A 103,300-nucleotide genomic window follows, 5' to 3' on the forward strand; every position below is an offset into this window, starting at 1 on the left:
TGTTCCATAATGGCAGAGTGAGGGAAGCCTACGTAACGGTAATGCCAAGGCTCATCCGCGATCCCCGTAAGGACAGACTTACTTTTCTGATATCTGCGGATAAACCCGAAATCGGCCGCCTTCTTCTTGAATAGTCCGCTGATGCCGGTATCCGGAAAACCCGGAGCGATATAATCTTTCTTTCCGCGGCGCAGCCCCACATCCACAGCCAGCCCGGTTTGATGTTCGCTTGCTCCAGGCAATGCAACGTACTTGGCTGTGTACTCAGCGCCTCGTTTGACCAATGTATCCTCGTACAGCAGCTGCTGCGTTTCTTTGGAGCGGAAGCCGCTGACGATTTCGATCTCGTCAACAGCCTCACATTCCTCTAACAATGCGTGCAGTTGTGACATGCAAGTTTTGCTTAGCAGCAGCTGTTTTTCCTCAGACCGGCTTGATTGATGAAGCGGGGATGGAAGAGTAATCAAGTGTTCCGCTTCCGTTTGAACAGGATGCTCCTGATTGACTAGAATCAGCTGGCCCTTGTGTACATCCTGCGGTGACAATAGAATAAAGTCTTCGTACCGGTTTACCGGCGCATTGCCGAAAATGACAGGAGATCCTTTCATAATTATCGCCCCCTCACCATAGCTGTCTTTACTAGCAGGTCAAGCAGTTCCGGAAATTCTATACCGGCAGCGCGCATCATATTGGGATAACGGCTGGTTGCAGTAAATCCGGGAATCGTGTTCACTTCATTGAAATAAAAGTCTCCCTCCGGGCTTAGGAACAAGTCGACTCTGGAGAGACCGCTGCATCCTAACAGCCTGTAAATGCGGATTGCAATGTCCTTCGCTTGCGCGGCCTGAGCCGCATCCAGTCTGGCGGGAAGATGGATGGCTGCGGTAGCCAGGGAGTATTTCTCCGTATGATCGAAAAATTCGCCGGCTAACGCTACCTCATCAATTTCCCCTGTAACCAATTCGGAGTTGCCCATCACCGCACATCCGATTTCCACGCCTTCCACATGCGATTCGATAATGATCCTGCTGTCATGGTTCCAAGCTTCCCGAATGCCCGAAAGCAGATCATCCCGGTTGTAAACCTTGCTTATGCCGATAGAGGACCCGGACCTGGCGGGTTTTACATAGAGCGGATAGCCAAGTGCTTCAGCAGATGCTGTAAGTTCCTCTATAGAAGTTCCTTGAACTGCCATAAGGAAGGGGGGCACTTTGAAACCGGCGGACGCAGCCAGTGTTTTTGCAATAGGCTTGTCCATTCCGACTGCCGATGACAGCATATCGCAGCCGACAAAGGGGATACCGGACATTTCAAGCAATCCCTGTAAAGTCCCGTCTTCTCCAAACTGTCCATGCAACACCGGAAACACGACATCAAGCGGGGTGTAGCGGTATTCCGTGCCGGTGAGCTCCAACAGTCCCGGATATTCTCTATTAGGCGATAATAGGACGGGGATATTGCCTGATTCCGAGACCCAGCTCCCGCTGCGGATTCCTTCCGTGTTCCCGTCATATCTATACCAGAACCCTTCGCGGGTAATTCCAATTTGAACAACGTCATATTTATTGCGATCCAGATGGTCAAGGACGGCGGAAGCAGAAGAGAGGGAGACCTCATGTTCTGTCGAACGGCCGCCGAACAAGACCCCAACGGTAAGTTTTTTCATAAGTATCATCTCCAGTTGTGTTAATTGAACTGCTCCTTCAGTTATAACACCGCCCCCGTGAACTACCTATCGATTGGCATTTCAGTTTTATGACAAGGTTGTAAGGTATCTTTCGCGGGACAGTTCAAAATCAGAGAAGAAAAGAACAAAAATGGAGATGTGAATGCGTTTGCAGACCAACTACAATGAAACCTGTAAGCGTAATCAATTAATGAATCACGGGGGGCAATCGGGAATGACAAAAAAACTAAGCTCATTGGCTTTGGCCGCAATATTCTTGTTCTCTATTCTGCTGGCAGGCTGCGGTAATTCTGACAACAGCAACGGAGGCAACGCTGAGGCTAACGGGGACGGCACAAAAACCGAAGAAACATCGAAGGGCGAAAAAGTGACGCTGAAAATGGCGATGTGGGACGTGAACGCTTCCTTTATCGACTTTTTGACAGCCAAAGTAAAAGAGTACTCGCAAGTGGACCCTAACGTAACGGTGGAAGTGGAAGCGTTCAAGAACGACGGCGACTACCTGAACGCGATGAAGGTACGCTTGTCTGCGAATGAAATGCCGGACGTGTTCGAGCTGAAGCCGAACCATTTGAACGATTTCAAGTCTGAGCTAATGCCGATCGATGACCTAAGCGTTACCGCGAAGAACAAATTCGCCAAGACGTATGCGGTTGACGGGAAAGTGCTGGCACTGCCTTTCGTTTCCTTCCCTGAAATGGTGTACTACCACCCGAGCCAGTTCAAGGAACTGGGTTTGAACGTACCGACAACTTGGCCCCAATTCATCGATGTGATGCAAAAAATCAAAGACAACGGCAAATACATCCCATACGCGATGGGCGGTAAAGACGGCTGGCCGGACTACCCGTTCAACGAATTTATGCACCACCTGACTTCTGCTGATACCAATTACCTGAGCACGATTGCGACACAAGAGAAGCCTTTTTCCGAGGGCACGCCATTCTATAAGGCTTACAGCAAAATCGAAGCTCTGTACAATGCGCAGCTTATGGGTCCGGATCCGCTCGGCATCAGCTGGGATCAAGCAACCGGCCTGTTCGAATCCAAACAAGCGGCGATCGTAGCGGCGGGGCTGTGGTACCTGGATACGTACTTGTCCAAAGGCGGAGATGCCAACGACCTGTCCGCATTCCCATTGCCGATCCGCGACACCGAATCCGAACCGCTCAAAGTCATGACATTTACCGACCACTTCTATGGCATCAACAAAAACACGAAGCATGCTGACGCGGCGCGGAAGTTCATGGAGTGGCTGTACAGCCCTGAAGTGCACCAACAGTATGTAGATAAAGTGAAATTGGGTTCCACGATGGAAGGCGTGACGGCAAACGTACCTTTCCTAGCGGACTACTACAAAAACAATAAGTTCGAAGAATTCCTGTATGTACCGGGCGATGCGGCTTACAGCCAGCTGATTAACGACACCCAATTGGATTGGAAAAAGATCGGCCAAGACATGATGTCAGGCAAAAAGCTGAGCGATATTTCCAAAGAGTTGAACGACAAGTGGTCTAAAGCTGTAGCGAAGTGAATTGGAAGTAAGTAAAGAGAGGGGGAGAACGGCTGGGCATATGCCGGTCGTTTTCTCCTTATATAGGAGCGGAGGCGCCATGAGTTACAAACTTCAGAGAAAAATGTTAGTTTTCTCCTTCCTGATCGTCCCGATCGGATTGCTGCTGCTGTTCCTCGTGTATCCTACACTAAAGCTGGTTCAGCTGAGCTTTACGGATTGGACCGGGATCGGCAAAAACCTCAATTATGTCGGCGTAGACAACTACACGAAGTTGTGGAGTCTACCGGATTTATGGAAGTCGCTGTATAACAACGCTTTGTATTTTATTGTACATTTGCTGTTTATCCCGTTGGAAATTGTGGTTGCGGTCATGTTGAGCTCCAAAATCCGGGCGAGCGGGTTTTTCCGATCTATTGTGTTTTTGCCGTATGTGATTAACGGGGTGGCCGTGGCTTATATTTTCAGCTACCTGTACAATCCGTTGAACGGGCCGATTAACCTGGCATTGAACGGGCTCGGGCTGGAGTCCTGGATTCAGCGCTGGCTGAGCGATCCGGCGGTCGTGAACTACTCGCTGATTGCAGTATCGCTTTGGCGTTATTGCGGTTTGCATGTGATTTTGTTTCTGGCGGGACTGCAGTCCGTTCCGCAGGACCTGTACGAAGCGGCGCGTATGGACGGTGCGAGCCCGCTGCAGCAGCTGCTCCACATTACGATCCCGGGCATCCGGCGGGTTGTGGAAATTGTGCTGTTCCTAAACATCCGGGGAGCCCTTCAGGTGTTCGATATCCCGTTCCTGATGACGCAGGGCGGCCCGGGAAGCTCTAGCAGCACGTTCACATTATTCACGATTGATACCGCGTTTAAGTTCAACAACTACGGCCTCGCTTCGGCGATGGCGATTCTGCTGATGGTCATGATCGTAGTATTCAGTTATGTTCAGAAGCAATTTTTCAAGGAAAGAGGGGTGTAAGACAGCTATGACTTCAAGCAAAATGCAGCCCCTGTATTACGTCATTTTCGCAGTCATTACATTTATCGTCCTGATTCCGATTGTGCTCGTTGTTTTCGCTGCGTTCAAACCGCCCGCGGAACTGGCGGCTTCCTCGCCGCTGTCGCTGCCGAGCAGCTTTTACACCGGCAACCTCATGGCCGCCTTCACCAAAGGGAACATGGTGACCGGCTTCCTCAACACCGGTGTGCTCATCATCGTAAGCGTTCTGATGAACGCGGTGCTGGGCTCGATGACGGCGTATGTGCTGAACCGGTTCGATTTCCGGCTCAAGAAAGTCATTTTCGGCCTGTTCATCGTCGCCATGGTCGTACCGTTCTACACCGCGGAAGTAGCCCGGTTTCAGATCATTAAGGCGCTTGGCTTATACAACACGCTCGCCGCGCCTACGTTGATCTACATCGGCACCGACCTGCTGCAGATTTTCATCTTCCTGCAGTTTATCGAGAAGATCTCGGTGCAGCTGGATGAAAGTGCAATGCTGGATGGCGCCTCCTACTTGCGAATCTTCACTTCGATCATCTTCCCGCTGATGCTCCCGGCGACCGCTACGCTGGCCATCATCAAAACGGTAGAGATCATGAACGACATGTACATTCCGTACTTGTACATGCCGGACAAGGACTTGCATACCTTGTCCACGTCGTTGATGACGTTCGTCGGGGAGCGGGCCTCGTACTGGAACGAGCTGTCCGCCGCCATCCTGATCGTCATGCTGCCGACGGTGCTGCTGTATCTGTTCTTCCAGCGTTATATTTTTGCGGGCTTGATGGATGGAGCGGTGAAGGGGTAGAGGTAAGCGGTAAGTGGTAACCCGTACACCTAGTATGGTAACGGTTTTCCTTATTCTGCTGTCTAGTTACTCTAATTTGCTCATTTTGCGCCGGCTTGGTACTTTTCCGACAGTGATTTTCCTTAATGCGCACATGTGACTACCGATTAAGGAAATTCATTGTCGATACTAGCGGCCATAGGTGCAATTCTGGCAAAATAGCGAAATACGCTGACCGAAGAGCGAAATTCATTACCATAAGGGCGGCAAAAGCTGCTTCGACCAAACATAGTCCCAATGGAGCCGCATGAGACGGGAACCCATAAAAGCTCCAAATAGCCTGCTAAGTCGTTAGAGATTCCGAACATCGCCTATAGCCTTCTAAGTTTCGTTACGATTCGTTAGAATATTCCCCGAACCTATAAACACACAAAAGGACAGAGCATCAGATAAATCTGATCGCTCTGTCCTTCTTTATCTACCTAGAAAAATCTCAACAACTCCGCCTTAATCTCCTCGTTGCTGCCGCCGACAACCTTCTGGAACTGCGGCTTGTTGAACAATGCCTCGATCTGCGCCGGATACGTCTGGCGGATGCCCCGCAACCGGATCGACTCGTCGAACTTCGCCGGATGCGCCGTGGACAACGCCACGGTTACTTCGCCTGCCGCCGCCAGATGGGCCGCTGCCGTCACACCGCATGCCGTGTGGGGATCGAGCAAGTAGCCTTGATGCTTATGCGTTCCCTCGATCGCATCCAGACAGGCCTCATTCTCCACGCTGTACGCTGCGAAATCGGCCTGCACCCGCGCGAGAGCCTCGCCTTCTATAGCAATCCGGCCATCCGCCTTAAACTGTGCCATCAGCGCCGCTACTTTCGCCGCATCCTCTCCGTACAGATAGAACAGGTAGCGCTCAAAGTTGCTCGCCACCTGAATATCCATGGATGGGCTGTGCGTCCCGCGGAACTCGCCCGGCTGATACACACCTTCGTTCACGAAGCGCGCCAGAATATTGTTTTCATTTGTAGCCAGAATCAGCTTGTTCACCGGCAAGCCCATCTTCTGCGCCAGGTACCCGGCGAAGATATCGCCAAAATTACCCGTAGGCACGCTAAAGTTAATCTTATCCCCCGCAACGCCCTGGTCGACCAACCGGAAATAGGCGTAGAAGTAATACACCGTTTGTGCCAAAATCCGCGCAATGTTAATGGAATTGATGGCACGCAAGTGATACTGGTGCTTGAATTCCACATCCGCGAACAGCTCCTTGATGATGCGCTGGCAATCATCGAACGTGCCTTCCACAGCCAGATTCAGCACATTGGCGCTATCTACCGTGGTCATTTGCAGCTCCTGCACTTTGCTCACCTTTCCATGAGGGTGCAGAATACAAATGCGAATGCCTTCCTTACCGCGTACCCCTTCGATCGCGGATGCGCCGGTATCCCCGGAGGTCGCGCCGAGAATATGGATAATGGAGTTGTTGCGGCGTGAAATATAAGAATAGAGGTTACCCAGGAACTGCAGAGCAACGTCTTTGAATGCAAAAGTAGGCCCATGGAACAGCTCCAACACGTACAGACCGTCATGAATCCGGCGAACAGGCGTGACGTCTTCTTCGCGGAAGGTGCCGTAGCTGTCATCTACAAGCTTCTTCAGATCTTCCCGGGGAATATCGGCTTTCATGAATAAGGAGAATACTTCAAGCGCAAGCTCCGTATAAGAAAGCTTCTGCCATTGCTGCAGCGTATCTTGGGATAATTGCGGGAGGCGTTCCGGCACAAGCAAGCCGCCGTCGTCGGCGAGTCCCATCAGAACCGCATCGATAAAGCCAATCGGGGCTACTTGTCCCCGCGTGCTGATGTATTTCATAACAGTCTCCTTGTACAATACAAATTTATCTATTATTGTAGCTTAAGGGAGCCTTGCGGTCGACCCGAAAACATGGTTTTGCCGGAAAAAATGTGATAGGATGTACACCTATATTGAATGAGGAAGTGAACCGCCGTGATTCTGATTACGATACCGACACCGACTGTTACGATTCACAAGCAAGAAAATCCCCAGTTGAGCCACATTAACGGGTTTACCGACTTCCACCTGATCACGAGAGAAGAAGGCGGAATCTATATGTTCTATAACGCCAAGGACGAACTGTTATTCGTGGGGAAAGCCCGGAAGCTGAGACCGCGGATTAAGAAACATTTTGAAGACACCGTCTCTCCAATCAGAAACCACCGGGATGAGGTCACGAAGATTGAGGTGTGTATCGTACCGGACGCCGTGGAACGGGAAATCTATGAAACGTACATCATCAACAAGCTGCAAGCCAAGTACAACGTGGACAAGGTATTATACAAGTAGCCCAGAGCAAGCAAGCCATAAGCGCAGTCCGAAACGGATGGGTTTGTGGCTTTTTTAGTGGAAGCATACCTGTTTCCCGGGAGCCATGAACATGAACAGCCAACAACGCAAATGGTATAATAGTGATACAAATAAATTTAATACCACAAAATGGGAACGCCGGAAGGATAACATATAAATCATGAGTGACATTACTTTCAAAAGCTACCACCTATCCGATGACATTCTGCGCGCATTGGAGGATTTAGGTTATCTTCAACCGACCGAAGTGCAGAGCAAGGTCATCCCCGCGGCTCTCAGCGGCAAAGACCTGGTTGTGAAATCCCAAACGGGGAGCGGAAAGACGGCCTCCTTCGGCATACCGCTATGCGAAGGCGTGGACTGGAACGAGAATAAACCGCAGGCGCTGGTGCTGACCCCCACACGGGAGCTTGCTGTGCAAGTGAAGGAAGATATCACCAACATCGGACGGTTCAAGCGCATTAAAGCGACCGCGGTGTTCGGCAAGCAGCCGTTCCACATTCAGACGTTGGAGCTGAAGCAGAAGTCTCACGTTGTCGTAGGGACACCGGGACGGGTGCTGGATCATATCCAGCGCGGCACGCTAAACCTGCGACGCTTGAAGTATCTGGTCATCGACGAAGCCGACGAGATGCTGAACATGGGCTTTATCGACCAAGTCGAGGCGATCATCAACGAGCTGCCGAAGGACCGCATCACGATGTTGTTCTCCGCAACGCTGCCCGAGGACGTGGACAATCTTAGCCGGAAGTACATGAACGATCCGGCGTATATTGAAATTCAAGCCAGCGGCCTTACCACGGCTACCATCGAACACGGCATGATCGAAGTCGCGGAATCGGACAAGCCCTCCTTGCTGGAAAAGGTGACGATAACCGAGAACCCGGACAGCTGTATGATCTTTTGCAAAACGCAGGAGGGGGTCAATCAGGTGTTCAGGCAATTGGCGGATGCGGATTATCCGGCGGACCGGATTCACGGGGGCATGATGCAGGAGGACCGTCTGGAAGTGATGCAAGCTTACCGCAGAGGGCAGTTCAGGTACCTGGTCGCTACGGATGTTGCCGCCAGAGGCATTGATATCGACAATATCAGTCTGGTCATTAACTACGATACGCCGCTGGACAAGGAAAGCTATGTGCACCGGACGGGGCGGACAGGGCGCGCGGGCAGCAGCGGGAAAGCCCTGACGTTCGTGACGCCGCAAGACGGCAGAAGATTAGCTGAGATTGAAGAGTATATCGGGTTCAAAATTCCGGAGCTCGCAACCCCGACCCCAGCCGAGATTTCCGCGAAGACGCCGGCGTTTCAACAGAAGCTGAACATCAAGCCCCGCCTGAAGCAAGAGAAGAATGCGGTTCTCAATCAGGAGATTATGAAGCTGTATTTTAACGGAGGCAAAAAGAAGAAGCTGCGCGCGGTCGATTTCGTCGGAACCTTAGCTAGAATCGAAGGCGTAACAGCCGAGGATATCGGCATTATCACGATTCAGGACAATGTGACTTATGTGGATATTTTGAACGGAAAAGGTCCGCATGTCATTCAGGCTATGAAAACTACAACCATCAAAGGAAAACAACTCAAGGTGCACAAAGCGAATAAATAGGGTGGGAATCCGAAGAGAAGAGGTGGGGAACATTGTCTTTTGTTACGCGGTTGCAATGGTTTTTTAAAGAAAGATGGGGGTATTACGCGCTGGCCATCACCTTGATGGCGGGTGTAAGCTTGCTTACGATCGTTCCGCCCAAGCTCATCGGAAATACGGTGGACCGGATTCGGGAACAGGATTTAACCTCCGCGGGACTTACCCAAACGGTGCTCCTGCTGATTGGAATATCCTTGTTGCTGTATATCATGACTTACGTGTGGATCACAACTTTGTTCGGGAACTCGGCATTGATTGAGAAGCTGCTCCGGGGGCGTTTTTTGGCGCATATGACCCGCATGACACCGGCGTTCTTCCAACGCAACAGCACCGGTCAGCTAATGGCGCTCGCCACGAATGATATTTTGGCCATCGGCCAAACCTCGGGGTACGGGGTCATGACGCTGGTGAACACGCTGGTAGGCGCATCGGTGGTCATTATTACAATGATTTCTCTTGTGAGCTTCAAGCTGATGCTTGCGGCGCTTATTCCGTTACCTTTGCTGGCTTTCGTCATCGGTAAACTAGGCAAGCAGGTCCGGACCCGGTTTCTGGCGGCTCAGGCTTCCTTCGGACGCATGAATGACCACGCGCTGGAATCGATTTCCGGCATTCGGGTCATTCGTTCCTACGTGCAGGAGAATGATGATGTCAACGCCTTTGACAAGGTGACCTCCGATGTGATGGACAAGAACAAGAAGGTTTCCTTCCTCAACGCGATGTTTCAACCTCTCATCTCGTTAATTGTCGGAGTTAGTTATTCCATAGGCATCGGGTATGGCTCCTACTTGGTGCTGGAAGGCGAAATTACGCTGGGTCAGCTGATCTCTTTTAATATTTATTTGGGTATGTTAATTTGGCCGATGATCTCGTTTGGCGAGTTTATTAATGTGATTCAACGCGGCAGCGCCTCGGCGGATCGTCTGGATAATGCGCTGACGCAGAAGCCGGACTTGCTGGATGCGGAAAGACCTGTGGCGGTTGAGGTGCCGACCTCCATTGAGATGCGGAATTTGACCTTCACTTACCCCACAGCGAGTCAACCGAGCCTCAGGGAAGTGTCCTTCAGGCTCGAACGCGGACAAACCCTGGGGATTGTCGGGAAGACGGGCAGCGGGAAGAGCACGCTGCTGAAGCAGCTGCTGCGGCAATATCCGGTGGAGCCGGAACAGCTCTTCATCGCGGGGCATCCGGTCGAGCGGATTGCAATCGACCAGGTGAAGCGATGGGTCGCATACGTGCCGCAGGAGCATCTGCTCCTGTCGAAATCGATCCGCGACAACATCGCGCTCGGCAAGCCGGATGCGACGCCGGAGGAGATCGCCCGCGCCGTGGAAATGGCCTCCTTCACGGAGGACATCGCGCATATGCCGGAAGGGCTGCAGACGATCGTGGGCGAGAACGGCGTCATGCTCTCCGGCGGCCAGAAGCAGCGGCTGGCGATTGCCCGGGCGCTTCTCATCGACTCCGACATCCTGCTGCTGGATGATGCGTTATCGGCGGTGGACGCCCGGACAGAGGCTCGCATTCTGCATCACATCCGATTGGAGCGCACGGGCAAGACAACCCTGATCTCCACGCACCGTTTGTCCGCTGTAAGCCACGCCAATTGGATCCTTGTCCTGAACGACGGGCGGGTCGTGGAAGAAGGGACTCATGAAGAGCTGATGCTGTTCGGAGGCTGGTATAAAGAGCAGTGGGAACGTCAACAGATGGAAGCAAGTTTGGAAGAATAGATGGAGAATCCTTTCCACAGGCAGGAGGCCATTATGAAGAATCCATCACAGCAGTCCACTGCGAGAAGGCTGATCGGATACGCGCTGGATTATAAATTCAAAATTATCGGCGCATTGCTCATCCTATGTGTTGCCGTCGGCGCTGAACTGGGCGGACCGTATATTACGAAGACGATTATCGATAAGCATCTTTCACCTGCAGGCGGGGGAGATCTCGGCGCGGTGCTGGGCTTACTTGCGCTGTACATGGGTCTGTTGCTGCTCGCCAGTGTAGGCAACTTTACACAATCCTATATTCTGCAATCCACCGCGCTGCAGATTATCAAGAATATGCGCATGGATTTGATGCGGCATATTCAACGCATACCGCTGCGGTATTTTGACAATACTCCGATTGGCCAGATTGTGTCGCGGATCGCAAATGATACCGAAGCGGTACGGGATCTGTTCATGAGCTTCATGGCTACGTTTGTCGTGAGCTTCGTGCAGCTGACGGGGATTTTCATCGCGCTGTTCATTCTGGATGTGCGTCTGGCGCTGTTCTGCTTGCTGCTGCCGCCGCTGTTCGCGGTCATTATGGTTGTTCATCTGAAGTATTCCAAAGTGTTCATTACGATCATGCGGGCCCGGCTCAGCGATATGAATGCGATGATTAACGAGTCCATCACGGTGATGCCCATTATTCAGGCTTTTCGGCGGGAGAACGTAACCCAGGATGAGTTTGAAGTGCTGAATAAGGACCGTTATGTAAATCAAATTAAGCAGTTTCGGGTGTTTTCCCTCTCCTCGCGGAACATCGTGGGAACGATTGGCAGTCTGGTTACAGCGGCGGTGATCTGGTATTTTGGCCGGGAGTCGTTGGTGTCGGTCATCTCTTTCGGTGTGTTCTACGCTTTCATTGATTATCTGGGCCGGATTTTTCAACCGATTATCGGGATTTTCGATCAACTGACGAATGCGCAGAGAGCCTTTGTATCCGCGGAAAAAGTGTTCACGATCATGGACATGGAAGGCGCCGAGGTGGAGAAAAAGGGCAGTGTGGAGCGCCCGCAAGGGAATGTGAAGTTCGATAACGTCACGTTTGGCTACAAAGAAGGGGAGCCGGTGCTGAAAGGCATTTCATTCGAGGCCCGCAAAGGCGAAACTATTGCGCTGGTAGGTCATACCGGTTCGGGCAAAAGCTCGATCATCAACTTACTGCTTGGTTTCTATGAGCCGGGCAGCGGGGAAATATCCATTGATGGCCGGGATATTACGACCTATTCCAAGCAAGCGCTCCGCAAGCATATGGGCATTGTGCTGCAAGATCCATATTTGTTCGCGGGCGATATTAAGTTTAATGTCAGTCTGTATAACGACGAAATCACGCTGGATCAAGTGAAGGCGGCGCTCCGGGATGTCGGCGCAGCTCCGTTCGTGGAACAATTGCCTCAAGGCTACGATGAGCCGGTGGTGGAGAGGGGCAGTACGCTGTCTTCCGGTCAGCGGCAGCTCATCTCGTTCGCGCGGGCGCTTGCGTTTGACCCGTCCATCCTCATTCTCGATGAGGCGACGGCCAGTATCGACAGTGAGACCGAGGGGCTGATTCAGCAGGCGTTAAACGTCGTCAGTGCCGGACGCACCACGCTGATTATCGCCCACCGCCTGTCCACGATCCGCGAGGCGGATCAGATTCTCGTGCTCCATCGCGGCGAGATTGTGGAGCGGGGCAACCACGAGGCGTTGATGGCGCTGCAAGGACGCTATTTTAAGATGTATCAGCTGCAAAAAGGCGAATCGGCATCGGCCTAACAGGAAAAAAACAAATGGACAGTTAGAAAAGCCCTCCGTATGGGGGCTTTTCCTCGTTTAAGCTTTAGTGCACCCGTTCTTTAAACGTGTGGCAACAAGTATCCTTTACACCCGCTGCATGGTCGGTATGATGCGAATCATATTGCTCGTCCGGTGTGCCTTCCGGTAATTCCGCATGGGCATGGGCGTTGATCTCGATCATAATCGTTTCAGCAACACAATTGTTGCCTTCTTCCCAGTAGGAACAGTTGTCTACGCTGCATTTCACTTTTGGATTTTCCATCATCAGTCACCTCGTCGGAGTATTTTTAATTCATGTGCTTATTTCATACCACCCTGAACTTATTTATAAACAATACCTCTGACTTAGCGCTTCTCGGAACTTTTTCGGTGTGTATTCGTCTTAGGTATAGAGATGATGATTGCCGGCCAGCCTCTTGAGGCTGGCTTTTTGTTTTGTAGAGGATGAATTGATACAATGTTGATGAAGGACGTTGAAAGGAATGCTATAATCCGGTTTGTTTGATTCATACAATGGCTGAACCATAGTGAATCTATGTAAATTCGAAAGGATGGGGTACATGAGCGCAGCAAAACAGGAATATATCGTTATCTCGGGCGCGCGGGAGAACAATCTTAAGAATGTGAATGTAAGCATCCCTAAGCGGCAAATTACGATCTTTACCGGGGTCTCTGGTTCCGGCAAATCCTCGATTGTCTTCGATACGATTGCAGCTGAATCCCAGCGTCTGCTGAACGAGAACTTTAGTATGTTCGTCCGCAACTTTTTACCGCGGATCCCTCAGCCGGATGCAGATGCGATCAATAACCTGAGCATGGCTGTCATTGTTGACCAAAAGCGACTCGGCGGCGGTTCTCATTCCACGATGGGCACGATTACCGATATTTCTCCCCTATTCCGTCTGCTCTTTTCCCGGGTAGGTCAGCCTTACGTTGGTCAAGCAAACATGTTTTCCTTTAACGATCCGCAAGGCATGTGTCCCGAGTGCAACGGATTGGGCCGCAGGCTGGGCGTCGATATGGGCAAAGTATTGGATATGTCCAAGTCACTGAATGAGGGGGCCATTCTGCTTCCTGATTATTCGGTGAACAGCTGGGAGTGGAATATGCTCATGCAATCGGGGGATTTCGATCTCGACAAGAAGCTGAGCGATTATTCGGATGAGGAACTGGAGCAGCTGCTCTACGCCAAGGCCAGGAAGGTAAAGGTGGCTTTCGGCGGTAAGGACATGAATATTACGGTGGAAGGCGTCATTGAGAAATTCACCAACAAATACATAAAGCAGGATGTAAAGGCAAAGTCCGAGCGAACGCAAAAAGCGGTCATGCCTTTCATTTCCGAAGGTCCCTGCTCCAGCTGCCGCGGCGCTAGACTCAGTCAGGCTGCACTTAACTGCAGGATCAACGGATTGAACATTGCGGACATGTCCTCGATGGAGGTCGGACAGCTCATCCGTGCCGTCCGGGAGATCGAGGGTCCGGCGGCCGCGCCGATGGTGAAGGCCATTGCAGAACGGCTGCAGCATCTGGTGGATATCGGACTGGACTATTTAACCCTGGACCGGGAGACAGATACGTTATCCGGAGGTGAATCCCAGCGGGTCAAAATGGTGAAGCACCTGAGCGGAAGTCTGGTGGATGTCACGTACATTTTTGATGAGCCCAGCGTCGGCCTGCATCCCCGGGATGTTCACCGGTTGAATGAATTGCTTCAAAAGCTGCGCGACAAGGGTAATACCGTCATTGTCGTCGAGCACGATCCTGATGTGATCAAAATAGCGGATCATATTGTCGATGTCGGGCCTCGTGCCGGCAGCCGCGGCGGAACCGTCGTCTATGAAGGAGACTTCCAAGGCCTGCTGGATTCAGGAACACTGACTGGCACTTATATGAAGCGGCCATTGGAGCTCAAGCAAGAGGTCAGGCAGCCTTCCGGCAAGCTGTCGATTAAAGACGCCTCTCTGCATAATCTGCGTAACGTAAGCGTGAATATTCCGACAGGAGTGCTGACGGTAGTGACAGGTGTCGCAGGCTCGGGCAAAAGCACACTCATCAATGAAGTATTCCTCAGCCGGCATGAGGAGGCGATCGTCATCGACCAATCGGCGGTGGGCGTATCGACACGGTCCAATCCCGCGACTTACACGGGAATCATGGACGATGTGCGCAAAGCGTTCGCTTCCGCGAATAAGGTCAACCAGGGTTTGTTCAGTTTTAACTCCAAAGGAGCCTGCGATAACTGCCAGGGATTAGGCGTGGTTTATGCCGATGTGGCATTCCTTGACAGTGTAAAGTTGCCTTGCGAAGTGTGCGGAGGAAAACGGTTCAAGGAAGAGGTGCTCGAGTATAAGCTGAACGGCAAGTCTATTGCAGATGTGCTCGAGATGACGGTGGAGCAGGCATTGGAATTTTTTGAGCTGAAAGAGGTTGGGCGAAAGCTTCAGGCGATGAGTGACGTGGGGCTGAACTACATTACCCTCGGCCAGCCGCTCAGCACGCTGTCAGGCGGGGAATGCCAGCGCATTAAGCTGGCCAGCGAGCTGCATAAGAAGGGCAGCATCTACGTCATGGATGAGCCGACGACGGGCCTGCATATGTCGGATATCGGCCATCTTTTGCAAATCATGAACCGCCTGGTAGATGCCGGAAATACGGTCATTGTCATAGAACATAACCTTGAAGTGATCAGCCAGGCAGACTGGATCATTGATATGGGACCGGACGGTGGCAGCAAAGGCGGCCAGGTAGTGTTCGAGGGCACGCCGGAGCAGATTCTTCATGCCGGGCAGTCGATTACGGGGCAATATTTACATGTGAAATAAAAAGGTAGAACAGATCACTTCGCGGTGTTTCATGCCGATAAGTGATCTGTTTTTTGCATGTATGGAACAATTTCAGACGAATTTCGTTTCAGCATTTTGTACAAGGGCTTGCTTCTGTTCAATCATTGTCATAAGTTGATGGACCCTTCCGGGCGGAGGGTCTTATTTTTTTGCTGTACCCATACCGTTTTCATAGTTTTCGTCAAATCTTTACCCTTTCTTAAACTTGAGCTGCATCGGATTTTACAATAGGTGTATATACTTCAAGAGCAACTAGAATAGAAGAGGAGTGAAGTAGAATGAAGAAAAAAAGAGTTTTGGCCTTATCGATTGCTGCACTTACGTTACTGTCTTCCCAGTCTGTTTTTGCTAAACCGTCGGATCAAGCTGACAAGACATTTGATCTTCAGGCGCACCGCGGTGGAATGGGGCTGACAGTTGAGTCGACGCTGGCATCGTTTTCCCATGCACTTGAATTAGGCGTAACCACATTGGAGCTCGATGTTCAAATTACCGAAGACCACCAAGCCGTAGTTACACATGACCGCAAAATTTCAGGAAGAAACTGCAAGGATACCTCTCCTGCATTTGGGGGCGACCCTGAATTTCCTTATGTGGGCAAATACATAAAAGACCTTACGCTCGTCCAAATTCGTACGTTGGACTGCGGTTCGACTACCAAGCCGGAATACCCGGAACAACAGCCGAGCCCGGGGGCGAAAATGCCTTTGCTGAGCGAGGTTATTGATCTTGTGAAACAATATAAAGCCAAGAAAGTATGGCTGAACATTGAGACAAAGGTTGAGGCGGGTGCGCCATGGGAAACAGCTCCCCGTGAAGAGTTCGTGCAAATCGTTGCCCGCCAGGTCCGGGAAGCGGACATGCTGGACCGCGTAACTATCCAGAGCTTTGATTGGGGCGCCCTGATGCGGATGAAAGAGGTGGAGCCTCGCTTGCCGATCGTTGCCCTCACCAATGGAGACCAGTTCCTGCAGCCAGGCCAACCCGGAGCTTCCCCATGGCTGGGCGGCATCGACATTGACGATTTCGGAGGTGACCTCGTGGCGGCGGCCAAATCGTTTGGAGCGGATGCCATCTCCCCGGTTCACGGCAACCCGCAAAACGGCACCGTCACTGACGGTAACTACGTGCCTTATGTGACGAAGGAATTAGTAGAGAAAGCACACAAGGCCGGCATGAAAGTGATCCCGTGGACAGTGGACGACAAGCCAACCATGGAGAAGCTAATCAACGATGGAGTGGACGGGATCATCACCAACTACCCGGACCGCCTGCGTGAGGTCATGAAGGAGCATGGGTTTAAGCTGCCGAAGAGTTATAAGTTATAGAATCGTGCGAGATCCTTCCTATCGAAGGGTCTTTTTTTATATGAATTTTGAAACCATTTTCCGTTCTGTGTGTCATTATAGTGGAAAGAGGGTGAGACGGTTGCAGAGCGACGACTTGATCCAGCAATGGATTGAGCTATATTACGATAGGCTTACTTATATAGCTTACACTTACTTGCACGACAGAAGCGCGGCGGAGGATTCGGTTCAGGAGGCTTTAGTGAAGGCATACGTATCCCAACGGGATCTAAATGATCCAAGTCGCCCTTATCCATGGCTGGTAAGAATTGTAATCCATGAGTGTTTGAACAGGCTGAGAAAACAACGGAGAGAACTCCCGTCCGAGATACTTCCGGAGCAAGGAGGAGCAAGCACCGAAGACGTTTACATGACACGTTCAAGAAACCGGGAAGTTTATAGTGCGGTGATGTCTCTGCAGGAAAAGTTTCGTACCCCGGTGTTACTGTACTATTTTGAAGAGTTGTCTGTAAAAGAAATTGCCTTTGCGCTAAACATGGGGCAGGGTGCGGTCAAAACAAGGCTGCTGCGGGGAAGAGCTCAATTAAGGGAAAAACTTGAGGAGGGTGAACATAGAGATGAACTTGGAGAACCTTATTCGGGAGGCAAAACCGGATTATATCCGCGGTGATAAGGAGCAGGCGGCTTTGTCGGTATTAGCCCGGATCCCGCAGCAGTCCACAAGGCACATCCGTCGAAGCAAAGTAAGGCTAGTTGCTGTTATCATTGCTTCCGCACTGATGATAGGCGTGGGTGTACTTACTTCCGGATATGTGTCACCCACCATGGCTACTGCGTTGAACCGCCTTCCATTTGTGGGCAACTTGTTTGAACAATCGGGGGATAACGGGTTGAGAAATGCTAGTAAACAAGGTCTCATCTCCAGTGTCAATGCAAGCCAAACGAAAAAGGGGATTACATTTAGCATTTCTGAGGTCATGTACGATACGACGCGGATCTCCATGGTTCTCACCAGAGGAACATCGGATGGTAAAGTAGTACCCATAGATAAATGGCTTGGCCCCACAACCGAGGAAACGATTCAACGTTGGAAACAGGACCAGATAGACTATAATCATCTGGAGTTTTGGGTTAATGGGGAGAGGCTTCATGTCAATACGGGCATGTTTTCCGATATTTCGCAACATAACGCTACAATTATGACGATTCGGCCGGATCCGACTCAAGGAGAAAATACATTCTCAAGTTTGCCTGATGAATTTCAACTGCAATTGAGAATCCGGGATGCTACGATCGATGCTGACTTTGTTCTGGATTTTCCGGTAAAAAAGACGGTGCACGTTCAGTTGGATATTCGCCCTTCAGAAGTGAAGCGGTATGAGGACATGAGAATGGAAGTTACTCACCTGGTCATGACAAATGCTAGTATGCTGCTGGATGTAACGTTAACAGGTTCACCCGAACGAATTGAAGAATTAGGCAATACGCTGAAATACGATATAACAAATGAAAAAGGGGAGGAGTCATTGCTGAGGGGGGCCAGCAGCAGCTGGGGGCTAGGCAACAACACGTATAAGAACGTTGTAGAGATGACTCCTTTTGCGGCATTACCTAAACTTGTTGTAATTAAGCCATATGTAGTTAAAGAAGGAATGGAAAAAGTTTATATACCGGAGTTGGAGTTTGTTCTTGAGGTGCCCGGTAAAGGGGAGTAGCGGACATCATGTCCGCTTATTTCTTTTGTACTCATATAAATAAAGGCCGTTTCGTTTTAAACGAATTCCGTCTTGTATTTTCTCGAAATCATCGATGTGAACCCCGAAACCAAACATCTGTTCATAAGGAGCCAGCGTTGATTGCCAGATCTCAATAGGCTCTCCCTTTTGACTGGCGAGTTGATAGTCGGTAAGGTAGGCAGAATCGCTGATCCTCCCATCTGTCCGGTATTCATTCATGTCAAGAAACTCACCGCCTGAACGGTTCATGCGAGGTTTAAGCTTAAACAGAAACTCTAGGGAATCTTAATGGTTAGTAATGCTTTCCAAATAGATAGAAGTGTTATGTACGTTGTGAATAGGGATGTGAATTTCCAAAGTTCCTTTCACTCCCTTTGCGCGTGCAATATACAACGGATCAATGGTAACCTCCACTGACTCAGCATTCTTTTTCACGGTCAAACTATATTTTTTTTGCTCTAACACTCTCTCCAGTATACCGCTGTCGGAGTAGTAGTTTTTGTAGATGACGTAACCCGCCAATGATACGAAAAGCAACAACAAGCAGCCCAGCAAGCTCAAAGCGATCCATCTTCTCTTATCCATATTCCCGGAATACCTCCATAAATTTACAAGTAACCTCTCTAAGTGTAAAGGCTGGGAGTCCTTCTAACAATCCTACTCAGCGCCTAATGTACCTTGGAGAAGAAATGCTGCCCTTTGTTCCACACTGACCCACCCTAATTTCCCCCCACCTAACCCACTAAGTTCACACATTGTTCAAAACGGCGAAGTAAACCATAATGAGAGCATGCAAGACACACATTGAACCGAAAAAGGGGAAAAGAACAATGGTGAAACGCAATAAGATTGTAACATCGGTACTTGCCGGGGTGCTTGCGCTTAGCTTGGCGGCGTGCGGCAACGGTAACAATGGCGGTAACAACGCGTCGGACAACAAAGGGGCGAACAGCGGCGGCAACACCAACGCGGCTTCGGGTAATTCCGGCGGTGCATCCGGCGAGAAAATCACAATCACATTCCAGAACATCTACCCGGATCCGAACACGCCGTCCGCGAAGACGCTGAACAAGATCGTGGGCGATTATGAAGCGGCGCATCCGAACATCAAGATCGAGCTTGATTCCCTAAACACAGACCAGCAAAAGATCAAGCTGAAAACCCAAGCTGCTTCTCAAGAAGTGCCTGACATCACAATCGTGAACCCGAAAGCACAAATGCAGCCGTACGTAGAAGCGGGACTGCTGGCTCCGCTGAACGACATGGTGGAACAGAACGGCCTGAAAGACACGTTCCAACAAGGTATCCTTGACTTCTACAGCTTCGATAACAACCTTTACGCTCTGCCGGACGGGAACAACGTAGCTGTCGTGTACTACAACAAAGAACTGTTCGACCAAGCCGGAGCAAAAATCCCGACTACGTTCGAAGAGTTGATCGAAACTACGAAACTTCTGAAATCCAAAGGCATCCAGCCTTTCGTTATCGGTGAAAAAGACACTTGGACCGGTTCCTTCCTGTTCATGAACGTGCTTCTTCGCACAAACAACGGACCTGGCTTCCTGCAAGATGTAATGGATAAAAAGAAAACGTTTGAAGATCCTGCTTTCGTAGAAGCGGTTGATTCATTCCAAAACCTGGTGCAGGCGGGCGCATTCCAAGAAGGCGCAACTTCGATGGATTACAATGCCGGCGAGAACCTGTTCAAAACAGGCAAAGCAGCGATGTACTTCATGGGCTCCTGGGCAACTGGCTCGATCGACGATTCTTCCGTTAAAGGCAAAATCGGCGTATTCAAGTTCCCTACAGTAAACGGCAAAGGCGATCCTGACCAATTCATGCTGGCACCTGGTTCCGCTTTCGCGATCTCTGCTAAGAGCAAACACCTGCAAGAAACGAAGGACTTCTTAAACTATTTCATGCTGAACTACCCGAAAGTGAAATTTGAGAACAAAGACGCTGTAGGCGTAGCGCAAAAAGTAGACAGCGACTTGAAAGCAGCAGGCTATTCCGATCTGGCTGTTGAAATCAACGGCATGTTCAAAGGCGTAAAAGGCGGCGACCTGGCGTTCGACAACACGATGAACCCGGCTACGGCGCAGGAGCATTTGACGGCGATCCAGAACCTGTTTGTACAAAAAACAGACTCCAAAGAAGTAGCTAAACAGCATCAGACAGCTTTTGAAGCCAACAACAAATAGAACAAAATAACCGTGAGGCTTACGCGAGAGGGGACTTCGGTTCCCTCTTGCTATTCTTTCAGGATAGGAGGCGGACTCCATGAACAACGTATTAAAAGTTTCCAAAACCACGATCGCAGTCTTTGTACTGCCGTGTTTGCTGCTCTATGTCTGCCTGGTTTTTGTTCCGATTCTCGTGTCCATGTACAGCAGCACGCTGGAATGGAACGGAATTGGCACATCCAAATTTGTCGGGTTAGATAACTTTGTAACGATTTTTACAGCGGATAACGTATTCTGGCCGGCGGTCAGGCATACATTGCTGTTCGCGGTGTTCTCCATGCTGGAGATTCCGTTCGCGCTGATGCTTGCCATCCTGTTGAACCGTTATGTGAAACGACCGAATTTCCTTGTATCGAGTTATTTTATGCCTGTTATTCTCTCGGTCGTCATCATCGGCCAACTGTGGAAAACCATCTATAACCCGGCCTCCATGGGAGGCATGCTGAACGGTGTGCTGCTTAGCCTTGGACTGGATTCCTGGACCCATTCGTGGCTGACGGAACCAAAAGTGGCGATGTACGCCTTGTATTTTGTAGCTTTGTGGCAGTACCTGGGGTATCACTTGCTGATTCAATTTACCGGGATTCAGAACATTCCTGCTGAAATCTATGAAGCGGCCAAAATCGACGGGGCGGACGGCTTTAAAGCAGACCGCTATATCACGTTCCCGATGGTAGTGCCGATTTTTAAAATATCGATCGTTCTCGCCTTTATCGGCTCTCTTCAATCGTTCGACATGATTATGGTGATGACCGGCGGCGGCCCTGCGCATGCCACGGATGTCATTGCGACCCATATGTATAACAGTACGTTCCTCTCCCAAAAATACGGCTACGGTTCCGCACTCGCGACTGTGCTGGTCGTGCTGTGCCTCGGAGCTACCGTGCTGATTAACTCGGCTTTCCGCCGCCTGGAGAACAAGCTATCTTAACGAAAAAGGAGCGATCGGTTATGAACCCAACTGCTGACATTGTATTAAACCGGCCGAAGGCGGCTCGCCGCCGCAAACCTTTTTCGATTGGGAAAGGGGCGGCCCTGATCCTGTTCGGGATCCTGTTCGTCACACAGTTATACCCTTTGGTATGGCTGGTGCTGTATTCTCTGAAAAATAACGAGGAGATTTTGTCGGGGAACTTTTTTGCTCTGCCGGCCAAGTTTCTATGGAACAATTACGCCGACGCGATCAGCGGCGGGAACTACTGGCAGTACCTGCTGAACAGCGTGAAAGTGACGTCCATCACAATGGCGGCCGTGATCGTGCTGAGCTCCATGGTAGCCTATGCCATCTCGCGTTTCCGGTTCCGGTATGCGAATGCGGTAATGCTGGTGTTTTTGCTCGGGATGATGATTCCTATGCAGTCTACGCTGCTGCCGCTGATGGTTATTTTTAAGAAAATGGATATTTTGAACACCCATATGGCCATCATTCTTCCTTATATTGCGTTTCAGCTGCCAATTGCGATCTTTATTCTGAGCGGGTTTATGAAAACTATTCCCCATGAGATTGAAGAATCGGCGCTGATGGACGGGGCGAATATTTACCGGACGTTTTGGAGTATCATCCTGCCGATTTCGGTGCCCCCGATGATGACCGTGTGTATTCTGACGTTTATCCAGATTTGGAATGAGTATATTTTGGCGGCGACCTTTATATCCTCTGCAAGCTTAAAGACTCTGCCTTTCGGGGTATACAGTTTTGTAAGCCAGTACTCCGCCAACTATGGTGCGATCGGTGCTTATCTTGTACTCGGCGCGGCTCCGGTCATCCTGATCTATTTCCTGCTGTCGGAGCGGATCACCCAAGGAATGGTAGCGGGAGCCGTCAAAGGGTAATGGCATGAATTGCAAGGAAGTAGGCGGCTTGAACCTGTGATAAAATGGAGGCAAGAACGCGCGGAAGGGAGAACATATTGCTATGATCCGCCGGTTTCACCATACCATTCACAACCGCCTGTTTCTCTTGTTTCTTGTGGGCATGCTTGGGCTGCTGCTGATTGTCAGCGCGGTGTATTACAAAAATACGACCGACCAGTTCCAGAACAAGATCGGGGACATTTCAAGCAAAAGCATTTCCCAAACCGTCGGCCTGTTCGACCTCCTTCTGGAAGGCTATGACGGCTTAAGCAAGTCGATTACGGGGAACCTGGATTTGCAGAGGCTTCTCCGCGACAACGGGGAGACGAATCCTGCTGTTGCGTTCATTAACGAACGGACGATTACGAACATGCTGGGAGCGATTTATTTTTCCCGGGATGATCTGGTGGGAATTCACGTCATTACGTCCAAAGACAAAATCTACAGTTATCAACGTTATATGAATGTGATTGATCCCGATTACCGGACTGCGGATTGGCTGCAGGAAGTGAGGAAGTCCGGAGGGGAGATGGTCTGGCTGGGCGTGCAAAAGCAGTCGCTGCTGGACCGCACGGAGAAGCGGTCTGTGTTTTCCTTCGGACGGCCGATTTACGATGTGTATAATAACCGCGCCGTTGGAATCGTGCTGATTGAGGTACTGCCAGAGCCGATTCTTTCGGCACTTTCGAACTTGAGTTTGAGCCCGAACAGCAAAACGTACGTGATCGCGGAAAGCGGCCGGATGATGGCTTCCAATACAGGCGAGACGGACTATCCGGAAGCGCTTCAACGCTTCTCCCACAACGGGTACGGGCGAAGTCCGGTCGTGGAGAAGGGACCCGAGGAATTTACGGTGGCTTCTCGGCCTGCCATGGCGGACTGGACGGTTGTCAGCGTCACGCCCAACAAGGATTTGAACGTAGAGCTGAACGAGACGAAGAAGTATTTTCTGATCGTGCTGTCTGTGCTCGTATTGTTGGCAGTGGCGCTGGCTACATTCGTATCGAGAACAATTTCCAACCCTCTCAAAAAACTCATCCGGCAGATGAGGCAGGTAGAGCAGGGGAATTTTCACGGCACTTTGAATGTGAACTCTTATGAGGAAATCAACAGTGTGGCCAACTCGTTCAACCACATGGTGCACCGGATGGATCAGCTTATCGAGCGGGTAAAGCTGTCGTCCATGAGTGAAAAGAGCGCGCAGCTTCAGGCTTTACAATCTCAAGTGAATCCGCATTTTCTCTATAACACACTGGATATGATCTACTGGATGCTGGATGAACAAGAGGATGAACGGCTTGGAAACGTTGTGCTTTCGCTCTCGCGGATGTTCCAGTACAGCTCCCGGTGGGAGGAAGGCGCTCGTGTAACACTGCGTGAGGAGATTGAGCAGATCCAGCATTATCTGACGATCATCGGATACCGGTTGGAAGGCAGGCTTGACACCCAAATCGACGTGGACCCAGTATGGCTGGACGTGTGCCTGCCCAAAATGACGCTGCAGCCCATCATTGAAAATGCGGTGAAGTATGGACTGGAGCCTGTGAACCGGCGCGGGTTGATCCGCGTGAGCGCCAAGGTCAACGGGCCGCGTCTGGAAATCGTGATAGAAGACGACGGAGCGGGGATGGAGTTATCGACGCTGGAGCGGCTTCGGAGTTCGCTGCAGCCTATGGATGCTGACCTTTCCTTGAGCGAAGAGCCGGAAGGGCAATCCCTTGCGCCAGTTCGGCGGGGCATCGGGCTGCAAAACCTGCACCGGCGGCTGGAGCTCATGTTCGGCGAAGGGTACGGCCTGAGCGTAGACAGCAAGCTAGGCGAGGGGACGGTCGTTACGGTGACGATGCCTCTTCCGCCGTTAGGAGGGAAAGCTCTTGCAGATTTTAATCGTGGATGACGAATCGATCATAAGGGAGGGCATCCGGAGAACGATCCGGAGCCGGTTTCCCGAAATAGGCATACACTTGGCCTCTTCTCCGGAAGAGGCCGTCGGCGTGCTTCGGAGCGAGCATATCGATGTGGTGCTGACGGACATTCTTATGCCGGGCATGACCGGGCTGGAATTGATGAGTATCAGCCGGAAACGGCACCCGCACGTGAAGTGGGTCGTGATTTCGGCCCATTCCGAGTTCAGCTATGCGCAGGATGCGGTCCGTCTTGGCGCTAAGGATTATTTATTGAAGCCGATCGGCAAGGAGAAGCTGGCCGAGCTGATCGAAACGCTTGGAGAGGAGCTCAAGCGCGAGAATGAGTTGAATAAGGAAGCCGGTTTGCTGCGCTCCAACTTGAAGCTGCTGCGTGAGGCCGTGCTTCAGCGATGGGCGGCAGGCCTGGATATGGGGACGCTGGATTTGCATGCATTTATGGAAAGTTATCCTCGCTTTCATCTGGTCATGGTGAAGATGGAAAGCGGCGAGCGGGTTCATTTGGAACATTTTATTATCGAAAATGTCTTGTCCGAGCTGATCGATCTGCATGGCAGCGGCTTCGTGGCAAGTTACGATAACCAGAGCCTGATCGGCTTGGTGACGATGCGGGACGGAACTGCTGTGGAGGAACTGTTAAGCGGACTGCGGCAGCACTTGAAGAAGTACCTGAAAGTACCGTTCCAGGTAATGTCTACGGGCTTGATCGAGGATTATAAATCCGTGCCGGGAGAGGTACAGCGGCTCCGGCAGGCTTCCGCTACCCAGGTGTACGACCACGCAGTGCAGGGCAGTGAAAAGGCCATCGAGATTGCGCTTCAGTACATCCGCTCGCATTTTCATGCAGATTTGTCGCTGGAGAAGGTGGCAGCCATCGTGTTCCTGAACCCGGTTTACTTCAGCCAGCTGTTCAAGCAGAAGACCGGCCAGGGCTACAAGGAGTACGTCATCCACCTGCGGCTGGAGCAGGCTAAACTGCTTCTGGCCAACCCGGACCTGAAGGTCGCCGACGTCGCCGAGCGCATCGGCTACCAGGACATCCGCCACTTCACGCAGGTGTTCCGCAAGAAGTTCGGGGCTACGCCTACGGAGTACCGGCAGCAGGCCCGGGAGTTGGCGGGACGGTGAGGAAGTTGGCGGTACTGTCAGGAGCTGGGGCACGGTGAGGCGATAACGATAAGTCGTGTGTTAGCTTAGTTGATGTAATTAGGGTTAGTTGAGTAAGTACTGTAAGGTAGAAGAGTTCGTAACGATACGGGGGCTGTCAACCTGTACACCAGGCGATTAAGGTAACTAATTTCGTTATTGAGCAGTGAGATTACCCTAATTTCAGTCTTTTAGGGGATCTGGCTCAAAGTTGGACCCCAAATTACCTTGTCATGAGCATACTCATGCACCATAAGGAAAAACGTGGTCGATATTCTTTAGGTCCCCATCTACAATACCAAATTTGGGAAATCGCACAGCAGCACAAGGTAACTCATTACCCTTTCAACTAAATGTGAAGAAGCTGCGAGTGGCATCTGGGCGGATGAAAGCTTCAGCTTGCCGGTAGACGGCTAAAGTTGCCCTTGTACAGTGGAAAATACCATTCACCAGCATTCCTTATATAGGTAACGATTTATAATTGTACACCCATTGTATAACGTTTGTATTAACACTTTCTAATGATTCAATAAGACGCCGGCTTGGTTAGGTAATAAGTGTACCGAACTATAGAGGAGGCGTTGAGAATGGCTGAATATAACCATGCAGTTGATAAAGATGGAGATCTTCAAACAGACAAAGTCACCGAAGTAGTAGAGCGGATGGGCTCAAAGGACAAGGACCGGATCCTGGCCGATTTTGAGGAGTTCCGCAGCTACCTGGCGAAGCGCGTCAAAATGGGCGAGGCGATCGGCCTAAGCGAAGAGCAGCTGGCTGTGACCGCTCAGAAAGTAGCGGATTACCTGGCCGAGCATGAGGAACCGCGCAACTCCGAGGAGCAGCTGCTGCAGGAGCTGTGGAGAGTCGGCAACGAGGAGCAGCGTCATATGCTGGCCCACATGCTGGTGCGTTTGGCACAGAATAAAGTTCAGTAAATTAGAAAAACGCTGGCACATAATGTGTCGGCGTTTTTTATGCTATGCATGCTCTGCCAGCAATCGCCCCCTATTCAAGAACAAGGGCAATTTTAGTTGGTCTAAAAACATCACTCGGTGATTCTAACGAATCGAGGACACCTTATTTGGTCTAAAATCAGCAGTTTGTGATTCTAACGAATCGAGGACACCTTATTTCGGCAAAATACTTGGATTTTTCGTCGGTTTGGGCCAAATAAGGTTTGTAGGGTTCGTTAGAACAAAACGCCACCTGTTTTTTCGGAAAAAACGTTTCTTAGATTCGTTACAGCGGTCCCGGGGGCGGAATTGGCGAAACAGCAGTGGAGAACGAGAAAGAAGAGCTGACGTTAGAGCGCCAGCTCTTCTTGTGTGATGTTTACCAGCCCCGTGTATACTGACGCGGCGCTTCGATCTCGACGCCCAGTTCCTTGGCTGCGGTACGCGGCCAGTATGGGTTGCGCAGCAGTTCGCGGGCCAGGAATACCAGATCGGCGCGGCCGTTGCTCAGAATCTCTTCCGCGTGTAAACCGGAGGTGATCATGCCCACAGCGCCTGTGGCAATGCCGGCTTCGCGGCGAATTTCATCAGCCAAAGGCACCTGGTAGCCGGGATACGCGCGAATTCCCGCATGGACTACACCGCCGGAGCTGCAGTCGATCAAATCTACGCCCTGTTCCTTCATCCGCTTGGCATAGTATATGAAATCGGCCATATCATTCCCCTTCGGATGATATTCATTAGCGGAGATACGTACGAATAGAGGACCGTTCCAGACTTTTTTAACAGAATCAATAATTTCCTCAAGGAATCGGTACCGGTTTTCGCGGCTGCCGCCGTATTCATCTTCCCGAGTATTGGTAAGAGGCGACAAGAATTCGTTAATTAAGTACCCGTGGGCTCCGTGAAGCTCAATGCAGTCGAAACCGGCTTCCGCGGCCCGGCGCGCGCCTTCTGCAAAGGCAGCAACCGTTTTCCGGATTTCGGCAGTCGTCAGAGCTTCCGGCGTTTTGTATTTATCATCAAAAGGGATGGCCGAAGGGGCTACGATCGGTCCCTCTACCGTAGATTTCCGGCCGGCATGCGCGATTTGGATTCCGATTTTTGCATCGTGTTCATGTACCAGGCCAACCAGTTCACGCAGGCCGGCGATGTGCTCGTCGCTCCAAATGCCAAGGTCCTGCTCGCTGATCCGGCCCTGAGGCGTGACGGCAGTGGCTTCCAAAATCAGCAGGCCGACTTGGCCGACAGCCCTGGACGTATAATGGACTTTGTGCCAATTCATGACCTTTCCGTCCTTGTCCGTACAGGAATACATGCACATTGGGGCCATGACAACCCGGTTCTTCAGCGTCATGCCTTGAATGGTATAAGGTTCAAAAAGCAAGCTCATGCAGCACACTCCCATCTCTGTTTTCTATTAGCATTCCATATTTATCATATCGGATTCAGATGGGTTATGCAAAATAAGTTACTTTATTTTCTTCTTGGCAGCAGGATCCTGACGGTCCCCCGAACAAGCCAAATACCGAGACTTGCAATGCTCAGCAGAAGCGTGGGCAGCGGAGCTCTCCGGAAATATCGCCTTAGTGCGCCAGCAGCGTTGTGCAAAACATCCATTGTATTACCTAGCGTGATTTTTAATGGCAGGTTGAGCCAGCTTTCCTTACCCACTTTATATTTATAGGCAAAAAATTGCTGTAACAGCTCCAGGCGCCCCGTGTCGTCCGTCCTCTCCATTTCCGCCGAAAGTTCCATATATGCCTGCTCCAGTTTCGGGTCGACATACCGGATCTCTTCCTCAATAATGGTCCGGAACCGGGCGATTCTGGTTCGAAGCAGGTAAGCGTCCCATTCGGCTAACGCTTGAGCAATTTCCGAAGGTGGGGTATCCATGGCAGCATGTTCCGCTTCCAACTTGGCCCGTTGAGAACGATTCATGTAGTTAAACAAAATATCGGCCGTATCCAGCCGACCCCACAACATGTCGTTCGCGCGCCATTTGCGCGACAGGAATCCGGCGAAGGCCTGCAAATCTTCGCCGACCAGCTTGTCGCTGCCGGAGAGGCCGAGCGACGAGGCGTCCCCGGCACTGATGCGCACGACGTCAATCCGGTTCAACTCGCCTACCTCCTGGTAGGTGAGGGGATAGAGGAAGACGTCGACCGCGAGGAAGCCGCACAGCGAGTTCTGGAGCTGGGCGATGAAGTCGGCCGGGGCGGCGGAAGCTTGCCCGGCGGAGCCAGGGGCTGCTGGGACGGAGGGATCCGCACCGCCGGAGCCGGGCGTGATTGCATCCAGGATATGACCGGGATGCTCCAGGTTCAGCAGGCAGTAATGCACGGAGTGCTGCAGGAAGTGCATGATCTGCTCTGCGGCGTGCCGGGGGTTATCGCCCCGGTACAAACGCTCCAGCGCCTCGGCCAGCGGGCGGTGGCGGGCTTGTTCCGCCGCCAGCAGCTCCGCTTCGGTGCGCACCTTCGCCGCAAAGGCGCCGTCCGGCGGGGCCTGGTCGAGCCACTGCCGCTTGGCGGCGAGCTCGGCATCCAGGTTCCACCACAGCCATTGCTGCCGGCGGAGGCTGTCGACGGCGCCCCAGAGCGCCGTTTTGCGCTGCAGCAGCAGCTCTCGGTCGGCCGTGCTGAGGCTGTTCCGTTCCAGCTTACGGTTCAATTGCTTAATATGGTAAAGAAAGAAACGGCAGAAGAACTCTATATCGGGCAATGAAAGTTCTGCGACGTGCCGGCCGATTTCTTTTTGCATATCGCCCAGTACGGCACGCAGTTGTTCCAGGGGAGGGAACGACCGGTCGAGGTCTTCCTTAAAATCTCCTTTTCCGCCGAAATAGCCGCTGACCTGTCCCAGGAGGCTATGGCAGAACTGGTCGTACCTGAGCTTGCAATAAGGCGCATAGGCCGGAAGCCGGGTCAAAAGCTCGCAAGCTTCGGCCGCCCGGACCCTGCCGTTGTCATCCTCCAGCAAGTCGAGTACCCCCGTCAGCGTGTCAACTTTCTCCTGATACTGTTCGATGGATCGCAGCTGTTCGTAGATGGACTGGTACCGGGGTACGCCAAAATAGCTCAGCGCCGACTCCATCACATTAGGCTTCGTCCGGTAGGCGTCAGCGGTCATGGCCAAATGGGTGTCGACCGGAGTGGGGTCCACGTACAGCAGCCAGCGGTCGACCTCGCGGTCGGAGGGGCGCCGAAAAATCTTCTCCAACACCGGCCGGAACGGCCGGTTGTCCGTCAGGAGTCCGTCATGAAGGTAGACCGTATCCCGTTGATCGAATGTGTTCCGGGCTCCGTAAACCTCTTCCATGGCAAAAGGCTGCCCGGGGAAAGCGGCAGGCATCGCCGAAGTGGCCCTGGACATACGGGCCAGCAGCTCATCGTTGGCTGCGCCGTCGAAATCGTTCTGCGTGTACCCGCGCTCCCTCGCTGTGCCACCGCCGCCCGACACCGTGCGGTACTTGCGCTGAAGCACAACACCATGGCGCAGGCCCTCGATCTGCTGTCCCTTAGCATCCGTCCAGCTCCAGCGCCGTCCTCGGACATCGCTGGCCGACACGAACAGATCAAGCATGCCGATACGCTCCTGCCGCTCGCGTGCCAGCTCGGGCTCCGCCTCCGTTTGCCGGCTCATCGACGCAAAAGATTCCATCAGCTGCTCATACATGTAGCTGCCGCTTAAGAGAGCGTCGGTCTCGCCTTTCCGGAGGGCGAGCAGGTCCCGCAAATCCGCCGCATCCCGCCACAGCGATTTGATTTCCGCCAGGTCCGTCCCGGCTGCCAGCGCCTTGGACAGCAGCACCCCGTTGATGCCGCCCGCCGAATTGCCGGCGACAATATCGATCACCACTTCGCTCTCCAGCCGGTCGAGCAGTGCTCCATATCCGCCGCCGGCCGCGTCCGCCACCCGGTCGGCAAAGGCACCCCGCCTCGCCCTCACCAGGGCGAGCAGCTCCTGCACCACGCCGTTCATGTAGACGGCGAGGGAGACGCCGCCGTAGAGTACGAGGGCGATACGGATCTCTTTGGGCGGAAGGCCGGATGCAGCCGAGGCATGATGCTTTTTGCCGGTTTCCTCAGTTACCTTCATATTACGTCTGCCTTCAGTCGGTTTCATTGTTCAATCAGTCCTCCGTCTTCGCGCCTTTCCTGTTTCTGTATATTTCGTCATAAACTTCTGTTTACCCTCTGCTCTCAAAGGTTAAATAACGCTGTCCCAACCTTCTATTCCACAACCTGATTGGAGGAGATGCAAGGTGAGCAATATTTTAATAGTGTATTACAGTGCCTATGGGCATGTGTTCGAAATGGCGCAGGCTGCGGCGGACGGGGCCAGGGAGGTTCCAGGTGCCGAGGTGCGGATCGTGAAGGTGCCGGAGTTTAAAGAAGTGTATGACAGCATGTCCGGACAGGACTATTATGTAAAAGCCCAAAAAGCGCAAAAAGACATTCCCGAAGTCACTAACGAAGATCTTGAATGGGCGGACGGCATTCTGTGGGGCGTTCCTACCCGTTACGGGATTATGCCTGCGCAAATGAAACAGGTGTTGGACTCCGCCGGAAGCGTCTGGTCTCAAGGGAAGCTGGAAGGCAAGGCGGCGGGCGTATTTACCAGCACCGGTTCGATCCACGGAGGGCAGGAGACTACGGCTCTGACGACATTCGTGGCGCTGATGCACTTCGGCATGATCTATGTTGGTCTGCCATACGGCGAGAACCCGGAACAAATGACGACGGACGGCATCGGGGGTTCCCCGTATGCGGCATCGACCGTAGCCGGACCTAAGGGGGAACGTCAGCCTTCCCAGCCTGAGCTGACGATGGCGGGCCGATTGGGCGCAAGAGTGGCGAAGGTGGCCGCCGCATTGAAAGCGGCCCGCTCTTAAGGGGTCGCAGGGCATCTTCAATGCCAGGGTATTTTGTCTCATTATCAAGAGTCTCCTGAAGCACCGCCGTCGGCTGAGTGCGACGGCGGGACTCTTTTTGCTGCTGGCAGGTGTTATCGATGTCTAACCGTATCTTTTTATGGTATATGTAGTAGTAGAATCTAGTGATCCACCCATTCAACCTAGGAGGGACTGAAATATGGCGCAGCGGATTTTGGTACTCGGCGGGACACGTTTTTTTGGAAGAAGGCTGGTTCATCGGCTTCTTGAGCAGGGTGCAAGCGTGACGGTGGCAACCCGGGGTAACCTGGCGGATGATTTTGGGGACCGGGTGCAAAGGCTGCTGATAGACAGGGAACAGCCGTCCCAGCTGGCGGAAGCGGCTTTGGGGCATAACTGGGATGTAATTTACGATAATATATGCTATTCGCCCCAAGCGGCGGAAAAGGCTTGCGAGCTGTTTGACGGCAAAGTGAAGCGATATATCTTCACTTCAACGCTGTCGGTCTACCCTTACGGGGGAAGGGACATGAAGGAAGACGAGTTCGACCCTTACGGTTATGATGCGGGTGGGCACGGGGAAGCCGGCCTGAGCTATGCCGAGGGCAAGCGTGCGGCGGAAGCGGTCTTGTTCTCGAAAGCGCCGTTTCCGGTAGTGGCTGTCCGCTTCCCCATCGTGCTGGGCACGGATGATTACACCCTTAGAATGCAGTTTCATATGGACCGGATCCGGCAGGGCATTGCCATCGGCATTCCAAATCCGGAGGCCAAAATGGGCTTTATCAGTGCGGCGGAAGCGGCCGATTTTCTGGTATGGCTGAAGGAGAGCGACGTAACAGGGCCTGTGAATGCCTGCTCTTCGGGCACGTTATCTATCCGGGACATCATCTCGATGATGGAAAGTGAAATCGGCAAGCCGGCGCTGATCGAGAAGGAAACGGCCGTGGAGAACCAATCCCCGTTCGGCGTTCCGGATGATTGGTACATGAGTGCAGCAAAGGCGGAGCAGGCGGGATATAGGTTCCGTCAGCTGAGGGATTGGTTCATGCCGTTAATTAAGGAGCTTAATCATTCATAGTATGAGTGGTACAAGGAAAAAGGGGACTAGTTTATGCAGCTGCTTGAAGTAAGCATCCGCAAGGCCGGATACGAAGAACAGTACAGTGTGATCCATGATATCGGGTTTAGGCTTCAAGAAGGAGAGCTGATCGGCCTGATCGGTCCGAACGGAGCGGGGAAAAGCACCACGATCAAAAGCATTCTAGGGTTAACCAAACATATGGATGGCGCCATCCATTTTACCGGTCCTACCGGGAATTATGCTTATATTCCGGAACAGCCGATTTTGTACGATTCCATGACATTGTGGGAGCACATGGAGCTGGCAGCGTCTGCTTACGGTTTGGAACGGGAATCGTTCCTTTCCAGAGCCGAGGAGCTGCTGATCCAATTTAGGCTGAGTGAAGTGCGCCACCATCTGCCTTCCTCGTTTTCCAAGGGGATGCAGCAAAAAATCATGCTCATTCTCGGCTTCCTGATCCGCCCGGATGTGTATATTGTCGATGAGCCGTTTGTGGGATTAGATCCAAAGGCGACGAAGGATTTTTTGGACCTACTTCTTTTGGAGCGGAAGCGGGGGGCCGGGGTGTTGATGAGCACGCATGTACTCGATACCGCAGAGCGGATCTGCGATTCCTTCGTGCTGATCAGCGACGGGCGGATCGTGGCGCAGGGGACGCTGGACGAGGTGCGGGCACAATGCGGTCTGCATGATGCTCCTTTGTTTGAGTGCTTTCACAGCTTAACGTAGGAGGGGGATGGATAAAATGATGACCCCTTCAAGGCTGCTGCGGAGGAGATTGCGTGAAAATGCAGCGTTCCAGTACCGGAGCCTGCGGATAGCAGTCGATTGGACAGTTGCTTTATATCTAGTGGTGCCGCTGCTGTTTTTTGCCGTCAAAATCTATCTGGACTGGTGGAAAGAAATACCCGTTTGGATCGAAAAACTTCCTTTAACCTTCATTGCGGCTCTTGTGTTTCAGCCGGTCTGGATGGGAACGCTCCGGTTGTTTGTCGAGCCCGCCGACCAGCTGCTTTTGATGCGGAATAAAGTGTGGCTTCCTCATTTGAGGCGCGGCGGGCTTATGTATTCTTTTACCCTGCAGATGGTGGCTTCGCTGTTTATGGCCGGGGTTTTGGCCCCTTTTTTGATTGGACATTATGGTTATGACGGAGCCGGAGTGGTGCTGTTTGGCCTGTTTACGGCTTCCATAACGTTTGTGCTGGCGTTAATCAGGAACCGGCTTCGGTATAGGATGGCTTTTTGGCCGAAATTGGGGGCATCGGTTTTAATTTATGCCGCGGCCGGGTGCGTGTATAGTTTCATCGTATCGTGGCTGTTGGTTCATCAACCTTTATGGTGCTTTCCGTTGCTGTTAGCGGTGATAGCAGCAGGCTTGCGTTTAGCGGGTTTGCGGATCAGGCAGGAGGGCACGTTTTTGGAGGATGTGCAGGCGGAAGGAGAGATCCGTATGCGGCTGGCGGCGCTGCTGCTCGCGCAATTCACGGACCGGAAGGTGAGGCGTCCCCGCCGGAAACCGCTGTTATTCCGCCATTCCCAAATGCTGTTCCGGCATCGTACACCCGTAAACGGCCTGGCGGAGATGGGCATCAAGTCGTTCCTGCGCAGCCGGACGCATGTGCAGATGTACGCTCAGCTCACATTTATAGGATTGTTCGTCTTGTGGGTGCTGCCCCGAATGATCGTGTGGATCGTTTGGCCGTTGCTGGGTTTGTCGATGGCGTTTTGGCTGTCCTTGTTTTGGCGGGACTTGGCTGGTTCGGCTTTTATGAAGCTGTTCCGCTGGAAAGAGGCGGACCTGACTGAGGCATCCAAGAAAATGGTGTTTTGGCTCATGCTCCCCGGCTTTCTGCTGCTTAGTATTGCGGCGGGGTTCTCAGCTCTGACCGTATCCGGCATGCTGTTGACCGTCGCCGCAGGCGTGCTGCTTCAATATGTCATCGTGGCAGTCATCATGCTCTTCAGCTCGTTGAGCGGGAAGCGCGGGTAGGGCGGCGCCGGGCGGGCAAGCTGACATAGCGGACAACATGTCCAGTGCGGTGCGATACTTACTGAAGAAAAGAGGTTCGAAAGATGAAACCTGATCTGCATATTACGAACGGAGATTCCGTTGCGGACAAGCTGAAGCGGATGCTGCAAGGGGAGAACGCCATCGTGATGGCATGGCGTGAAATGCTCACCGACGGTCCGATACAGGCCGATTTGGACGAAGAGGCCTTCACGGACCGTCGGGCCGCCTGGTTCGAGGCGGCCATGGGCGTGCCCGCGGACGAATTCAAGTCCGCCCTGCGGGAACAGCAGGCGCTGCTTGGCAGCGGCGAGGCGTACAGCCGCATCGTGCTCTGGTTCGAACATGACTTGTTCGACCAGGCACTGCTGCTGTACCTGCTCGACCGGCTGCGGCGTCTGCGCGTGCCCGCGGGGAAGCTGCAGCTGCTGCAGATCGGCAGCTTCCCCGGGATCGAGCCGTTTTACGGCTTGGGCCAGCTGTCGGAAGCGCAGCTGAAAGGCCTGCTCGGGTCACCGCAGCCGGTGACCGCGGAGCAGCTCGGGCTTGGCGCGGAGGGGTGGCGGGCCTATGCCTCCGCCGACCCCGAGGCAGTCCCCGCTTTGCTAAGGCGGGACCTCACGGCGCTGCCGTTCCTCAGCGAGGCGCTCAAGCTTCACTTGGAGCGCTTCCCCGATCCCTCAACCGGGCTCGGGCGGGTGGAACGGCAGACGCTGGCGCTGCTGGCGGCGGAAGGTCCGCTTACGCTGGCCCCGCTCTTCCAAGCAGTCAGCCGGCTCAACACGAGCTATGGCCTGGGCGACTTGCAGTGCTGGTGCTACCTCGACCGGATGAGATCCGGTTCCCGCCCGCTGATCGCAGTGGAAGGGCCGGCGAAGCTGCCACGATACGGTCCTGCCCCCAAACTGGATGCCTATCAGGTTTCTATCACAGAAAGCGGCCTGCAAGCCATGCGGGGGGAAGCGAATGCAGCGGATTTGAACGGCATCGACCGGTGGCTGGGCGGCATCCATCTTATGAAGAATCCAAAAGGCTAGTCTGCTGCCAAAGTTTCTTCCTCCCTTCCTTGTGGTAAATAATTGGATAACCTGAAGGACAACCTATAACCATAAACCGGGTACGCCGCGACGCCAAAAGAAATCGTCACTGACGGGTTACCCGAAATGGAAGGGATGATGGATCGCATGCACAACGCCATTTTGTTTGAATTTGCGGACGAATTGTCCGCACATAAAGCCTATGATACATTAACGGAGCTTGATTATTCCGCCGTACTTCATGATGATGCGGAACGACCGTCGCTTCATTTGCATCTGCATAATGACGATCTGCCTTCCGCATTGCAAATCGCCCAGTCTTATGGGGCGAGATTGATCGAGGAGCCTCACGGCCTGAGCGACGCTGCTGTTCATAACTCCGCTTACGGCATGGATTCCTTGTTGATTCCGGCGCATGTAGTCAACGAGGACTGGGTGGATGACGAGCAGTACGCGCGTGCGGATGAGAGTGAAGTTCAGCAGAGGGACAAGGAGCTTGACCCGACAGACGACAGCATGAATTTTATGTCGGGTGACGTTCACGCCTAATCAGCAATTAATACCGCCATCGGTGAATGTCCTTAACGCTCTGGCGACATCCAAAAACATGGAAAAACGATACCAAGATTTACTCGGTGAAGACAACTCTTCCCGTTTGTCCAAAGAATTAGAAGAAACCAGCAATCAGCTAGGCGATCCTAGAGTATATATGAAATAAAACCCCTCGAATGTGAGGGGTTTTATTTTCATCTGATTTCAATACGCATTGACCCCGATTTTATTCAAGGTCTCTTCAATAAAAGCCGGCTCGTCCTTCGGCGAACGCGAGGTCACCAGGTTGCGGTCCACCACCACTTCCTGATCAACAAAGCTGCCTCCGGCCTGGCGGATCTCATCTTGAATGCCGGAATACCCGGTCAATGTCCGGTCTCGCAGCAAGCCGGCGGATGCCAGCACTTGCGGGCCATGGCAGATCGCTGAAATCGGTGTACCGGCCCGGTCAGCCTCTTTTACAAAATTCTGTATAGCCGTATCGCCCCGCAGCTTCTCGGGCGAAGACCCTCCGGGTATGATGACGGCTGCATAATCGCTCGCTTTGGCCTGACTGGCGCTTAGATGGGAGGTGTAGGTCACAGTTCCCTTTTTTCCTTTCAGCTCCGCATCCCGTTCCAGACTGATGATGACCGCCTCGTGGCCTGCCTTCGTCATCGCCTCGTAGGGGTTCTGCATTTCGGAATCCTCAAACCCGTCCGCCACCAAAAACGCTACTTTTTTCACATTTTGCTGTACATCCGCATCCATCTCAGTCGCCTCCATTTAGGTAAGTTACATAGCTTTACCCCAAAAAGAGCCCGTCCAAGCAGACGCCGCGCATTGAAATCAGCGCTCAAAGCCACCATCAACCCGTTTTCAGCCCCAGTTAGTCATATGCCATACCACTAACCAACCGAAGAAGACTAGTTAGTCATATGTGGTATCACTAACAGCCTGCAAATGGCCGAAATCAGCACTCAAAGCCATCATTAGCCTTATTAATTCGGTCCCATTTACCCGCGAGCCCAAGCCGCTGTTTCCGCCGCGCTTTTGCCTGCATTGTAGCCTGTAGTAAAAGCCGCCGTGATGTTGTAGCCGCCCGTATAGCCGTGGATGTCGAGCACCTCGCCGCAAAAAAACAAGCCTGGCATCAGCTTCGATTCCATCGTCTTGGGATCGACCTCTTTCAAGTATACGCCTCCGCCGGTGACGAAAGCTTCCTCAATCGACAGCGTGCCTTTGGCCTCGATCGGGAACGCCTTTATCAGCTCCGCCAGCTCCGCCCACGGCTGCTTCGGGATGTTAGCGAACGTCACATCCTCGGCCAGCCCCGCCTTGCGGAGCAGCACCGGAATCATGCGCTCGGGCAGCAGCCCTTTGAGCACATTCTTGACCGCCTTCTTCGGCTCGGCCTCCGCAAGCCGAAGCGTCTCCACCCGGACGTCCTCCACAGACTTGTCCGGGAACAAATCCACGGTCAGGCGCACCGTACCGCCGCTGCCCGCAGCCTTAAGCGCCTTGACCACGAACTGGCTGCAGCGCAGCGCCGCGGGTCCCGACACACCAAAATGCGTGAAGATCATGTCGCCCTCATGCTCCACGATCCGCTTCCCTTTCGGGTTCCACACCGAAAGGGTAATGTCCCGCAGCGAGAGCCCTTGCAGCTCCCGCGAGCGCACAAAGTCATCCCCCGACGTGATCGGAACCTCAGTCGGGTACAGCTCCGTCACCGTGTGCCCCGCTTCCTCCGCCCAGGCATAGCCGTCGCCGGTCGAGCCCGTATGGGGCACCGACTTGCCTCCGGTAGCGATCACCACGCACCGGCTTTCCAGCACCGCGCCGGACTTGAGCTTTACGCCGCTCACATGGCCGCCGTCGTACAGCACGCGGGCCACCGGCGCGTTCGTTTTGAACTCCACGCCGAGCGCCCGTACCTTGCCGACCAGCGCGTCGACTACCGTCTTTGCACGGTCGGAAACCGGGAACATGCGTCCCCGGTCTTCCTCTTTGAGCTTGATCCCGAGCCCCTCGAAAAACGCGATAATATCCCGGTTGCTGAACGTGTTGAACGCGCTGTAAAGAAAACGCCCGTTACCGGGGATATGTTTTACGAGCTCATCCAGCTCTTTATTGTTCGTTACATTACACCGGCCGCCGCCGCTGATGCCAAGCTTGCGCCCCAGTTTGTCGCCTTTATCCACAAGCAGCACACTCGCGCCTTGCTCCGCCGCCGCTATGCAGGCCATCAGTCCGGACGGACCGCCGCCGATTACAATTACGTCATATGCCATACTATACTCCTTATGCGATCTCAATGAGATAAACGTCTATAAGACAATCCTTCCCATAACATCGTCATTGTAGCAGAGTAAGATGTAGATGGAAAGCGCAGGGACTCTGGCAGATCAGGCGGCAGGAGTGCTTGGTTTTGCCGCTGGACGGGACTGCCTTTTATCCAGAGTTACCTTCAGTAAAATCAGTGCAAGGGAGGCGGCGAGGAACAGGATGCCGCTCCATGCAATTTGATGCGTACCCCATCTTGTAATAAACCAGCCTCCGGCTGCGGTTCCTAGAGAAATCCCTAAATTAGAAAAAGATACGAACAGGCTGGTTCCAAACTCCGGAGCCTCCGTCGTTTCCATAGTCAACCATGCTTGGCTGATAATGAATCCTCCTGTATGCACGACTCCCCAAAGGACTATTAGAAGTACCATAGGAAGGACAGACTCCCCTGACACATATAGAAGAAGATAAATGAAAGCAAGGGCCAGCGGAAACGCAGCTGCGGTCCAGACTCTGTTTTTACTTAGCAATCTGCCTGCCTGCAAGTTTCCGATGACGCCGCTGGCTCCGAACACAATCAGCATAATACTGATCCATTGGCTGTTCATCTTGGTTACGGCGGTCATATATTCCGAAAAATAACTAAACACCGAGAACATGGCCGCAAGCGTCAAAATAATGGTAGCAATATGAAGCCATAAGCGTGGTTTAGCCAACACTTTTAACTGTGACCCGTAGGATGCCTGTTGACCCGCCGGCATATTGGGAATCCAGAGAAGAAACCCGATGAGCGCAATGATATTTACTAGCGCAGAAAAGAGAAACGCCGCTCCGAGCGAATAGTGATCCGCCAGAAAAGAGGTAATTGGAACGCCGATAACGATTCCGACCGTCCCTCCGGTAAATACTTTGGCTGCAGATTTCATAGCTTGATCGCTTGCATAGAAGCTTGCTGCCGAAACAAATGCTAAAGAGAAGTAAACCGGGTGAAAGAAAGCGGGAATGATACGGAACAGAAGTAAGGCAGAAAAAGTAGGGGCAAAAGCGGATGCCAAATTGGCGGCAGCAAACACCCCTAGAACAACCGACATCATATATTTCCGGTTGTACTTGGAAAGGACCAGAGTTACAAACGGGCCAAACACCGCTATCGTCAGTGCGAACAAGCTGACAAGCATCCCCGCCTGGGAAACGCTGATATTGTATTTCTCCGTAATATGCGGAAATGTACCGATAACACCGAATTCGGTGTTGATCACACTGAAAAGTCCCAAGGCTATTATAAATACGAACCATGATGGTTTTCTTGTATTCATGTCTCTCTCCTTCTAAAACTGTAGTTGTAGAAGAGAAGTATGATCGATATACTTCATTAATGGAAGTACCCACTTTTTTGTTATATAGGTACCAAAAAGTGATAATTGTTATCATACTGTTTTTAAGAGCATCTATACAGATAACGTAAGAGTAGTTACAATAGACGGAAACGTTTTGACTTGGAGAGGTGAAATATGAAAATTTATCATTGCGACCTGGAAATCACTCTGGACATTATCGGGGGCAAATGGAAATCCTTGATTTTATATTATCTGCTCAAAGGGCCGAAACGTACGAGCGAGTTGAAACGGCTGATCCCTTCCATCACTCAAAAAATGCTGGTGCAAACATTGAGGGACCTCGAGACCGACGGCGTGATTAACCGGAAATCCTACAATCAGGTTCCGCCTAAAGTCGAATACTCGACGACTGAATTGGGGCGGTCGCTTGAGCCGATTATGAGGCAGCTTTGCAAATGGGGAGGGGCGTACGCCGAACAAAATTTCGCTGAAGGTGAATTTCAAATTTTGAACGCGGAATAAGCAGTGCCCTGATTGTGCATAATCCTAACGCAGCCGTATCACGCGGGTGCGTTTTTTTTCTGTTCTGGAGCCCAATTGTAACTAAAAGGTGACTATATCACAAAAAAGTACGTACTATTCTTTTTGTATTTAAGGGGTCATAATAGCACTTGTGCAGGACAGCATACCAAAACCACAGGGAAGGGAGATGAGATCATGGCTACTACAGATCAAATCGTCATTGTAGCAAGATTTACTTTAAAACCGAATATGAAAGAGAAGTTCATGCAAATATTGGTGCCTCTTTTCGATAGAATGTCTCAGGAAAGCACGTTTGTGAACGCCATCGTTCATGAAGATATCGACAATCCGGATGAAGTTGTTTTTTATGAAATCTGGAATTGCTCCAGAGAAACATGGCTTGCGGAAGAAGCAACTAAGCCTTACCGTGAAACGCCTAATCAGCAAGCTGCTGAAATTATGGTAGGCAGAACGATGAATTGGCTTGTCCCGACAGGTGAATGGGGAAGTAATCTAACAGCCGGTAAACGGCACTAAAAGGAGGCATTACAATTATGGGATTATTTGAAGGAAAAGTGGCGGTAGTTACAGGCGGAACGAGCGGAATCGGCCTAGGAGCGGCGATGATGTATGCTCGGGAAGGCGCTCATGTGTTTATCACAGGGCGGAGACAAAGCGAGCTTGATGCGGCTGTAAAACTGATCGGAGCTAACGTAACCGGGGTGCAGGGTGACGTGTCCAATCTGGAGGATCTCGACAAACTGTTCGAAACCGTGAAGCGCGAGAAGGGCCATCTGGATTTTCTTTTTGCTAACGCAGGGCTGGGAAGTTTTGCTCCATTGGGTGAGATTAGCGAAGACCATTACGATAAGACGTTTGATGTGAATGTGAAGGGAACGATTTTTACGGTGCAAAAAGCGCTGCCGCTGTTCCCTGGCAAGGTTGGTTCCATTATAATTACCGGTTCTCTGACAGCAACCCAAGGGGATCCTGCATTCAGCGTTTACGGCGCTACGAAAGCGGCGATCCGCCAGCTGGTGCGCAGCTGGATTCTGGATCTGAAAGAAACGCAAATCCGCGTAAATGTTGTGCATCCGGGGTATATTAACACGCCTGCTTACGAGTCGTTGTTCGGCAAAGAAGCTTTGCCTGGTGTGCTGGAATTCATGAAAACTAAGACTACATTAGGCAGAATAGGAACGCCTGAAGATATTGCAAATGCAGTTAAGTTCCTGTCTTCCGATGACAGCAGCTACATTACGGGCATCGAACTTTCGGTGGACGGCGGAGCGGGACAATATTAACAGCTGAATGAGTACAGTAACGGCCCTTCCGGTTGGTCCCGGGAGGGTTGTTTTTTCGCTTTGTATGCGTTGTTGGCGGTTGTGGAGCGGAAGTGCTAAAATGGTGGCAAACTGTAGTTGAATTCATTTCAGGAGGCAGCCATGGCCCAGCGATACAAAATCACCAGATCTTTTCAAGATAGCAGCACACGTCCGAGCACCATTTCATTGGAAGAATGCAAAGCCTATTTTGCGTCGCAGCCGGATTTCACTTACACCACGGTGTTCACTGTAAAAGGCGAAACCACGATGTCCATCGAGGGGGATTTCTTTATGTGGAGCCTGGAGGGCGCACAAATCCCGTTCCGGCATTACCAAGGAGACCTGTATGTGTCCGGCACGAATGAAGCGGTCATTCCCAAAATCGCGGAAGTCGCAAGCGCATTGAGCGCAGATGTGACGGAAGGCTGATATTTTAAACTAACTATTAAGTAGCCGCTTGACAAAAGTAAGTGAAAGAAGCATAATATAAGTATTCCGTTATATGAAAGGATGAGTGACAATGGGAGCAACAGCGTTAACGAAAGATACGTTTAAAGATACAATCGCTTCTGGCACAACTTTGGTCGATTTCTGGGCGCCATGGTGCGGTCCTTGCAAAATTCAGCTGCCTATCGTAGAAGAACTCGCGGAAGAGCTGAAAGGCCAAGCGAATATTACAAAAGTAAATGTCGACGACCAGCCTGAACTGGCTTCCGAATACGGCATTATGAGCATTCCTACCCTGCTGATCTTCAAAGACGGCGAGCTTCAAAACAAGCTGGTAGGCCTGCAAAGCAAAGAGTCTTTAGCCGCTAAACTGGCTTAATCCGGCAACTCGCATGTAAACACAGTCAACACACGGAATTATCCCCCCCCACACCCGAAGGAGCATATCTCCTTCGGGTTTTTTGGCGTTCACGGGGAATCCGTATTCATTTCTCCCTAAATAGACATACTACGGTACGGAAGGAATACCAGACCAACGATAAAGGAGACTTCATCAGCCATGGCTAACAAAAATGATTCTAAAGCGCAGCAGGAGCAAGCCCGCGAAAACTCCAAAAAAGTGACGCAAACCGTCCAACCGGGCGATGCGGGTTATGACAAAAAACTCGACGGGGAAAACCGCCCGTCCGTATAAGCGAACCATCGAAGGAGGTTCCGGGGAATGGATAACTTCAAGAATCGCAACGATTTGGATCCGTATGAGATCAACTTTTTGCCTGAATTTCATGGGAAGCTCGGTCCCCGGAACCCTTTCATCAACTCACACGGGGTGCTGATCGGTGATCATGATTATGCGTCTCCTGATTCACCGCTGGAGCAGTGGAGCACGGAGACGGATCCGGCCGTCATGGCGGGCGATGAATGGGTGCATCCCTACAAAGATGTAGGCTATCATACTTCTGAAAACCGGGATTATTTTGAGCGGGGCATTGCGCCGCAGGCGGGGATTTACATGCACCCGGATAAGGATGCCGCTTATCAGGCATATAATCTGGAACCGCATGAAAAGGAAGAGGAACGAGGGTAAGTTTCCGCTGCAGATAGGGTTTACCTGCTTTGCTTTCACTTCCCGGGGATGTATAATAGGAAGTAAGCTGCAATGCTTTCTATAGTTAATTTCCATAGAGGAGTGAAGGTACATGAATATGTCTTTTGAACGATATATGCTTGATATGGTTCAGCCGATGCGCGACGACCTGACGAGAATCGGGATTACGGAACTGCGCACCCCGGAACAAGTAGAGGAATCTATTCCGAACGCGGATGGTACCACGCTGCTGGTCATCAACTCCGTATGCGGATGCGCTGCGGGCCAATGCCGTCCAGGCGTGGCGCGTGCCCTGCAGAACTCCAAAGTGCCGAACAACCTGTACACCGTGTTTGCGGGCCAGGACAAAGAGGCTACGGCGAAAGCAAGAGAATATCTTGCTCCATACCCGCCGTCTTCTCCTTCCATCGCAGTGTTCAAGAACGGCGAGCTGGTGCATTTCATCGAACGCCATCAGATCGAGAACCGTTCCGCCGACGAGATCGCGGCTGACCTGTCGCAAGCTTTCGATAAGTACGTAGACTAACACAAATATCTCCCGCCTTCGTTGAAGGGGGAGGTATTTTTTTAAGTGCACGCTTGTAAGGTTTGCAAGCTCTGCAAGCTTTGCGAACTCTGCATGCTTTGTAAGTTCTGTCAGTTCTGTCAGTTCTGCCCGTTTTTCCAGTTCTTGCAGTTCTTCCAGTTCTTGCAGTTCTTGCAGTTCTTCCAGTTCTTCCAGTTCTTCCAGTTCTTTAGTTTTTCGCTGCATCCGGTTTGCTGCTTTGGTACCGATTTTCCTTATTTTGCTGCTCCATTACCATAAATGATGCCTTTTGGCAGCCGGCCTGGATATATTGGGCTATGATTTTCCTTATTCTGTATATCCGACTACCGATTAAGGAAAATCAGTGTCGTTTACCCAAGCATAAGTGTGAAAAAACGTCAAAATAGCGTAATTTGGCGACCGAATAGCGAATTTCATTACCATAATGGTGGAGGGGGAGCCTCCCTCAGCTTATTGGAGCAGCTAAATTGTCTAAGCGAAGCTAACCTGGCTCAAACAACGAACCGGCTGCCCTACAACTCGCTCCATATGAAGTTCATCCGCTCCATAATGGCCTCCGCCTGCTTTGCTCCGCCTCTTTGGCGGACACGCGCGAAGCCTTCCGAGAGGTTCGGTTTGCGGATCAGGTTATGGGCATCAGTGGCGAGAGTGTGTACATAATTCCCGTCGATCATCCAATAAGCGAACTCTTCCGCTTCCTTGCTGTTTTTGCCGATCAGGCTGTCGGCGGAAACCTGGGTCCAGGCTCCGGCTTCGAGGCAGTCAAGCAGAAGCTGCGGCTCCGTGCGGAAGAAGATATGACGCTCCGGGTGTGGGATGATGGGCTGAACGCCTTGGTCCGCAAACCAGCGGATAACCTCCGGCGTAGAGTCAGTATACTCTGCCCAGCGCTGTTCCAGCAGCACGAAGTTACCGTTGCGGCCGAGGTAACAGAACGACTGGTGCCTGACCTGTTCCTTCACAAAGTCGAAGCTTTCCAGCCGGAGCTCATTTCCCGGGTAAACCTTCAGAGGAATGCCGGCAAGCTCAAGCGCGTCCTGCACATCGGCAGTCAGCCGCAGCACGGTTTCACGTTTGACACGCAGTGAATCGGTAAAGTGCGGGGTGGCGATGATCGCGCGAACCCCGTCTTCATAGGCCAGTCTAGCCATGCCGACGGATTCTTCCAGCGTTTTGGCGCCGTCATCGACTCCGGGCAGAATGTGGCAGTGAATATCGATCATAGCTGCTACCTCCTATGTATTGACTGTAAAAGGAAACCATTGTCTCGTTATCGTAACAAAGGATCAGGGTAAAATCTACTTGAAGTCTCGGTCCGCTGAATTATACTAAGAGAATACTAGAGAAAGAGGTGTTTTCGATGAGCCTGCAGCAGGAGATCATTGCGAAACTCGGAGTGAAGCCGGTTATTGATGTGGATGAGGAAATCCGCAAGAGAGTCGATTTCTTGAAAGACTATGTGAAGAAGTCCCGTACCAGCGGCTTGCTGATCGCGATCAGCGGGGGGATCGACAGCGCGGTGGCAACAGGGCTGTGCAAAATGGCTACCGACGAGCTCAAAGCCGAAACCGGCCAGGATTACATGACCTTGGGTGTGTTTCAGCCATATGGGGAGCAAACGGATATCGCGCACAGCTACGAAACGGCCAAAGCATTTAACCTTGAGCATACGGTAGAAACCAACATTGAGGAACCGGTGGACGAAGTGGCTCTGGAAGTAGAGCACGGATACAAAAGACTGGGCATCCACCGCCACATAAGCAAAGAGGCGAAGGGCAATATCAAAGCCCGCATGCGGATGGTCACTCAGTATGCGCTTGCGTTTGACTTGAACCTGCTGGTGGTAGGCACTGACCATGCGTCTGAGGCGATCACCGGTTTCTTCACCAAGTATGGCGACGGTGCTGTGGATATTACCCCGTTGAGCTCGCTGAACAAGCGCCAGGTCCGGCAGCTGGCTGCCAAGCTGGGCGTGCCTAAGAGCGTGCTCGAGAAAGCTCCGACAGCCGGCCTTTGGGAAGGCCAGACGGATGAGAAGGAGCTTGGCATCACTTACGATGACAACAGCGACTACCTGGAAGGCAAAGACGTGCCTGCCGAAGCACGGGAAAAGCTTGAGAAACAATACCTGAGAACAGAGCACAAGCGCGTGCCGATACCGGGTATTTAAAGCAGAATGAACTAAGGTTGTTTCCTTTGCGAAGGGAACAGCCTTTTTCTGTCATTTCTCTGCATGCTTCATCGGTCCCAATGCCCAATTTTTGCCTATTTCGTTTTAAATCCCGGCCGAATCGTGTAGACTTGAGGGTAGCGCCAAATTTTAAGCAAATGAGGGACGCCAACAGCCATGATTATCGGAATCGGACATGATGTAATAGAAATCAGAAGAATCGATAAAGCGCTCCGGCAGCGGTACAGCGATATGTTTATGCGCAGAGTGCTGACGGAAGCGGAATATGAATATGCCAAAGAAAAAGCGAGCGGACGCTTGACCGAGTTTGTCGCCGGCCGTTTTTCCGCCAAGGAAGCGATCGTCAAGGCACTGGGCTGCGGCATCGGCCGCAAGGCCGGTTTCCACGATGTGGAGATTTTGCCGGACGATGCGGGCAAACCTGTCTGCAAGTTGAGTGAAGCTGCGCTGCAAAGGCTGGGGTTGTCGGGCGAACCGCTGCGGATTCATATCAGCATTACCCACAGCGAGTTCCTTGCTTCCTCGTTTGCTGTAGCCGAACAAGAGTAATAGAGCGTGCCATGCACTGCTTAGCGAAAAGAAGAAACCGGGCCTCCGGTTTCTTCTGTTTTTGTTTCAGGGGGACTGTGCTACAATCCTGCCATACGCTGTACTACAAGAGACTTTTTGTGCAAAAGGGGATACATCAAGCATGGACGCCGCCATACAACAATCATCCGACACATCCGCAAACCGGCAGAGAAACAAGGGGATGCGTCCGCTGCGCCGGTTGAATTCGTTTGCTATTTTATTGTTATCCAGCATTCTGCTCACGTTCGGGAATAAAATTTACGAGCTGGTTCTGCCGCTCCTCATGTACGAACTGACGCATTCCTCCGTGGCCATGGCTCAAATGCGCACGGCGGAGCTGCTTCCGAACTTTTTCTTCGCCGTGTTTATCGGAGTGATCGTGGACCGTGTCAACAAAAAAACCTGGGTCATCTCCATGGTGGGTGCCCAAGCCGTGCTGCTGATTGCGTTAGTGCTGCTGGTCCGGTCCGGTTCGCCTTATTTTTTCTTATACTACCTGATCGGGTTTCTGTTGATGACGTTTAATTACGGGTATTTTAATGCCCAGATGAGTCTGACCAAGCTTGCTGTTCCGGGCCAGCAACTGACTCAGGCGAATGCGAAGTTTTCCTTGGTTGATACGTTTTTCGGGGTGATGGGACCGGCCCTTTCCGGGTTGATTCTTATGCTGGCTCATTTATACGACGGGCTGCTCATGACGGCGGCGGCTTATTTAATCTGTGTTTTGCTGCTGTTTCAGCTCAGGCTCAACCAAGGGCAGGACGCCAGGGTGACGCACGGTACGATGTGGGAAGATCTGCGGGAAGGCTGGAAAGCGTTCCGGGCCAACCGGTTGATGGGAACGATGACGCTCTTCATTATGGGGCTGAATTGTACGATGACGGTGGTGGGGACGACGCTGATCTTTTACGCTAAAGACGATCTTCATTTATCGGATTCCCTGCTCGCGCTGGTGCTGTCTGTCAGCGGGGTCGGGGGCTTGGCAGCAAGCCTGTTCGTCGGCAGGCTGCGCACAAAGTTCGGCATAGGGGTGCTGTTCGGTTGTTCGGCTTTGGTAAACGGCCTGTCCTACCTGGGGATGTTTGCATCGTCAAATGTATACATGCTCCTTCCTGCCTTGCTGGCCAATGGGTTTGCCATGACCGTTTATGCCGTATGTGCGAACACCTTCCGCCATGAACAGACCCCGGTCCATTTGATCGGCCGCATCAGCGGCATCACAGGGATGTTATACCGGGTCGGCATGCCCGTTGCGATGATGATCTCCGGCTATATGATTCAGGACCTGGGCGCCTCTTCCGTCTTTATCGCCTCCGCCGCATTCAACCTGGTTTTGTTTGCTCTGCTGCTTCGCACCGCTTTATGGCGGACGCGGTAGAGCGTTACCTGTCTCCAAGCCACCGTATACCAAAGGGTCGATCTCATAAGATCGGCCTTTTTTCGTATTCCGCGTATCCAATTGCAAGCTGCTGAACATAGTATAAAAGCCCAAAAAGTATTTTATTTATAAAAGTACCTTGACTGACATAGTAGTGTGTTGTATTATACAGATGCGGGGTGATGAAATGAGCGAAAACAAACTAACTTCAGACCTGCTGCGCGGGCATACCGATACGATGATTTTACGGCTTCTATCCGAAGCGGACCGATACGGGTACGAAATCGTCAAGTTGATTGCGGAGCGTTCAGGCGGGGAATATGAACTAAAAGAAGCGACCATGTACTCCAGCGTCAGGCGCCTAGAGGCAGAAGGCGACATCGAGTGGTATTGGGGAGACGAATCCCAAGGCGGCCGGCGGAAATATTTCAGGATCACGAACAAGGGCAGAGAATCTTACGAACGCAACAAGAACAATTGGGAGTACGCCAAGCGCGTCCTCGAAAACTTACTATGAGGAGAGTGGATGTTTTGAATCAGAAACTGACCAGCTATGTAAACGGAGTCTTCGCACCATACGATGGGGTGAAGAGTGTAGATGAATTGAAGTCGGATCTGCACGCCGATCTGCAGCAGCGGTTCCGTGAGCTTGTAGAAGAGGGCAAAGACGAAAATACAGCTTTTGAGATGACCATCGACAGCATTGGTGATATCGAACAGACGGTGCAGGAGGTTGCCAATCTTTCCCGTTCGCTGCAGCGTCAAGTGGTGACGAACTTCAGCGCGAGTAATTTGCATGGAAGCGATTTTGCCGGCGTGACCGTGCATAAAGGGAAATTCTCAGGGAGCGCGCTGCGGGGATCGGATTTTTCAAACGCAGACTTGACGGGCAGCACGTTTGCCGGCAGCGATGTGCGGGAAGCGAAGTTTGACGGCGCAAACCTCACTGACTGTAACTTTTCGGCGCTGGACCTTTCGGACGCGAGTTTTAACAAATCTATTCTGGTGCGCACCAACTTCACTGCCTCCGGCCTGGACCGGGTTCAATTTGCCAACGCCAGATTAACCGATGTGAAGCTCAATACGACGGACCTGAAGAAAACCGTGTTTGCTAATTGTGTGTTCGAAGGTGTGGAATTTAAAATGTCCGATCTCACGGGCCAAAACTTCGACGGGCAAACGTTTATCGGCGTCAAGTTCGAGAAGTCGGCTCTGACGGACGCATCGTTCAAAGGAGCGGTCTTAAAGGATGTTTCTTTTCAAGCGGGCTTTACCTTATCCAAAAAGTTTTATCGTGCGCTCAAAACAATCAATTTTGACGGCGCAGTGATGGATAAGTTGACCTATGCATCGCTCAAAGGAATGGAAGTCGACCTGTCCAACGTGATTGTCAGATAACAGAGGAAGAGGAGGGAAGAGGATGAACAAGTCCATTCAAGTGAAAGGCTTGCACAAGTCTTACAAAGAGCTCCAAGTCCTGAAAGGTGTAGATTTCGAGGTGGAGAAGGGCAGCATCTTTGCCTTGCTGGGCTCCAATGGCGCGGGCAAGACGACCGTTGTCAAAATTCTCACCACACTGCTGAAGCAAGACAGCGGGAGCGCCACCGTCAACGGGTTCGATGTGGCGTCCAAACCGGACCATGTTCGGCAGTCAATCAGTTTGACAGGGCAGTATGCGGCCGTGGATGAATTGCTGACCGGGCGGGAGAACCTGATTATGATCGCCAAACTGCGATACCTCAAGCAGCCTCGTCAGGTTGCGGATGATTTGCTGAAGCGGTTCGGTTTGACGGAAGCCGCCGACCGGAGGGCGTCCACCTACTCGGGAGGTATGCGCAGAAGGCTCGACATCGCTTTGAGCCTTGTCGGAAGCCCGCAAATTATTTTTCTCGACGAGCCGACCACAGGGCTGGACCCGGAGGCGCGCATCGAGGTATGGAAAATCGTAAAGGAGCTTGCAGACAGCGGGACTACGGTGTTCCTGACCACACAGTATCTAGAGGAAGCGGAACAGCTTGCTGATAAGATCGCTATTTTGCATCAAGGTAAAATTATTGCCAACGGCACACTTTCAGACTTAAAGAAGCTGTTCCCGTCGGCCAAAGTGGAATATGTGGAGAAACAGCCGTCTTTGGAAGAGATTTTCCTATCCATCATCGGCAAGAAGGAGGGAGCGTAAATGGAAACGGTAAAGAAACATTTTGTTAACGATGTGGGGGTTATGCTGGGACGTTCCATGCGTCACATTACCCGCAGTATGGACACCATTGTCACGGTCACGGTAATGCCCATCATGTTTATGCTGCTGTTCGTTTACGTCTTCGGCGGAGCCATTCAAACCGGAACGGATAACTATGTGAATTACCTGCTGCCCGGCATCCTGCTGATTGCCATTGCTACAGGGATTTCCTATACGTCTTACCGTCTGTTCATGGATGTGCAAAAAGGGATTTTTGAACGATTTCACTCCATGCCGATTTCCCGTTCTACCCTACTGTGGGGCCATGTGCTGACCTCTCTAGTGTCCAACGCCATCTCGGTTGTCGTAATCATTCTTGTAGCGTTGTTATTGGGCTTCCGTTCCTCGGCCGGCATTCTGGAATGGTTTGCGGTAGCCGGCATCCTCATGCTGTTCACACTGGCTTTAACCTGGGTTGCTGTCATTGCAGGCCTGTCGGCCAAATCGGTGGATGGCGCCAGCGCCTTCTCCTATCCGATTATCTTTCTTCCGTTTATCAGTTCGGCCTTCGTGCCGACCGAGTCCATGACTAAGGTCGTTCGTGCCTTTGCCGAAAATCAGCCGGTAACCTCCATCGTCGAAGCCATCCGCGCTTTGTTATCAGGCCAGCCGGTGGGCAGCGATGTGTGGACCGCTCTTGCTTGGTGCGCGGCAATTTTAGTGGTAGCTTACTATTTTGCTATGAGGGTTTATAAGAAGAGGTTTTGATTCTATGTGGAAGTTGAAAAAAAACACTAAAATAGAAAAGCCCAGTCTGACACTACGTTGAGTGTTGAGACTGGGCTTTTCAATGTTTATCCAGTATTTGCAGGTTCCCATCTCCGAAGCTTTCCTTGTTGCAAGTAAGCAAAACGTCATTTGTTTTTATTTTTTAACTACAGGGACCCAAAATTCGCCGTAGAATGTGCCGTCTCCGTTATCTTTTCGATAAGTCGCATTTGGACCGCCGATGTAAGCATAGTCAGTGATTTGGGACAAGACTTCACCAAAAGCACGGTAAGTCAGTTGATCAAACAAAGTTTCCTTATCGCCGGTTCCTGCGACCACGATGTACTCGCTCTCTGGAAACTCGATGAGACGCGTTGCGTCTGCCACTGATTTGCCAGCTAGTACCCCAAAATAATTCCAAGGTTTACCTTGATAAACTTCGTTAACTGACCATTCGCGATCGTCCTTTGCGGCTTTTTTGAGTTTATCAAAACGCCCGTCAGCTTTGAGCCCGCCCCAAAACTCCGCTTTTTCCTTTTGCAAAGCCTGCATGTCTTGAAAATTCGATTGGATTGAAAAACCATAAGCGGTCAATGTGAATGATTTTTTGTGTTCCAGTGAGTAATTTACCATGGGGGTTCTCCTTATATTCAGAAATTAGCCTTCGACTTTTTTTACACGAAGCCACATTTCGCCGTAGAATTCACCGTTTTCAGCTGCTTTCACAAATGTTGAATTACCAGGACCAACATATTTGTAGTCCGTGATTCCTTGCAGCATGCCGCCGAAAACATTGCCGGTAATTTCGTCAGCTAAGCGGTCTTTGTCAGCGCCTGTTCCAGGCACGACGAGGTAGTCGCCAGCGAGAAAATCAAGGACTTCCGCGCCTTCCACGTCGAATTCGCCCATCACGCCGAAGCCGCGCCAAGCCTTGCCTGCGATGACGTAATTAATTTGATATTCTTGCCCGTCTGCGAGTGCGAGAAGTTCTGCAAGCTTGTTGTTTTCCGTGATTTCAGCTTTTTTCGCTGCCGTTTTTGCTGCATTGCCTGCCCAGTCGTTGTAGTCTTCAAGTGTAACACCGAAAGCAGTCATTTTGTATTTTTCCGAGATGGTTTTGATAGAATAGGTAGTCATGTGATTCTCTCCTTTGCGGGTTGGTTTTACAAGATTGATTCTACTTTCGGAATGTATCAAAAAATGATACGTTTTATTTTCATCTTCGTGTTTTCGGCTGCTTTTTTGGTACAATACAATCATGAACAAAACAGAACGAGTAAACCTGATCATGCGCTACATCAATAACCGCTCGCATTTTACGATTGCCGAGATTCAGCGGGAGTTCAAGATTTCCCGGGCAACGGCAATACGCGATATTAACGAGATTCAGGCAATGGGATTTCCGCTGACGACCGAGCGCGGGCGAGGCGGCGGATATGATGTCCTGCAAAATCAGTATTTGCCCTCCGTCCGATTCACGTCAGAAGAGCTGAAAGCGATATTTATCAGCTTTATCGCATCGAAAAATTCGCAGCTGCCTTATCTGCATAATCGCCGCTCCATCACTGAAAAACTCATAGGCATTGCATCGCAAGCCCAGCAAGACGAGCTGATCGAGCTGAATAATATCTTGCTTTTTGAAAACACAAATCCTTCCAATCCGAATCTGTTGGAGCTTGATGATGCAGCGCCTGAGGAGCTGAACCAGCTGATTTCGCTTGCCGTTCGGGATAAACACCTGCGCTTGACTTATGAGCTGAGTCCTGGCTGGCCGCAATTGATGGACGTTTATTTGCTGCATATATTCAACTCGAACGCTCAGTGGCTGGCCGAGGTTTATGATCTTGATACGGATGAGTTTCGTTATTTGCCTGTTGTCATGCTGCGGGATTCGGCAATTTCTGAACGGGAGTTGAAGTGGTCAGAGCAAGAGATTTTAAGCAAGAAACTGCTTTTTGCACGTGAGTCCAATCTTGTTGTGAAGCTTGATGCGACTGGGATTCAGCGTTTTAAACGCATGCACCCACCGGGAATTATGTTATCGTTTACCGGGATGTTTCAGTCCAGCGGAATCTTCAATATGCAACTGGATGTGACCGATGTTGATTCGCTGGCGTACTATGCGGATTGGCTTTTATTTCTGGGGAAAGGGGTCCAGTTCGAACGGATTCCCGATGAGCTGCGCGTGATTTTGGAAGAACGTTTAGGGGTGCCGCCAACATGTTAACAACAATATACGCTGAGCCCCCACTAATAAACAAAGAAGTAGCTGAAGCGGCGAAACCGCCGGCAGCCAAGTATGTGTTGTGACTCTCCCTTTTTATACTGAAGCACTGACCTGTCGCTAGACTGAGAAATCGGCTATAATGGGGTTCGTAAACTACAGGGGAGAGGGCTTGACGGGCATGGCAAAGAGTGTCGCTAATCCGTACAAGCATGAAAATAGACAATGAATGCAGTGGAGAATCAGCAATTTTTTAGCCGGAGTTTGTTGGAATGGTATTTGGTTCATCGCAGGGACCTGCCGTGGCGCAGGCACAGAAATCCTTACTACATCTGGGTTTCCGAGATCATGCTGCAGCAAACTAGAGTGGAGACGGTCAAGCCTTATTTTCAGCGGTTCATAGAGAAGTTTCCGACGATTGAAGCGCTGGCGGATGCGCCGGAGGACGAAGTGTTGAAGGCTTGGGAGGGGCTGGGTTACTATTCCAGGGCTAGAAACCTCCAGTCCGCTGTGCGCGAGGTAAAAGAAAGCTACGGAGGCGTGGTGCCGGATACGAAGGAGGAGGTGTCGGCGCTCAAAGGAGTGGGGCCGTACACCACCGGCGCGATCCTTAGTATTGCTTACAATAAACCGGTGCCTGCGGTGGACGGAAATGTAATGCGTGTGCTGTCCCGATACTTCCTAATCGAAGAGGATATTATGAAGGTCAGCACCCGCGTCCGCATGGAGAACCTGGTCAGCGAGCTGTTCCCGGAGGGGCATGCGGGGGATTTCACGCAGGCGCTGATGGAACTGGGCGCGCTGGTCTGTACGCCGAAATCGCCGCACTGCCTCACCTGCCCGGTGATGGAGCATTGCGCGGGCCGGCTCGAGGGCAAGGAAGAGTCGCTGCCCATCAAGAAGAAAGCCAAGCCCCCGCGCCCGGAAGCGCGGCTTGCGGCTTTGATCCGCGGCTCGGGCGAGCGCGCCGGGCAGTTCCTCATCCGCCAGCGCCCGGAGACCGGGCTGCTGGCGCGGATGTGGGAACTGCCGCACGTGCTGTCCCCTGAGCCAGCGTATGCTGTCAGCGGCGGCGGAGCGGGCGCTGACGCGCTCGAAGCCGCTCTGGCCGCGGAGGCCGGGCTGCGCCTTCAGCCGCTGCACTGGCTGATGGAGGCCGAGCACACGTTCAGCCATATTCATTGGAATATGGGCGTGTACGTGTGCGAGCTGGCCCCGGGCCTGCCCGGCGCGGCCGGCGCGGCTTCCCGTTCCGCGGAACGGAGCCTCCCGGCCGATTACGTATGGGTCGATGCCCATACGTGGCGGGAGTACGCGTTCCCGAACGTGTTCCTGCGCATCATCTCTCGATATCTCGAGGACTCGGGCGCATAGCTTCACACCACAGCACCGGCAGGTTATTTGCCCTTATGGGGGCTTAACCTGCCGGTGTTTTATAGTATTTTGGCCCCAATCTAGCAAGACAAAGCCTCTCTAGCCTAATCCCAATCTTCGCATCCGTCTCTTTCCGCTGAACGGTTCAGCTAACGAACTCCAGACACGCTATTTCACCCAAAACTGACGTTTCAAAACTCTAACGAACTCCAGCCATCTTATTTGCTTGTTATTGAGCTTATAACCCCTGTAACAGGGTAAATAACGATACCAAAGTTCGTTAGAATCAAAAGTTACTCAAAAACCACCAAATAAGGTGTCTCAGATTCGTTAGCCGGCAAGGGGTGGACTTAAGTACCTTTATTGCCGCCTTAGAACCATTCAATCACACTAGTTACCATCCACGCTTATGTAGCAAGCCGATCACCAACAAATCACTCACCCACGGACGGTGCCTTGGCGCAATGACACCTAGTCACGGAGCTGTGCAAAGCAACCGCCTAATCATCACCTACTTATCAGCCCATGCAAAGAACCAGCAGTTCTACCTAGCCGCTCACCTAAACAACCAACCAGTTCCACAGCCTCCGCCTGCAGCCAGAACCCGCCGCCCAAGGATGGAACCCAACTACCCAACCCAACACAAAAACCCCGGCCAAAGGCCGGGGTCCGCAAATCAATATTACTTCTTAGCCGCAGCGTAACGCTGAGCTACTGCATCCCAGTTAATTACGTTGAAGAAAGCGTTCATGTAATCAGGGCGCTTGTTCTGGTACTTCAGGTAGTAAGCGTGCTCCCAAACGTCCATACCAAGGATCGGTGTCTTGCCTTCCATGATCGGGCTGTCTTGGTTAGGCGTGCTGGAAACTTCCAGTTTGCCGTCTTTCGTTACGCTAAGCCATGCCCAGCCGCTTCCGAAGCGGGTTGCGCCTGCTTTTGTGAAATCTTCTTTGAACTTCGCGAATCCGCCAAGCTCGCTGTTGATGGCATCAGCCAGTGCGCCAGTCGGCTCGCCGCCGCCGTTAGGTCCGATTACTTCCCAGAACAGGGAGTGGTTCGCGTGGCCGCCGCCGTTGTTGCGGACAGCGCCGCGGATGTTCTCCGGAACAGCGTCCAGGTTCGCGATCAGATCTTCGATCGATTTATTCTGAAGGTCGGCATGACCTTCCAAAGCTGCGTTCAGGTTAGTCACGTAAGTGTTGTGGTGACGGTCGTGGTGGATTTCCATTGTCTGAGCGTCGATGTGAGGCTCAAGAGCATTGTTAGCATAAGGTAATGCCGGTAATTCGAATGCCATGGTTAACTACCTCCCGGATATGTATTGGCTGCCATCGTTACGATGCAGCAGATTCAATCTCATTATCACTCAATTAAGATATAAAATCAACATTTATGTTTCGAAAGTCACTGCACGCCTCCGCGGTTTACAATTTCTTTAATGATATCGCTGTGCAGCGAAGTTCCTTGCGCGTTCAGCCAAGGGGAGTAATCGCTCATCATCCGGTGATGATGTTCCAGCTCGTGCTGTTCCCACTGCTCAAACCGGACATCCATCAATTCGGGAAAACTTCTGCCTTCGTATCCTTGGTCCATCTATCTTTTACACCTCCTTGCAAGCTTTGAAACACCAAGAATAGGATGCTTTTTTTGCAGGAAAAATATTCTTTTTTTTCATCGTAAACCCCATTTTTGTTCAAAAACAACCGAAATAAGCCTGTTTACGTCATTTTAAAGCGTTTTCACGCCTCTATTAACCTCTCGTTAACATTCTCTTGACTTTTTCGCTGTTTTTTTTACAATTAAAAAGAGTTTTGTCGTTTCTGTTACAGCGATTCGTGACAGGAGAACTAATTTTCCAAAGTGGGAGAGACTTAGGATGCTACTACGTACGTTTCAATTATCAGACTACGCTCCGGTAACGGAATTGCTGGCTGAAGTATTGACGGAAAGCTGCTACGACGAAACGATAGGGGCCCTTGCAAGACAGCTGAAATGGGACAGCGACCTGGTGACTGTAGCCGAAGCTGACGAGCAAATCGTCGGGATCATTATCGGAACGATCGATAACAACAAAGGTTACTATTACCGTATCGCGGTCGGACAAGCCTATCAGCGCAGAGGCATTGGCAAAGCCCTGGTGGAGAATTTAAAACAGAAATTTGTGCAGCGCAAAGTCAGCCGCATTCTGGTGACGGCCGACCCGCACAATGAACCCATCCTGCCTTTGTATGAGTCTCTTGGTTACAGAGCGACCGATTTCCTAAGATCGTTTTCCAAGCTCAGCATTATGAACGGATAATTCCTGCTTCAACTTGCTTTGATATTGTGATGATTAAGCAGATTCTAAGGCCCTGCGGGGCGGCGGAGTGTGCTTTTTTTGTTTGGTAAGGTAACCGATTTCGCTATTTTGCGGCGCAATTGCGTTACTTATTGGATTCATCTACCTTCTGCTGAAAGAAGGTACCTGAATTTCCTTATCGCGCCTTGAGGTGAACCGAATAAAGAAAAACGCTGTCGATCTCCTTACACAAACTCAAAAATGAGCCCATTTAGCGTAAACCCGCAACAGCACAAGGAAAAAAGTTACTTTAAGTTCTTCCGCCACCTCACTAGCAACCTACTGCCAGCACCAACTACGTCAGCAACCTCGCGGCACCACCCGCAACACAGCGCCAACACCAGCAACCAAGCCGGAAAATTACCTGCAACCATTGCCGTGTCCGGAATCAACGCCAACCTACGCAACCAAGCGAAACGCCTCCGCCAAAAACCTACCTCTAACGCTTGCACAGCAGGCGCTTAGCACCCTTTTTGTCCGCAAATTGTGGTATAATAGTCGTAATTTATAGAGATAGAGGGCTTATGATGGGAATATACACTTCTTCAGTGATCAAAAGTTTCAAACATGACGGGCATCTGCACCGTATGTGGCTGGAGAACTGGATGCTGCCGGAAGCGCTGCTCCACCCGGACCATGCCGCGGAATCCATGATGGTGCTCATCAACAGCCAGACGAAGATACAGGAGGCCGACGGCAAGCAGTGGATCAGCCGGATTCCGGCGGTGTCTTTTTTTATACCGGGTCAATGGTTTAACGTGGTTGCTCTGCTTGAGGAGCATGGGGTCCGCTATTATTGCAATGTGGCATCGCCCCCCTATAGGAACGGGAATGTCATTACTTATATCGACTATGATCTAGACGTGATCCTGCTGCCATCCGGGGAAATTCACGTGGTCGACCAGGACGAATACGATACGCACAAAATCAACTATCATTACTCCGGCGTAGTGGTGCAAAAGGTCGAGGAAGGCCTCGCCATACTGCTGGACCGGGTCCGCAGGAAGCTGCCTCCTTTTCAGGACAGTCTCGTTCAAGAATACTATCAGCATTGGAAAATGAGCGGAGGGGAAGCTTAATGGACGTGAAAGCTTCGGAGGCCGGAAGTGCCGGAAACCAGGACCAAGACGGCGAGGAAACGGGGCTGACGCTGAAAGAAGCGGCCGATTGGGCGAAATCCATCGCAGCAGCGCTTGTGGTGGTCATTTTTCTGCATTTATTCGTGTTTAACCTGTCAACGGTGCTGGGCCATTCTATGGAACCTACGCTCAAGGAGAAAGAATGGCTTTTCGTGAACAAAATGGTGTATCTGTGGGACGGCCCGGACCGGGGAGACGTGGTCATATTGACAGACCCGGCACCGACGGACCCGGACAAAAAGTACCTTGTCAAACGGGTCATCGGCGTACCGGGGGACCGAGTTGAAATCACGAAGCATCGGGTGCTGGTTAACGGAAAGCCGCTGGCCGAAGGATACACCGATACGAAAGTGGAAGGCGACGACGTAGAAGCGGTTGTGGTGCCTGAGGGAGCATATTATGTAATGGGTGACAACCGACATTTGTATTCGAGCAAGGACAGCCGGTTTTTCGGGCCTGTGCCGCAGAAGCTGATTAAGGGCAGGGCGGATTTCATCCTGTGGCCGTTCGGCAAGATGGGCAGTTTATGAGTCTGCGGTCCGGGCGAACCGGGCTGCGGCATGATGGAGGACGGAATGAGAGAAGTAACGATCTATACGGACGGAGCCTGCTCCGGCAATCCCGGCCCGGGCGGCTGGGGCGCGATTTTGATGGCGGGAGACAAGCGCAAGGAAATCTCCGGCGGCGAAAAGCATACGACGAACAACCGGATGGAGCTGCAGGCGGTGATTGAAGCGCTCAACCGGTTGAAACAGCCTTGTGCCGTTAAGGTATACAGCGACTCGGCTTATCTCGTGAACTGTTTTCAACAGAACTGGATCAGCGGCTGGATCCGCAAAGGCTGGAAGAACAGCAAAGGGCAGCTTGTAGAGAATCAGGATTTGTGGAAAGCGCTGCTCGACCTGATGAACATCCACAAAGTGGAGTACATCAAAGTGAAGGGCCACAGTGACAATGAATTCAACAATCGCTGCGATGAACTGGCAAGGGCCGCGATCAAGGCCATGTTGGCGGCGAAGTAAAATGGATCGGCATGACGCGGCAGTACAATATTCTGCATGGAGGTGAGGACATGGATAGGAAGGAACCCGGCGCAGGCGCCGCATTTTGGCAGCAGCTCAAAGAAGACATCAAGCAGGCCGCAGCATCTCTTGGCATCGACAAGATCGGGTTCACGACCGCCGATCCATTCCTCGACATGAAGGAGATTCTGCTGCGGCACCGCGAGCAGGGCTTTGAATCCGGCTTCGAGGAGCCGGATATCGAGAAGCGCGTCAACCCCGCGCTTCTCTTCACGGAACCGCGATCGATTCTGTCGATCGCGGTTGCTTATCCTTCGGCAATGAAGAACCCGCCGAAGTCGGAGCCCGGCGCCTACCGCGGGATCATTTCGCGGTCGTCTTGGGGCCAAGACTACCACCAGGTGCTGCGCGACCGCCTTTCGAAGCTGGAGGGCTTTATCCGGGACCGCGTCCCGGAAGCCCGCCTCGAAAGCATGGTCGATACCGGCGCCCTGGTGGACCGTGCGGTGGCCGAGCGGGCCGGCGTAGGCTGGAGCGGCAAGAATTGCGCCATCATCACTCCGGAATTCGGGTCGTGGGTTTACTTGGGGGAGATGATCACGAATCTCCCCTTCCCGCCCGACACCCCGATTACGGAGGATTGCGGCGATTGCACGCTCTGTATCGACGCCTGCCCTACCGGCGCACTGGTGGCGCCCGGCTCGCTGAACGCCGGGCGCTGCGTCTCGTTCGTCACCCAGTCCAAAGGCTGGATTGACGACGAGATGAAAGAGAAGATCGGCAACCGGCTTTACGGCTGCGATACGTGCCAGATCGTCTGCCCGAAGAACCGCAAGAAGAACTGGACGCACCATGAAGATCTGCAGCCCGATCCGGAGCTGGTGAAGCCGCTGCTGAAACCGCTCCTGACGTTGACCAACCGTGAATTCAAGGAGAAGTACGGGGCGATTTCCGCTTCCTGGCGAGGCAAAAAGCCGATCCAACGCAATGCGGTTATCGCTTTGGGCAACTTTAAGGATGCTTCCGCGGTTCCTTTGCTTCGTGACATGCTGCTGAAGGACGAGCGCCCTGATATGAGAGGGACTTGTGCATGGGCATTGGGCAAAATCGGGACAACGGAGGCTGTGGAGGCGCTGGAAACGGCCGATACGAGAGAGCAGGACCCGCAAGTGCTGGAAGCGCTAAGGAACGCGCTGGAACGGGCCCGGAAGAAGCAGGTAATGAACTAGCGGGTTCCAGGTCCTATTTTGCCGATAAAGGTAAGGAGAGTGCTTAATGAGATACATTTCTGTGGAAACGGTAGAGCCGGGAGACCTGCTCGGCAAAACCATCTATTCCAGCAACGGCACCGTCCTGCTTTCGGAGGGCGTACAATTAACTGTGTTTATGATTAATACGCTAAAGCGAATCGGTGTTACGATGGTATATATTAAAGATGAGCACTTTGAGGATATCGAAATTGAGGATATTTTGTCCGAAGAAACCAAAAGAGCCGTGATGAAGCAGATGTCGGACACGATGGATGCGCTGCGTTCGGGTAAAGATTTCAGTACGAAGGCGGTAAGCCAAAGCGTCGATTCCCTTCTGGACGATATCATGAAGAACCGGGACCTGCTGGTGCACCTGTCCGATATTCGAACACAGGATAACGAGATGTATGTCCATGCGTTGAACGTATGTATGATGTCCGTGCTGATGGGCCTCCACCGGAACTTGAACGTCATTCAGCTGAAAGAGCTGGCGATCGGGGCGCTGCTGCATGATGTAGGAAAAGTGGGCGCTTATGACGATGAATCGGAGGAAATGCGCAAACACCATACCTGGCGAGGTTTTGAGATTCTGAAGAATAAACGGGAGTATAATCTCCTGATCGCCCACGTAGCGTTCCAGCATCACGAAACCGAAGACGGACTTGGCGTTCCGCGTCAGGTAGGGGCCGATTCCATTCATGTATATGCCAAAATTGTAGCCGTGGCCAACACGTACGACAATTTGCTTTTTAACGAGAAGTTAGCCGGACGGAGACTTTTGCCTCACGAAGCTTGCGAGCATATGATGGCCATGGCGGGAACGAAGCTGGACCGGGAGATTGTGATTGATTTTTTGCGTACGGTTTCTGTGTATCCGACAGGCACTTCGGTGAAGCTGACGACCAGAGAAACAGGGGTAGTCGTAGGGCAGCACAGAGGGCTTCCAGGGCGGCCGGTCGTGCGGGTGGTACGTGGAACGGAAGATGATTTTGAAGTAAAAGAGATCGACCTGGCCAGGCAGACGACGGTGTTCATTGACAGCGTCATAGCCTAAGGAATCCGAAGGCTGGTGCGCAATTGTGTCCGGCGGATGGACATGCTATGATAACATTGATTCTTTAACTAACTATTATTGGAGTGAACGAGCCGTGGAATGGTACAACATCGTAATTCCGATTGTTACCCTTATTGTGGGACTGGTCGGGGGATTCTTGATCGGTGTCTGGTATCTTCGCAAGCAAATGGAGAAGATGCAGAACGATCCTGCCATGATTCAGCAGATGGCGAAGCAAATGGGATATAACCTGAATAAACAGCAGATGAATAAAATGCAGAACATGATGAAAAACCAGAACTTTAACAAGAAATTCAAATAAAGTGCGCAAGGGACGCCGGTTACCGGCAGGTCCGGCGGTGTCAGGAGGCAGGAAGCTATGGCGGGTATGAAGGATTATGTGAATCACCGGGTGGAAGAGAACCGGGAAGCGATCGAAGGGCATGTTCGTGAAATTCTCCGCTTGATCGGGGAAGATGTGGACCGTGAAGGGCTGCTTGAGACGCCTGCGCGTGTTACACGGATGTATGAGGAGATTTTCGCCGGCTATCAGGTGGATCCCCGTGAAGTGCTCGGCGTCACCTTCGATGAGAAGCATGAAGAGCTGGTCATCGTTAAGGATATCGTTTATTACAGCCAGTGCGAGCATCATATGGCGCCGTTCTTCGGCAAAGCCCATATCGGATACATTCCCAGCGGCAAAATTGCCGGGTTGAGCAAGCTGGCCCGTCTGGTAGAGGCGGTTACACGCCGTCTTCAGGTGCAGGAACGCATCACTTCCGAAATCGCGGACATTATGGACGAAGTGCTGAAGCCGCATGGAGTTATGGTTGTGGTGGAAGGCGAGCATTTGTGCATGTGCTCCCGCGGCGTGAAGAAGCCGGGCAGCCATACGATGACCTCTGCCGTACGCGGATTGTTCCGTACGGATGCGGCATCGCGTTCGGAGTTTTTGTCGTTAATTAAAGGGTAAGAGCTGGAAAACCCCCGCTGATCATTGGATCGGCGGGGGTTTTTTGCTTTTCGGCTGTACTTATTTCATAGAGGCCAGTTCTATGTTCCCCGAAGACTGCTCCGGGTTGTTTGAGTTAGTTCCCGCTTCCGTTCCATCGCCTTTATCTGCCAGCTGCACATCGCCCGGATCGGAGATGCCGCGCAGGAAGGAGAAGGTTCTCTTGAGATACTGGTCGCTGTGCATCCGGAAAATCAATTCATGCATGGAGTCTTCAACCAGCCAGAAATTGGAGTCATGCTCTTTCTTTTGATTCTTAGCGATAGCCTGTGCCAGCTCATATGGCGCTTTCTCATCTTGTGTGCTGTGGATCATGAAGATCGGAATCGGGTATTGCGTTGCTTTTACCTGCTGTATCGGAATCTGCTTCAAGCTGGGCCCGTTCAGCATAGGGAAAGACCACCGGACAAGCGCCAGAGAAGGATATTTAGGAACGTTAATATAATTTTTTAAGTTATGGTACAAGGTATCGGGATCGAGGATAAACGTACTGTCCAAAATCATACCGGAAATGTCCTTGGTTTGCAGAGCAGCCTGGAGTGCCGTACCCGCGCCCATAGAGAAGCCCCATATGTAGATATGCTCCGCACCGCGCTCCTTCGCCAGCTTCACCGCTCCCAGCAGCTCCTGGGATTCCTGCTTGCCGCCGGTCACCACTTGGCGTTTGACGGTTGAGGCAAAGCCGTAATCGAACATAACGACATTATAGTTCTGCAGATGCAGTTTCTCGGCTAAGTCATACATCGGAACCCAATATTCTTCCCTGTTGGCGCCATAGCCATGGCTGAAAATGACGGTTTGTGTCGACTTCTCGGCAGGGATATACCAGCCGTTTACCATCGTTTTGCCGTTTACACTGGAGAAGCTGACATCTTCATAGGCCAAGTTCTTGGCCTTCAGCGGATTGGAGTACAGCGGGTCCACAAAAGGGTGTAAGAGCCGATAGGCAATGAAAGCGTGAAACGCCAAAGTGAGGGAGCCCAGTAACAGCAGCAGGCACATGCCTGCAAGCACAAAGGGCTGTTTCCGCATACGGGAGGCGGTTTCAAAAAAGTCTTGGATTGGAGTTAAATCCGGAGAAATGATAACGGATTTCATGGCGGGATCCCCCTGTCTCTGGCTTGATCGGCTTTCTTGCGGGTAGGAAGGGATATTTTTCTGGAATGAAGCGAACTGTCCGTCTTAATGGATGATGCCAGCCAGTTCATCTTGGAAGAAAAATAAGCGTGCTGCGTATGTTTGAAAGCGCTTTAATATTTTGTATTATTTATTATATTAGGCCTTAACTACCTCTAGGTCAATGGTCTCATGTAAATGTAATCTAACTGTAATATGGCTGTAATTTTTCGTCGTTTTTCTTTGCTTTGGCAGGTAGTTTGGTTTATACTTATGATACATTGTTTCATATAGTGAAACTCCGGGAGGGGTGACTTGGTATGGATGATTCCAAATTGACGGTTCGCGCAGTAGAGCGGGCCTTGGATATTTTATTGTGTTTTACGGATGAGACGGACTTGGGGTTAACTGAAATTGCCGCGAGGGTTGAGCTTCATAAAAGTACAGTTCACCGTTTGCTGGCTTCTTTAGAGGGAAAAGGGTTTGTGCAGCGGGATGAGGCGACGGAGAAGTACAGGCTGGGCCTGCGCATTCTGGAGCTGTACGCGAATATGTCGCATGCGGACGATCCGGCGGTGCTGCTGCTGCCGGAGATGGAAGCGCTCCGCGACCGTCTGGATGAGACGGTCAGCTTGTATGTGCGGGACGGCGATGAGCGCGTCCGCATTCAGGCGGTGCAGAGCAACCAGGCGATCCGCCGGGTTGCTCCCGTGGGTGCGCGGATGCCGCTGTATGTCGGCGCATCCAGCAAGATTTTGCTGGCCTTCGCCGACGTAGCGGCACAGGCCGCCATCCTGGACGCGCCCGGCTGGCCGGAGCATATCGCCAAAGGCGATTTTCTCGAGCAGCTGGCGGAGATCAAGCGGCTCGGCTATGCCACCAGCGTCGCCGAGCGGGAGCTGGGGGCCGCGGCGGTGGCGGCCCCGATCTTGGCCCGCACCGGCCGTCTGGCGGCCGTGCTGGCGGTGTCCGGGCCGTCCAGCCGTATGACGCCCGAAGTGATGAAGCAGCAGGCTCCGGTCATCATGGAGGCGGCTGCACGTATGGGCAAGCTAATGAAGCCTTAGGCTGAAGTGAAATGGGAACCTATAGAAATAAGAGACCGGTCCTTCCTTGAGAGGGACCGGATTTTTATGTTGTTAGAACGTACAGCCCAATAATTTCAGCTGGGAGAAGCTTTCCGCAAAAATCATAGTAGAGCCTCTTCGCCAACTATGAGATACTGTTCATATCCTTATTATGAAAACGCTTTTATCATGGGGGTTTCGTCATGCGCATGCTGAAGGCTTATAAGTCCAAGAAGTATCTTCTCCGAATTTTATTGTCCTTAACGCTGCTGATGTTCGCAGTGCAGTTTTTCTCATCTCTGGCGCTGCAATACAATGCGGAACGAAGCGCAGTGACCATGCAGCAGGAAGCAAACCGCAAAGTCATGAACCAGATCAATTACAACATCTCTTACATGACCGGCATTATAAGCAATTTTGCCGTAAATCTGTTTACGGAAAAGAGGATCGTAGCGCTGATGACGATGCGGGAGCCGGATCCCATGACAGTAATCCAATCGGTAAATGATCTTCATCAGAATTACTCCCTATCCTCCTTTCTTCATTCCATCGTCGTATATAACGGATATGCGGACCAGACCTATGCGGTCGGGGAACTTGGTCTTTCCAAGCCGGATCAATCGATGACCGCCGAGCTGGTGAGCTTGCTGAAGCGAAAGAACAAGCTTCCGAGAATGGAACTTCTCCCTATGAATCTAAGCGGACATGAACGGTCTGTGGATTTCTTCTCCCTCGTCATTTACGAAACTTATTACTCCGAGAATACCGGCCGGGAGAGTGCGCTTGTCTTAAACATCAAGCCGGAATGGCTCATGGAAAATATGCGCGCGGTCAACGATTTTGCCAATCCTGACCAATCCGGCATCTTTATCATCGATCAATCGGGTAATGTGATCTTATCCGGCCAAGGCCAAAGTCTGCTGTCCAATCTGGATGAATTAAGAGCTGCAGTTCATGAGCGCAGTGCGATGAACCCGGAAAGGTTTGGTTCTTTCCGAAATAGCCTTGGCGGCGAGGGCGATTATTTAATCACGTTTATGAACACCGAGGTTTCCTCCTGGAAAGTAGTTTCCGTTCAACCGTATGATGCCGTGATCGGTCCTGTACAGAGAATGAAAACGACCTCCCATCTGGTAAGTGCGGCCTTATTGCTGTTTTCCCTAATCCTCTCTGTGATCATGGCGCACAAGCTTTACCAACCGATCGACCGGATGATTGCCCAAATCGGCACGTCTCCTTCCGGGGAGCGGGAAGAAAGAAACGGCAATCGGGATGAACTGTCGCATGTCGCCAGTATGTACAGCCAAATGGCGCAGAAGCTGTATCTGGTGTCAAATGAGCAGGATAAGCAGAAGAATATCGTAAAAAACTATCATCTCCGCACCATCATCTCCGGCAGCATGGCTTTCAACGCAGGGCAATTTGCCGAAAGTATCGCGCACAACGAATTACATATTGAGCCGGAAGGCCCTTATCGGCTCGTCATGATGAAATTGGACGATTACTTAAGCTTCATGCAGAATGTGAGCTACAATCAGCGGCTGCTGTACTATTTTGCCATTCAAAATATTGCAGAAGAGATTATGCGTCCCAGTCCGTTCCGCTGTGAAATCGCGGATATGCGCAGCGATCATCTAGTGATGCTTGTGAGCTCTGACCGCAGTAAACGGTTGGAGTTGGAGCAGCTGGTCCATCTTCTGTTGAAAATACAGGAGGTCATCAACGGTTATTACAAGCTGTCCTTGTCCATGACGGTCAGTGACCTGATCCTGGAGCATACGGCCATTTCAGAGGGGTATGCCGCCGTGACCCAATATTCGATGTATAAACTGCTGTACGGCAAGAACGCCATTCTGACACCGGATAAAGTGCGGCCGAACATGGAGCATTTCGAATATGCCTTCCCTGACGATCTCGAGAGAAAGTTGTCGGAGAGCATCAGAACGAACGATCAGGACGGCATGATCACCACTATTCATCAGATCTTGAAAAAGCTCTCCGTCTACCATTTCGACCATATTATTCACGGTATTCTGCATGTAGTTGACATCCTGAAGGGGACGGTCCGCGAGATGAACAAGAATCGGGTCGTATCGCTGTATGTGGATCTTAGCTCATTAAGCAGGCAGGTGCTGGAGAAGGAAACCATTGAGGAGATAGAGGAGCTGTTCGTGCAGGCCTGTACGGAAATCCACGATAAGCTCCGCCAGCTCGATCACGACAAGAACACGGCTCTGATGGATGCGATTAAAGAAATCATAGAAGTAAATTATAGGGACAATAATTTAAACCTGCAGGGGATTTCATCCATACTTCATATGACGCCTGCTTATGTAGGATTGAAGTTTAAGCAAAGCGAATTTATGTCGGTAGGAGAGTACCTTAACGAAGTCCGGCTTAGGCATGCGCAGGAGTATTTGGAGACCAAAAGCTTCAGCATTAAAGAAATTATGGAGCTGGTCGGGTTTCTTAATGAAAGCACCTTCTTTAAATTGTTCAAAAAGAAATACGGGGTAACCCCCCGGGAATACAGGCTTAAGAAAAGCCTGGGATGACGGATACCTGAAGAAACGGGAAAAGGCTTCGCCGAATCACCGGCGAAGCCTTTTCTATGTTATTTAAGGCCTTTCTCTTTCAGGAATGCTTCCCATTGTGCAGTGGTCTCTTTATCGATTTTGTCCTGTCCGGAAGCTTTCAGTTTGTCAATAAATTTCGGCAGTAAATCCTTCGGTTCTACGGCGCCGGTTTCCAGTGCCAATTGAAACTCTTCTTTGGTTGCCTGAACGTTGGCAATCTCGGATTTGATGCTTTCTTGATTGACGGAAAATCCGTAAGAAGCAGCCACAAGTGCGCTGTCATTCAATGTTACGGTTCGTTCCCACACATCCTGGGATTGGCCCGGTTTGAGGTAGGCGTTAAACTGGTTGCCGAACACCCAATCGACATTCGGAGCATATCCCGAATCCTTGATCGGTTCAATATAGAGATCGTCCTTCTTGGTGTAATGCTTGCCTTCTATGCCGCTGCAGATCAGATTGTAAAGATATTTATCCGTATTGAGCAGATTGATCAGCATGAGCGTGCGTTCCGGATTTTTGGAAGTTTTACTGATGACATGCATCGCACTGGAAATGCCCGTGAAATAGCTGTCCGAGATCGGAACGTAAACGACTTCATTGCCTCCGTTGACATTCTTCTCTTCCACTTCGCCGCCCGGCTTTGAGGTGAATTCAATGCCGACAGCAACATTGCCCTTCGCTTTCAGATCGTTGATGTTCTTCAGCACCGGCGCGTCCTTATTAATGTAACCGGCTTTGTACCATGCTCTCATGGTGTCATAGTATTCCTTCTTATCCTCAAGCATCTGAATTTCTGTCAAGTTTTTGTACGTTGTGTCGTCCTTCTGATAAGTAACGGCAAGACCGTCCGCTCCGACCCGATTCCGGTCTACATAAATACCCCAAGAATTTTGAGCCATACCAAACGGGATCACATCTTTCTCATTCTCCTTCAAGGTTTTCAGGAAAGGCTCAAGATCTTTATACGATTGGATGGTGGAGACATCCAGCTTGTATTTATCAATATATTTCTTCTGGATCACCAAGCTTTTCGTCTTAGCAGCAACCTGGTAGATGGGGAATCCATACACTTTGCCGTCTACCGCTTTCATATCCGGCCAGAACTTATCAGGAATGTTCTTGCGCGCCTCGGGAGCATATTTATTAATCATATCGTCCGTGAGTTCCAGGAAGGCGCCTTTGTCCACGTTGCCCTGATAAGGAAGCAGCCAGTAGCGGGAAGACCATGCAAGATCAAAGGCTTCTCCTGCGGCCATCATTGCGTTTAATTTGGTATCGTATTCATCGAACGATAGCGGTTTTAATTCTACAGTTGCGTTCATTTTCTCCTTGAGGTATTTATTGATCTCATCCTGTACAAGCTTTTGGTCGGCTCCGGGCGGATTGCTCGGATAGTAGAAGATGAGCTTCGCTTCCGGGAGTGCGGGGGTTTCTGCTGGCTCTTCTTCTTTTGGGGCCGTGTTATTGGCGGTACCGTTCGGTTTTTCCTCAGCTTTGGGCGCATTGTTGTTTGTTTTGCTGCCGGCGTTGTTAGAGCAAGCGGCGAATAGCGCCAAGCACATAAGGATAACACAAAATTTCATGACGTTAACTCTTCTCGTTTTCATGGATCAACCCTCCGATATGATATTGAACTAAACATGTATCCGCTTGCAAAAAGGCAGCCCCACCTCCTTAAAGAAATCCGAAAGGATAGATCATGGTTACATTCTCATCCTTTCAGTGATCCAACCGTAATCCCTTTGACAAAATACTTTTGAAAGAAAGGAAAGATGACTAGCATGGGTCCGCCGGCAAGAATCGCCATCGCCATCCTAACGGAAAGGGTAGGGAAGTTAGCATATTGTAAGCGGCTCGCGGCCTCGGCCATCGGTGAGTTTGCAAGAAACTCAATTTGCGAGAGGATCCGAACAAGAAGCAGCTGCAGCGGAATGTATTTATCGTTATCGATAAACAGAAGCGCATAAAACCATTCGTTCCAGTAGCCAAAAGAGATGAAGAGGCCAAGGGTGGCAAGCGCCGGTGTGGAAAGCGGCAGAATAATCCGGAAGAAGATCCGGAATTCGCCGGAGCCGTCAACCTTTGCGGACTCTATAATCTCTTTCGAGATTTTATCCAGAAAGCCCTTCATGATCAAGATATTGAAGGGGCTGAGAACGGTCGGGATAATGAGCGCGGCAAGGGTATTCTTCAGATGCAGATACTGCGTCATCAGAATATAGAACGGGATCATTCCCCCGTTAAATAGAATGGTAAAAAAGATATAGAACGTGATCGGCCGGTTATACCGGAAATCGCTGCGCGAAATCGGGTAGGCGGTCATAGCCGTAAGCAGCAGGGAAATCAGGGTTCCGGCCGCCGTAATTAGAATGGTGACGCCGTAGCCTTTAAGCAGACTCCCTGGCTTGCTCAGCACAATACGGTACGCCTCCAGGCTGAATTCATCTGGGATGAACTGATATCCATTTTGCACAAGGCTGTTCTCCGAAGTAACCGATACGATGATTAACAGAATAAACGGCATCGCTATGAACAGGCAGACGACTGTAAAGAAGCCGTTGATCAACAAGCTGGCAAGCCTGTCGGAGCCGGTAGCTGACATATAAGAGCATCTCCTTTGTTTAGAATAGGGCGTTGTCTTTATCTACTCTCCGCACGATGTAGTTGGCGGATACCACGGTGATTAATCCTAGTACGGATTGCAGGAAACCGACAGCCGCACCGGAATTGATATCGCCGAGTTTGGTCAAGGCCCGGTAAATGTAAGTATCGATCACGTCCGTTGTTTCGAAGTTCATGCCGACGTTATTCGGAACAAAATAATGCAGCCCGAAATCGCCTCTGAAGATGTTTCCAAGGCCAAGGATAAACAGGATGATGACTAAGGGCTTGAGCAGAGGAAGCGTAATACGAAGCATCATTTGGATACGGGTGGCCCCGTCGAGCTTAGCTGCTTCGTAATAGTCGCTGTTAATGCCGGTTATGCCCGCATAGTAAACAAGGGTTGAGAATCCTACGCCTTTCCAGATGGAAACCAGCGGCAGGATGAATAACCAGGGTGCTGTTTCGAAATACCAGTTGTGGGGCTCCATGCCGATTTTTTGAAGTAAACTGTTCAAGAATCCGTTCTCGTGGTCTAAAAAAGAGTTAGCGATATAACCGACAAGCACGAAAGAAATAAAGAAGGGCAGGAACATCGTAGTTTGATAAATCTTGATCATTCTTCCTGTCAGCTCGTTCAGCAGTAAGGCGAACACCAGGGCCGTGATCGTTCCGAGAATGATGTACGCAAAATTGTAAGCCAACGTATTGCGAATGACCCGGATGGCATCTTGTGATTTAAATAAAAATTCGAAATTGCTGAAGCCGACCCATTTACTTCCGAAGATGCCTTGATCGTACCTGTAGAATTTAAAGGCCAGGATCAGCCCGACCATCGGAATGTAAGCAATCACGAATTTGAACAGGATGCCGGGCAGTGCAAGCAGCAACAGCTCACGGTTCTTTCGCAAATGCCTTATTTCTCTTCCAATCCAGGAGACGGGGGCGGGTCTTGATGCCTTAGCTGGTGTGTCTCCGGTTTTCCGCGATATCGCGGAGTCTGTCTTGCTCATATCCATCTCCTCCATCTTTTCCTCAAGCTTACAGGATCATCATGGCACATCCGCTTTTATGTGCATACAGCGGGAATAAGGGATTCCTGTTGACGGGATTATGATTTTTATGGATTCATGTTCCAGTGCAGCTTTCCGAAAGAGGAGGCAGTCTTTGTTAGGGTTTATGCAGGTAAACGAAGATTTCACAGTTGCACCATGATCCATTAACATTATCAGCAGTAGCGCGGCAAGCCTCTTTTTGACACGATAGAACCAGCAAATCAAAGGGGGCGAATCCATGGAAGGAACTAAAGAAAAGAATGGTATCCAGTTTTACGTTAGTGTTCATGATGGGGACGATGCGGGTACCGGCAGCTCACGAAATCCCTTCCGTACGATACAAGCTGCGCAGGCAGCGGTGCGGGAAGTCATCCTGAGCGGGTACACGGGCGAGATAACAGTTTATCTCCGGGGAGGCAGCTATGAACTGATGGAGCCTTTGCGGTTCGGAACAGGTGATGCAGGGGGGGAACAGTGCCGGGTTACTTATCGAAACGCAAGCGGGGAAAGGCCGGTATTGCTGGGAGGCATCGTACTTAAGCAGTGGGAGCCATGGCAGGAAGGAATCTGGCGGACGCCCGTGCCCTCTTCGGTACGGTTCCAGACGTTGTACGCGAACGGGGAGCGGGTTGTGAAAGCAAGACTGCCTGCTCACGGTTATTTCACTTCGAATGCTGCGGAGGGAAAAGAGGATCTTGAGGGCATGGGCTTCCGGAAAGAGGATGTTCCGGATCATGTTGACCCCGCAGGCCTTCAGGTCTTCGTATGGCCGGGGAGAGGGGAATGGAATTGGTTCTCCGAAACCATTCCCGTTCGCAAGCTGGATTATGTTAGGCGGTATATAGAGTTTGAGCGTCCGGCCACCTGGGAGATCGGCGAGGGTTCCCGATACTATTTGCAGGGGTCACTGGCATTTCTGCGGGAACCCGGCCAATTCTATTTGAATGAAGCTGAGGGCATGTTGCACTACCGGCCTATGAGTGGAACACCGGATGAGCAGACAGTCGTTGCCCCTGTTATAACGCGTTTGATTGACATTCAGGGAGATTCTGTGGATCGGCGGGTGGCCGGACTTGCGTTTCGCGGACTCACTTTAGCCTGTACGGATTTCTATGAGGATCATAGGATGATGCGCAGTGAGCCGGGAATGGATAATGCCGAACCGGGTGAAAACCGCCATGGCTTGATCTACATCCGTAATGCCTCGGATATTGATATCAGTTCCTGCACCATTCGGGAGTCCGGAACCTGCGGCATCTTTTTAGACCGCTGCGCCGAGCGAATCACCATTGTAAATAATCATATAGAAAGAATCGGCTATACGGGAGTGTACGCATCGGGTTACGCTCCGGGGGAGGGAGATTTCAAGGGAACGGATTCCCCTTATGTTAATAAAGGGCATTTGATTACAAACAACGTAATTGAACACGGAGGAGAACTTGTCGGTCATGGCAGCGGAATCGTGCTGTATCAATGCGGGGAATGCGACATCTCCCATAATCGCATTGCGCATATGCCCCGTTACGGCATTTCCTTGAAAGGCTTAAGGTACCGGGTGATGCCCGATCAAATGTGGGGTGTGCCCGTAACGTGGGAGAATCACTGGGACTTTCTGTTCACGAGACAGAACCGCATCCGGCATAACGACATCTCGGACGTAATGACTGACAGCCAAGACGGAGGAATGATCGAATCTTGGGGAATCGGCCGCGGAAACCGGATTATAGGCAACCGCCTGCACCATAGCGGGATCCACTTCTCCTTCGGGTTTGGCATTTACCTCGACGACGCCTCGGATGACGTTGAAGTGACGCATAATGTACTCGACCATTTATACAGCACAAATAACGGGAAGTTATGGATGGCGATTTTCTCCAAGGGGATCGGTAACCGTATTGTGAATAACCTGATGGTCGATAACCCGGACGCCGTTTGTGCCATGGGCTCACAGGAGATGGCCGGGGAGGCTGCCCGTGATATTGTGGTGGAGAGGAACATCGTCTCGAATTCCGGGCACCTGTATTGCTTTGTCAACTGGAGTCCTGACCGGTTCTTGCAGGCCGATCACAACTTGTTCTGGCGCAGCGGGGAACCCTGCAGGGTGGCAGGAAAGCTGCCGGCGGAGCCCGCGGGGCTCAATGCGGTCTGGGGTAACGAATACGAATGGCAAACCTGGCGAGCTCTGCTCGACGGCAAGTATGACGCTCATACCTTGTTTGCTCCGCCAGGCTTTGTGAATAGCCAAGTCGGCGATTATCGGCTTCTGCCCGATTCGCCCGCCTGCCGTTTGGGCTGGGTACCTATTGATTTCTCTTTATTCGGTCCTCAGATCAGCGTATGAAATCAGGTCCCAAAACAGAGGAAAGCCCCGTGAGGCGCGATACCATCGCTCCCCACGGGGCTTTTGTTATGATTTAATTTTATACCGACTGCTTGCTTTCAGCGATGATCTGGCGCAGGACGGTCTGCAGGATACCGCCGTTGCGGTAGTAGTCTACATCCACCATGCTGTCCAGACGGACAATCGCGTCAAAGTCGAATGTGCTGCCGTCTTGGCGGGTTGCCGTCACTTTGACGTTTTGGCCCGGTTGAACGGAGTTATCCAGTCCTTTGATTTCGAAGGTTTCGGTACCTGTAATCCCCAGCGTCTTCCATCCCATACCTTCATGGAATTGAAGAGGAAGGACACCCATACCTACCAGGTTGCTGCGGTGAATCCGCTCGAAGCTCTCAGCGATAACCGCTTTGACGCCCAGAAGGAACGTACCTTTTGCCGCCCAGTCACGGGAGCTTCCCGTACCGTATTCTTTACCGGCGATGACAACCAGGTTCGTGCCTTGATCCTGATACTTCATGGAAGCATCGTAGATCGACATCACTTCGCCTGTAGGCAAGTAAGTCGTTACGCCGCCCTCAGTGCCTGGAGCCACTTGGTTACGGATACGGATGTTAGCGAACGTACCGCGCATCATGACTTCATGGTTACCGCGGCGGGAGCCGTAGGAGTTGAAGTCTTCTTTCTTCACGCCATGCTCGATCAGGTAACGGCCGGCAGGGCTGTCAGCCTTGATGTTACCGGCAGGAGAGATGTGGTCTGTCGTTACGGAATCGCCCATCATAGCCAATGCCTTCGCAGCTGCCACGTCTTTAATGTCGTCCAGCTCAGGAGCCAGGTCAGCGAAGAACGGAGGCTCTTGGATGTAAGTGGACAGTTTATCCCACTCGTACAGCTCGCCTTCCGGTACAGGGATCGCGTTCCAACGCTCGTTAGCGTTGAAGACGTTGCTGTACTTCGCACGGAACGATTCAGGGCTCATACCGATAGAAATCGCTTCTTTAATTTCCTCGGAAGTCGGCCAGATGTCTTTCAGGTACACAGGCTGGTTGCTTTGATCGTAACCGATCGGATCGTTCGCCAGGTCGATGTTCACCGTACCGGCAAGCGCATAAGCAACAACCAGCGGAGGAGATGCCAGGTAGTTCGCTTTGACCTGAGCGTGAACGCGGCCTTCGAAGTTACGGTTACCGCTCAATACAGCGGCAACAGTCATATCGTTGTCAGCGATCGCTTGGCTTACTTCATCCGGAAGCGGACCGGAGTTACCGATACATGTCGCACAGCCGTAACCCGCTACATAGAAGCCCAGCTCTTCCAAAGGTCTCATCAGGTCCGTCTTGTCTAGGTAATCCGCAACAATCAGGGAGCCTGGAGTCAAGCTTGTTTTTACGTAACCAGGAACTTTCAGGCCGCGCTCAACCGCCTTCTTCGCTACAAGGCCTGCACCCAGCATAACGGAAGGGTTGGAAGTGTTCGTACAGGAAGTGATGGCCGCAATCACGACTGCGCCTGTTCCCATCTTGGATACGTCGCCGCGAGGGTGCTTCACTTGTACCTTTTCTTCGATCTTCTCATCGGACAAGCCGTAGCCGCCTTTGTCGATCGGAGTACGGATAATGGAGTCCCAAGCTTCTTTCATATTCGTCAATTCTACACGGTCTTGAGGACGCTTCGGACCTGCAAGGCTCGGTACAATCGTGGAAAGGTCAAGTTCAAGCGAATCGGAATAAACCGGTTCAGGGGAGTTCTCATCACGGAACATGCCTTGAGCTTTGTAGTAAGCTTCCACCAGTGCCACTTGCTCGTCGGAACGGCCGGTTTGCTTCAGGTATTCCAGCGTTTCGCCGTCTACCGGGAAAATACCGATCGTAGCGCCGTACTCAGGAGCCATGTTGGCAACCGTAGCGCGGTCCGCCAGGCTCAGGCAATCAAGTCCCGGTCCATAGAATTCTACGAATTTGCCTACAACGCCCTTCTTACGAAGGATTTGAGTTACTGTCAATGCCAAGTCAGTCGCCGTAGCGCCTTCGCTTAGCTGGCCTTTAAATTTAAAACCGATGACCTCAGGGGTTACAAAATAAAGCGGCTGCCCCAGCATCCCGGCTTCCGCCTCGATACCGCCGACGCCCCAGCCTACGATTCCCAAACCGTTGATCATGGTAGTGTGGGAGTCCGTACCTACCAGAGAGTCCGGATATACTTCGGTTTCGCCTTCCACTGTCTTCGTGGCTGCAACGGAAGCTAGGTATTCCAAGTTTACTTGGTGAACGATACCTGTAGCCGGAGGAACAGCGCGGAAGTTATCGAACGCCGTTTGCGCCCAGCGAAGGAAGCGGTAACGTTCATTGTTCCGTTCGAATTCTACGTTCATGTTGTATTCAAGGGATTGCGGGGTACCGAACGCGTCTACCATTACGGAGTGGTCGATAACCAGGTCAACCGGAACAAGCGGGTTGATCCGTTTCGGGTCTCCGCCAGCGCGCTTCATGGTGTCGCGCATAGCAGCCAAGTCAACAACTACCGGTACGCCGGTGAAATCCTGAAGCACGATACGTGCAGGGATGAAAGGGATCTCCTTGTTGTGGTCGCGGCCTTCAGCCCAGTTCGCAAGCAGCTTTACATGGTCGTTCGTAATCGCTCTGCCGTCGAATTGGCGCACAGCGGCTTCAAGCAGCACTTTGATGGAGAACGGAAGCTTGGACACTTGGCCCAGGCCCTTTTCTTCCAATCCTTGCAGGCGGAAGTACTGGTATTGCTTACCCCCTACCTCAAGGGATGTCCGTACAGAAAAATGATCTTTTCTTGGCATCAATAACGGCCTCCTGTTTTTTAAAATGGATCCATCGGTTTCATTCTGTGAAACGCGATTTCAAAATAACATCTACCTTAAGTATACCTTCATCCTCTGCCTTAGTAAAGTCCATATTTAACTCATTTTTGCCCATTCCGTTTCATATATTTGAAAGCAGTTATCGGCACGGCGCGGAAAGGTTAACCTCGTTAATTATAACAGAAACTTAGGGGAGGGGCCTCATGAAGGAAGATTGGAAGAAAGCGCTGTTTTCCTATGTTCAAAGACAAAACCGTTCAGAGCTGGAGTACTCGGTGCTTCCGCTGCTTCCGCTTGTTCGTGACGGGTCTGTGGTTAAGCGCGGATCGGAACGGCTTAAGGAGCTGTCGCGTTATCACCGGGACAGGAGAATCCGGATTCAACGCAAGGAAACCCGGGCGTCGATCGAATCCATGTCTGCTTCGGGAAAAGAGCTTCGGGTAGACCTAAAGCTTCAGAGAAAAATTGTTTATATGCATCGAAACAAGGAACGCACCGAGCAGCGGATTGAGCGGGAGAGAATCTTTCTTAGCAAGTCAGACGGCAGGTACGAAGTGACGCTTATAGAGACCGCCGCCGGAGAGAGGGAAGCTGCTGCGGCCGGCCAGCCCCTGCACGGGAAAGATGACGCTGCCGCAAGCACAGCTCGGCCTGCCGCTTCCTTGCCGTACCTAAACTATGCCGCTTTGGAGCGGGATAAACCGGAGAGGGCGCCAATTCCGTATGACAGGGAAGCAGCCGCCCTGTATGCAGATACGCATTGGGAGAATGCGAGTCCTAATTTTTTAAAATTCGAGGTCGATTGTACCAATTTCGTCTCCCAGTGTCTCTTTGCAGGCGGGGCGCCTATGAATTATACTGGTACAAGAGGTTCGGGCTGGTGGTATAAAGGACGCATGAACGGACAGGAGTTATGGAGTTACAGTTGGGCGGTGGCGCACAGCCTCCAGCTGTTTTTAGGCAATGGCGGAAAGAGCGGAGGGCTGGCAGGCACCCGTGTGGAGTCGCCTGCAGAGCTGCAGATCGGCGACGTAATTTTCTACGACTGGGAAGGCGACGGCCGGTTTTCGCACAGCACGTTCGTAGCGGCTCTGGATGCGGACGGCATGCCCCTTGTGAATGCCCATACCGTTGAGAGCAAGCACCGTTACTGGGATTACCGCGACTCTTATGCCTGGACGGAGAACACTCAATATCGTTTTTTTCATATTCATGATTTCTTTTAACAGTGAAGCGTTTAATGGGATGAAGAGAAGCAGGATGCAAGAACTTCGCCTTTCTTATTGGCGAGTAAACCTACATCTTAACTCGGTCGCTCAGCTTCGAAATGCCTCGATAGAGGTTTATCTCATTCATTCAGATGGAGGTTCCAATGGGGAGAAAATTGAAGGTCGGATTAATTTACGGCGGAAAGTCCGGAGAACACGAGGTTTCACTGCAAACGGCACTGGCCGTCATCAAAGCGTTTGACCTTTCCAAATACGACATCGTTCCGTTCTATATAACTAAACAAGGCGAGTGGAGAACGGGACCGCAGCTGACAGCGCCTGCGGAGAATGCGGCCCAGCTCCAGTTTGACACGGCAGCCCCGCAGGGAAGCACGCTTCCTATCCCGTCGCTGTTCCGCGACAGCTCTCCAGCGGTTGGAGGAGGCGCTGCGGCACCTTCCGTGGACGTGGTATTCCCGCTGCTGCACGGCACGTTTGGGGAAGACGGTACGATTCAAGGCCTTTTCGAAATGACGAACATTCCTTATGTCGGCGCAGGTGTACTCGCTTCTGCGGTGGGCATGGACAAAGTCATGATGAAGAAAGTGTTTGCCCAGGAACAGCTGCCCCAGGTGGTGTTCCGCCACTTTACAAGGAAGCAGTGGGAAAAGGACCGTCCGTTCTTCCTGATGGAGATCGAAGTGTCCGTCGGTTACCCATGCTTCGTGAAGCCTGCTAATCTTGGTTCGAGCGTTGGGATTTCCAAAGCGCGCAACCGGGATGAGTTCATCGAGGCGGTAGAATACGCGTTCCGGTATGACCGCAAAGTCATTGTGGAAGAGAATGTAGAGGCAAGGGAAATCGAAGTGAGCGTGCTTGGCAATGACGAGCCCCGGGCTTCGGTGCCGGGCGAGATCGTCCCGTCAAGTGAGTTTTACGATTATAAGGCTAAATATGTAGACGGCAAGTCCGCAATGATTATTCCGGCCGAAATTTCAGAAGAACTTTCTCTGAAACTGCAGGAGATGGCGCTCCGCGCTTACCAGGCCATCGATGGATCCGGCTTAACCCGTGTGGATTTCTTCGTACGCAAGTCCGATCAGCAGATATTTATTAACGAAGTGAACACGATGCCCGGCTTCACGCCGTTCAGCATGTATCCGCTCCTATGGAAAGAAACCGGAGTATCCTATCAGCAGCTTCTTGATACGCTGATCGACCTGGCGGTGCAAAGGCACGCGGAGAAACAAAAGATTAATTACGGAAACGAATAAGTTGCCATTATAAAAGAAAGCCGTCTGCCCGGTTCGGGTGAGACGGCTTTCTGGTTATTCTTTGGCATAAGGATAAAGGTGTTCGAGAACTCTGCGCTGGGTCTCATTTAATTGTACACCCGGCCGGATGCGCTTCACTTCCTTCTCAGCCTCGTCAAGGGAAGAGAACAATCCAAGTTCCAGCAGCGAACCTACAGCCACTGCGCCTGTACTGCCATATCCGGCCGCGCAGTGGAAGGCTACTTTTTTCTCATCTATATAGGCCGCCGTTACTTTTTGAATAGCTTCGGCGTAAGCTTCTTCCTGCCCGTTTTCAGGGGAATCGTTTTGCAGTGGAACATGGATGCGCTCGATTGGGCGTTCTGTTTCATCGGGCAGAGGTGCCCGAACCTCGGCTCGAAGATATCCAGTACCACATCGCAATGTTCGCTTTTCAGCATATCGGCAATATCCTCTGCACTGCCAATATAGATCCGGTCCTTTATAAGCGGTTGATATGACTTAGGATTGTTCGGCATGTAACCCTCCCGTGATCATGACTTGTCAAATCTCATAATGATCTTTGTTCCGCGGCTGCGGCGACAGCTGTTCAGGCTGCAAAACCCGGTCCAGGATTGCTTTTTCGTAATGAGAGAAACCGCTGTCCTTTTCTCTGGGGCGACTGAGCTGCACAGGAAGATCCAGTGCGACTGAGCCTTCCTCGATCAGAATAACACGATCAGCAAGAGCCACCGCTTCACTTACGTCATGGGTAACCAGAAGGGCCGTGAACCCCTGTTGGGTCCAAAGGCGCTCAATGAACCGCTGCATTTCAATCCGGGTCAGGGCATCGAGCGCTCCAAGCGGCTCATCCAGCAGCAGCAGCTTCGGCCGGCCAACCAGCGCTCTGGCTAAGGAGACACGCTGCCTTTGTCCGCCGGATAAGACGGAGGGCCATTCATGGGCCCGGTCCTCCAGGCCGACAAGTTTCAGCGCCTCCAGAGCTTGCTCATGAGCTTCCCGTTTCGAGTCTGCAGTAACCCCGATCTTCACGTTATCCAGCACTGATTTCCAAGGAAGCAGCCGGGCGTCTTGAAACATGACCCGTGCCAGAGGATGGATTCCCCGTACCGGTCTGCCGTCCAGCGCGAGCGTCCCTGCGGCCGCTTCCTCAAGTCCCGCAAGAAGGCGGAGCAAAGTGCTTTTTCCGCAGCCGCTCCGTCCGACGATGGCGACGAACTCTCCGCTTTGGACAGTAAGATTCAGGCCGTGCAGAACTTGTTTGGACCCGAAAGTTTTCGAGACGCCCTCCACATGGATGGCTGTACCGCGATCCGCACCATGCGCAGCCTGATGAGGTGCCGTCCGCACCGCCTCAACGGGCACGACTTGTGCCTCGCTGCCTAAATGGCCCTCGAGCTGCGGCTTTGTTTTCCGAAGTGGGGATGCCATTGCAGCCACCTCCTTTCGAGCAATTTAGCGGCAAGATCCGATAGTTTGCCCAATACGGCATAGACGAGTATGCTGAAGACTACTACATCCAATTGAAAAAATTCCCGTGCATTCATCGCCATATAGCCGATTCCTGCATCAGCGGAAATCGTTTCCGCTACAATTAGAGTGAGCCACATGATGCCAAGCGCGAACCGGAAACCGACGAGAATCGAAGGCAGGGCGCCGGGCAAAATGACTTTCCGGTACAACTCCAGCGGGCTCAGCCCATATACTTTGGCCATTTCGATAAGACCCGGATCTACCGAGCGGATGCCATGCAGTGTGTTCAGGTAGATGGGGAAAGCGACTCCCAGCGCTACTAGAAACAGCTTAGCCGGTTCTTCTATTCCAAACCATGCGATAACTAACGGGATCAAGGCCAGATGCGGAACGTTGCGGATCATCTGGATCGAGGAATCCGTCAGCTTTTCGGCAGCGGGGATCACTCCATTCAGCAAGCCGAGGACGAAGCCGATAGACCCGCCGATCAGGAACCCGACAAAAGCTCTGCCGGTACTGATTCCGATGGCATGTGCAAGCTCGCCGCTCAGAGTCAATTTCCAGCCTGCCTCAAATACGGCAACCGGAGTAGGAAGGACGCGTTCCGATATCCAGCCTGCTGCTCCAAGAGACTGCCATGCGAACAGAACGAAGACAGGGATCAGCCATGGAAGAGAGCCTTCCTTGAACGTGGACAGCCTTTTGCCTGACGATCTCATTGCCGCGCCTCCTTGGTCAGTGTACGGAAGCCTTAGGAGCAGGCCTCACATTATTTGCAATCAATTCGCCGAAGGGGCTGATGGAAGTCGGTCCATTGTGGGTTCGATGCTTCAGAGGCAGATGAGGAAACAGCAATTCGGCCACCCTGTAGGCTTCCTCCAGATGCGGGTATCCTGAGAAAATGAACGTTTCAATGCCCAAAGCTTCATATTCCTTCATCCGTGCCGCTACAGTAACGGGGTCACCGACCAAAGCGGTCCCCGCTCCCCCGCGCACCAGGCCGATGCCGGCCCACAGATTCGGGCTGATCTCCAATGTGGACCGGTCCCCGCGGTGCAGGCTAGACATCCGTTGTTGGCCGACGGAATCGAACCGGGCGAAAATCTTTTGCGCCTCTTCAATCGTGCGGTCATCCAGGTGTTGGATCAAGCGCTCGGCTGCTTCCCAAGCTTCCTCTTCCGTCTCCCGAACTATAATGTGCAGACGGATGCCGAAGCGGACGCTGCGTCCCTGTTTGTCAGCTTCCCGGCGGACAGCGGCAATCTTTTTCGCCACCTCCTGAGGAGGCTCGCCCCAGGTAAGGTAGACGTCCGTATGCTTCGCTGCCACGTCTATTGCTGCCGGAGAGGAGCCTCCAAACCATAGCGGAGGATAGGGCGACTGAATCGGCGGGTAGAGCACGCGGCCATCCTCAATCCGGATGTGGTCTCCCTCGAAGGTCACGGTTTCGCCCGCAAGTTCCTTGCGCCATACGTGAAGGAATTCATCGGTAAGCTCATATCGTTCATCATGCTCCAAAAATAGCCCGTCAGCAGCCAACTCCACCGGGTCCCCGCCGACAACTACGTTAATCAGCAGCCTCCCGCCCGAAAGGCGGTCGAAAGTAGAGGCCATTCTGGCCGCCAGTGTCGGAGACATCAGGCCAGGCCGGACCGCAACAAGAAACTTGAGATTCTTCGTGGAATGAATCAGCGAGGAGGCCGCGATCCAAGGATCTTCGCAAGAACTTCCCGTTGGGATCAGTACACCCTCAAAGCCCAGCTGATCGGCGGCTTGTGCAATTTGCTGCATATAATTGGCATCCACGGCCCGGGCCCCGCTGCTGGTTCCGAGGTATCTTCCGTCTCCGTGTGTTGGAATAAACCAGAATAAGTTCATATCGATCACTCCTTGGTCAAAATGGCTTCCTTAATGTTTACATCTTTCGGAATCAGTTCAAGCTTGCGGAACGTATCGGCAATTTGCTGTTGTGCCGCAATCAGTTTCTCATCGATCGGCTGGACGCCGTATTGTCTGCGCCCGGCAGCCAGTTCCAAGGAGGCTGTGTCAATACCGAGCTGCGGGGAAAGCTTCTCAGCCAGCTCTTTCGGATGATCCTTCGCCCATGCGTCGATCTTATCCGCCTCTTCCAGCAGGATCGCAGTCACTTCGGGATGTTTCTCTGCAAAAGAACGCTCAGCCAAGTAAAATTCGTGATTATCCACCACGTCTTTGCCGTCGGCGAGGAGCCGGGCGCCTGTGGCGGTTTGTGCCGCTGCAAGGAAAGGATCCCAGATGACCCATGCATCTACGCTGCCTTTTTCAAACGCTGCCCGCGCGTCGGCAGGAGCAAGAAACTTAGTTTCAATGTCGGAGTAGTTCACTCCGGCTTGTTCCAGAAGCTTGACCAGAAGGTAATGAACGTTCGAACCCTTGTTTAAAGCAACCTTCTTGCCTTTTAAGTCCGCCACGGATTGGATCGGCGAATTTTTAGGAACAAGAATGCCTTCGCTTGCAGGGCTCGCGGGTTCATGGGCCAAATACACTAACGGGGCCCCGGCAGCCTGCGCAAAAATGGGCGGAGCCTCACCCGTATGGCCGATATCGATACTGCCGACATTCAATGCTTCCAACAGTTGAGGACCGCCCGGAAATTCAGTCCATTCCACCTTGATGCCTTCCTTCGAGAGCCTTTTATCCAGTGCGCCGTCCGCTTTCAAAATATTAATGGTGCCGTATTTCTGATAACCGATGCGGACGGTGATATCCTTCTGCTCACCATTCGCTTCTGCTGCAGCATTGGCAGTGTTAGCGGGAGAGGCATTAGCCGGTTCTGTGTTGCCGCTGTCATTCCCTCCTCCGCAGCCGGATACCACCGCCAAAACCAAGGTAAGTGCAATTGCCGATAAGCGTTTCTTCATCCTTTTTCCCCCATTCTCCTAATTGGTTCCTCCGCCAGACAGTCATATAACCAAAGCAAAAGGCCCCCTTAACCCGCATAAAACGGGAAAAGGAGACCTCCGGTGGTCCGGTCGCGCCTTCTTATATGACTAATCCGATGGATTAAATAAGAATTATTTTCCATGATCTTAGCATTGAGACAAAAACATTGTCAAGAGTAAAAAATCTGCCGAAGGGCAAATTATGGATATCCTGGCGAAGTGACGGAGGAAATCAGAATGATCGTACGTTTCGGCTACGTAGCCATGTCCGCTGTTGTGAAGAACGCCTCACCCTCAAAAACAATGACCGCTACCGTGTTCAGCAGCATTACCGACCGGGAGGCGGCGGTCCGGAAACTGGAGCGGCTTGCAGGAGAGAACCTTCATAATTCGCTGCGCCTGCTGCGCCATAACCGGGCACATGATATTAAGCTGTACCGCTTTTCATCCAAGCTGGTGCCGCTCCTGGGCCATGAAATGCTCGAGGAGTGGGACCCGATTCCCGCGCTTACTCCTGCTTTTGCTGAGACCGGCGGTTATGCCAAAGAACATGGGATGCGGGTGTCGTTTCATCCCGATCATTTTACCGTGTTAAGCACGCCCAAAAAAGATATCCTGCGCAAGTCCCTGGCCGACCTGGATCGTCATGTAAGGATGCTGGAAGCGATGGGTTTGGACGAGTCCGCTATGTGCAACATTCATGTGGGCGGCTCCTACGGGAATAAAGAAGAGGCGGCCAAACGGTTTATCCGGAATTTTCAAACGATGGATGAACGGCTGGCCAGACGGATTACGCTTGAGAATGACGACAAAACATTCAACGCCCTGGAAACGCTGGCGATCTGCGAAGAGGTTCAGGTGCCGATGGTTTTGGACATTCACCACCATGCCGTAAACCATGAAGAAGATGCAGGGTACGGATTCTGGACACGTGTGCTGGACACATGGCGGAACAACAGGGCAGGGATCCCGATGGAGGACCTGCCTCCCAAAATTCACGTTTCCAGTCCCAAAAGTGAAAAAGATCCCCGCGGCCACGCCGACTATGTGGACAAGGAACAGCTTCTGGGTTTTTTGAGGGCGATCGCTCCGGAGACCGCCAAGCTGGATGTGATGATTGAAGCAAAGATGAAAGACGCCGCATTGTTCCGCTTGATGGAGGATTTGCGAGATACCGAGGGAATTCGACAGATAAACCAAGCATCCGTGGAAGTTTTCGCTTGAATTTGAGGCTCAAATGGGTTACGGTGGACAAGAAGAAACTGCAGGCAGACCTGTCTATTTTTCCGTATTGAAAGGAGCTTCCTTAGATGAGCCAATTGTTAGAAGGCAAGAATATTCTAGTTATGGGCGTTGCCAACGATCGCAGTATCGCTTGGGCGATTGCTCAATCCCTCGCTGCGCAAGGCGCGCGCCTGGTATTTACATACGAGAACGAACGCGTACAAGAACGCGTGAACAAACTGGCGGCAACGATCCCGGGATCCGAAGTGCTGCAGTGTAACGTTACGGTAGATGAGGAAATCGATGCGCTGGCGTCGCAGCTGAAGGAGCGCCTCGGCGTACTTCACGGCCTTGTGCACAGCATTGCCTTCGCGAAAGGCGAAGAGCTTGAGGGCATGTTCGTGGACACGTCCCGGGCAGGCTTTGCTCTTGCTCACGACATCAGCGCTTATTCCCTTGTTGCTGTAGCACAGCGCATGTATCCGCTGATGACCGAAGGCGGCAGCATCATGACGATGACCTACCTCGGTGCCGAGCGCGCGCTTCGCAACTACAACGTCATGGGCGTTGCCAAAGCGGCGTTGGAATCTTCCGTACGCTACCTTGCAGCTGACCTGGGACAATACAATGTACGTGTGAACGCCATTTCCGCAGGCCCGATTCGGACGCTTGCAGCTAAAGGCATTAAAGATTTCAATGCGATTTTGCGTGAAGTGGAACAGAAAGCTCCGCTTCGCCGCACAACCGAGACCGCCGAAGTAGGCGACACGGCTATGTTCCTGATGAGCCACTTGTCCCGCGGCATCACCGGCGAAGTGATCTATGTAGACGGCGGCTATAACATCGTCGGCATCTAATCCTTCGGCCGGATTGTAAATAACGCATGACTACCGTGCTGGGCGTGGGGTCATGCGTTTTTTGCCGTATCCAAGGCACAATAACATTACACTAATTAAGAACAAGGCGGAGTTCGCATGAAAGAATCGATATTGGTGACCGGCGCGGCCGGATTTATAGGAATGCATGTCAGCAAACTGCTGCTGGAACAAGGATACCAAGTAACCGGAATCGATAACATGAACGATTATTACGATCCCGGACTGAAAGAGGCGAGACTTCAACAGCTGGAGGGATATTCAGGTTTTGCCTTCCATGTCCTCTCTATGGAGCAGGAGTACGACATGATACAACTGTTCCGAAAGAACCATTTTGACTATGTTGTGCATTTGGCGGCACAGGCGGGCGTAAGATACAGTCTAGAGGAGCCTAGAGCTTATGTTCAAAGCAACGTGTCAGGGTTTCTAAATATGCTGGAAGCCTGCCGGCATTATCCTGTGAAGCACCTGGTCTACGCTTCTTCGAGCTCCGTTTATGGGGCGAACGAGCGGATGCCTTTTTCGGTGCATGACGGAGCTGACCATCCGCTTAGCTTATATGCCGCAACTAAGCTCGCAAATGAGGCGATGGCGCACTCCTACAGTCATTTGTACGGAATTTCGACTACGGGGCTCAGGTTCTTTACGGTTTACGGACCTTGGGGCCGCCCTGACATGGCTGCCTTCAAATTTGTGCGCAGTATTTTGGAGGGGAAACCGATTGAAGTCTACAATGAAGGACGGATGAAGCGTGACTTCACCTATATTGACGACATTGCCGACGGCGTGGTGCGCGTGCTGTTCCAGCCAGCTGAGGGCAACCCGGCCTGGAACGGATTGCAGCCCGATCCCGCAACCTCGCGCGCGCCTTACCGCCTGTATAATATCGGAAACCATGAACCGGTCTCGCTTCTTCGTTTCATAGAGTATATTGAGCAGGCATTGGGAATAACGGCGGAAAAGAAGTATATGCCTCTACAGGACGGCGATGTTATAGAAACGTATGCCGACATGGAGGATTTACGGCGTGATGCCGGGTTTACGGCGAGCACCCCGGTGGAGGAAGGCGTTCGTCGATTCGTAGATTGGTACAAAACCTTTTATGATGTAAAGTAATCATCATTTTTTAAGTGAAAGAAGGCTTCCTAGTGCTGACAATCGTAATTCTGCTGCTGATCGGTTTGGTTTCGGCCACGTTCGGCAGTATTGTAGGGCTGGGGGGAGGGATCATCACGGTGCCGGCCCTGATGTACTTAGGCCCTGTACTGATGGGTAGGGAGTATTCTGCAACAGAAGCTGTAGGAACTTCCTTAACCGTCTTGATCATTACCGCGTTATCCTCCTCTTTAACGTACATGAAGCAAAAGAAGATTGACTACAAAGGGGGATGGCTCTATTTTGCGGCAAGCGGCCCGGCTTCCATGCTGGGAGCTGCTTTGACCGGAGTGCTTAACCCCGACCGCTTTCAGCTCATCTTCGGTTTTTTCATGCTGGCGATGGCAGGACTGCTGATTGCAAGGGATTACATTAAACCTTTTCAAATCGATTGGAGTATCAAAAGGTCTTTTACAGACGCTCAAGGCCAGACTTATCATTACGGCTATACGATCTTGTCGGCTTTACTCCTCGGATTTCTGGTCGGACTCGTGTCCGGACTGTTCGGGATTGGCGGAGGTTCTCTATTTGTGCCGGTTATGGTCATTTTATTCGGGTATCCCGCCCATATTGCTACGGCTACTTCCATGTTCGTCATCTTTTTCTCGGCTATTTTAGGAAGCTCGGTACATATGTGGAACGGCGATGTGGATTGGATGAGTGTGGCCGCGCTTGCTCCGGGTGCCTGGATCGGGGGGAAGGCGGGTGCCTGGATCGCGGGAAAGTTGAGCGGAAAAGGGCTGCTTTGGCTGCTGAGAATCACGATGTTCGGGGTAGCAGTGAAAACGATCGCCGAAGGTTGGACGTAGACAAGCGGGGATTTCATAGAGAATAACGAAACGTTTAGCGTGAAATGACGTATATTTGTAGAGAGTTCAATCATAAAGGGGAGAGCGAGATGCCGGTAGAGAATACAGCTGAACAGCCTTATGTGGTAGGAAGCAAGAGCTTTACTGCCGTTGCCGTCAACTGTGCCGCGAAAGCGGGGGAATGGATCAAGATCAAGCTGGGCACGCACACCAGTTTAAATACAAAATATTCGCGTCAGGACCTGGTAACCGAGATGGACAAAGGAGCCGAAGCGCTCATCCGGAAGCTCGTACATACACACTTTCCGGACCATGCATTTCTAGGGGAAGAAGGCGTGGAGCCCGGCCCGGAAGCGTCGGCCCAAGCCCTTCGGAACGTTCAGGACGCGGAATACCTATGGATCGTGGATCCGATCGACGGGACAACGAATTATGTGCATCAGTTTCCTTTTTATTCGGTATCCATTGCTTTGGCGTATAAAGGGGAAGTGATTGTCGGCGTCGTCTATGATCCTTCCAGAGATGAGTTATTCGTTGCTGAAAAAGGAAAAGGAGCTTACTTGCGGAACCGTAAGCTATCCGTAGCGGAAGAAGAGGTGCTCAGCGACAGTCTGGTAGCCACGGGCTTTCCCGCGGATCCCATCGTTGCCTACCCGGCTAACATGGCGCAGCTTCAGGCGGTAGCTCCCAAAGTCCGCAACATCCGGGCAGGCGGCTCCGCAGCCCTTCATTTGGCTTATATCGCTGCTGGCCGGCTGAGCGGATTCTGGGAAATGAACTTGAGTTCCTGGGACTTGGCTGCAGGCTCGCTGTTGATTCAAGAGGCGGGCGGCAGGCTGTCGGATATTAACGGTGAGCCGTATCATTTGGGCGTCCGTAACATTTTGGCAACCAACGGAAAGATTCATGAAGAGCTTAAGGACACGTTGTTGTCTGCCGGGGGCGTCTGATTTCTCTCCATAATCTAGTTTACCTATGCAATGCAAATAGGCTATCCTGATACGGGGGCCTATTTTTTTGCGCCCTATTACATTTGCATCTGGAGTTGAATGGCATCATGAATAAGACTGATTTGTCTGCATCACGATCGGCGCCGAAGCCGCTTCTGATCGTGTTGATTCTGGTCATAGGGATTGTGGCGATTTCATTTTCTTCCATTTTCATCAAATGGACGGCCGCTCCTGTGGCGATTGCAGCTATGTGGCGGCTCTGGATCACGAATGCGCTGCTGTTTCCTTTTGCGTGGCGTTCCCGCCGGGAACTGAAAGGACTGACTGGCCGTGATTGGACCATGCTTTTTGGATCGGGTGCGGCGTTAGGGCTTCATTTTCTGTTTTGGATGGAATCGTTGAGGTATACATCAGTGGCGAGCTCGACGGCATTGCTTGCTTTGGAACCCGTGCTGGTCATGATCGGTTCCTTGTGGGTATTCAAGCAGCGAACGGATGGACGCCGTTTGGCCAGTATGGGGATTGCCGTGCTGGGTGCCATTGCCATAGGCTGGGGCGACTTCGGATTGTCTGCCCGGGCTCTTCAAGGGGACCTGTTGTCTTTGATCGGTACTGCCGCGGTGGCATTCCATATGCTGTTTGGACAAAGCATGCGCGGAAAGATGTCCGCCGTAACCTACAGCTCGGCCGTATTCTTCATTGCAGGAGGCGTGTTGGCCGCGTACAGTGCGTTTCGCGGATTTTCCTTTGTTGCGTACAGCGCTCAAGATTGGACCATGTTCGGCCTGTTAGCGGTCGTGCCGACGATCCTGGGGCATTACCTGTTTAATTGGCTGTTAAAATACATGCACGCCACGTCGGTATCCATGGCGGTGCTTGGCGAGCCGCTCGGCTCCACCTTGCTGGCCTTTTTTCTGCTTGGGGAAGTCGTTACGCCGGTGCAGTTTTTCGCAGGGGCGCTGCTGATCGGCGGCGTGTGGATGTTTATCCGGCGGGAGCGGAAGGAAGAGGCGCCTGAGGCGCCGGCGGCCGTTGCGGAGCCGGTTTCTTAGGGGGAAGTCATGCCCGTTTGTGACGGGAACCCTGACGGTACTGGCTTTCAGCGAAAGAGATAAACCGTCGGGACATCGTAGAGCAGGGGGACACTCCCTGCCTACCATCCACTAACCCAGACATATCATCAACACACGCCAACCACATGTACTCTACTGATCAAAGAATGGAGGAGAATGGTTTGCCGGATCATGATCAGATTTATGCCGAGGAAGCGGCCCGCTATGAGCTGTTAATTTCGCGGGAGGACAAAGATGGTAACATTTTGCGGACGCTAAAAGAAATATGCTCCTTTCAAGGAAAACACCTCGTTGACATGGGAGCGGGAACGGGAAGGCTCAGCTGCCTGCTGGCGGCGGAAGGGGCTTCGGTGACAGCAACAGACGCCTCTGCGGCGATGCTGGAAGTGCTCGCAGGGAGGCTGACGGACATGGAGGCCGGTACGTGGAGGACAGCGGTGGCCGACCATAGGGAGCTGCCGGTTGCGGATGCGTCCGCCGACGTGTTAACGGCAGGCTGGACGGTGTGTTATTTGGCTTCATCGAACAACCCGGACTGGGAGGCCGACCTGGCCGCCGCGGTGGGGGAGATGAAGCGGGTTGTCCGTCCGGGAGGCACGGTGATCGTGCTCGAGACGCTGGGTACCGGCCACGAGGCGCCAGCCGGACCGGATTTCCTGCAGCCGTATTATGCGGCTTTGCAGGAACGGTACGGATTCACGCACACGTGGATCCGTACCGACTACGAGTTCGCATCCGCGGAGGAGGCGGAGTCGTTGTCGCGTTTCTTCTTCGGGGACGAACTGGCAGAACGCGTCCGCGCCTCAGGCTCCCGCATTCTGCCGGAATGCACTGGCGTATGGTGGCTGCAGGTGTAGTATCTAGTCCTGAGCACGCCACCGCGGAGGTAGAGTAAGAATGTAACGCCCAAAAGTATGTTACACGCGCACCGGACCCACTGTAACGCCCAAAAGTACCGCTGCACGCGCATCGGCCCCCGTCTAACGCCCAAAAGTACCGTTACACGCGTACCGGACCCACTGTAACGCCCAAAAGTACCGTTACACGTGCACCGGACCCACTGTAACGCCCAAAAGTACCGCTGCACGCGCATCGGGTACCTTTCGGCGCTGCCCGACACACAAAAAAAAAGAACCTCGGCTAAGCCGAAGGTTCTTTTTTGGCATTTATCCCCGCATCCCCGCAAAAGCCCGGTCCACGGCTTCCAGCGTGGCTGCGATGTCAGCATCCGTGTGGGCAGTGGTCAGGAACCATGCCTCGTACTTGGACGGCGCCAAGCAGACGCCCTGCTCCAGCATCGCGCGGAAAAACTGCGCGAACTGCTCGCTATCGGAGCTCTGCGCCTCCTCATAGTTGGTGACCGGATGACCGCAAAAATGCGTCGAGAACGCACCGCCGATACGGTTCACCGTCAGAGGCATCCCGGACCGCGCAGCAGACGCCGCGAGGCCGTCCGCCAAGCGCGCAGCGAGCTGCTCGAGGCGCGCATATACGCCCGGCTGCTGCAGCACCTCCAGGCAGGCGATGCCTGCCGAGATGGAGGCCGGGTTCCCTGCCATCGTTCCCGCCTGGTAGGCGGGGCCAAGCGGGGCAACCTGCTCCATCACATGCTTGCGGCCGCCGTAAGCGCCGATCGGCAGCCCGCCGCCGATGATCTTGCCGAGCGCGGTCAAGTCCGGCTCGATCGCGGCATGATCAGGGAACGCCGCGTAGGTCTGGGTTGAGCCGTAATGGAAGCGGAAGGCGCTGATTACCTCGTCGTAGATGACGAGTGCGCCATATTCGCGAGTGACCCGGCACAACCCCTCGAGGAAGCCGTCGTGCGGCATCACCATGCCGAAGTTGCCGACAATCGGCTCGACCATGACCGCCGCGACGTCGTCGCCCCAGCGTTCCAGCGCCGCCCGCAGCGAATCCAGGTCATTGAACGGTACCGTGATGACCTCTTGCGCGATGCTTGGCGGAATCCCGGCGCTGTCCGGAATGCCCAGTGTGGACGGACCGGAGCCTGCCGCCACCAGCACAAGGTCGGAATGCCCGTGATAGCATCCCGCAAATTTAATAATCTTGTTGCGCTTAGTAAAGGCCCGCGCAACACGGATCGTCGTCATTACCGCCTCCGTGCCGGAGTTCACAAACCGGACTTTATCCATCGAAGGAATCGCTTCCTTCAGCATACGTGCGAACACGACTTCATTTTCTGTCGGCGTACCATACAACGTGCCGTTCTGAGCCGCTCTCACGATCGCTTCCGTTACATGCGGATGGGCATGACCTGTTATAATCGGACCGTATGCAGCCAGGTAATCAATATATTTGTTGCCGTCCACATCCCAGAAATACGCACCCTCAGCACGTTTCATAAATACGGGAGCACCGCCGCCCACTGCCTTGAACGAGCGGGAAGGGGAGTTGACGCCCCCGACGATATGCTCCAAAGCATCTTTATACAACAGTTCCGATTGAACTCTACTCAAACTACAACATCCTTTCATCATTACAACGTAAACCAGCCTCTCCCATTGTACCAAAAACAAAGAGCTTCTCCCAATGGAAGAAGCTCTCACAACTAACCTACTCCGTCAAACTCTCATCCGCCGCAGTCTCCTGAACGTCAGCATTGCCGGCCGAATCAGCGGAAGCATCCGACTCCCCCGAACTAGCCGATTCCCCCGAATTACCCGACTGCCCTGCATTACCGGAATCCCCTGAACTCCCGGAGTCGCCGCCGGTCGTTCCGTCTCCCGCCGGTGCATCCGCTGCCTGGAACAGCTCCTGGACATAAACCCGCAGCTTCTCCTCGTCCGCGCGAAGCACCGATGCGCCGCCAACCCGGTCGCTGTAGATCAGCTCCTTCGGAGGGATCTGCACCGTCTTCACGCCGGAGGCCTTACTTTCATAACCGAGGCTGGCGAGTTTCAGCATATCCGTTACGGACAGGTTCGTCTCGATATACGGGCTGACGCTGTTCAGAATGGCCGGCAGCTTCAGCAGGGAGGTAGTGGACTGCAGCTTATCGGCTACCGCCTTCATGAAATTCCTCTGCCGTTCCGTACGGGTGAAGTCGGAAAGGGCATCATGCCGGAAACGCACGTATTGCAGCGCCTTTTTGCCGTCCAGATGCTGCATGCCCTTTTTCAAATCGATATCATATACATGATCGTCAGCCGCGTCGACATAATGCATATCCTTCTCGACCTCAAAATCGATGCCGCCGATCGAATCAATCAAAGCAATAAACCCTTGAAAATCGGTGTACACATAATATTGAATGGGAATTCCCAGATAATCGCTCACGGTCTTCATCGAGAGCTCAGGTCCGCCCAGGCTCAATGCAGCATTGATACGATTATCCCTATATCCCGGAATATCTACATAGGTATCGCGGAGAATAGAAAACAAATGCGCTTTATGCGTAACGGGGTCGAGGGAAGCCACCATAATAGAGTCCGATCGAGGCGTCTCGTTCTGGCGGAGCCCGCGCTCATCTCCGCCAAGCAGCAGAATGTTCACGCGCTCCTTACCCTCCCACTTGGGAGGTTCCTGTTCCTTCACCGGAGTGAAGTTGCCGAAGCGGGACTTGTCTGGCGCCTTGCTGAAATTGTTTGCTGCATTATAAATGCCGTAGGCATAGTATCCAACCCAAGCAACGATAGCTAAGGACACGATACTTAGCGTCCATTTCCACTTACGGTTCATATGATCTACCCTTTCCTTGATGTTCCCTCGGTTACCCTGTAAAATATTTAAGTCATCATAACATTATACTAGGAAAAAAAAGTATTTTCCATAGAATTACGGCAGGAACTGTCGAATATTGGAGGTGTATGCCGTTCTATGTTTGCCATAGATGTGCAGGATTTACGCAAAGAATTCAAGATTCAAAAAAACCGGGAGGGCGTAACCGGCGCTCTTAAAGATTTATTCCGGAGGGAATATACTCATGTCACTGCGGTAAAAGATATCTCATTCCAAATACCCAAAGGGGAAATCTGCGGATATATCGGCGAGAACGGGGCAGGCAAGTCGACGACGATCAAAATGCTCACAGGCATCCTCGTCCCGACCGCCGGCCATATCAAGGTAAACGGCTTTGTACCGCACCAGGAAAGAGAGAAGTTCGTGCAGGGGATCGGCGTCGTGTTCGGCCAGAGAAGCCAGTTGTGGTGGGATATCGGCGTCATCGAATCGTTCCAGCTGCTGCGCAAAGTATACAAGGTCGGTGAAAAAGAGTTCAAGCTTCGGCTGGACGAGCTGGTCGAGCGCCTGCAGTTAAACGAATTGCTCAACCGCCCGGTACGCAAGTTAAGTCTTGGGCAGCGGATGCGCTGCGAGCTGGCAGCCTCGCTCATCCACAATCCGGAAATCCTGTTTCTGGACGAGCCTACGATCGGCCTGGATATCGTGGTGAAAACGGAGATCCGGGATTTTCTGAAATCCCTGAACCAGCGGTATGAAACCACTATTTTGCTCACGACCCACGATTTGCAGGATATAGAAGCTCTATGCTCTAGAGTTATTATGCTCGACGACGGCCAAATCATTTATGACGGCGGCTTGGAGGAAATGAAAGAGAAGTGGGGCAAGGGGAAAGAGGTCCAGTTTCAGTTCGCTGACAGGCATGATATCACGAAACTCCGCTTACTGACGGCCGGCCTTCCCGTAGAATGGTCCGAAGAGAACGAGGTTACGGCAAAAGTCTGGATCCCGCTGGACGTGAATGTGTCCGATGTGCTCAGCAGAGTGGTAGGATCGACCGAAATCCGGGATATCAAAATCTTTGAAACCAACACCGATGATATTGTGCGCGAAATCTACAAAACCGGGTCAGCGGGTGAAGCCGTCCATGTTTAGCGCTTATTTCGACTTTATCCGGATCCGCTTCCTGATGATGCTTGCCTATAGGGTGAATTATTACTCAGGGATCGCTATTTACGCCATTAATATCGGGGCCTATTACTTCCTGTGGAAGGCGATATACGGAGCGCAGGCGGAGCTTGGCGGCATGACCGTGACGATGATGACGACTTACGTTGCGGTTTCCTGGATGGCGCGGGCGTTCTATTTCAACAACCTGGACAGGGAGATCGCCAATGACATCCGCGACGGTAGCGTAGCCATTCAATTCATCAGGCCGTACAACTATCTTTTGGTCAAAATGATGCAAGGATTCGGCGAAGGCATCTTCCGCTTCCTGTTGTTTATGATTCCGGGCATGCTGATCGTGACGCTTTTATTTCCGGTGCGTCTGCCGACCGATCCAGGCACATGGGCCGTATTTCTGGTCATGTTATTTTTTAGCTTCCTGATCAATTCGCAAATTAACATTTTAACGGGCTTATTCGCTTTTTTCGTGGAAAATAATGAGGGCATGATGCGGATGAAGCGGGTCATCGTAGATCTTTTCTCCGGCTTGGTCGTTCCTATTTCCTTCTTCCCGGGCTGGTTCCGGCCCTTGATGGACTGGCTTCCTTTCCAAGCGATAACGTACCTGCCGGGTTCTGTCTTCACAGGCAAAACCACCGGCTCCGCGGTCCTGCAGGTCCTTGGCGTACAGATCGTCTGGTTCGCTGTGCTGATCGTGCCGATCGCCCTGGTGTGGCGCGCCGCCAGAAACCGTTTGTTCGTGCAGGGAGGCTGATTCAATGTTCTATATGAGACTGTTTGGGGAATACTTCAAAAATTACATGAAAACCAAGCTCACGTACCGCGCCGATCTGGTCGTGGAAATGCTCGCGGACCTGATGTTCCAGGGAATGAACCTGTTCTTCATCCTGATTGTATTTACGCATACAAAGCTGCTTGGAGGCTGGACTGAGGCTGAAATCATTTTTATTTACGGATTCTTCATGGTGCCTTACGGCTTGTTCAGCTGCTTTTTTAACCTGTGGGGCTTCAGCGAACGCTACATTACCAAAGGCGAGATGGACCGCGTTCTGACACGCCCGGCGCATAATCTGTTTCAGGTCATTCTGGAAAATATGGACCCTCCTTCCCTGATCGGTTCGGTTGTAGGGTTCATCATCATGGTGTGGGCCTGGTTCCAGCTCGATTTGTCACTGATGTGGTATGATCCCTTTATTTTCGTGCTGATGGTGATCGGCGCTTCCATGATATATTTCGGCATCTACACGGCGCTTACGGCCATTGCTTTTTTCTCGGATGCACCGACGGGCATTCTGCCGCTGATGTGGAATATTCAGAACTACGGACGCTATCCCGTAACCATTTACAATAAAGCAATCCGCATTCTGCTGACGTGGATTTTGCCGTTTGCTTTCGTAGGGATTTATCCGGCGGCGTTCTTTCTGCATAAAGAAGTGTCCCGGGGCTTTTCGCTGCTCACGCCAGTGGTCGGGATGGTATTCCTCTGGATCGGGCTGAGTGTATGGAACTATGGAGTGAAACGGTACCGCGGCGCGGGATCTTAATCTGGCTACGAAGGAGCTGTACCAACTATGACTATTCAAATCGGACAACCGGTTCCGGATTTTACGCTGCCTTCATCTACGGGACAAACTATTTCCCTTAGCGACTACAGAGGCAAACAGATCGTGATTTATTTTTATCCTAAGGACAATACGCCTGCCTGCACACAGGAATCCTGCGATTTCCGTGACTACAACGGGCAGTTTGCGCAGTTGGATACGGTAGTGCTTGGCATCTCGCCGGACGATCTGAAGTCGCACGGGAAATTTGCAGCGAAGTTTGAACTGCCTTTCCCGCTTTTGTCGGATACGGAATTGAAGGTTTGCGAGCTGTTCGGGGTGTGGCAGCTGAAGAAATTGTACGGCAAAGAGTATATGGGCGTCGTACGCTCCACCTTCCTGATCGACAAAGAGGGAAATCTAGCAAAAGAGTGGCGCAACCTAAGAGTCAAAAACCATGTGCAAGAGGTCATAGAGGCTGTTAAGGAATTGTAAAAGGGAAGAAGAAACCTTTCAGGCATAAGCCTGGAAGGTTTTTTTCATTTCCGGGCACGCCGTGGTATAAAAGCGGGTAATCTTCCATATCCTCTACTAGAACGGTCAAATCTTCGACTTCACGGTCGTATGGGGGAACGGATATGAGAGGAAAGAAAGCGTCGGCAGCACAAACACCGGGCGGGGCACGCGTCATATTTAAAAGTATGGTATGGGGATTCGTATTCTGTTTATTGGCGGTGCTGATCATGGTGCCGGTTTCGGATGCTGCGGCATCAGGCCGGCAGTCCATTTCTTATAACGACCATATTTATAAAAGGCTCTCCCGCGGAGAGAGGATTTTACAGCCGAGAACTTACGAGTCGCCGCAGCAGAAAACGGTCTATTTAACCTTCGATGACGGGCCCAGCCTGCTCACTCCGAAAATTTTGGACATTTTGAAAAAAGAGAATATTAAAGCTACCTTTTTCGAAGTCGGCGAGCATGTGGAGTCGTATCCGGACATTGTGAAACGAGTGGTCAGAGAAGGTCATGCGCTTGGCAATCATACTTATGATCATGAATATCAAGATTTATATTCGGATTTCCCGCGTTTCTGGAATCAGGTGGCGAAGACGGAGAGGGCGTTTCTGCGCACCGTAGGCGAGGCTCCTGCTTTGCTGCGTGCACCGGGAGGAACGTACCGGAACTTTGACGCGTTTTACTTCTACTATCTGGATCAGGCGGGCTATACCGTTCATGACTGGAACATCGACAGCGCTGACGCTAGGCGGAAGCATGTACCTGCTTCCGAAATTGTTTCTTCCGTCCGGAACAGCCGGTTCAGCCATGAGGCGGTGGTGCTTTTGCATGACGGTACGGGGCATGAGGAGTCCGTAAAGGCGCTGCCTGCCATTATCCAATTGTTCAAAGACAAAGGATACCGGTTCGCCGCACTTAGCGAAAAGGTGAAGCCCGTCTTGTTTACGCTGGGGGCTTCGACCAAATGGGACCGCAGGATGAGCATGGACGATTTCCTGAAGGGTGGGGCGTTAAGCAGCAGGGGATCATTTCCATATGAGCAAAAGGCACCCCTTGCGGCAGTTCCCGAGCAGCCGGTACGGAACCCGGTGAAGGCTAAAGCGGCCTACGCCCGATTAGATAAAGACGTATCCGTAACGTGGAAAACGCAGCGAATGGAGTTTTCTTCAGAAGAGACTCTGCTGGTGAACGGCAGTTTATATGTTCCACTGCGAAAGACTGTGCAAGAAGCCGGAGGGAGCCTGCGCTGGAAACCGGCGGACCGAACGGTTACACTACTTTACGGCAAGAAAAGCCATTCCTATCAGCTGGAAAAAGGGGACGTGACCGGTCCTACCGGCACTCTGCTGCTGGACGGCCGGCTATATGTACCGCTGCGCGGCATTATGGAGCTGATGGAGCGCCCCGTGTTTGCTTATGAATCAGGGGGACATAATGTGGCTTGAGCAGGCGCAAACTGTAATTGTTGGTGAGGTTAGGAAATATCGGCCTTTTTGCCTGGCTTTCCTTGACGGGGTTGTACGCCCTTTTATATAATTAACAATTAAATTAGAGAACTTTAGTACTGTTCATGAAGGAGACTCGGATGGATAAGCCAAATGAATTAATCGTAGTACTGGATTTCGGCGGACAATACAACCAATTGATCGCGCGCAGGATCCGTGATTTGGGAGTTTACAGCGAGCTGCTGCCTTATAACACAACGGCCGAGAAGCTGAAAGAGCTTCAGCCTAAGGGGATCATTTTCTCCGGCGGACCGGCAAGTGTTTATGAGGAGAACTCGCCTCTGGTAGATCCGGGCGTGTATGATCTTGGCGTGCCGATTCTGGGTATTTGCTACGGCATGCAGTTGATGAGCCACCAGCTTCAAGGAAAAGTGGAGCGGGCAGGCAAGCGCGAGTACGGGAAAGCGGACGTAGTGTTTACAGAAGGCTCTCACTTAGTACACGGGCTGGAGAGAAACCAGACGGTATGGATGAGCCACTCCGATTTGGTTGTGGAGCCTCCGACAGGCTTTATCGTTGATGCATCCACAGAGCACGCTCCGATTGCAGCGATGAGCCATCCGGACAAGAACATGTACGCCGTACAATTCCACCCGGAAGTGCGCCATTCCATCAAAGGAAACGAAATGATCCACAACTTCCTATACAAAATCTGCGGCTGCGAAGGCAACTGGTCGATGGAAACGTTCATTGACGACACGATCCGTGACATCCGGGAGCAGGTTGGCGACAAAAAGGTCCTTTGCGCACTCAGCGGCGGGGTAGATTCCTCTGTAGTAGCTATCCTGATTCACAAAGCGATCGGCGATCAACTGACTTGTATGTTTATCGACCACGGTCTCCTTCGTAAAGGTGAAGCCGAAAGCGTGATGGAAACGTTTGTCGGCAAATTCGATATGAAAGTGGTCAAAATCGACGCACAGGAACGTTTCCTGGGTAAACTGGCAGGCGTCGACGATCCGGAACAAAAGCGGAAGATTATCGGTACTGAATTCATCCGTGTTTTTGAAGAGGAATCCACACAGTTCGACGATTTCGATTTCCTTGCGCAAGGCACGCTGTATACGGACATCGTTGAGAGCGGAACGGCTACGGCTCAAACGATTAAATCCCACCACAACGTGGGCGGATTGCCTGAGGACATGAAATTTAAACTAGTAGAACCATTGAAGGCGCTGTTCAAAGACGAAGTGCGCAAAGTCGGAGAAGAGTGCGGTTTGCCTGCGGAAATCGTATGGCGTCAGCCATTCCCTGGCCCGGGTCTTGCGATCCGCGTACTGGGCGAAGTTACAGAGGACAAGCTGAAGATTGTCCGCGATTCGGATTACATCCTACGCGAAGAAATTGCTAAGGCTGGACTGGACCGGGAAATTTGGCAGTACTTCACCGCACTTCCGAATATGAAGAGCGTCGGCGTAATGGGAGATGCCAGAACCTACTCCTACACCGTCGGCATCCGCGCCGTCACCTCCATCGACGGCATGACCGCCGACTGGGCGCGCATCCCTTGGGACGTGCTGGAGAAGATCTCTGTTCGTATCGTGAACGAAGTCGACAACGTAAACCGGATTGTTTACGACGTTACATCGAAACCGCCGGCTACGATCGAATGGGAATAGGCTTGGACCTATTTAATGTTGTCCATAGCTCAGAAGCCTTGATACAAGAGAGTTTACAGCGTTAACAGATTTAAATCCAACCCAGGCAACAATAAAATACTGAAATTACTCTCTTTTATTGCGTTGTATTGTGCAATAGAAGGGAGTTTTTTTGTATACTGCGTTCTTGTTGTTAGTGTCGAATAGGCATTCTTATACAAACTTTTTTATATATTAAAAATTGTGAACACCAGCCAGAGACAACTTCATGCATACATTACTTTATATGGGAAAAGGTAATAGCAAACATGAAGTCATCTGTGGGGGGATTGTATTGTCCGGAACAACATCGAGATTCTTTGCCAAGTTGATTTCCATTATGCTTATCATATCGCTAATGCTTCTGACAGCTTGCGCAGCAAACAACAAGCAGAAAAATGGGCCAAAAGAGTACGCAGCCGATAAAACTCAGAATAAAATGCTTACGGATAAAGGCAATGAGGATTCAAACCAAGCAGCAAACCAGGCTTATTCTGATATGGAACTCGTCAGAAAACTACCAGGTTTCCAAAACGGTTACAAAAAGGTAAATGGAGTTACGCTTCACTATGTAGAGGGCGGCAAGGGTGACCCGTTATTCCTTCTTCCGGGCTGGCCGCAAAACTGGTATGCATTTCACAAAATTATGCCGGCGCTAGCGAAGAAATATCATGTTTATTCCATTGATTATCGTGGAATGGGCAGTTCCGGCAAGCCTGAAGCCGGCTATGATAAGAAGACGATGGCTTCAGATATTTATGCCTTGGCCAAGAAGCTTCGCTATAGGAAAATCAATATAGCAGGTCATGATATCGGGTCCATGGTTGCTTACGCTTATGCAGCCCAATACCCCCAAGCTACGAACAAACTAGCCATGCTGGATGTTCCTCATCCAAACGAGAACTTTCTGAAATTACCGATTTTGCCTCCGCCTGGATCTTACGATGTTAATAATCCAGATAGCCCTAAATTTCCGTGGTGGTTTGCATTGAATAACGTACCGGAACTGCCGGAGCAATTGCTGCAAGGAGAACAGTCAGCGATCTTTCAAAACTGGATATTTGATTACCAGATCTATGACAAAGCTGCTATGCCTCAAGAGGATAGAGCAGTCTACACCTCGAGTTATGCAAACCCTGAGGCGATTCGGGCAAGTAATGGCTGGTATAAAACATTAAGGCAGGATGTTGAGGATCTGAAAACTTATAAAAAGCTTTCAGTGCCGGTTCTCGGTATTGGTGGTTCCAAGTTCGGGCTTGAACCGTTTTTGCGTAACTATGCAACTGATGTTAAAATTGCGAAACTGGATAAAGCCGGTCATTGGATTGCTGAAGAGAAACCGCAAGAAACCGTCCGAATTTTTATGGAGTTTTTCCGTTAACAACAAAGGGACAAGCATATTCAATAAGAAGAACACTCCCGAGCCCTTGTTACGCTGGGGTTGTGTTCTCGCTGTCAGCGGGAGGTTCCATCTTGGCCGATAAGGCCAATAATGAGCCTCCTGTTTCGCGCGCATTCGGTTATACCGAAAAAGCATATTGCCAACCTCCAGAAAACAGATATGATAGGAAGTACATAGTAGCAGGAGGAACGAACGATGGCGACGGAGCGGAAGTTCAAGACGCTTCTAGGCAGTCTCCCGTTCTTCGCGGACTTTGACCCTGTAGCGCTTCAGACCATCATGCCGTTATTTCAGGAGAAGAAGTACAAGAAGAACTCGGTGATTTTTCTGGAGGGCGACGAAGGTAACGATTTTTATATTATCAAATCCGGTGTTGTTAAAATATATAGCTTTGACGGAGTGCGCAAAGTCATTCTTGCCTTTTTTCGGGACGGGGATTTTTTCGGAGAGATGGCTTTGATGAAAAAAGGGCTATTCCGGTCCGCTACGGCGGAGACGCTGGAACCGACTGTGCTTTATGTGCTTAAACGCGCGGATTTCGAGAAACTGCTGGAAACGAACAATAAGCTCACACAGCATTTGTTGTTTGCGACGATGGACAGGCTGCGCAAGGCGAATGAACAGATTCAGGATTTGACTTTTCTTAATGTGAGAACACGCATTTACAAAATGCTGATCCGGCTGTCCGATGATCATGGTGTCGCGAAACAGAACGGAGTGATGATCAACTTGAAACTGACGCATCAGCAAATCGCCGATATGGTAGGTGCGGTAAGAGAAACAGTGACCAAAGTCCTGCTTGAGCTTCAGGAAGAAGGGCTGATCAGCATTGACCGAAAGAAAATACTCATTAAAGATATGAATATACTGGAAAAGATGGGCTCATAACCGGCAAAAGGCGATTAAAACCGAACGTTAGGTACATATTTCATGTATAAAATTCGTATTATTATATTGACATGATCCGACAGCAGCATTAATATAAGTAGGTAATCTTAACTGCATATCACTTTCGTATATTCTCGGGAATAGGCCTGAGAGTCTCTACAGGATCACCGTAATGATCTGGCTACGAAAATGGGGAAACTCCACTTCTATTGGCTTTATTTTGCCGCACGGAGGGAAGTTTCATTCTTTTTCGGAACCTGAGAGCTAGTACGCACTCCGGTTTTTTGTGTTTTCTAATACATTTAGGGGGTAACAAAGAAAATGGATCGTTTCTTTAAGTTGAAGGAACACGGTACCAATGTAAGAACGGAAATTATGGCGGGTTTGACTACGTTCATGGCCATGGCTTACATTCTCACAGTCAATCCTAACATTCTCAGTGCGTTCGGCTCTGGGGCGACAGGTGTGCAGTGGTACCCGGTGTTCTTGGCAACTGCGCTTGCGGCGGGTATCTTTACGATTTTGATGGGATTGTTCGTGAATTTCCCTGTAGCTTTAGCTCCAGGTATGGGCTTGAACGCTTATTTCGCAACGGTCATCCTTAGCTCCAACGGTACTTTCACATTTGAGATGGCATTAACAGCCGTATTCATCTCCGGTATCATTTTCTTGCTCCTTACTGTAACGAAATTCCGCCAGACGATGCTGGTTGCGATTCCGGACAGTTTGAAACATGCAATTACCGTCGGGATCGGCTTGTTCATTACTATCATTGGTATTAAAAACAGCGGATTGCTGACCATCGCTACGGACGTAACTGAGCCGATTCCGGCCGGCTTTACGGAATTGAAGTACTTCCAAACTGTGTTTCATATGGGAAGCCTGACTGACCCTAACGTACAAATTGCATTGATCGGCTTGCTGCTTATCTCCGTTCTAATGGTACTGCGGGTTCGCGGAGCGATTTTATTCGGAATTCTGGCTACAACGGTTGTGGCTGCACTTATGGGTGAAGTTGCGCCAATCTCCACAGAACTGACTCCATGGGTTCCGGATTTCACCCAATTGAATTTCGCTGATTTTAACTTCGCGGATGTCATGACAGCGGGAATCGTTTCTGTAGTGGCAACATTCACGTTCGTTGAGCTTTTTGATACATTCGGCACGCTGGTCGGTACGGCGAACCGCGCCGGCCTGATGAAGAATCAGGAAGAAGGCCACAAACGTGTAGGTAAAGCAATGCTGGTAGATGCTATCGGCGTATCCGGTGGAGCGCTTTTGGGTACAAGTACAGTAACGGCTTATGTTGAATCTGCTGCAGGCGTAGCTGAAGGCGGCCGCACAGGTCTTACTTCGGTAACAACAGGCGTATTCTTCCTGCTTTCCTTGTTCCTTGCTCCGTTAGCAGCCTTGATTCCGGGGTCCGCTACAGCAGCAGCGCTGATTATCGTGGGTTTGCTGATGATCCAGTCTATTAAGGAAATCGACTTTACGGATTACGTCATTGCCATTCCTGCTTTCTTTACAATCGTATTTATGCCTTTCACTTACAATATTGCTAACGGTATTTCCTTCGGTATTGTGACTTATGTAATTCTCGCTGCAGTTTCCAACATCTCCGGCAAGAGCGAGCATAAAGTTCACTGGCTGATGTGGGTACTGGCGATTCTGGTAGTTCTGCGTTATGCATTCTACGGAAGCGCAGGTTAATAGATAAAGGAGTGTCCCTCGGGGCGCTCTTTTTTTTACTTATATATAGAAGAAACAAATTCACATTGTATAAAAAACGTGTACCCGGGGAAACCTACAGTCATATTTTACCTGTTGCAACTAATGTTGAGGGCATGGTATATTACTTCTTGCCGCTTCGAGCGGTGCATGAAAAACGCAGACGCTTTTGAAGACATTGAATAAGTTTTCTAAAAAAAAGCTTGCAATGAGATAGGCGGATGTGATATATTATTCAAGTCGCCGCTGAAAAGAGCGAATGTCGAGAGTAAGAAGTTTGATCTTTGAAAACTGAACATCGAGCGAATAAGCAGTCACATGACAGTGACTATAATAAATAAGTCAGCTAGTGCTGAAACGAAGATCCTTGTATGAGGGTCGGAGGTTTCAGCCGGAATGAGTCATCAGCTTTTCTTTTATGGAGAGTTTGATCCTGGCTCAGGACGAAC

General features: G+C 51.6%; 98 protein-coding genes and 1 riboswitch (1 of these 99 running past the window's edge). Of the genes, 69 read left to right on the forward strand and 29 right to left on the reverse strand.

Annotated elements, in window-relative coordinates; genetic code table 11:
* Together ACFSUF_RS21755 and vanG are read right to left on the reverse strand one after the other, a co-directional pair.
* On the reverse strand, positions 1–608 hold the 5' portion of the coding sequence (locus ACFSUF_RS21755) for a D-alanyl-D-alanine carboxypeptidase family protein (protein WP_377606540.1). The gene continues 241 nt to the left of window position 1, outside the view; 608 of the gene's 849 nt are visible here — the first part of the coding sequence; its start codon is at positions 606–608; its stop codon lies off the left edge, out of view.
* A 2-nt stretch (positions 609–610) separates the two neighbouring features.
* Complete coding sequence (gene vanG / locus ACFSUF_RS21760; RefSeq protein WP_377606542.1) at positions 611–1,666, reverse strand: D-alanine--D-serine ligase VanG; 1,056 nt, start codon at positions 1,664–1,666, stop codon at positions 611–613.
* A gap of 235 nt (positions 1,667–1,901) precedes the next feature.
* Here vanG and ACFSUF_RS21765 point away from each other — a divergent pair, with 235 nt between their 5' ends.
* The 3 genes from ACFSUF_RS21765 to ACFSUF_RS21775 all read left to right on the forward strand — a co-directional run bounded on the left by ACFSUF_RS21765 (position 1,902) and on the right by ACFSUF_RS21775 (position 5,008).
* Complete coding sequence (locus ACFSUF_RS21765; RefSeq protein ID WP_377606544.1) at positions 1,902–3,221, forward strand: extracellular solute-binding protein; 1,320 nt, start codon at positions 1,902–1,904, stop codon at positions 3,219–3,221.
* Between the two features lie 79 nt (positions 3,222–3,300).
* Entirely contained in the window at positions 3,301–4,176 is an 876-nt protein-coding gene (locus tag ACFSUF_RS21770; protein WP_377606546.1) for a carbohydrate ABC transporter permease, read from the forward strand.
* Between the two features lie 7 nt (positions 4,177–4,183).
* Positions 4,184–5,008, forward strand: a complete 825-nt coding sequence (locus tag ACFSUF_RS21775; protein WP_377606549.1) for a carbohydrate ABC transporter permease — start codon at positions 4,184–4,186, stop codon at positions 5,006–5,008.
* Between the two features lie 461 nt (positions 5,009–5,469).
* On the opposite strand, the gene thrC is transcribed toward ACFSUF_RS21775, so the two are convergent.
* Complete coding sequence (gene thrC, locus ACFSUF_RS21780) at positions 5,470–6,861, reverse strand: threonine synthase (RefSeq protein WP_377606551.1); 1,392 nt, start codon at positions 6,859–6,861, stop codon at positions 5,470–5,472.
* A 135-nt stretch (positions 6,862–6,996) separates the two neighbouring features.
* Here thrC and ACFSUF_RS21785 point away from each other — a divergent pair, with 135 nt between their 5' ends.
* From ACFSUF_RS21785 to ACFSUF_RS21800, 4 genes are all read left to right on the forward strand, one after another.
* Positions 6,997–7,353, forward strand: coding sequence for a nucleotide excision repair endonuclease (locus ACFSUF_RS21785; RefSeq protein ID WP_377606553.1), 357 nt, complete (start codon positions 6,997–6,999; stop codon positions 7,351–7,353).
* Between the two features lie 181 nt (positions 7,354–7,534).
* The gene (locus tag ACFSUF_RS21790) at positions 7,535–8,980 is read left to right on the forward strand and encodes a DEAD/DEAH box helicase (RefSeq protein ID WP_377606555.1); all 1,446 of its coding nucleotides are present in this window, start codon (positions 7,535–7,537) and stop codon (positions 8,978–8,980) included.
* 32 nt (positions 8,981–9,012) lie between these two features.
* Positions 9,013–10,755, forward strand: coding sequence for an ABC transporter ATP-binding protein (locus ACFSUF_RS21795; protein ID WP_377606557.1), 1,743 nt, complete (start codon positions 9,013–9,015; stop codon positions 10,753–10,755).
* Positions 10,756–10,788: 33 nt separating this feature from the next.
* A complete protein-coding gene (locus tag ACFSUF_RS21800; protein WP_377606560.1) occupies positions 10,789–12,546 on the forward strand; it encodes an ABC transporter ATP-binding protein in 1,758 nt (585 codons plus the stop codon).
* 64 nt (positions 12,547–12,610) lie between these two features.
* On the opposite strand, the gene ACFSUF_RS21805 is transcribed toward ACFSUF_RS21800, so the two are convergent.
* A complete protein-coding gene (locus tag ACFSUF_RS21805; protein ID WP_377606562.1) occupies positions 12,611–12,832 on the reverse strand; it encodes a DUF1540 domain-containing protein in 222 nt (73 codons plus the stop codon).
* A gap of 295 nt (positions 12,833–13,127) precedes the next feature.
* Between ACFSUF_RS21805 and ACFSUF_RS21810 the strand changes: the two genes are divergently transcribed.
* The 4 genes from ACFSUF_RS21810 to ACFSUF_RS21825 all read left to right on the forward strand — a co-directional run bounded on the left by ACFSUF_RS21810 (position 13,128) and on the right by ACFSUF_RS21825 (position 18,432).
* Positions 13,128–15,389, forward strand: coding sequence for an ATP-binding cassette domain-containing protein (locus ACFSUF_RS21810; protein WP_377606565.1), 2,262 nt, complete (start codon positions 13,128–13,130; stop codon positions 15,387–15,389).
* A 299-nt stretch (positions 15,390–15,688) separates the two neighbouring features.
* Positions 15,689–16,738 (forward strand): glycerophosphodiester phosphodiesterase, encoded by a 1,050-nt coding sequence (locus ACFSUF_RS21815; RefSeq protein ID WP_377606567.1) that lies wholly within the window; start codon positions 15,689–15,691, stop codon positions 16,736–16,738.
* Between the two features lie 100 nt (positions 16,739–16,838).
* The gene (locus tag ACFSUF_RS21820; RefSeq protein ID WP_377606569.1) at positions 16,839–17,387 is read left to right on the forward strand and encodes an RNA polymerase sigma factor; all 549 of its coding nucleotides are present in this window, start codon (positions 16,839–16,841) and stop codon (positions 17,385–17,387) included.
* Entirely contained in the window at positions 17,335–18,432 is a 1,098-nt protein-coding gene (locus ACFSUF_RS21825; protein WP_377606571.1) for a DUF4179 domain-containing protein, read from the forward strand. The genes ACFSUF_RS21820 and ACFSUF_RS21825 overlap by 53 nt, the downstream gene beginning before the upstream one ends.
* 6 nt (positions 18,433–18,438) lie before the next feature.
* Here the strand turns inward: ACFSUF_RS21825 and ACFSUF_RS21830 are convergent, their stop codons facing one another.
* Together ACFSUF_RS21830 and ACFSUF_RS21835 are read right to left on the reverse strand one after the other, a co-directional pair.
* A complete protein-coding gene (locus ACFSUF_RS21830; protein WP_377606573.1) occupies positions 18,439–18,672 on the reverse strand; it encodes a hypothetical protein in 234 nt (77 codons plus the stop codon).
* Between the two features lie 66 nt (positions 18,673–18,738).
* Positions 18,739–19,038: a hypothetical protein gene (locus ACFSUF_RS21835; RefSeq protein WP_377606575.1), complete on the reverse strand. Its 300-nt coding sequence runs from the start codon at positions 19,036–19,038 to the stop codon at positions 18,739–18,741.
* A gap of 245 nt (positions 19,039–19,283) precedes the next feature.
* Here ACFSUF_RS21835 and ACFSUF_RS21840 point away from each other — a divergent pair, with 245 nt between their 5' ends.
* The 6 genes from ACFSUF_RS21840 to ACFSUF_RS21865 all read left to right on the forward strand — a co-directional run bounded on the left by ACFSUF_RS21840 (position 19,284) and on the right by ACFSUF_RS21865 (position 26,556).
* The gene (locus ACFSUF_RS21840) at positions 19,284–20,654 is read left to right on the forward strand and encodes an extracellular solute-binding protein (RefSeq protein ID WP_377606576.1); all 1,371 of its coding nucleotides are present in this window, start codon (positions 19,284–19,286) and stop codon (positions 20,652–20,654) included.
* Positions 20,655–20,733: 79 nt separating this feature from the next.
* Complete coding sequence (locus ACFSUF_RS21845; RefSeq protein ID WP_377606578.1) at positions 20,734–21,627, forward strand: carbohydrate ABC transporter permease; 894 nt, start codon at positions 20,734–20,736, stop codon at positions 21,625–21,627.
* Positions 21,628–21,647: 20 nt separating this feature from the next.
* Positions 21,648–22,529, forward strand: coding sequence for a carbohydrate ABC transporter permease (locus ACFSUF_RS21850; RefSeq protein ID WP_377606580.1), 882 nt, complete (start codon positions 21,648–21,650; stop codon positions 22,527–22,529).
* Positions 22,530–22,611: 82 nt separating this feature from the next.
* Complete coding sequence (locus ACFSUF_RS21855) at positions 22,612–24,447, forward strand: sensor histidine kinase (RefSeq protein WP_377606582.1); 1,836 nt, start codon at positions 22,612–22,614, stop codon at positions 24,445–24,447.
* Complete coding sequence (locus ACFSUF_RS21860; protein WP_377606584.1) at positions 24,425–25,603, forward strand: response regulator; 1,179 nt, start codon at positions 24,425–24,427, stop codon at positions 25,601–25,603. The genes ACFSUF_RS21855 and ACFSUF_RS21860 overlap by 23 nt, the downstream gene beginning before the upstream one ends.
* 605 nt (positions 25,604–26,208) lie before the next feature.
* Positions 26,209–26,556 carry a DUF3243 domain-containing protein gene (locus tag ACFSUF_RS21865; protein WP_377606586.1) on the forward strand — a complete coding sequence of 116 codons (348 nt, stop codon included), beginning with the start codon at positions 26,209–26,211 and terminating at the stop codon, positions 26,554–26,556.
* A gap of 397 nt (positions 26,557–26,953) precedes the next feature.
* Here ACFSUF_RS21865 and namA read toward each other — a convergent pair whose 3' ends face one another.
* On the reverse strand, positions 26,954–27,967 hold the full coding sequence (gene namA, locus ACFSUF_RS21870; protein WP_377606588.1) for an NADPH dehydrogenase NamA: 1,014 nt from the start codon (positions 27,965–27,967) through the stop codon (positions 26,954–26,956).
* Positions 27,968–28,050: 83 nt separating this feature from the next.
* On the reverse strand, positions 28,051–30,702 hold the full coding sequence (locus tag ACFSUF_RS21875; protein WP_377606590.1) for a patatin-like protein: 2,652 nt from the start codon (positions 30,700–30,702) through the stop codon (positions 28,051–28,053).
* A 139-nt stretch (positions 30,703–30,841) separates the two neighbouring features.
* Between ACFSUF_RS21875 and wrbA the strand changes: the two genes are divergently transcribed.
* The 6 genes from wrbA to ACFSUF_RS21905 all read left to right on the forward strand — a co-directional run bounded on the left by wrbA (position 30,842) and on the right by ACFSUF_RS21905 (position 36,146).
* Positions 30,842–31,471, forward strand: coding sequence for an NAD(P)H:quinone oxidoreductase (gene wrbA, locus ACFSUF_RS21880; protein WP_377606592.1), 630 nt, complete (start codon positions 30,842–30,844; stop codon positions 31,469–31,471).
* Positions 31,472–31,670: 199 nt separating this feature from the next.
* On the forward strand, positions 31,671–32,549 hold the full coding sequence (locus ACFSUF_RS21885) for an NAD-dependent epimerase/dehydratase family protein (protein ID WP_377606595.1): 879 nt from the start codon (positions 31,671–31,673) through the stop codon (positions 32,547–32,549).
* Positions 32,550–32,582: 33 nt separating this feature from the next.
* Positions 32,583–33,281 (forward strand): ABC transporter ATP-binding protein, encoded by a 699-nt coding sequence (locus tag ACFSUF_RS21890; protein ID WP_377606597.1) that lies wholly within the window; start codon positions 32,583–32,585, stop codon positions 33,279–33,281.
* Positions 33,282–33,288: 7 nt separating this feature from the next.
* A complete protein-coding gene (locus tag ACFSUF_RS21895; protein ID WP_377606599.1) occupies positions 33,289–34,542 on the forward strand; it encodes an ABC transporter permease in 1,254 nt (417 codons plus the stop codon).
* An 83-nt stretch (positions 34,543–34,625) separates the two neighbouring features.
* A complete protein-coding gene (locus ACFSUF_RS21900) occupies positions 34,626–35,597 on the forward strand; it encodes a DUF1835 domain-containing protein (RefSeq protein ID WP_377606600.1) in 972 nt (323 codons plus the stop codon).
* A 147-nt stretch (positions 35,598–35,744) separates the two neighbouring features.
* Positions 35,745–36,146: a DNA/RNA helicase gene (locus tag ACFSUF_RS21905; protein ID WP_377606602.1), complete on the forward strand. Its 402-nt coding sequence runs from the start codon at positions 35,745–35,747 to the stop codon at positions 36,144–36,146.
* A gap of 207 nt (positions 36,147–36,353) precedes the next feature.
* On the opposite strand, the gene ACFSUF_RS21910 is transcribed toward ACFSUF_RS21905, so the two are convergent.
* From ACFSUF_RS21910 to ACFSUF_RS21920, 3 genes are all read right to left on the reverse strand, one after another.
* Positions 36,354–36,875 carry a type 1 glutamine amidotransferase domain-containing protein gene (locus tag ACFSUF_RS21910; RefSeq protein WP_377606756.1) on the reverse strand — a complete coding sequence of 174 codons (522 nt, stop codon included), beginning with the start codon at positions 36,873–36,875 and terminating at the stop codon, positions 36,354–36,356.
* Between the two features lie 269 nt (positions 36,876–37,144).
* Positions 37,145–38,422, reverse strand: a complete 1,278-nt coding sequence (locus ACFSUF_RS21915) for a BaiN/RdsA family NAD(P)/FAD-dependent oxidoreductase (protein ID WP_377606604.1) — start codon at positions 38,420–38,422, stop codon at positions 37,145–37,147.
* Between the two features lie 114 nt (positions 38,423–38,536).
* Positions 38,537–39,730, reverse strand: a complete 1,194-nt coding sequence (locus ACFSUF_RS21920) for an MFS transporter (protein ID WP_377606606.1) — start codon at positions 39,728–39,730, stop codon at positions 38,537–38,539.
* A 195-nt stretch (positions 39,731–39,925) separates the two neighbouring features.
* Here ACFSUF_RS21920 and ACFSUF_RS21925 point away from each other — a divergent pair, with 195 nt between their 5' ends.
* From ACFSUF_RS21925 to ACFSUF_RS21960, 8 genes are all read left to right on the forward strand, one after another.
* Positions 39,926–40,273, forward strand: coding sequence for a winged helix-turn-helix transcriptional regulator (locus ACFSUF_RS21925; RefSeq protein ID WP_377606608.1), 348 nt, complete (start codon positions 39,926–39,928; stop codon positions 40,271–40,273).
* Between the two features lie 195 nt (positions 40,274–40,468).
* Positions 40,469–40,810 carry a putative quinol monooxygenase gene (locus ACFSUF_RS21930; protein WP_377606610.1) on the forward strand — a complete coding sequence of 114 codons (342 nt, stop codon included), beginning with the start codon at positions 40,469–40,471 and terminating at the stop codon, positions 40,808–40,810.
* Positions 40,811–40,827: 17 nt separating this feature from the next.
* Positions 40,828–41,577 (forward strand): SDR family NAD(P)-dependent oxidoreductase, encoded by a 750-nt coding sequence (locus ACFSUF_RS21935; protein WP_377606612.1) that lies wholly within the window; start codon positions 40,828–40,830, stop codon positions 41,575–41,577.
* 141 nt (positions 41,578–41,718) lie between these two features.
* Positions 41,719–42,027, forward strand: coding sequence for a hypothetical protein (locus tag ACFSUF_RS21940; RefSeq protein WP_377606614.1), 309 nt, complete (start codon positions 41,719–41,721; stop codon positions 42,025–42,027).
* A 91-nt stretch (positions 42,028–42,118) separates the two neighbouring features.
* Positions 42,119–42,424 carry a thioredoxin gene (gene trxA / locus ACFSUF_RS21945; protein WP_377606616.1) on the forward strand — a complete coding sequence of 102 codons (306 nt, stop codon included), beginning with the start codon at positions 42,119–42,121 and terminating at the stop codon, positions 42,422–42,424.
* Positions 42,425–42,604: 180 nt separating this feature from the next.
* Complete coding sequence (locus ACFSUF_RS21950) at positions 42,605–42,739, forward strand: hypothetical protein (protein WP_377606618.1); 135 nt, start codon at positions 42,605–42,607, stop codon at positions 42,737–42,739.
* Between the two features lie 27 nt (positions 42,740–42,766).
* The gene (locus ACFSUF_RS21955) at positions 42,767–43,132 is read left to right on the forward strand and encodes a DUF3905 domain-containing protein (RefSeq protein ID WP_377606620.1); all 366 of its coding nucleotides are present in this window, start codon (positions 42,767–42,769) and stop codon (positions 43,130–43,132) included.
* Positions 43,133–43,244: 112 nt separating this feature from the next.
* The gene (locus ACFSUF_RS21960; protein WP_377606621.1) at positions 43,245–43,679 is read left to right on the forward strand and encodes a BrxA/BrxB family bacilliredoxin; all 435 of its coding nucleotides are present in this window, start codon (positions 43,245–43,247) and stop codon (positions 43,677–43,679) included.
* Between the two features lie 533 nt (positions 43,680–44,212).
* Here ACFSUF_RS21960 and ACFSUF_RS21965 read toward each other — a convergent pair.
* Positions 44,213–44,923, reverse strand: a complete 711-nt coding sequence (locus ACFSUF_RS21965; RefSeq protein WP_377606623.1) for a tyrosine-protein phosphatase — start codon at positions 44,921–44,923, stop codon at positions 44,213–44,215.
* 137 nt (positions 44,924–45,060) lie between these two features.
* Here ACFSUF_RS21965 and nadE point away from each other — a divergent pair, with 137 nt between their 5' ends.
* From nadE to ACFSUF_RS22000, 7 genes are all read left to right on the forward strand, one after another.
* The gene (nadE, locus tag ACFSUF_RS21970) at positions 45,061–45,870 is read left to right on the forward strand and encodes an ammonia-dependent NAD(+) synthetase (protein ID WP_377606625.1); all 810 of its coding nucleotides are present in this window, start codon (positions 45,061–45,063) and stop codon (positions 45,868–45,870) included.
* A gap of 177 nt (positions 45,871–46,047) precedes the next feature.
* The gene (gene acpS, locus ACFSUF_RS21975; protein ID WP_377606627.1) at positions 46,048–46,440 is read left to right on the forward strand and encodes a holo-ACP synthase; all 393 of its coding nucleotides are present in this window, start codon (positions 46,048–46,050) and stop codon (positions 46,438–46,440) included.
* A 142-nt stretch (positions 46,441–46,582) separates the two neighbouring features.
* Positions 46,583–47,839, forward strand: coding sequence for an MFS transporter (locus ACFSUF_RS21980; protein WP_377606629.1), 1,257 nt, complete (start codon positions 46,583–46,585; stop codon positions 47,837–47,839).
* Between the two features lie 187 nt (positions 47,840–48,026).
* Positions 48,027–48,356: a PadR family transcriptional regulator gene (locus ACFSUF_RS21985; RefSeq protein WP_377606631.1), complete on the forward strand. Its 330-nt coding sequence runs from the start codon at positions 48,027–48,029 to the stop codon at positions 48,354–48,356.
* 14 nt (positions 48,357–48,370) lie between these two features.
* Positions 48,371–49,237 carry a pentapeptide repeat-containing protein gene (locus tag ACFSUF_RS21990; RefSeq protein ID WP_377606633.1) on the forward strand — a complete coding sequence of 289 codons (867 nt, stop codon included), beginning with the start codon at positions 48,371–48,373 and terminating at the stop codon, positions 49,235–49,237.
* A gap of 22 nt (positions 49,238–49,259) precedes the next feature.
* A complete protein-coding gene (locus ACFSUF_RS21995) occupies positions 49,260–50,018 on the forward strand; it encodes an ABC transporter ATP-binding protein (RefSeq protein ID WP_377606634.1) in 759 nt (252 codons plus the stop codon).
* Entirely contained in the window at positions 50,019–50,786 is a 768-nt protein-coding gene (locus ACFSUF_RS22000) for an ABC transporter permease (protein WP_377606636.1), read from the forward strand.
* 156 nt (positions 50,787–50,942) lie between these two features.
* Here the strand turns inward: ACFSUF_RS22000 and ACFSUF_RS22005 are convergent, their stop codons facing one another.
* Together ACFSUF_RS22005 and ACFSUF_RS22010 are read right to left on the reverse strand one after the other, a co-directional pair.
* The gene (locus tag ACFSUF_RS22005) at positions 50,943–51,419 is read right to left on the reverse strand and encodes a GyrI-like domain-containing protein (RefSeq protein WP_377606638.1); all 477 of its coding nucleotides are present in this window, start codon (positions 51,417–51,419) and stop codon (positions 50,943–50,945) included.
* A gap of 24 nt (positions 51,420–51,443) precedes the next feature.
* Entirely contained in the window at positions 51,444–51,923 is a 480-nt protein-coding gene (locus tag ACFSUF_RS22010; RefSeq protein ID WP_377606640.1) for a hypothetical protein, read from the reverse strand.
* A gap of 121 nt (positions 51,924–52,044) precedes the next feature.
* Between ACFSUF_RS22010 and ACFSUF_RS22015 the strand changes: the two genes are divergently transcribed.
* Together ACFSUF_RS22015 and mutY are read left to right on the forward strand one after the other, a co-directional pair.
* Positions 52,045–53,013 (forward strand): helix-turn-helix transcriptional regulator, encoded by a 969-nt coding sequence (locus ACFSUF_RS22015; RefSeq protein WP_377606642.1) that lies wholly within the window; start codon positions 52,045–52,047, stop codon positions 53,011–53,013.
* Positions 53,014–53,235: 222 nt separating this feature from the next.
* The gene (mutY, locus tag ACFSUF_RS22020; protein WP_377606644.1) at positions 53,236–54,384 is read left to right on the forward strand and encodes an A/G-specific adenine glycosylase; all 1,149 of its coding nucleotides are present in this window, start codon (positions 53,236–53,238) and stop codon (positions 54,382–54,384) included.
* 682 nt (positions 54,385–55,066) lie between these two features.
* Here the strand turns inward: mutY and ACFSUF_RS22025 are convergent.
* A complete protein-coding gene (locus ACFSUF_RS22025) occupies positions 55,067–55,681 on the reverse strand; it encodes a superoxide dismutase (protein WP_377606646.1) in 615 nt (204 codons plus the stop codon).
* Positions 55,682–55,788: 107 nt separating this feature from the next.
* On the reverse strand, positions 55,789–55,977 hold the full coding sequence (locus tag ACFSUF_RS22030; RefSeq protein WP_377606648.1) for a hypothetical protein: 189 nt from the start codon (positions 55,975–55,977) through the stop codon (positions 55,789–55,791).
* A gap of 283 nt (positions 55,978–56,260) precedes the next feature.
* Here ACFSUF_RS22030 and ACFSUF_RS22035 point away from each other — a divergent pair, with 283 nt between their 5' ends.
* The 8 genes from ACFSUF_RS22035 (at position 56,261) to folE (ending at position 62,160) form a co-directional block, all read left to right on the forward strand.
* On the forward strand, positions 56,261–56,683 hold the full coding sequence (locus tag ACFSUF_RS22035; protein WP_377606650.1) for a GNAT family N-acetyltransferase: 423 nt from the start codon (positions 56,261–56,263) through the stop codon (positions 56,681–56,683).
* 566 nt (positions 56,684–57,249) lie between these two features.
* A complete protein-coding gene (locus ACFSUF_RS22040; protein ID WP_377606759.1) occupies positions 57,250–57,801 on the forward strand; it encodes a DUF402 domain-containing protein in 552 nt (183 codons plus the stop codon).
* Positions 57,801–58,391 carry a signal peptidase I gene (gene lepB / locus ACFSUF_RS22045; RefSeq protein WP_377606653.1) on the forward strand — a complete coding sequence of 197 codons (591 nt, stop codon included), beginning with the start codon at positions 57,801–57,803 and terminating at the stop codon, positions 58,389–58,391. The genes ACFSUF_RS22040 and lepB overlap by 1 nt, the downstream gene beginning before the upstream one ends.
* Positions 58,392–58,436: 45 nt before the next feature.
* Positions 58,437–58,883: a ribonuclease HI gene (rnhA, locus tag ACFSUF_RS22050; RefSeq protein WP_377606655.1), complete on the forward strand. Its 447-nt coding sequence runs from the start codon at positions 58,437–58,439 to the stop codon at positions 58,881–58,883.
* Positions 58,884–58,933: 50 nt separating this feature from the next.
* The gene (queG, locus tag ACFSUF_RS22055; RefSeq protein ID WP_377606657.1) at positions 58,934–60,112 is read left to right on the forward strand and encodes a tRNA epoxyqueuosine(34) reductase QueG; all 1,179 of its coding nucleotides are present in this window, start codon (positions 58,934–58,936) and stop codon (positions 60,110–60,112) included.
* A gap of 46 nt (positions 60,113–60,158) precedes the next feature.
* Entirely contained in the window at positions 60,159–61,187 is a 1,029-nt protein-coding gene (locus ACFSUF_RS22060) for an HD-GYP domain-containing protein (RefSeq protein ID WP_377606659.1), read from the forward strand.
* A gap of 94 nt (positions 61,188–61,281) precedes the next feature.
* On the forward strand, positions 61,282–61,509 hold the full coding sequence (locus ACFSUF_RS22065; RefSeq protein ID WP_377606661.1) for a YneF family protein: 228 nt from the start codon (positions 61,282–61,284) through the stop codon (positions 61,507–61,509).
* A 57-nt stretch (positions 61,510–61,566) separates the two neighbouring features.
* Positions 61,567–62,160, forward strand: a complete 594-nt coding sequence (folE, locus tag ACFSUF_RS22070; RefSeq protein ID WP_377606663.1) for a GTP cyclohydrolase I FolE — start codon at positions 61,567–61,569, stop codon at positions 62,158–62,160.
* Positions 62,161–62,220: 60 nt separating this feature from the next.
* On the opposite strand, the gene ACFSUF_RS22075 is transcribed toward folE, so the two are convergent.
* A complete protein-coding gene (locus ACFSUF_RS22075) occupies positions 62,221–63,297 on the reverse strand; it encodes an alpha/beta hydrolase (protein WP_377606665.1) in 1,077 nt (358 codons plus the stop codon).
* A 338-nt stretch (positions 63,298–63,635) separates the two neighbouring features.
* On the opposite strand from ACFSUF_RS22075, the gene ACFSUF_RS22080 reads away from it, so the two are divergent.
* On the forward strand, positions 63,636–64,382 hold the full coding sequence (locus tag ACFSUF_RS22080) for an IclR family transcriptional regulator (protein WP_377606667.1): 747 nt from the start codon (positions 63,636–63,638) through the stop codon (positions 64,380–64,382).
* Between the two features lie 203 nt (positions 64,383–64,585).
* Entirely contained in the window at positions 64,586–66,937 is a 2,352-nt protein-coding gene (locus tag ACFSUF_RS22085) for an AraC family transcriptional regulator (RefSeq protein WP_377606669.1), read from the forward strand.
* A 59-nt stretch (positions 66,938–66,996) separates the two neighbouring features.
* On the opposite strand, the gene ACFSUF_RS22090 is transcribed toward ACFSUF_RS22085, so the two are convergent.
* The 3 genes from ACFSUF_RS22090 to ACFSUF_RS22100 form a co-directional block, all read right to left on the reverse strand.
* Positions 66,997–67,503: an ABC transporter substrate-binding protein gene (locus tag ACFSUF_RS22090; protein WP_377606762.1), complete on the reverse strand. Its 507-nt coding sequence runs from the start codon at positions 67,501–67,503 to the stop codon at positions 66,997–66,999.
* Positions 67,504–68,672: 1,169 nt separating this feature from the next.
* On the reverse strand, positions 68,673–69,563 hold the full coding sequence (locus ACFSUF_RS22095; protein WP_377606672.1) for a carbohydrate ABC transporter permease: 891 nt from the start codon (positions 69,561–69,563) through the stop codon (positions 68,673–68,675).
* Between the two features lie 19 nt (positions 69,564–69,582).
* The gene (locus ACFSUF_RS22100; RefSeq protein WP_377606674.1) at positions 69,583–70,575 is read right to left on the reverse strand and encodes an ABC transporter permease; all 993 of its coding nucleotides are present in this window, start codon (positions 70,573–70,575) and stop codon (positions 69,583–69,585) included.
* Positions 70,576–70,855: 280 nt separating this feature from the next.
* Here ACFSUF_RS22100 and ACFSUF_RS22105 point away from each other — a divergent pair, with 280 nt between their 5' ends.
* Complete coding sequence (locus tag ACFSUF_RS22105) at positions 70,856–72,958, forward strand: right-handed parallel beta-helix repeat-containing protein (RefSeq protein ID WP_377606676.1); 2,103 nt, start codon at positions 70,856–70,858, stop codon at positions 72,956–72,958.
* A gap of 79 nt (positions 72,959–73,037) precedes the next feature.
* On the opposite strand, the gene acnA is transcribed toward ACFSUF_RS22105, so the two are convergent.
* Entirely contained in the window at positions 73,038–75,764 is a 2,727-nt protein-coding gene (gene acnA / locus ACFSUF_RS22110) for an aconitate hydratase AcnA (RefSeq protein ID WP_377606678.1), read from the reverse strand.
* A gap of 224 nt (positions 75,765–75,988) precedes the next feature.
* Between acnA and ACFSUF_RS22115 the strand changes: the two genes are divergently transcribed.
* Positions 75,989–77,011 carry an amidase domain-containing protein gene (locus ACFSUF_RS22115; protein WP_377606680.1) on the forward strand — a complete coding sequence of 341 codons (1,023 nt, stop codon included), beginning with the start codon at positions 75,989–75,991 and terminating at the stop codon, positions 77,009–77,011.
* A gap of 146 nt (positions 77,012–77,157) precedes the next feature.
* A complete protein-coding gene (locus ACFSUF_RS22120; RefSeq protein ID WP_377606682.1) occupies positions 77,158–78,267 on the forward strand; it encodes a D-alanine--D-alanine ligase in 1,110 nt (369 codons plus the stop codon).
* Positions 78,268–78,321: 54 nt separating this feature from the next.
* Here ACFSUF_RS22120 and ACFSUF_RS22125 read toward each other — a convergent pair whose 3' ends face one another.
* The 6 genes from ACFSUF_RS22125 to ACFSUF_RS22150 form a co-directional block, all read right to left on the reverse strand.
* Complete coding sequence (locus tag ACFSUF_RS22125) at positions 78,322–78,468, reverse strand: hypothetical protein (RefSeq protein WP_377606684.1); 147 nt, start codon at positions 78,466–78,468, stop codon at positions 78,322–78,324.
* Between the two features lie 68 nt (positions 78,469–78,536).
* Positions 78,537–78,785 (reverse strand): hypothetical protein, encoded by a 249-nt coding sequence (locus tag ACFSUF_RS22130; protein WP_377606686.1) that lies wholly within the window; start codon positions 78,783–78,785, stop codon positions 78,537–78,539.
* Between the two features lie 25 nt (positions 78,786–78,810).
* Positions 78,811–79,698, reverse strand: coding sequence for an ATP-binding cassette domain-containing protein (locus ACFSUF_RS22135; RefSeq protein ID WP_377606688.1), 888 nt, complete (start codon positions 79,696–79,698; stop codon positions 78,811–78,813).
* A complete protein-coding gene (ssuC, locus tag ACFSUF_RS22140; protein ID WP_377606690.1) occupies positions 79,650–80,459 on the reverse strand; it encodes an aliphatic sulfonate ABC transporter permease SsuC in 810 nt (269 codons plus the stop codon). The genes ACFSUF_RS22135 and ssuC overlap by 49 nt, the downstream gene beginning before the upstream one ends.
* Before the next feature lie 16 nt (positions 80,460–80,475).
* Positions 80,476–81,618 carry an FMNH2-dependent alkanesulfonate monooxygenase gene (gene ssuD / locus ACFSUF_RS22145; RefSeq protein ID WP_377606692.1) on the reverse strand — a complete coding sequence of 381 codons (1,143 nt, stop codon included), beginning with the start codon at positions 81,616–81,618 and terminating at the stop codon, positions 80,476–80,478.
* Positions 81,619–81,623: 5 nt separating this feature from the next.
* Positions 81,624–82,640, reverse strand: a complete 1,017-nt coding sequence (locus ACFSUF_RS22150; protein WP_377606694.1) for a sulfonate ABC transporter substrate-binding protein — start codon at positions 82,638–82,640, stop codon at positions 81,624–81,626.
* A 258-nt stretch (positions 82,641–82,898) separates the two neighbouring features.
* On the opposite strand from ACFSUF_RS22150, the gene uvsE reads away from it, so the two are divergent.
* From uvsE to ACFSUF_RS22185, 7 genes are all read left to right on the forward strand, one after another.
* A complete protein-coding gene (uvsE, locus tag ACFSUF_RS22155) occupies positions 82,899–83,885 on the forward strand; it encodes a UV DNA damage repair endonuclease UvsE (protein ID WP_377606696.1) in 987 nt (328 codons plus the stop codon).
* An 86-nt stretch (positions 83,886–83,971) separates the two neighbouring features.
* Positions 83,972–84,742 carry an enoyl-ACP reductase FabI gene (gene fabI, locus ACFSUF_RS22160; protein ID WP_377606698.1) on the forward strand — a complete coding sequence of 257 codons (771 nt, stop codon included), beginning with the start codon at positions 83,972–83,974 and terminating at the stop codon, positions 84,740–84,742.
* 117 nt (positions 84,743–84,859) lie between these two features.
* Positions 84,860–85,876, forward strand: a complete 1,017-nt coding sequence (locus ACFSUF_RS22165; protein WP_377606700.1) for an NAD-dependent epimerase — start codon at positions 84,860–84,862, stop codon at positions 85,874–85,876.
* 35 nt (positions 85,877–85,911) lie between these two features.
* The gene (locus ACFSUF_RS22170) at positions 85,912–86,724 is read left to right on the forward strand and encodes a sulfite exporter TauE/SafE family protein (RefSeq protein ID WP_377606764.1); all 813 of its coding nucleotides are present in this window, start codon (positions 85,912–85,914) and stop codon (positions 86,722–86,724) included.
* Between the two features lie 89 nt (positions 86,725–86,813).
* The gene (locus ACFSUF_RS22175; RefSeq protein ID WP_377606701.1) at positions 86,814–87,674 is read left to right on the forward strand and encodes an inositol monophosphatase family protein; all 861 of its coding nucleotides are present in this window, start codon (positions 86,814–86,816) and stop codon (positions 87,672–87,674) included.
* 107 nt (positions 87,675–87,781) lie between these two features.
* On the forward strand, positions 87,782–88,726 hold the full coding sequence (locus tag ACFSUF_RS22180) for a DMT family transporter (protein ID WP_377606703.1): 945 nt from the start codon (positions 87,782–87,784) through the stop codon (positions 88,724–88,726).
* A gap of 182 nt (positions 88,727–88,908) precedes the next feature.
* Complete coding sequence (locus tag ACFSUF_RS22185) at positions 88,909–89,604, forward strand: class I SAM-dependent methyltransferase (RefSeq protein WP_377606705.1); 696 nt, start codon at positions 88,909–88,911, stop codon at positions 89,602–89,604.
* A 309-nt stretch (positions 89,605–89,913) separates the two neighbouring features.
* Here ACFSUF_RS22185 and ACFSUF_RS22190 read toward each other — a convergent pair whose 3' ends face one another.
* Both ACFSUF_RS22190 and ACFSUF_RS22195 read right to left on the reverse strand, forming a co-directional pair.
* Positions 89,914–91,242, reverse strand: coding sequence for a glutamate-1-semialdehyde 2,1-aminomutase (locus ACFSUF_RS22190; RefSeq protein ID WP_377606766.1), 1,329 nt, complete (start codon positions 91,240–91,242; stop codon positions 89,914–89,916).
* A gap of 79 nt (positions 91,243–91,321) precedes the next feature.
* The gene (locus ACFSUF_RS22195; protein ID WP_377606707.1) at positions 91,322–92,446 is read right to left on the reverse strand and encodes an LCP family protein; all 1,125 of its coding nucleotides are present in this window, start codon (positions 92,444–92,446) and stop codon (positions 91,322–91,324) included.
* Positions 92,447–92,584: 138 nt separating this feature from the next.
* Here ACFSUF_RS22195 and ACFSUF_RS22200 point away from each other — a divergent pair, with 138 nt between their 5' ends.
* The 9 genes from ACFSUF_RS22200 (at position 92,585) to ACFSUF_RS22240 (ending at position 102,833) form a co-directional block, all read left to right on the forward strand.
* Entirely contained in the window at positions 92,585–93,601 is a 1,017-nt protein-coding gene (locus ACFSUF_RS22200) for an ABC transporter ATP-binding protein (RefSeq protein WP_377606709.1), read from the forward strand.
* Positions 93,594–94,388 (forward strand): ABC transporter permease, encoded by a 795-nt coding sequence (locus ACFSUF_RS22205; RefSeq protein ID WP_377606710.1) that lies wholly within the window; start codon positions 93,594–93,596, stop codon positions 94,386–94,388. The genes ACFSUF_RS22200 and ACFSUF_RS22205 overlap by 8 nt, the downstream gene beginning before the upstream one ends.
* Before the next feature lie 4 nt (positions 94,389–94,392).
* The gene (locus ACFSUF_RS22210; protein ID WP_377606712.1) at positions 94,393–95,178 is read left to right on the forward strand and encodes an ABC transporter permease; all 786 of its coding nucleotides are present in this window, start codon (positions 94,393–94,395) and stop codon (positions 95,176–95,178) included.
* 27 nt (positions 95,179–95,205) lie between these two features.
* Complete coding sequence (bcp, locus tag ACFSUF_RS22215) at positions 95,206–95,670, forward strand: thioredoxin-dependent thiol peroxidase (protein ID WP_377606714.1); 465 nt, start codon at positions 95,206–95,208, stop codon at positions 95,668–95,670.
* Positions 95,671–95,813: 143 nt separating this feature from the next.
* The gene (locus ACFSUF_RS22220) at positions 95,814–97,136 is read left to right on the forward strand and encodes a polysaccharide deacetylase (protein ID WP_377606716.1); all 1,323 of its coding nucleotides are present in this window, start codon (positions 95,814–95,816) and stop codon (positions 97,134–97,136) included.
* Positions 97,137–97,276: 140 nt separating this feature from the next.
* Complete coding sequence (gene guaA, locus ACFSUF_RS22225) at positions 97,277–98,815, forward strand: glutamine-hydrolyzing GMP synthase (protein WP_377606718.1); 1,539 nt, start codon at positions 97,277–97,279, stop codon at positions 98,813–98,815.
* 247 nt (positions 98,816–99,062) lie between these two features.
* Positions 99,063–100,214 (forward strand): alpha/beta fold hydrolase, encoded by a 1,152-nt coding sequence (locus ACFSUF_RS22230; RefSeq protein WP_377606720.1) that lies wholly within the window; start codon positions 99,063–99,065, stop codon positions 100,212–100,214.
* 216 nt (positions 100,215–100,430) lie between these two features.
* Positions 100,431–101,123, forward strand: a complete 693-nt coding sequence (locus ACFSUF_RS22235; RefSeq protein ID WP_377606722.1) for a Crp/Fnr family transcriptional regulator — start codon at positions 100,431–100,433, stop codon at positions 101,121–101,123.
* A 104-nt stretch (positions 101,124–101,227) separates the two neighbouring features.
* Positions 101,228–101,327: riboswitch (purine riboswitch) on the forward strand.
* 117 nt (positions 101,328–101,444) lie between these two features.
* On the forward strand, positions 101,445–102,833 hold the full coding sequence (locus ACFSUF_RS22240; protein WP_377606723.1) for an NCS2 family permease: 1,389 nt from the start codon (positions 101,445–101,447) through the stop codon (positions 102,831–102,833).
* Positions 102,834–103,300: the final 467 nt, after the last annotated feature.

The sequence above is a fragment of the Paenibacillus gansuensis genome, from assembly GCF_042684925.1.
Classification (GTDB): domain Bacteria; phylum Bacillota; class Bacilli; order Paenibacillales; family DY6; genus Paenibacillus_N; species Paenibacillus_N gansuensis.

Bases quoted from the DNA above. Each gene is read 5' to 3' on its own strand.
- ACFSUF_RS21955 (WP_377606620.1), top strand. From the start codon at position 42,767: ATGGATAACTTCAAGAATCGCAACGATTTGGATCCGTATGAGATCAAC.
- ACFSUF_RS22150 (WP_377606694.1), bottom strand. From the start codon at position 82,640: ATGAAGAAACGCTTATCGGCAATTGCACTTACCTTGGTTTTGGCGGTG.
- queG (WP_377606657.1), top strand. From the start codon at position 58,934: ATGGATAGGAAGGAACCCGGCGCAGGCGCCGCATTTTGGCAGCAGCTC.
- ACFSUF_RS22220 (WP_377606716.1), top strand. From the start codon at position 95,814: ATGAGAGGAAAGAAAGCGTCGGCAGCACAAACACCGGGCGGGGCACGC.
- ACFSUF_RS21810 (WP_377606565.1), top strand. From the start codon at position 13,128: ATGAGCGCAGCAAAACAGGAATATATCGTTATCTCGGGCGCGCGGGAG.
- ACFSUF_RS21995 (WP_377606634.1), top strand. From the start codon at position 49,260: ATGAACAAGTCCATTCAAGTGAAAGGCTTGCACAAGTCTTACAAAGAG.
- ACFSUF_RS22190 (WP_377606766.1), bottom strand. From the start codon at position 91,242: ATGAAAGGATGTTGTAGTTTGAGTAGAGTTCAATCGGAACTGTTGTAT.
- ACFSUF_RS22105 (WP_377606676.1), top strand. From the start codon at position 70,856: ATGGAAGGAACTAAAGAAAAGAATGGTATCCAGTTTTACGTTAGTGTT.
- ACFSUF_RS21895 (WP_377606599.1), top strand. From the start codon at position 33,289: ATGGATAAAATGATGACCCCTTCAAGGCTGCTGCGGAGGAGATTGCGT.
- trxA (WP_377606616.1), top strand. From the start codon at position 42,119: ATGGGAGCAACAGCGTTAACGAAAGATACGTTTAAAGATACAATCGCT.
- ACFSUF_RS21815 (WP_377606567.1), top strand. From the start codon at position 15,689: ATGAAGAAAAAAAGAGTTTTGGCCTTATCGATTGCTGCACTTACGTTA.
- guaA (WP_377606718.1), top strand. From the start codon at position 97,277: ATGGATAAGCCAAATGAATTAATCGTAGTACTGGATTTCGGCGGACAA.
- ACFSUF_RS21925 (WP_377606608.1), top strand. From the start codon at position 39,926: ATGAAAATTTATCATTGCGACCTGGAAATCACTCTGGACATTATCGGG.
- ACFSUF_RS21850 (WP_377606580.1), top strand. From the start codon at position 21,648: ATGAACCCAACTGCTGACATTGTATTAAACCGGCCGAAGGCGGCTCGC.
- ACFSUF_RS21835 (WP_377606575.1), bottom strand. From the start codon at position 19,038: ATGGATAAGAGAAGATGGATCGCTTTGAGCTTGCTGGGCTGCTTGTTG.
- ACFSUF_RS21920 (WP_377606606.1), bottom strand. From the start codon at position 39,730: ATGAATACAAGAAAACCATCATGGTTCGTATTTATAATAGCCTTGGGA.
- ACFSUF_RS22135 (WP_377606688.1), bottom strand. From the start codon at position 79,698: ATGGCATCCCCACTTCGGAAAACAAAGCCGCAGCTCGAGGGCCATTTA.
- ACFSUF_RS21960 (WP_377606621.1), top strand. From the start codon at position 43,245: ATGAATATGTCTTTTGAACGATATATGCTTGATATGGTTCAGCCGATG.
- ACFSUF_RS22095 (WP_377606672.1), bottom strand. From the start codon at position 69,563: ATGTCAGCTACCGGCTCCGACAGGCTTGCCAGCTTGTTGATCAACGGC.
- ACFSUF_RS21855 (WP_377606582.1), top strand. From the start codon at position 22,612: ATGATCCGCCGGTTTCACCATACCATTCACAACCGCCTGTTTCTCTTG.
- acnA (WP_377606678.1), bottom strand. From the start codon at position 75,764: ATGCCAAGAAAAGATCATTTTTCTGTACGGACATCCCTTGAGGTAGGG.
- ACFSUF_RS21790 (WP_377606555.1), top strand. From the start codon at position 7,535: ATGAGTGACATTACTTTCAAAAGCTACCACCTATCCGATGACATTCTG.
- ACFSUF_RS22205 (WP_377606710.1), top strand. From the start codon at position 93,594: ATGTTTAGCGCTTATTTCGACTTTATCCGGATCCGCTTCCTGATGATG.
- ACFSUF_RS22025 (WP_377606646.1), bottom strand. From the start codon at position 55,681: ATGGCATTCGAATTACCGGCATTACCTTATGCTAACAATGCTCTTGAG.
- ACFSUF_RS22210 (WP_377606712.1), top strand. From the start codon at position 94,393: ATGTTCTATATGAGACTGTTTGGGGAATACTTCAAAAATTACATGAAA.
- ACFSUF_RS22240 (WP_377606723.1), top strand. From the start codon at position 101,445: ATGGATCGTTTCTTTAAGTTGAAGGAACACGGTACCAATGTAAGAACG.
- thrC (WP_377606551.1), bottom strand. From the start codon at position 6,861: ATGAAATACATCAGCACGCGGGGACAAGTAGCCCCGATTGGCTTTATC.
- ACFSUF_RS21775 (WP_377606549.1), top strand. From the start codon at position 4,184: ATGACTTCAAGCAAAATGCAGCCCCTGTATTACGTCATTTTCGCAGTC.
- ACFSUF_RS22130 (WP_377606686.1), bottom strand. From the start codon at position 78,785: ATGCCGAACAATCCTAAGTCATATCAACCGCTTATAAAGGACCGGATC.
- ACFSUF_RS22080 (WP_377606667.1), top strand. From the start codon at position 63,636: ATGGATGATTCCAAATTGACGGTTCGCGCAGTAGAGCGGGCCTTGGAT.
- ACFSUF_RS21875 (WP_377606590.1), bottom strand. From the start codon at position 30,702: ATGAAACCGACTGAAGGCAGACGTAATATGAAGGTAACTGAGGAAACC.
- ACFSUF_RS22060 (WP_377606659.1), top strand. From the start codon at position 60,159: ATGAGATACATTTCTGTGGAAACGGTAGAGCCGGGAGACCTGCTCGGC.
- namA (WP_377606588.1), bottom strand. From the start codon at position 27,967: ATGAGCTTGCTTTTTGAACCTTATACCATTCAAGGCATGACGCTGAAG.
- ACFSUF_RS22005 (WP_377606638.1), bottom strand. From the start codon at position 51,419: ATGGTAAATTACTCACTGGAACACAAAAAATCATTCACATTGACCGCT.
- ACFSUF_RS21865 (WP_377606586.1), top strand. From the start codon at position 26,209: ATGGCTGAATATAACCATGCAGTTGATAAAGATGGAGATCTTCAAACA.
- rnhA (WP_377606655.1), top strand. From the start codon at position 58,437: ATGAGAGAAGTAACGATCTATACGGACGGAGCCTGCTCCGGCAATCCC.
- bcp (WP_377606714.1), top strand. From the start codon at position 95,206: ATGACTATTCAAATCGGACAACCGGTTCCGGATTTTACGCTGCCTTCA.
- ACFSUF_RS21805 (WP_377606562.1), bottom strand. From the start codon at position 12,832: ATGATGGAAAATCCAAAAGTGAAATGCAGCGTAGACAACTGTTCCTAC.
- ACFSUF_RS22165 (WP_377606700.1), top strand. From the start codon at position 84,860: ATGAAAGAATCGATATTGGTGACCGGCGCGGCCGGATTTATAGGAATG.
- ACFSUF_RS21935 (WP_377606612.1), top strand. From the start codon at position 40,828: ATGGGATTATTTGAAGGAAAAGTGGCGGTAGTTACAGGCGGAACGAGC.
- ACFSUF_RS22175 (WP_377606701.1), top strand. From the start codon at position 86,814: ATGCCGGTAGAGAATACAGCTGAACAGCCTTATGTGGTAGGAAGCAAG.
- fabI (WP_377606698.1), top strand. From the start codon at position 83,972: ATGAGCCAATTGTTAGAAGGCAAGAATATTCTAGTTATGGGCGTTGCC.
- ACFSUF_RS21985 (WP_377606631.1), top strand. From the start codon at position 48,027: ATGAGCGAAAACAAACTAACTTCAGACCTGCTGCGCGGGCATACCGAT.
- ACFSUF_RS21830 (WP_377606573.1), bottom strand. From the start codon at position 18,672: ATGAATGAATACCGGACAGATGGGAGGATCAGCGATTCTGCCTACCTT.
- ACFSUF_RS22085 (WP_377606669.1), top strand. From the start codon at position 64,586: ATGCGCATGCTGAAGGCTTATAAGTCCAAGAAGTATCTTCTCCGAATT.
- ACFSUF_RS21965 (WP_377606623.1), bottom strand. From the start codon at position 44,923: ATGATCGATATTCACTGCCACATTCTGCCCGGAGTCGATGACGGCGCC.
- ACFSUF_RS22235 (WP_377606722.1), top strand. From the start codon at position 100,431: ATGGCGACGGAGCGGAAGTTCAAGACGCTTCTAGGCAGTCTCCCGTTC.
- ACFSUF_RS21940 (WP_377606614.1), top strand. From the start codon at position 41,719: ATGGCCCAGCGATACAAAATCACCAGATCTTTTCAAGATAGCAGCACA.
- ACFSUF_RS22230 (WP_377606720.1), top strand. From the start codon at position 99,063: ATGCATACATTACTTTATATGGGAAAAGGTAATAGCAAACATGAAGTC.
- folE (WP_377606663.1), top strand. From the start codon at position 61,567: ATGGCGGGTATGAAGGATTATGTGAATCACCGGGTGGAAGAGAACCGG.
- ACFSUF_RS22015 (WP_377606642.1), top strand. From the start codon at position 52,045: ATGAACAAAACAGAACGAGTAAACCTGATCATGCGCTACATCAATAAC.
- ACFSUF_RS21840 (WP_377606576.1), top strand. From the start codon at position 19,284: ATGGTGAAACGCAATAAGATTGTAACATCGGTACTTGCCGGGGTGCTT.
- ACFSUF_RS21765 (WP_377606544.1), top strand. From the start codon at position 1,902: ATGACAAAAAAACTAAGCTCATTGGCTTTGGCCGCAATATTCTTGTTC.
- acpS (WP_377606627.1), top strand. From the start codon at position 46,048: ATGATTATCGGAATCGGACATGATGTAATAGAAATCAGAAGAATCGAT.
- ACFSUF_RS22195 (WP_377606707.1), bottom strand. From the start codon at position 92,446: ATGAACCGTAAGTGGAAATGGACGCTAAGTATCGTGTCCTTAGCTATC.
- lepB (WP_377606653.1), top strand. From the start codon at position 57,801: ATGGACGTGAAAGCTTCGGAGGCCGGAAGTGCCGGAAACCAGGACCAA.
- vanG (WP_377606542.1), bottom strand. From the start codon at position 1,666: ATGAAAAAACTTACCGTTGGGGTCTTGTTCGGCGGCCGTTCGACAGAA.
- ssuC (WP_377606690.1), bottom strand. From the start codon at position 80,459: ATGAGATCGTCAGGCAAAAGGCTGTCCACGTTCAAGGAAGGCTCTCTT.
- ACFSUF_RS21980 (WP_377606629.1), top strand. From the start codon at position 46,583: ATGGACGCCGCCATACAACAATCATCCGACACATCCGCAAACCGGCAG.
- ACFSUF_RS22000 (WP_377606636.1), top strand. From the start codon at position 50,019: ATGGAAACGGTAAAGAAACATTTTGTTAACGATGTGGGGGTTATGCTG.
- ACFSUF_RS22090 (WP_377606762.1), bottom strand. From the start codon at position 67,503: ATGCATGTCATCAGTAAAACTTCCAAAAATCCGGAACGCACGCTCATG.
- ACFSUF_RS21900 (WP_377606600.1), top strand. From the start codon at position 34,626: ATGAAACCTGATCTGCATATTACGAACGGAGATTCCGTTGCGGACAAG.
- uvsE (WP_377606696.1), top strand. From the start codon at position 82,899: ATGATCGTACGTTTCGGCTACGTAGCCATGTCCGCTGTTGTGAAGAAC.
- ACFSUF_RS22030 (WP_377606648.1), bottom strand. From the start codon at position 55,977: ATGGACCAAGGATACGAAGGCAGAAGTTTTCCCGAATTGATGGATGTC.
- ACFSUF_RS22180 (WP_377606703.1), top strand. From the start codon at position 87,782: ATGAATAAGACTGATTTGTCTGCATCACGATCGGCGCCGAAGCCGCTT.
- ACFSUF_RS22120 (WP_377606682.1), top strand. From the start codon at position 77,158: ATGGGGAGAAAATTGAAGGTCGGATTAATTTACGGCGGAAAGTCCGGA.
- nadE (WP_377606625.1), top strand. From the start codon at position 45,061: ATGAGCCTGCAGCAGGAGATCATTGCGAAACTCGGAGTGAAGCCGGTT.
- ACFSUF_RS22100 (WP_377606674.1), bottom strand. From the start codon at position 70,575: ATGAGCAAGACAGACTCCGCGATATCGCGGAAAACCGGAGACACACCA.
- ACFSUF_RS21845 (WP_377606578.1), top strand. From the start codon at position 20,734: ATGAACAACGTATTAAAAGTTTCCAAAACCACGATCGCAGTCTTTGTA.
- ACFSUF_RS21930 (WP_377606610.1), top strand. From the start codon at position 40,469: ATGGCTACTACAGATCAAATCGTCATTGTAGCAAGATTTACTTTAAAA.
- ACFSUF_RS21800 (WP_377606560.1), top strand. From the start codon at position 10,789: ATGAAGAATCCATCACAGCAGTCCACTGCGAGAAGGCTGATCGGATAC.
- ACFSUF_RS21915 (WP_377606604.1), bottom strand. From the start codon at position 38,422: ATGGCATATGACGTAATTGTAATCGGCGGCGGTCCGTCCGGACTGATG.
- mutY (WP_377606644.1), top strand. From the start codon at position 53,236: ATGAATGCAGTGGAGAATCAGCAATTTTTTAGCCGGAGTTTGTTGGAA.
- ACFSUF_RS21825 (WP_377606571.1), top strand. From the start codon at position 17,335: ATGAACTTGGAGAACCTTATTCGGGAGGCAAAACCGGATTATATCCGC.
- ACFSUF_RS21770 (WP_377606546.1), top strand. From the start codon at position 3,301: ATGAGTTACAAACTTCAGAGAAAAATGTTAGTTTTCTCCTTCCTGATC.
- ACFSUF_RS22200 (WP_377606709.1), top strand. From the start codon at position 92,585: ATGTTTGCCATAGATGTGCAGGATTTACGCAAAGAATTCAAGATTCAA.
- ACFSUF_RS21885 (WP_377606595.1), top strand. From the start codon at position 31,671: ATGGCGCAGCGGATTTTGGTACTCGGCGGGACACGTTTTTTTGGAAGA.
- ssuD (WP_377606692.1), bottom strand. From the start codon at position 81,618: ATGAACTTATTCTGGTTTATTCCAACACACGGAGACGGAAGATACCTC.
- ACFSUF_RS22115 (WP_377606680.1), top strand. From the start codon at position 75,989: ATGAAGGAAGATTGGAAGAAAGCGCTGTTTTCCTATGTTCAAAGACAA.
- ACFSUF_RS22035 (WP_377606650.1), top strand. From the start codon at position 56,261: ATGCTACTACGTACGTTTCAATTATCAGACTACGCTCCGGTAACGGAA.
- ACFSUF_RS21950 (WP_377606618.1), top strand. From the start codon at position 42,605: ATGGCTAACAAAAATGATTCTAAAGCGCAGCAGGAGCAAGCCCGCGAA.
- ACFSUF_RS22040 (WP_377606759.1), top strand. From the start codon at position 57,250: ATGGGAATATACACTTCTTCAGTGATCAAAAGTTTCAAACATGACGGG.
- ACFSUF_RS21890 (WP_377606597.1), top strand. From the start codon at position 32,583: ATGCAGCTGCTTGAAGTAAGCATCCGCAAGGCCGGATACGAAGAACAG.
- ACFSUF_RS21905 (WP_377606602.1), top strand. From the start codon at position 35,745: ATGCACAACGCCATTTTGTTTGAATTTGCGGACGAATTGTCCGCACAT.
- ACFSUF_RS22010 (WP_377606640.1), bottom strand. From the start codon at position 51,923: ATGACTACCTATTCTATCAAAACCATCTCGGAAAAATACAAAATGACT.
- ACFSUF_RS22075 (WP_377606665.1), bottom strand. From the start codon at position 63,297: ATGAAATCCGTTATCATTTCTCCGGATTTAACTCCAATCCAAGACTTT.